At 74.9% G+C, this 113574-nt stretch carries 114 protein-coding genes and 1 other RNA gene (2 of these 115 cut by a window edge); 56 read left to right on the top strand and 59 right to left on the bottom strand.

The annotated features are described in order from the left end of the window. Nucleotides 1–602, bottom strand: the 5' portion of a protein-coding gene (locus MTO91_RS11210; RefSeq protein ID WP_405417708.1) for a class I SAM-dependent methyltransferase. The gene continues 34 nt to the left of window position 1, outside the view; the window shows 602 of its 636 coding nt (coding positions 1–602); the start codon lies at nt 600–602; the stop codon falls past the left edge of the window. Between the two features lie 114 nt (nt 603–716). Between MTO91_RS11210 and MTO91_RS11205 the strand changes: the two genes are divergently transcribed. The 3 genes from MTO91_RS11205 to MTO91_RS11195 all read left to right on the top strand — a co-directional run bounded on the left by MTO91_RS11205 (nt 717) and on the right by MTO91_RS11195 (nt 4110). Beyond that, nucleotides 717–2570: a hypothetical protein gene (locus MTO91_RS11205; RefSeq protein WP_476654457.1), complete on the top strand. Its 1854-nt coding sequence runs from the start codon at nt 717–719 to the stop codon at nt 2568–2570. 76 nt (nt 2571–2646) lie between these two features. Beyond that, nucleotides 2647–3492, top strand: a complete 846-nt coding sequence (locus tag MTO91_RS11200) for an alpha/beta fold hydrolase (protein ID WP_062404658.1) — start codon at nt 2647–2649, stop codon at nt 3490–3492. Between the two features lie 57 nt (nt 3493–3549). Further along, nucleotides 3550–4110 carry a GNAT family N-acetyltransferase gene (locus MTO91_RS11195; RefSeq protein WP_476654456.1) on the top strand — a complete coding sequence of 187 codons (561 nt, stop codon included), beginning with the start codon at nt 3550–3552 and terminating at the stop codon, nt 4108–4110. Nucleotides 4111–4116: 6 nt separating this feature from the next. On the opposite strand, the gene MTO91_RS11190 is transcribed toward MTO91_RS11195, so the two are convergent. From MTO91_RS11190 to MTO91_RS11180, 3 genes are read right to left on the bottom strand one after another with little or no spacing between them, the layout of a single operon-like run. Beyond that, nucleotides 4117–4371, bottom strand: coding sequence for a DUF3039 domain-containing protein (locus tag MTO91_RS11190; protein ID WP_062404655.1), 255 nt, complete (start codon nt 4369–4371; stop codon nt 4117–4119). A gap of 26 nt (nt 4372–4397) precedes the next feature. Then, entirely contained in the window at nt 4398–4778 is a 381-nt protein-coding gene (locus tag MTO91_RS11185; RefSeq protein ID WP_307799113.1) for a DUF3099 domain-containing protein, read from the bottom strand. 10 nt (nt 4779–4788) lie between these two features. Beyond that, nucleotides 4789–5688, bottom strand: coding sequence for an alpha/beta fold hydrolase (locus tag MTO91_RS11180; RefSeq protein WP_476654455.1), 900 nt, complete (start codon nt 5686–5688; stop codon nt 4789–4791). Between the two features lie 40 nt (nt 5689–5728). On the opposite strand from MTO91_RS11180, the gene MTO91_RS11175 reads away from it, so the two are divergent. Beyond that, entirely contained in the window at nt 5729–7474 is a 1746-nt protein-coding gene (locus MTO91_RS11175) for a GNAT family N-acetyltransferase (RefSeq protein WP_345649636.1), read from the top strand. 25 nt (nt 7475–7499) lie between these two features. Here MTO91_RS11175 and MTO91_RS11170 read toward each other — a convergent pair whose 3' ends face one another. The 3 genes from MTO91_RS11170 to MTO91_RS11160 are packed head-to-tail and all read right to left on the bottom strand — an operon-like array spanning nt 7500 to nt 9712. Next, nucleotides 7500–8690 carry an AMP nucleosidase gene (locus tag MTO91_RS11170; RefSeq protein WP_100880327.1) on the bottom strand — a complete coding sequence of 397 codons (1191 nt, stop codon included), beginning with the start codon at nt 8688–8690 and terminating at the stop codon, nt 7500–7502. Next, nucleotides 8687–9094: an ArsR/SmtB family transcription factor gene (locus MTO91_RS11165; protein WP_062402532.1), complete on the bottom strand. Its 408-nt coding sequence runs from the start codon at nt 9092–9094 to the stop codon at nt 8687–8689. The genes MTO91_RS11170 and MTO91_RS11165 overlap by 4 nt, the downstream gene beginning before the upstream one ends. Before the next feature lie 27 nt (nt 9095–9121). Further along, nucleotides 9122–9712, bottom strand: coding sequence for an HhH-GPD-type base excision DNA repair protein (locus tag MTO91_RS11160; protein WP_476654454.1), 591 nt, complete (start codon nt 9710–9712; stop codon nt 9122–9124). A gap of 10 nt (nt 9713–9722) precedes the next feature. Here MTO91_RS11160 and MTO91_RS11155 point away from each other — a divergent pair, with 10 nt between their 5' ends. The 3 genes from MTO91_RS11155 to MTO91_RS11145 all read left to right on the top strand — a co-directional run bounded on the left by MTO91_RS11155 (nt 9723) and on the right by MTO91_RS11145 (nt 12111). Next, nucleotides 9723–11303 carry a DUF7782 domain-containing protein gene (locus MTO91_RS11155; protein WP_476654453.1) on the top strand — a complete coding sequence of 527 codons (1581 nt, stop codon included), beginning with the start codon at nt 9723–9725 and terminating at the stop codon, nt 11301–11303. Next, nucleotides 11300–11761, top strand: coding sequence for a D-aminoacyl-tRNA deacylase (dtd, locus tag MTO91_RS11150; protein ID WP_208819543.1), 462 nt, complete (start codon nt 11300–11302; stop codon nt 11759–11761). Before MTO91_RS11155 ends, dtd begins: the two co-directional genes overlap by 4 nt. Nucleotides 11762–11826: 65 nt before the next feature. Beyond that, the gene (locus MTO91_RS11145) at nt 11827–12111 is read left to right on the top strand and encodes a YggT family protein (RefSeq protein WP_224402809.1); all 285 of its coding nucleotides are present in this window, start codon (nt 11827–11829) and stop codon (nt 12109–12111) included. Between the two features lie 12 nt (nt 12112–12123). Here MTO91_RS11145 and MTO91_RS11140 read toward each other — a convergent pair whose 3' ends face one another. From MTO91_RS11140 to MTO91_RS11125, 4 genes are all read right to left on the bottom strand, one after another. Continuing rightward, nucleotides 12124–13434, bottom strand: coding sequence for a patatin-like phospholipase family protein (locus tag MTO91_RS11140; protein WP_476654452.1), 1311 nt, complete (start codon nt 13432–13434; stop codon nt 12124–12126). A 103-nt stretch (nt 13435–13537) separates the two neighbouring features. Beyond that, the gene (locus MTO91_RS11135; RefSeq protein WP_062402515.1) at nt 13538–13900 is read right to left on the bottom strand and encodes a hypothetical protein; all 363 of its coding nucleotides are present in this window, start codon (nt 13898–13900) and stop codon (nt 13538–13540) included. A gap of 109 nt (nt 13901–14009) precedes the next feature. Continuing rightward, the gene (locus MTO91_RS11130) at nt 14010–14507 is read right to left on the bottom strand and encodes a helix-turn-helix domain-containing protein (protein ID WP_301549213.1); all 498 of its coding nucleotides are present in this window, start codon (nt 14505–14507) and stop codon (nt 14010–14012) included. A 219-nt stretch (nt 14508–14726) separates the two neighbouring features. After that, nucleotides 14727–16517 carry a PHA/PHB synthase family protein gene (locus tag MTO91_RS11125; protein ID WP_476654451.1) on the bottom strand — a complete coding sequence of 597 codons (1791 nt, stop codon included), beginning with the start codon at nt 16515–16517 and terminating at the stop codon, nt 14727–14729. Between the two features lie 336 nt (nt 16518–16853). Between MTO91_RS11125 and MTO91_RS11120 the strand changes: the two genes are divergently transcribed. The 4 genes from MTO91_RS11120 (at nt 16854) to MTO91_RS11105 (ending at nt 20806) form a co-directional block, all read left to right on the top strand. Beyond that, nucleotides 16854–18140: an alpha/beta fold hydrolase gene (locus tag MTO91_RS11120; RefSeq protein ID WP_062402508.1), complete on the top strand. Its 1287-nt coding sequence runs from the start codon at nt 16854–16856 to the stop codon at nt 18138–18140. A gap of 202 nt (nt 18141–18342) precedes the next feature. Next, entirely contained in the window at nt 18343–19491 is a 1149-nt protein-coding gene (locus MTO91_RS11115; RefSeq protein WP_226356376.1) for a sigma-70 family RNA polymerase sigma factor, read from the top strand. Between the two features lie 257 nt (nt 19492–19748). After that, a complete protein-coding gene (locus MTO91_RS11110; RefSeq protein WP_476654450.1) occupies nt 19749–20264 on the top strand; it encodes a flavin reductase family protein in 516 nt (171 codons plus the stop codon). Beyond that, complete coding sequence (locus MTO91_RS11105) at nt 20261–20806, top strand: NAD(P)H-dependent oxidoreductase (RefSeq protein WP_304580175.1); 546 nt, start codon at nt 20261–20263, stop codon at nt 20804–20806. Before MTO91_RS11110 ends, MTO91_RS11105 begins: the two co-directional genes overlap by 4 nt. A 15-nt stretch (nt 20807–20821) precedes the next feature. Here MTO91_RS11105 and MTO91_RS11100 read toward each other — a convergent pair whose 3' ends face one another. The 6 genes from MTO91_RS11100 to MTO91_RS11075 all read right to left on the bottom strand — a co-directional run bounded on the left by MTO91_RS11100 (nt 20822) and on the right by MTO91_RS11075 (nt 26570). After that, nucleotides 20822–21721 carry a pseudouridine-5'-phosphate glycosidase gene (locus tag MTO91_RS11100; protein ID WP_073577055.1) on the bottom strand — a complete coding sequence of 300 codons (900 nt, stop codon included), beginning with the start codon at nt 21719–21721 and terminating at the stop codon, nt 20822–20824. Next, nucleotides 21718–22074: a hypothetical protein gene (locus MTO91_RS11095; RefSeq protein ID WP_073577056.1), complete on the bottom strand. Its 357-nt coding sequence runs from the start codon at nt 22072–22074 to the stop codon at nt 21718–21720. Before MTO91_RS11095 ends, MTO91_RS11100 begins: the two co-directional genes overlap by 4 nt. Further along, nucleotides 22071–23465, bottom strand: a complete 1395-nt coding sequence (locus MTO91_RS11090; RefSeq protein WP_476654449.1) for an MFS transporter — start codon at nt 23463–23465, stop codon at nt 22071–22073. The genes MTO91_RS11095 and MTO91_RS11090 overlap by 4 nt, the downstream gene beginning before the upstream one ends. Nucleotides 23466–23528: 63 nt before the next feature. Further along, nucleotides 23529–24203, bottom strand: a complete 675-nt coding sequence (locus MTO91_RS11085; protein ID WP_083658883.1) for an HAD family hydrolase — start codon at nt 24201–24203, stop codon at nt 23529–23531. An 86-nt stretch (nt 24204–24289) separates the two neighbouring features. After that, the gene (locus MTO91_RS11080) at nt 24290–24838 is read right to left on the bottom strand and encodes a GNAT family N-acetyltransferase (RefSeq protein ID WP_179760282.1); all 549 of its coding nucleotides are present in this window, start codon (nt 24836–24838) and stop codon (nt 24290–24292) included. Between the two features lie 34 nt (nt 24839–24872). Then, entirely contained in the window at nt 24873–26570 is a 1698-nt protein-coding gene (locus MTO91_RS11075) for an L-lactate permease (RefSeq protein WP_253068997.1), read from the bottom strand. 178 nt (nt 26571–26748) lie between these two features. Between MTO91_RS11075 and MTO91_RS11070 the strand changes: the two genes are divergently transcribed. Further along, complete coding sequence (locus MTO91_RS11070) at nt 26749–27963, top strand: cytochrome P450 (protein WP_476654448.1); 1215 nt, start codon at nt 26749–26751, stop codon at nt 27961–27963. Between the two features lie 22 nt (nt 27964–27985). Then, on the top strand, nt 27986–28606 hold the full coding sequence (locus MTO91_RS11065; RefSeq protein WP_062402483.1) for a TetR/AcrR family transcriptional regulator: 621 nt from the start codon (nt 27986–27988) through the stop codon (nt 28604–28606). Between the two features lie 195 nt (nt 28607–28801). Here MTO91_RS11065 and MTO91_RS11060 read toward each other — a convergent pair whose 3' ends face one another. Both MTO91_RS11060 and htpG read right to left on the bottom strand, forming a co-directional pair. Further along, the gene (locus tag MTO91_RS11060; protein WP_476654447.1) at nt 28802–29848 is read right to left on the bottom strand and encodes an ABC transporter substrate-binding protein; all 1047 of its coding nucleotides are present in this window, start codon (nt 29846–29848) and stop codon (nt 28802–28804) included. An 81-nt stretch (nt 29849–29929) separates the two neighbouring features. After that, nucleotides 29930–31858: a molecular chaperone HtpG gene (htpG, locus tag MTO91_RS11055; protein WP_476654446.1), complete on the bottom strand. Its 1929-nt coding sequence runs from the start codon at nt 31856–31858 to the stop codon at nt 29930–29932. A 158-nt stretch (nt 31859–32016) separates the two neighbouring features. Here htpG and MTO91_RS11050 point away from each other — a divergent pair, with 158 nt between their 5' ends. Continuing rightward, on the top strand, nt 32017–32385 hold the full coding sequence (locus MTO91_RS11050; RefSeq protein ID WP_476654445.1) for a hypothetical protein: 369 nt from the start codon (nt 32017–32019) through the stop codon (nt 32383–32385). A 95-nt stretch (nt 32386–32480) separates the two neighbouring features. Next, nucleotides 32481–34787 (top strand): protein translocase subunit SecD, encoded by a 2307-nt coding sequence (gene secD / locus MTO91_RS11045; protein WP_476654444.1) that lies wholly within the window; start codon nt 32481–32483, stop codon nt 34785–34787. 11 nt (nt 34788–34798) lie between these two features. On the opposite strand, the gene MTO91_RS11040 is transcribed toward secD, so the two are convergent. From MTO91_RS11040 to MTO91_RS11030, 3 genes are all read right to left on the bottom strand, one after another. Further along, nucleotides 34799–35275: a hypothetical protein gene (locus tag MTO91_RS11040; RefSeq protein WP_476654443.1), complete on the bottom strand. Its 477-nt coding sequence runs from the start codon at nt 35273–35275 to the stop codon at nt 34799–34801. Between the two features lie 64 nt (nt 35276–35339). Then, entirely contained in the window at nt 35340–35849 is a 510-nt protein-coding gene (locus tag MTO91_RS11035) for a hypothetical protein (protein WP_405417754.1), read from the bottom strand. A 51-nt stretch (nt 35850–35900) separates the two neighbouring features. Continuing rightward, the gene (locus MTO91_RS11030) at nt 35901–36818 is read right to left on the bottom strand and encodes a LysR family transcriptional regulator (protein ID WP_476654442.1); all 918 of its coding nucleotides are present in this window, start codon (nt 36816–36818) and stop codon (nt 35901–35903) included. 87 nt (nt 36819–36905) lie between these two features. Between MTO91_RS11030 and MTO91_RS11025 the strand changes: the two genes are divergently transcribed. Beyond that, a complete protein-coding gene (locus MTO91_RS11025; protein ID WP_208820245.1) occupies nt 36906–37319 on the top strand; it encodes a VOC family protein in 414 nt (137 codons plus the stop codon). A 16-nt stretch (nt 37320–37335) separates the two neighbouring features. Here MTO91_RS11025 and MTO91_RS11020 read toward each other — a convergent pair whose 3' ends face one another. From MTO91_RS11020 to MTO91_RS11010, 3 genes are all read right to left on the bottom strand, one after another. Next, entirely contained in the window at nt 37336–38040 is a 705-nt protein-coding gene (locus MTO91_RS11020) for a hypothetical protein (RefSeq protein WP_476654441.1), read from the bottom strand. A 62-nt stretch (nt 38041–38102) separates the two neighbouring features. After that, nucleotides 38103–38696, bottom strand: coding sequence for a DinB family protein (locus MTO91_RS11015; protein WP_208820243.1), 594 nt, complete (start codon nt 38694–38696; stop codon nt 38103–38105). 96 nt (nt 38697–38792) lie between these two features. After that, nucleotides 38793–39404 (bottom strand): GDSL-type esterase/lipase family protein, encoded by a 612-nt coding sequence (locus MTO91_RS11010; protein ID WP_476654440.1) that lies wholly within the window; start codon nt 39402–39404, stop codon nt 38793–38795. A gap of 177 nt (nt 39405–39581) precedes the next feature. Here MTO91_RS11010 and MTO91_RS11005 point away from each other — a divergent pair, with 177 nt between their 5' ends. After that, on the top strand, nt 39582–40223 hold the full coding sequence (locus MTO91_RS11005) for a LysE family translocator (RefSeq protein WP_476654439.1): 642 nt from the start codon (nt 39582–39584) through the stop codon (nt 40221–40223). Between the two features lie 144 nt (nt 40224–40367). Here the strand turns inward: MTO91_RS11005 and rnpB are convergent. Both rnpB and MTO91_RS10995 read right to left on the bottom strand, forming a co-directional pair. Next, an RNA gene (rnpB, locus tag MTO91_RS11000) (RNase P RNA component class A) lies at nt 40368–40770 on the bottom strand. A gap of 19 nt (nt 40771–40789) precedes the next feature. Beyond that, nucleotides 40790–42118 carry an NAD(P)/FAD-dependent oxidoreductase gene (locus MTO91_RS10995; protein ID WP_476654438.1) on the bottom strand — a complete coding sequence of 443 codons (1329 nt, stop codon included), beginning with the start codon at nt 42116–42118 and terminating at the stop codon, nt 40790–40792. A 20-nt stretch (nt 42119–42138) separates the two neighbouring features. Between MTO91_RS10995 and MTO91_RS10990 the strand changes: the two genes are divergently transcribed. After that, complete coding sequence (locus MTO91_RS10990) at nt 42139–42774, top strand: TetR/AcrR family transcriptional regulator (RefSeq protein WP_476654437.1); 636 nt, start codon at nt 42139–42141, stop codon at nt 42772–42774. On the opposite strand, the gene MTO91_RS10985 is transcribed toward MTO91_RS10990, so the two are convergent. Continuing rightward, nucleotides 42752–44179 (bottom strand): protein adenylyltransferase SelO, encoded by a 1428-nt coding sequence (locus tag MTO91_RS10985; RefSeq protein ID WP_476654436.1) that lies wholly within the window; start codon nt 44177–44179, stop codon nt 42752–42754. The two genes, MTO91_RS10990 and MTO91_RS10985, sit on opposite strands and share 23 nt — an antisense overlap. A gap of 74 nt (nt 44180–44253) precedes the next feature. On the opposite strand from MTO91_RS10985, the gene MTO91_RS10980 reads away from it, so the two are divergent. Beyond that, entirely contained in the window at nt 44254–45018 is a 765-nt protein-coding gene (locus tag MTO91_RS10980) for a sulfite exporter TauE/SafE family protein (protein WP_476654435.1), read from the top strand. Beyond that, on the top strand, nt 45015–46271 hold the full coding sequence (locus tag MTO91_RS10975; protein ID WP_476654434.1) for an SLC13 family permease: 1257 nt from the start codon (nt 45015–45017) through the stop codon (nt 46269–46271). The genes MTO91_RS10980 and MTO91_RS10975 overlap by 4 nt, the downstream gene beginning before the upstream one ends. Nucleotides 46272–46341: 70 nt before the next feature. On the opposite strand, the gene MTO91_RS10970 is transcribed toward MTO91_RS10975, so the two are convergent. From MTO91_RS10970 to cobC, 5 genes are all read right to left on the bottom strand, one after another. Then, nucleotides 46342–46509 (bottom strand): hypothetical protein, encoded by a 168-nt coding sequence (locus tag MTO91_RS10970; protein WP_476654433.1) that lies wholly within the window; start codon nt 46507–46509, stop codon nt 46342–46344. 187 nt (nt 46510–46696) lie between these two features. Continuing rightward, nucleotides 46697–47842, bottom strand: a complete 1146-nt coding sequence (locus MTO91_RS10965) for a bifunctional RNase H/acid phosphatase (protein WP_476654854.1) — start codon at nt 47840–47842, stop codon at nt 46697–46699. Nucleotides 47843–47844: 2 nt separating this feature from the next. Next, on the bottom strand, nt 47845–48570 hold the full coding sequence (locus tag MTO91_RS10960; protein WP_073577069.1) for a zinc ribbon domain-containing protein: 726 nt from the start codon (nt 48568–48570) through the stop codon (nt 47845–47847). After that, nucleotides 48567–49694: a Nif3-like dinuclear metal center hexameric protein gene (locus tag MTO91_RS10955; protein WP_476654852.1), complete on the bottom strand. Its 1128-nt coding sequence runs from the start codon at nt 49692–49694 to the stop codon at nt 48567–48569. Before MTO91_RS10955 ends, MTO91_RS10960 begins: the two co-directional genes overlap by 4 nt. Nucleotides 49695–49750: 56 nt before the next feature. After that, the gene (gene cobC, locus MTO91_RS10950) at nt 49751–50842 is read right to left on the bottom strand and encodes an Rv2231c family pyridoxal phosphate-dependent protein CobC (RefSeq protein ID WP_476654432.1); all 1092 of its coding nucleotides are present in this window, start codon (nt 50840–50842) and stop codon (nt 49751–49753) included. Between the two features lie 107 nt (nt 50843–50949). On the opposite strand from cobC, the gene MTO91_RS10945 reads away from it, so the two are divergent. Together MTO91_RS10945 and MTO91_RS10940 are read left to right on the top strand one after the other, a co-directional pair. Beyond that, complete coding sequence (locus tag MTO91_RS10945) at nt 50950–51408, top strand: low molecular weight protein-tyrosine-phosphatase (RefSeq protein WP_405417785.1); 459 nt, start codon at nt 50950–50952, stop codon at nt 51406–51408. After that, complete coding sequence (locus MTO91_RS10940; protein WP_476654431.1) at nt 51405–52250, top strand: fructosamine kinase family protein; 846 nt, start codon at nt 51405–51407, stop codon at nt 52248–52250. Before MTO91_RS10945 ends, MTO91_RS10940 begins: the two co-directional genes overlap by 4 nt. A gap of 10 nt (nt 52251–52260) precedes the next feature. Here MTO91_RS10940 and MTO91_RS10935 read toward each other — a convergent pair whose 3' ends face one another. Beyond that, the gene (locus tag MTO91_RS10935; protein WP_476654430.1) at nt 52261–53538 is read right to left on the bottom strand and encodes a class I SAM-dependent methyltransferase; all 1278 of its coding nucleotides are present in this window, start codon (nt 53536–53538) and stop codon (nt 52261–52263) included. Between the two features lie 38 nt (nt 53539–53576). Next, complete coding sequence (locus MTO91_RS10930; RefSeq protein ID WP_405417791.1) at nt 53577–54941, bottom strand: FAD-binding oxidoreductase; 1365 nt, start codon at nt 54939–54941, stop codon at nt 53577–53579. A gap of 120 nt (nt 54942–55061) precedes the next feature. Between MTO91_RS10930 and MTO91_RS10925 the strand changes: the two genes are divergently transcribed. Beyond that, entirely contained in the window at nt 55062–55766 is a 705-nt protein-coding gene (locus MTO91_RS10925) for a dienelactone hydrolase family protein (RefSeq protein WP_251786186.1), read from the top strand. 4 nt (nt 55767–55770) lie between these two features. Here MTO91_RS10925 and MTO91_RS10920 read toward each other — a convergent pair whose 3' ends face one another. The 6 genes from MTO91_RS10920 to MTO91_RS10895 form a co-directional block, all read right to left on the bottom strand. Then, nucleotides 55771–56757, bottom strand: coding sequence for an aldo/keto reductase (locus MTO91_RS10920; protein WP_405417794.1), 987 nt, complete (start codon nt 56755–56757; stop codon nt 55771–55773). 49 nt (nt 56758–56806) lie between these two features. Beyond that, nucleotides 56807–58363, bottom strand: a complete 1557-nt coding sequence (locus MTO91_RS10915; RefSeq protein WP_476654429.1) for an AbgT family transporter — start codon at nt 58361–58363, stop codon at nt 56807–56809. After that, nucleotides 58360–59385, bottom strand: a complete 1026-nt coding sequence (locus MTO91_RS10910) for a CE1 family esterase (protein WP_476654428.1) — start codon at nt 59383–59385, stop codon at nt 58360–58362. The genes MTO91_RS10915 and MTO91_RS10910 overlap by 4 nt, the downstream gene beginning before the upstream one ends. A 244-nt stretch (nt 59386–59629) precedes the next feature. Then, complete coding sequence (locus tag MTO91_RS10905; RefSeq protein ID WP_476654427.1) at nt 59630–60394, bottom strand: creatininase family protein; 765 nt, start codon at nt 60392–60394, stop codon at nt 59630–59632. After that, nucleotides 60391–61053, bottom strand: coding sequence for a FadR/GntR family transcriptional regulator (locus MTO91_RS10900; RefSeq protein WP_224402840.1), 663 nt, complete (start codon nt 61051–61053; stop codon nt 60391–60393). Before MTO91_RS10900 ends, MTO91_RS10905 begins: the two co-directional genes overlap by 4 nt. A gap of 281 nt (nt 61054–61334) precedes the next feature. Beyond that, nucleotides 61335–62438, bottom strand: a complete 1104-nt coding sequence (locus tag MTO91_RS10895) for an alpha/beta fold hydrolase (RefSeq protein WP_208820212.1) — start codon at nt 62436–62438, stop codon at nt 61335–61337. Nucleotides 62439–62522: 84 nt separating this feature from the next. Here MTO91_RS10895 and MTO91_RS10890 point away from each other — a divergent pair, with 84 nt between their 5' ends. Next, a complete protein-coding gene (locus tag MTO91_RS10890) occupies nt 62523–63671 on the top strand; it encodes an acyl-CoA dehydrogenase family protein (RefSeq protein ID WP_476654851.1) in 1149 nt (382 codons plus the stop codon). On the opposite strand, the gene MTO91_RS10885 is transcribed toward MTO91_RS10890, so the two are convergent. From MTO91_RS10885 to MTO91_RS10870, 4 genes are read right to left on the bottom strand one after another with little or no spacing between them, the layout of a single operon-like run. Then, entirely contained in the window at nt 63661–64884 is a 1224-nt protein-coding gene (locus MTO91_RS10885; RefSeq protein ID WP_346107116.1) for a trans-sulfuration enzyme family protein, read from the bottom strand. The two genes, MTO91_RS10890 and MTO91_RS10885, sit on opposite strands and share 11 nt — an antisense overlap. Nucleotides 64885–64892: 8 nt before the next feature. Beyond that, a complete protein-coding gene (locus MTO91_RS10880; RefSeq protein ID WP_224402842.1) occupies nt 64893–65789 on the bottom strand; it encodes an ABC transporter ATP-binding protein in 897 nt (298 codons plus the stop codon). Continuing rightward, complete coding sequence (locus MTO91_RS10875; RefSeq protein WP_476654426.1) at nt 65786–66886, bottom strand: FecCD family ABC transporter permease; 1101 nt, start codon at nt 66884–66886, stop codon at nt 65786–65788. Before MTO91_RS10875 ends, MTO91_RS10880 begins: the two co-directional genes overlap by 4 nt. After that, nucleotides 66883–67908, bottom strand: a complete 1026-nt coding sequence (locus MTO91_RS10870) for a FecCD family ABC transporter permease (RefSeq protein ID WP_476654850.1) — start codon at nt 67906–67908, stop codon at nt 66883–66885. Before MTO91_RS10870 ends, MTO91_RS10875 begins: the two co-directional genes overlap by 4 nt. A 161-nt stretch (nt 67909–68069) precedes the next feature. On the opposite strand from MTO91_RS10870, the gene MTO91_RS10865 reads away from it, so the two are divergent. The 16 genes from MTO91_RS10865 (at nt 68070) to ligD (MTO91_RS10790) (ending at nt 80545) form a co-directional block, all read left to right on the top strand. Next, complete coding sequence (locus MTO91_RS10865; protein WP_476654425.1) at nt 68070–68792, top strand: dihydrofolate reductase family protein; 723 nt, start codon at nt 68070–68072, stop codon at nt 68790–68792. A gap of 98 nt (nt 68793–68890) precedes the next feature. Next, complete coding sequence (locus tag MTO91_RS10860) at nt 68891–69385, top strand: Asp23/Gls24 family envelope stress response protein (protein ID WP_062402422.1); 495 nt, start codon at nt 68891–68893, stop codon at nt 69383–69385. Nucleotides 69386–69387: 2 nt separating this feature from the next. After that, nucleotides 69388–69768, top strand: coding sequence for a hypothetical protein (locus tag MTO91_RS10855; protein ID WP_476654424.1), 381 nt, complete (start codon nt 69388–69390; stop codon nt 69766–69768). A gap of 18 nt (nt 69769–69786) precedes the next feature. Further along, nucleotides 69787–70134 (top strand): hypothetical protein, encoded by a 348-nt coding sequence (locus MTO91_RS10850; protein WP_476654423.1) that lies wholly within the window; start codon nt 69787–69789, stop codon nt 70132–70134. Further along, on the top strand, nt 70131–70307 hold the full coding sequence (locus MTO91_RS10845; protein ID WP_167410056.1) for a hypothetical protein: 177 nt from the start codon (nt 70131–70133) through the stop codon (nt 70305–70307). The genes MTO91_RS10850 and MTO91_RS10845 overlap by 4 nt, the downstream gene beginning before the upstream one ends. After that, on the top strand, nt 70304–70732 hold the full coding sequence (locus MTO91_RS10840) for an Asp23/Gls24 family envelope stress response protein (RefSeq protein WP_476654422.1): 429 nt from the start codon (nt 70304–70306) through the stop codon (nt 70730–70732). Before MTO91_RS10845 ends, MTO91_RS10840 begins: the two co-directional genes overlap by 4 nt. 43 nt (nt 70733–70775) lie before the next feature. Then, complete coding sequence (locus MTO91_RS10835; RefSeq protein WP_251786154.1) at nt 70776–71324, top strand: DUF6286 domain-containing protein; 549 nt, start codon at nt 70776–70778, stop codon at nt 71322–71324. Beyond that, nucleotides 71324–72001, top strand: coding sequence for an alkaline shock response membrane anchor protein AmaP (locus MTO91_RS10830; protein WP_476654421.1), 678 nt, complete (start codon nt 71324–71326; stop codon nt 71999–72001). Before MTO91_RS10835 ends, MTO91_RS10830 begins: the two co-directional genes overlap by 1 nt. A 67-nt stretch (nt 72002–72068) precedes the next feature. After that, nucleotides 72069–72821: a 3-hydroxybutyrate dehydrogenase gene (locus MTO91_RS10825; protein ID WP_178375173.1), complete on the top strand. Its 753-nt coding sequence runs from the start codon at nt 72069–72071 to the stop codon at nt 72819–72821. Between the two features lie 53 nt (nt 72822–72874). Further along, nucleotides 72875–74455, top strand: coding sequence for an alpha/beta hydrolase (locus tag MTO91_RS10820; RefSeq protein ID WP_476654420.1), 1581 nt, complete (start codon nt 72875–72877; stop codon nt 74453–74455). 410 nt (nt 74456–74865) lie between these two features. Beyond that, nucleotides 74866–75549, top strand: a complete 684-nt coding sequence (locus tag MTO91_RS10815; RefSeq protein WP_476654419.1) for an ABC transporter permease — start codon at nt 74866–74868, stop codon at nt 75547–75549. Between the two features lie 13 nt (nt 75550–75562). Further along, nucleotides 75563–76615: an ABC transporter ATP-binding protein gene (locus MTO91_RS10810; RefSeq protein WP_251786464.1), complete on the top strand. Its 1053-nt coding sequence runs from the start codon at nt 75563–75565 to the stop codon at nt 76613–76615. Next, nucleotides 76612–77418: an ABC transporter permease gene (locus tag MTO91_RS10805; RefSeq protein ID WP_346107135.1), complete on the top strand. Its 807-nt coding sequence runs from the start codon at nt 76612–76614 to the stop codon at nt 77416–77418. The genes MTO91_RS10810 and MTO91_RS10805 overlap by 4 nt, the downstream gene beginning before the upstream one ends. A gap of 55 nt (nt 77419–77473) precedes the next feature. Then, nucleotides 77474–78445, top strand: a complete 972-nt coding sequence (locus MTO91_RS10800) for a glycine betaine ABC transporter substrate-binding protein (RefSeq protein ID WP_476654418.1) — start codon at nt 77474–77476, stop codon at nt 78443–78445. Nucleotides 78446–78604: 159 nt separating this feature from the next. Beyond that, a complete protein-coding gene (locus MTO91_RS10795) occupies nt 78605–79579 on the top strand; it encodes a glycine betaine ABC transporter substrate-binding protein (RefSeq protein ID WP_251786147.1) in 975 nt (324 codons plus the stop codon). Nucleotides 79580–79582: 3 nt separating this feature from the next. Next, nucleotides 79583–80545: a non-homologous end-joining DNA ligase LigD gene (gene ligD, locus MTO91_RS10790; protein ID WP_405417837.1), complete on the top strand. Its 963-nt coding sequence runs from the start codon at nt 79583–79585 to the stop codon at nt 80543–80545. Nucleotides 80546–80602: 57 nt separating this feature from the next. On the opposite strand, the gene MTO91_RS10785 is transcribed toward ligD (MTO91_RS10790), so the two are convergent. Beyond that, nucleotides 80603–80797, bottom strand: coding sequence for a hypothetical protein (locus MTO91_RS10785; protein ID WP_226356320.1), 195 nt, complete (start codon nt 80795–80797; stop codon nt 80603–80605). 71 nt (nt 80798–80868) lie between these two features. After that, the gene (locus tag MTO91_RS10780; protein WP_476654417.1) at nt 80869–81660 is read right to left on the bottom strand and encodes a hypothetical protein; all 792 of its coding nucleotides are present in this window, start codon (nt 81658–81660) and stop codon (nt 80869–80871) included. 189 nt (nt 81661–81849) lie between these two features. On the opposite strand from MTO91_RS10780, the gene MTO91_RS10775 reads away from it, so the two are divergent. The 3 genes from MTO91_RS10775 to MTO91_RS10765 are packed head-to-tail and all read left to right on the top strand — an operon-like array spanning nt 81850 to nt 84309. Beyond that, the gene (locus tag MTO91_RS10775) at nt 81850–82449 is read left to right on the top strand and encodes a hypothetical protein (RefSeq protein ID WP_405417842.1); all 600 of its coding nucleotides are present in this window, start codon (nt 81850–81852) and stop codon (nt 82447–82449) included. 7 nt (nt 82450–82456) lie between these two features. Beyond that, nucleotides 82457–83638 carry a sensor histidine kinase gene (locus MTO91_RS10770; RefSeq protein WP_476654416.1) on the top strand — a complete coding sequence of 394 codons (1182 nt, stop codon included), beginning with the start codon at nt 82457–82459 and terminating at the stop codon, nt 83636–83638. Beyond that, on the top strand, nt 83635–84309 hold the full coding sequence (locus MTO91_RS10765; RefSeq protein ID WP_405417846.1) for a response regulator: 675 nt from the start codon (nt 83635–83637) through the stop codon (nt 84307–84309). The genes MTO91_RS10770 and MTO91_RS10765 overlap by 4 nt, the downstream gene beginning before the upstream one ends. Before the next feature lie 6 nt (nt 84310–84315). Here MTO91_RS10765 and ligD (MTO91_RS10760) read toward each other — a convergent pair whose 3' ends face one another. Further along, a complete protein-coding gene (gene ligD, locus MTO91_RS10760) occupies nt 84316–85344 on the bottom strand; it encodes a non-homologous end-joining DNA ligase (RefSeq protein ID WP_405417848.1) in 1029 nt (342 codons plus the stop codon). Nucleotides 85345–85378: 34 nt separating this feature from the next. Here ligD (MTO91_RS10760) and MTO91_RS10755 point away from each other — a divergent pair, with 34 nt between their 5' ends. Together MTO91_RS10755 and msrB are read left to right on the top strand one after the other, a co-directional pair. Beyond that, the gene (locus MTO91_RS10755) at nt 85379–85660 is read left to right on the top strand and encodes a hypothetical protein (RefSeq protein WP_062402379.1); all 282 of its coding nucleotides are present in this window, start codon (nt 85379–85381) and stop codon (nt 85658–85660) included. 42 nt (nt 85661–85702) lie between these two features. Then, the gene (gene msrB / locus MTO91_RS10750) at nt 85703–86155 is read left to right on the top strand and encodes a peptide-methionine (R)-S-oxide reductase MsrB (protein ID WP_083474690.1); all 453 of its coding nucleotides are present in this window, start codon (nt 85703–85705) and stop codon (nt 86153–86155) included. A 31-nt stretch (nt 86156–86186) separates the two neighbouring features. Here the strand turns inward: msrB and hemQ are convergent, their stop codons facing one another. Genes hemQ through hemE form a run of 3 tightly spaced genes read right to left on the bottom strand, consistent with a single transcriptional unit; the run spans nt 86187 to nt 89530 of the window. Then, nucleotides 86187–86882 (bottom strand): hydrogen peroxide-dependent heme synthase, encoded by a 696-nt coding sequence (gene hemQ / locus MTO91_RS10745; protein WP_208820168.1) that lies wholly within the window; start codon nt 86880–86882, stop codon nt 86187–86189. A gap of 33 nt (nt 86883–86915) precedes the next feature. Then, entirely contained in the window at nt 86916–88439 is a 1524-nt protein-coding gene (gene hemG, locus MTO91_RS10740) for a protoporphyrinogen oxidase (RefSeq protein WP_476654415.1), read from the bottom strand. After that, entirely contained in the window at nt 88436–89530 is a 1095-nt protein-coding gene (gene hemE / locus MTO91_RS10735) for a uroporphyrinogen decarboxylase (protein ID WP_251786105.1), read from the bottom strand. The genes hemG and hemE overlap by 4 nt, the downstream gene beginning before the upstream one ends. Before the next feature lie 95 nt (nt 89531–89625). Here hemE and MTO91_RS10730 point away from each other — a divergent pair, with 95 nt between their 5' ends. From MTO91_RS10730 to MTO91_RS10720, 3 genes are all read left to right on the top strand, one after another. Further along, on the top strand, nt 89626–90246 hold the full coding sequence (locus MTO91_RS10730; protein ID WP_179760319.1) for a DUF3000 domain-containing protein: 621 nt from the start codon (nt 89626–89628) through the stop codon (nt 90244–90246). 418 nt (nt 90247–90664) lie between these two features. Continuing rightward, nucleotides 90665–91225, top strand: a complete 561-nt coding sequence (locus MTO91_RS10725) for a LuxR C-terminal-related transcriptional regulator (RefSeq protein WP_029239699.1) — start codon at nt 90665–90667, stop codon at nt 91223–91225. 86 nt (nt 91226–91311) lie between these two features. Beyond that, complete coding sequence (locus MTO91_RS10720) at nt 91312–92493, top strand: HRDC domain-containing protein (protein ID WP_476654848.1); 1182 nt, start codon at nt 91312–91314, stop codon at nt 92491–92493. Between the two features lie 61 nt (nt 92494–92554). Here MTO91_RS10720 and MTO91_RS10715 read toward each other — a convergent pair whose 3' ends face one another. From MTO91_RS10715 to dxs, 3 genes are read right to left on the bottom strand one after another with little or no spacing between them, the layout of a single operon-like run. Next, the gene (locus tag MTO91_RS10715; protein ID WP_476654414.1) at nt 92555–93721 is read right to left on the bottom strand and encodes a HAMP domain-containing sensor histidine kinase; all 1167 of its coding nucleotides are present in this window, start codon (nt 93719–93721) and stop codon (nt 92555–92557) included. Nucleotides 93722–93725: 4 nt separating this feature from the next. Next, nucleotides 93726–94403, bottom strand: coding sequence for a response regulator transcription factor (locus MTO91_RS10710; protein WP_062404606.1), 678 nt, complete (start codon nt 94401–94403; stop codon nt 93726–93728). Further along, entirely contained in the window at nt 94403–96343 is a 1941-nt protein-coding gene (gene dxs / locus MTO91_RS10705; protein ID WP_208820160.1) for a 1-deoxy-D-xylulose-5-phosphate synthase, read from the bottom strand. Before dxs ends, MTO91_RS10710 begins: the two co-directional genes overlap by 1 nt. Before the next feature lie 669 nt (nt 96344–97012). Here dxs and MTO91_RS10700 point away from each other — a divergent pair. After that, on the top strand, nt 97013–98392 hold the full coding sequence (locus MTO91_RS10700) for a GGDEF domain-containing protein (RefSeq protein ID WP_476654413.1): 1380 nt from the start codon (nt 97013–97015) through the stop codon (nt 98390–98392). A gap of 165 nt (nt 98393–98557) precedes the next feature. Here MTO91_RS10700 and MTO91_RS10695 read toward each other — a convergent pair whose 3' ends face one another. The 4 genes from MTO91_RS10695 to MTO91_RS10680 form a co-directional block, all read right to left on the bottom strand. Next, nucleotides 98558–99877 carry a GGDEF domain-containing protein gene (locus tag MTO91_RS10695; protein WP_405417862.1) on the bottom strand — a complete coding sequence of 440 codons (1320 nt, stop codon included), beginning with the start codon at nt 99875–99877 and terminating at the stop codon, nt 98558–98560. 199 nt (nt 99878–100076) lie between these two features. Continuing rightward, complete coding sequence (locus MTO91_RS10690; protein ID WP_476654412.1) at nt 100077–101405, bottom strand: MFS transporter; 1329 nt, start codon at nt 101403–101405, stop codon at nt 100077–100079. Between the two features lie 293 nt (nt 101406–101698). Then, nucleotides 101699–102295 (bottom strand): histidine phosphatase family protein, encoded by a 597-nt coding sequence (locus tag MTO91_RS10685; RefSeq protein ID WP_476654411.1) that lies wholly within the window; start codon nt 102293–102295, stop codon nt 101699–101701. Between the two features lie 4 nt (nt 102296–102299). Then, nucleotides 102300–102725 (bottom strand): HIT family protein, encoded by a 426-nt coding sequence (locus MTO91_RS10680; RefSeq protein ID WP_062402348.1) that lies wholly within the window; start codon nt 102723–102725, stop codon nt 102300–102302. A 79-nt stretch (nt 102726–102804) separates the two neighbouring features. On the opposite strand from MTO91_RS10680, the gene MTO91_RS10675 reads away from it, so the two are divergent. The 3 genes from MTO91_RS10675 to treY all read left to right on the top strand — a co-directional run bounded on the left by MTO91_RS10675 (nt 102805) and on the right by treY (nt 107981). Then, on the top strand, nt 102805–103272 hold the full coding sequence (locus MTO91_RS10675; protein WP_405417869.1) for a PPOX class F420-dependent oxidoreductase: 468 nt from the start codon (nt 102805–102807) through the stop codon (nt 103270–103272). A 170-nt stretch (nt 103273–103442) separates the two neighbouring features. Beyond that, nucleotides 103443–105611: a glycogen debranching protein GlgX gene (glgX, locus tag MTO91_RS10670; protein WP_476654410.1), complete on the top strand. Its 2169-nt coding sequence runs from the start codon at nt 103443–103445 to the stop codon at nt 105609–105611. Between the two features lie 3 nt (nt 105612–105614). Continuing rightward, entirely contained in the window at nt 105615–107981 is a 2367-nt protein-coding gene (treY, locus tag MTO91_RS10665) for a malto-oligosyltrehalose synthase (RefSeq protein ID WP_476654409.1), read from the top strand. Nucleotides 107982–108073: 92 nt separating this feature from the next. On the opposite strand, the gene MTO91_RS10660 is transcribed toward treY, so the two are convergent. After that, complete coding sequence (locus MTO91_RS10660) at nt 108074–108586, bottom strand: DUF5709 domain-containing protein (protein WP_405417875.1); 513 nt, start codon at nt 108584–108586, stop codon at nt 108074–108076. Between the two features lie 81 nt (nt 108587–108667). Between MTO91_RS10660 and treZ the strand changes: the two genes are divergently transcribed. The 4 genes from treZ to MTO91_RS10640 all read left to right on the top strand — a co-directional run. Beyond that, on the top strand, nt 108668–110413 hold the full coding sequence (treZ, locus tag MTO91_RS10655) for a malto-oligosyltrehalose trehalohydrolase (protein WP_476654408.1): 1746 nt from the start codon (nt 108668–108670) through the stop codon (nt 110411–110413). Between the two features lie 147 nt (nt 110414–110560). Further along, the gene (locus MTO91_RS10650; RefSeq protein WP_476654407.1) at nt 110561–111523 is read left to right on the top strand and encodes a carbohydrate ABC transporter permease; all 963 of its coding nucleotides are present in this window, start codon (nt 110561–110563) and stop codon (nt 111521–111523) included. Next, nucleotides 111520–112395, top strand: coding sequence for a carbohydrate ABC transporter permease (locus tag MTO91_RS10645; protein ID WP_202416725.1), 876 nt, complete (start codon nt 111520–111522; stop codon nt 112393–112395). The genes MTO91_RS10650 and MTO91_RS10645 overlap by 4 nt, the downstream gene beginning before the upstream one ends. A 46-nt stretch (nt 112396–112441) precedes the next feature. Further along, on the top strand, nt 112442–113574 hold the 5' portion of the coding sequence (locus tag MTO91_RS10640) for an ABC transporter substrate-binding protein (RefSeq protein ID WP_405417881.1). Its footprint extends 199 nt past the window's final position; only the first 1133 of its 1332 coding nucleotides appear in the window; its start codon is at nt 112442–112444; its stop codon lies beyond the right edge, outside the window.

Raw genomic sequence — 113574 nt, 5'->3', positions numbered from 1 at the left:
AGGACGAACGCGGGCGGGACGTTGGCGAGCACCGTGCGGCCGTGCACGACCTCCTCGAACGCCGCGGCGAGCCGCCGCCGGAGCCGCCGGGCGGGCGGCAGGGCCAGGGTCACCGAGTAGCCGAACTGGGTCAGGGCGCCGTCGGGGTGCAGGCAGCCGGCGACGACGTCGGTCAGCCAGGGCTCGTCGCGCGGGTAGGCCGCCCACGGCAGCCCGGAGACCACGACGTCGGCGCCGCCGAGCCCGCGGGCGGCGAGCAGCGCGGGCAACTCGGCCGCGTCGGCGACGGCGACGTCGAGCCCGGGGTGGCGGGCCCGCAGCAGCGCGGCCAGTCGCGGGTTCAGCTCGACGGCCAGGTGGTGGCCGCGGCCGCCGAGCCGCTCGGCGACGACGTCGGTGAACGCCCCGGTGCCCGGCCCCAGCTCGACGACGACCGGGTCCCCGGTCGCGGGGACCGGTGCGGTGGCGGCGAGGGCCAGCGCCCGGGAGCTCGGCAGCGCCGACGCCGTGCGCAGCGGGTCGCGCAGGAACTCCCGCAGGAACGCACCCGTCCCGGCCGGGGACGCCTGCGGGGACGGGGTGGACGGGGCGACGGTGCTCATCGGGCTCCGGGGTCTCGTGCGGCGCGACCGGGTCACCGTGCCGGTCCGGTCCGAACGCCGTCCGACGACGGGGTGAACGCGCCGCGACCGGTGGCGGTGGGGATGATGGAGGTGATGAGCGAGCGCGACCGCACCCCAGCCGACGCCGGCCCCCTCGCCCTGCCCGCGGCGGGACTGCGGCTGGCGGCCGCGGTGTCCGCCCGGCCGCTGCTGCTCCTGCGCCGGGGCGGCGACTGGGTCGCCGAGCTGGGCCGGGTCGGCCTGGGCCGCTCCGCCCTCGCCCCGGACGTGCCGGCCGGTCCGGTCGCGCCGGTGGCGCGGTGCGCGGCCCAGGTGCTGCTCGCGACGACCGGGGCGGTCTCCGGGCTGCTCGACGACGCCGTCGCGAGCCCGGACGTGCCGCTGCCCGCCGCGGACGCCGAGCGGCTGCGCGCGACCCTCGCCGGGCTGACCGCCCTCCTGCTCCCCGGCCCGGGTCCCCTCGTGATCACCGGATCGGAAGGGAACGGCGCCATCGACGGCACCGATCCCTTCAGGGACGACGATCACGGTCGGGTCGCCCCGGAGGCCACTGCCCCAGGCCCCGGCCCGACCATGATCACCGGGTCGGAGGGGAACGATGCCACGGACGGCACCGAACCCCTCCCGGACGACGATCACGGTCGGGTCGGCCTCGGGACCGCAGGCACCCAGGACTCCCCGGCAGCGGCCGAGGTCGCCGACCGGGTCTTCACACCCCCCGGTGCCGACACCCCGCCGGTCCCCTTCGACACCGGCGCCCGCGACGCCCGGGGCGGCCCCGTCCCCGGCCGCGACGTCGCCGCCACGCCCGGCGCGGTCGTCCTGCGCACCCCGATGTTCGAGCTGCTGCAGTACCTGCCGCGGACCGAGAAGGTGCACGACACCCCGGTGCTGGTCGTCCCGCCGCTGGTGCACCGCTACTGGCTGGCCGACCTCGCGCCCGGGTACTCGCTGGTCGAGCACCTGCTCGGGAAGGGCCTGCAGGTGTTCGCGCTGTCCTGGCGCCCGGCGGGCCCCGCCGACGCCGACCGCGACCTCGACGCGCACGCCGCCGCCGTCCTCGACGCCGTCGACGCCTGCGGGCGCATCACCCGCGCCTCGCGGGTGTCGCTGCTCGGCGTGCGCACCGGCGGGCTGCTGACCGCGGCGGTGCAGGCCCACCAGGCCGCGATCGGGCTCGACGACCGGGTCGCCGCCGTCGCCTACCTGGCGACCGTCCTCGACCAGTCCGACGCGCTGCCCGGCTTCGCCCCCGACCCGGCGACCGTCGCCGAGACCGCGGGCCTCGCCGCCCGCGACGGCGTCCTCGACGGCGCGACGGCGGTGCGGGCCTGGGCGTGGCGGCGCGGGCCGGACCGGGTGCTGCCGTGGGCGGTGCCGCACGGTGGCGGGACCGCCGACCTGGACGGACGCGCCGCGCGGGCGATGCGGGCCTGGGTGTCCGACCTGCTGCCGCTGCCCGCCGGGCTGCACACCGACCTCGCCGCGCTGGCCGCGGCCTCCGGCGACGGCGCGGGCCCGGACCGGCCCGACGTGCGGGTCCTCGGCACCCCCGTCCGGTTCGCCGAGCTGCGTCGCGACAGCTACCTCGTCGCCGCCGACGACGACCCGGTGCAGCCCTGGACGGGCGGGTACCGCACCGCGCAGCGCCTCGGCGGAGCCTGCCGGCTCGTCCTGGCCCCCGGCGACCAGGCGGGCGCGCTGATCGCGCCGCCGTCGGTGGCGACCGGGTTCCGCGCGGCACCCTGCTCCACCGGCGACGGCGTGGCGCAGCGGTGGCGGGCCGGGGCCGAGGCCGTCGGGGGCTCCTGGTGGGACGACCTGGCCGCCTGGCTGGTCGAACGCTCGGGCACGATGCGCGACGCGCCCCCGGAGCTGGGCGGACGTCGTCTGCGCCCGCTGTTCCCGGCCCCGGGGACCTACCTGGGCGAGCCCGCCCCCGTCTGAGGGTGGGGTCCGGGATCGTCACACCCGGGGCCGTCCGCACCCCACCGCCCGGCCGTGGCACCTAGGCTCGGCGGTGATGACCACTTCCAGCTCCCGGCCCGTGGGCGGCGCGGGCCTCGAGGAGCACGACGTGCTCGTCGGCGGCCGTGCCCTGCGCGTCGTGCGTCGCCCCGCCTCCGGCCCGGGCCCCCGCCGCACCCCGCTGCTGCTGTGCAACGGCATCGGCGCCGCCACCGACGTGCTCGACCCGCTGGTCGCGGCGCTGCCCGCGGACCTCGACGTCATCCGGTTCGACCCGCCGGGCATCGGCGGGTCGGCGGTGCCGCGGATGCCGTACCACCTGACGTGGATGGCGCACCGGCTCGGGCAGGTGCTGACGAAGCTGGGTGTGCGGGAGGCCGACGTCCTGGGGTTCTCCTGGGGCGGGATGCTTGCCCAGCAGCTGGCGATCAGCCGTCGCCGCCGGGTGCGCAAGCTCGTGCTGGCCGCGACCGGTCCGGGGGCGCTGATGATCCCGGCGTCGCCGCGGGTGATGGCGGTCATGACCTCGCCGAAGCGCCACCAGGACCCGTCCTACGTCGACGCCGTCGCCGCCCGCATCTACGGCGGCTCGCTGCGCGACCACCCGGAACGGGCCGCGGAGGCGCTCGGCGCGGGGGCCCGGCGCGGCCCGATGCGCGGCTACTACTACCAGCTGATGGCGCTCTCGGGCTGGACCAGCCTGCCGCTGCTGCCGGCGATCACCGCGGACACCCTGATCATCGCCGGCGACGACGACCCGATCGTCCCGCGCGGCAACGCCACGATGCTGCACCGCGGGATCCGCCGCTCCCGGATCAGCCGCTACCCCGGCGGCCACCTGGAGCTGCTGCTCGACCCGGAGCCGTTCGCGGCGGAGATCGACGCCTTCCTGCGGTCCTGACCCCGCCACCGCGGCCCCGGCCGAGCGGGACCGCGCGGGTGGCCCCACGATGGCCGGGTGGTGACCCCCGCACGGACGACCGGTGAACGCACGACGCCCGCACGCCCGGCCCGGGACGCCGTCCTGCGCCCGTGGCGCGGCCCGGCGGACTCCGCCGCACTGGTTGCGCTCGACGACGGCGCCCCGGGCATCGGCGTCGCCTGCGGACCGGAGTGGCACGACGACGCCGCGGCCGACCCGGCGCGGCTGCACCTGCTCCTGGAACGCCCGGGCGAGCCCGGCCCGGCGGGCTACGCCGTGCTGGCCGCACCCCGCGGCCCGGAACCGGGGGTCGAGCTGCACCGGCTCGTGGTCCACCGCGACCGGCGCGGCACCGGGGCCGGACGGGCCCTGCTCGGTGCCGCCCTCGCCGTCGCCGGGGTACCCGGAGCGACCGGCGACACCCCCGGCGTACCGCCGTGGGCGGGCCCGGGGCGGCTGTGGCTCGAGGTGGCCGCGGACAACGTCGCGGCGCTGGCGCTCTACCGGTCGGCCGGGATGGTCACCGAGACCGTGCTGCGCACGGTGCCCGGCGACCCGTCCTCCACCCCGCTGCGGCTGCTGCTCGCGCGGGGCTGAGGGGTCTCACTCCCCGTCGCCGCCACCCGGGGGGAGCCCCTCGAAGATCTCCTTGCACTGCGGGCACACCGGCGATCCCGGCTTGGGCGACTTGGTCACCGGGAAGGTCTCTCCGCACAGCGCCACGACCATGTTCCCCAGGACCGCGCTCTCGGCGATCCGGTCCTTCTTGACGTAGTGGAACATGTCCGGCCGGTCGTCACCGGTCTTGTCGGTGGTCTCGGGCCGGGTATCGACCTCGGGCAGCGTCGTCGTGGACATGGCGTCCATGATGCCCGAAACCGGTCTCAGGGCGGGGAGGCGGTGCCGCCTCCCGTGGTCCCCGTGGGCTGTTCGTCGTCGGTGGTGGGCCGGGGGCCGGCGGGATCGTCGCCGCCCTGGTCGATCACCGGACGCGGCCCGGTCTCGATCGCCCGGTGGTCCTGCCGGTGCCGGTTGGGCGTCTCCGCCTTGCGCGGCAGCCGGTCGTTCGCGATGAGCACCGCGATCCACGGCAGCGGCACCGAGATCGCGAGCAGGGTCACCGCGACCCACGGGATCTGGTAGAAGACGCCGGCGAGGATCATGCACGGGATCCGCATGCCCATCGTCCACTTGTAGCGCCGCTTGCGGATCTCCAGTTCCTCTTCGTAGGACATCTGCGCGTCCGTGATGAGAACGGGGTCCACGCGTCGCCGCTCAGCCACTGTCGAACCACCTCCCTTTCCATGGTGACACCCCTACGCGATCCCCGCGCGGGCGCCCGCCGGTCGCCTCGCGCACACCCGCGGGCCCGCCGTCGACGGTGGGGTCGAGGGTCTCCCAGCGGCGCAGCCGCGCGGCGAGCAGCCGCGACCACCAGACGACGTCGTCCGGGGTCGCCGCGATCGACAGTCCGGCCGCGGGCAGCCGCTCCCGCAGGGTCTGCGCGGTGGACTCCGGATGGCCCGGGTCCCCGGTCCAGGCCAGTACCTGCACCGGCACCGCGATCCGCTCCAGCTCCTCCGGTGCGGGGAGGTCGGTGGCGGCCGCGCCGCGCAGGATCGCCGGGAGCAGCTCGGCACGCACGTCGGGCCCGGTCCGCGGGCGGCCCCGGGCGGCCGGGGGCAGGTCCGCGTCGTCGGCACCGGCGTCGAGCGCGGCGACACCGTCGGCCTCCACGGCCGACGCGGACCGCTCGTAGTCGCGGGACCGGGCGCGGCGGGTCCCCCAGGCGGTCGGCGGCAGCATGAGGGTGAGGCTGGCGAACCGGCCCGGGTCGGCCAGCGCGGCGTGCAGCAGCGTCCCGGCGCCCATCGACGGCCCGACCCCGTGCACCCGCTCCCCCGGCACGACGTGGTCGAGCAGCCCCAGCAGGTCCCGGGCCAGCGCGGGCCACCGGTAGTCCGCGGGATCGGCGCTACCACCGGAGCGGCCGTGGCCGCGCGCGTCGTAGCGCAGCAGCCGCACGCCCTCGACCCGGGAGGCGATGTCGAGCCGCATCAGGGCCTCCCGGCGACGGCTGGAGGTGAGGCCGTGCAGCGCCACCACCGCCGGACCACCGGAGGTGTCGCGGACGTCGAAGTCCAGTGTCGCCCCGGCGATCCCGAACGTGGCCATGCGCTACGCCTCCCGATCTTCGTCGGCCTAGGTTATGGCCATGCGGCTGACGAGCGTGACGCACCTGCGCCTGCCCTACGGGACGCTGCTCGGCTACGACGTCGCCGTCGGCCGGACCGGGCACCCGGTCCCGGTCTCGTTCGACCAGCGCCGCCACGTCGGCCGCGGGGACCGGCCGGGCTCGTGGATGGCGATCACCTGCCGGCTGCCCGCGGTGGACCTCGACGCGCTGGCCGGGGCCTGGCTGGCGGTGCTGCGCCGGCACGGGACGCTGCGCACGGTCTTCTCCCCCGGCCCGGACGGTCCCCGGCTGCACGAGGTGGACCTGCGTCCCGGCCGCTGGGTCACCCACCCGGTCGCGCCGGGCCAGGCCGTCGACGACGCCGTCCGCCGGATGCTCGACGAGCGCTGCACCCCCTACGCGGCGCCGTCGCACCGGCTCTGCGTGATCCTCACCGCGGACCGGCCGACGCTCGTCGTGGCCGCCGACCACGCCCACGTGGACATGTGGTCGCTGCTGGTGGTCCTGCGCGACCTCGTGCAGGGCCTGGGCGGGACGCTGCCGCCCGGGACCGTGCGCCCCTTCGCCGAGCACACCGCCGCCCTGGCCGGCCGGGAGCCCGCGCCCGACGAGGTCCGGCAGCGCTGGGCCGAGATCCTGGCCGCGGGCGGCGACGTGATGCCCCGCTTCCCGCTGCCGCTGGGCGAGCTCACCCCGGCTCCCCCGGAGCGCGTCGAGGTGCGTGACGTGCTCGGCGTCGACGACTGCGCGCTGTTCGAGCGCCGGGCCCGCCGGTCCGGGGTCTCGACGCTGGCCCTGGTCACCTCGGTCATGACCCGCACCACCCGGGAGCTGGCGCACGCCCCGCTGCGCGCGGTGTTCCCCGTGCACAGCCGCTACGACGACCGCTGGCACGGCTCGGTCGGCTGGTTCATCACCAACGCGGTGATCGACGCGCGCGACCCGGACCCGCGGGCCTGCGCCGACGCCGTCCGCGAGGCCGTGCGGCTCGGCTCCTGGCCGCTCGACGACGTGCTGGCCCCGTGGGGCGGGATGCCCGAGGCGCCCGGCATGTTCGCGATCTCCTGGCTGGACCTGCGACGGCTGCCGGTGCGCATCGACCACGCCGGGCTGGACGCGCAGTACGTCAGCTCGGCGGGCGACGCCGACGGCGTGATGGTGTGGTTCATCCTCGACGAGGCGGGTCTGCACCTGCGCTGCCGCTACCCCGACACCGACGAGGCGCGGGAGAACGTCGGCGCCTGGCTGGACCGGGTCGTCGACGGCGTCCGGTCCAGCGCCCACCCGGCGGGCGCGGACGTCGTGCTGGCCGGGGACCGGCTCGTCGTCGACCGGGCCACCCGGGCCGACGTCGCGGCGGTCGTCGCGCTGCTGTCGGGTTCCGGGGACGCCGACGCCGACGACGACGACCCGGACCTGGCGCCCTACGAGGAGGCCTTCGACGCCCTGGACCGCGACCCCGGCCGGTTCCTCGCGGTCGCCCGCGCCGGCGACGGCCGGGTGGTCGCGACCGTGCAGCTCACGATCCTGCCCGGGCCCGCCCTGCGCGGCGCGACCCGGCTGCAGGTCGAGGGGCTGCGGGTCGCCGTCGGGTGGCGACGGCGCGGGGTCGGCTCGGCGCTGGTGGAGTGGGCGCACGAGCACGGGCGGGCCCGCGGCGCCGTCCTGGCGCGGGCCGGGGACACCGCCGGGGACGGGCCGCACCGGTTCCTGGCGCGGCTGGGCTACGAGCCCGACCGGGCCGGGTACACGCGGCCGCTCTGACCCCCGCCGTCGCCCGGGCCGTCGGTCAGGCGCCGTCGGGCCCGTTGCCGAGCAGCGGCTCGTCGGCGGAGCGGACCTCGGAGCCGGGCAGGCCGTCGGGGTGCTCGTCGCGGACCCGGTCCAGCGCGTCCAGCGCGATCCCGAGGTGCTTGCGCTTGCTCGCCTCGTAGAACGCCCGCGCGCCGCCGGCCAGCTTGGGCTCGGCGTGCAGCGGCTTGTCCGACACGCACAGCAGGGTCGCGTTCGGGATCCGGTAGCGGAACCCGTTGGCGGCGATCGTCGCGGACTCCATGTCCACCGCCACGGCGCGGGCCAGCCGCATCCGGTGCAGCGTCGCGGCCTGGTTGAACTCCCAGTTGCGGTTGTCGGTGGTGTGCACGACCCCCGGCCGCCAGGTCGCCTCGGCCGCGCCGAGCGCGTCCATCAGGTAGCCGTTGAGCCGGATGCTCGGGATGACCGGCACGTCGGCCGGGAGCACCTCGTCGAGCACGTGGTCGGCCCGCTGGTAGGCGGTGGCCAGCACGAAGTCGCCCAGCTCCTGGCGGTTCCGCAGGCCCCCGCAGTGCCCGATCATGATCATGGTGTCCGGGCGGAGCACGGCGAGGTGGTCGGTGACGGTCTTGGCGTTGGCCGGGCCCACGCCGATGTTCACCAGGGTCACGCCGTCGCCGTCGGCGCCCGGGTGGTGGTAGGCGGGCATCTGGACGCCGGCGCGGTCGGGCCGCTCGGCGTCGGGGAAGCGCTCCAGGAACGACTCGACGTGCATCGCGTAGTTGGTGAACAGCACGTGCCGCTGGAAGGACTCGGCGGGGGTGCCGGTGTAGTGCGAGAGGCGGTCCAGCGAGAGCGCCATGCGCTCCGGGCCGAACAGGAACAGCTTCTTGACCCGCAGGTCGAAGCGGTCCTCGTCGAGCGCGGCGAAGAACTCCGGGTCGGTGAACGCCCGGGCCGGGCGGGCCGCGCGGGCGGTGACGGTGGCCCCGGCGGCGAGCAGGCCGCGCAGCTCCCGGTGCAGGTAGCGGCGGATCGCGCACGGCCGGGCGAACTCCCCGGAGATGCGCGGGTTGTGCGTCGACCAGGGGCGCACGACCTCGAGCTCGGGGTACCAGCCGTCGTCGTAGACCGACTGGAGGGCGTCGAGCAGCCGGGCGATCTCGTGGTCGAGCTTCTCCGCCGGGACCGGCGGACGGACCTGTTCGATCATCGCGGGCGTCACGACGCGTCCCCGTCGTCGGCGCCGTGCGCATGCAGCGCGCCCGGGGCGACGGCGACCGCCGACACGATCTCCAGCACGCGGCGGGCGAGCCCGTCGGTCAGCCGGTAGCGGACCAGCCGCCCCTCGCGGTGGGCGGTGACCATGCCGTGCGCGCGCAGCAGGCGCAGCGCGTGCGAGACGGCCGAGTCGCTCATCCCGACGGCGACGGCGAGGTCGGAGACGCAGAGGTCCCCGGCGTGCTGCAGCGCGAGCAGCAGCGACAGGCGGTTGACCTCGCCCAGGACGTCCAGGACGGTCGCGACCTCGGCCACCTTGGTGGCGTCGGCGAGCACCGCGACGGCGTCGCAGACCTGGTCCGGGTCGATCACGCGTGCGCCGGCGAGCGCCTCCGGAACCTTGTGCACGCCTGTGATGCTAGCCCTGTCGGCGGATCACTTCGCCGCAGCGGCCTTCTTCTCGCGCGCCGCGGCCTTGATCGCCTTCTTCGTGTCGCGCACCTCGAGCAGGGTCCGGGAGTCGACGACGTCGGCCGCGGAGAGCCGGGTGCCGTCGGCGCCGTAGTCCCCGGCGACCTCCCGCCAGCCGTCCGGGGTGACCCCGTACTGCTTGCCGAGGATCGCGACGAAGATCTTCGCCTTCTGCTCGCCGTAGCCGGGCAGCGCCTTGAGCCTGCGCAGCACCTCGCGCCCGTCGGGGTCGTCGCGGGTCCAGATCGCGGCCGGGTCCCCGTCCCAGTCCTCGACGATCGCGCGGCACATCTCCTGCACCCGCCTGGCCATCGAGCCGCCGTAGCGGTGGATGGCGGGCGGGGTGGTGGCCAGCGCCGCGAACCCCTCGGGGTCGTGGTCGGCGATGACGCGCACGTCGAGCCCGCCGAGGCGCTCGTGCAGCTTCAGCGGGCCGCGGAACGCGACCTCCATCTGGATCTGCTGGTCGAGCAGCATGCCGATCAGCAGCGCGAGGGGCTCGCGTTCCAGCAGCGCGTCGGCCTCCGGTTCCTGGGCGATGCAGATCCCGCTCATGCCGCACAGGATGGCACGCGACAATGGGCGGGTGCTCCCCCATCTCGACGCCGGTGACATCGAACGCGTCCGCGGCTGCCTGCTCGACGCCGGCTACACCCCGGACGGTGTGCGCGCCCTGCTGGGCCGCTCCGCGCACGACGCACTGACCCGCGGCGAGCCGGAGCCCGCGGCCCGGGCCAGCCGCGACGGCGGGGAGCTCGGCACCCTGGTGCGGCTGTTCCTGCTGGAGGACACCGAGCCCGAGCCGGCGGTGACCGCGGCGCTCGGCGACCTGGACCCGCTGCTGGAGGGCCGGATCCTGCGCCGCACCCCGGAGGGCATCCGGGCCGCGCTGGACGTGCGCCCCTACGGCGAGGGCCCCGGCGCCGACGGCGAGCCGGGCACCGACTGGTGGGTGGTGTCCGACATCGACACCCCGGCCGCGCGGCAGGACCGCGAGCACGTCACCGGCGTCGGCGGGGCGTCGCTGACGCTGGCCGCGGCGACCGTCCGCCGCCCGGTCGGCACCCTGCTCGACCTGGGCACCGGCTGCGGGGTGCAGGCGCTGCACGGCTCCCGGCACGCGTTGCGGGTCACCGCGACCGACGTGCTGCCGCGCGCGCTGGCGCTGGCCCGGCTGTCGCTGGGGCTGTCCGGGGTGGAGGTCGACCTGCGGGAGGGCCCGTGGTTCGCCCCGGTGGCCGGGGAGCGCTTCGACCAGGTGGTGTCCAACCCGCCGTTCGTGCCGGGCCCGCCGCGGGTGGACTACGTCTACCGCGACTCCGGTGCGGCCGGGGACTCCGCGCTGGCCGGACTGCTGGGCGAGCTGCCCGGCCTGCTCAACCCGGGCGGGGTCGCGCAGCTGCTGGGGTCGTGGCTGCACGTGCGCGGCGAGGACTGGCCGGACCGGGTGCGGTCCTGGCTGCCCGACGGCGTCGACGCCTGGGTCCTGCAGCGCGAGGTCGTCGACCCGGGCCTGCACGTCGGCACCTGGCAGCGCGACGCCGGGCTGGTCCCGACCTCCCGGGCGGCCCGCGAGCAGGCCGGGGCGTGGCTGGACTGGATGGCCGCCGAACGGGTGGAGGGGGTCGGGTTCGGCTTCCTCATGCTGCGCCGCACCGACAGCGAGCCGACCGTCGTGGTCGAGGACCTGCCCGGCGAGCTGGGCGAGGGCCTGGGCCGGGAGATGACCGGCTGGCTGGACCGGGTGGACTGGCTGCGCGCCCACACCCGCGACGAGGACCTGCTCGGCGCGCGGCTGCTGCTCGCCCCGGAGACGGTGCTCGAGTCGGCCTCGTCGGTCGACCCGGACGGCGGCTGGGCCGAGCTGTCGACGACCGTGCGCCGCTGGGGCGGCCCCGGCTGGGAACACCCCGTCGACGCCCCGGCCGCGGCGCTGCTGGCCGGCTGCCGCGGCGACCTGCCGCTGTCCGAGCTGCTCGCGCTGCTGTCCTACGCCCACGACCTGCCGGTCGACGCGCTCGTCGCGGCGACGCTGCCCGCGGTGCGGGAGTTCGTCCGGCACGGCCTGCTCCAGCCGGTCGACGGCTGGCCGCACCCGGTGCCCGCGCGGACCGCGGCCGCGTCGCCGTCGGGGCCGGTCGGGTGAGGGCCGTCGTCGCCCGCGTCCGACGGGCGTCGGTGACGGTCGAGGCGCCCGACGGCACACCGCTGCGGGTGTCCGGTGAGATCGGGCCCGGGTTGCTGGTGCTGCTCGGCGTGCACGCCGACGACGTCGGCACCGACCCCGCCGCGACCGCGCGGAAGGTCGACACGATGGCCCGCAAGCTGCACGAGCTGCGCCTCCTGCGCGACGAGCGCTCGTGCGCGGACGCCGGCGCCCCGCTGCTGGTGGTCAGCCAGTTCACCCTGTACGGCGAGACCCGCAAGGGACGCAGGCCGTCCTGGTCGGCGGCGGCCCGCCCGCAGGACGCCGAGCCGGTCGTCGACGCGGTGGTGGCCGCGCTGCGCGGGCGCGGCGCCACCGTCGGGACCGGGGAGTTCGGCGCGCAGATGGCCGTGGAGTCGGTCAACGACGGCCCGTTCACGGTCCTGGTCGAGGTCTGAGCCCGGTACCGGGCCCAGGTCTCAGCCGTCTCTCACCGGACTCCCGGAAAGGGGACGATGGGGACATGGTCGCCTACCTGCTGTCCTGGCTGTTGGGGCTGTTCCAGCTCGTGCTGGTCGCCCGGGTCGTCGTGGACTGGATCGACGTGCTCGGCTCCGGGCGCGGCGGCGCCGTGCTCGACACCGCCCGCCGTGTCACCCACGGCCTGACCGAGCCGGTCGTCGCCCCGATCCGCCGCCGCGTCCAGCCGGTCCGGATGGGCGCGGTCGGGCTCGACCTGTCGGTGCTGATCGTGTTCGTGGCCGTGCTGCTGGCGCGGCTGGTCGTGGTGCCGCTGATCCCGTTCTGACCCCGGCCGGGGTCAGGGGCGTGGCCCGAGCCGCAGCGCGGTGACCCGGCCGTCGTCGTCGAGGCCGGCCTCGGCCAGCCCGTCGGTGACACCGCCGTCGCGGTGCACCCGCACCGCCCACTCCGCGGTGTCGCGGGCGACCTGCTTGCGGGTCGGGTCGACGGTGAACTCCCCGTCGAGCAGCTCACCGAGGTGGGCGAGCAGCGGCACCGGGGACGGCCGCTCCCGGAACGGGGCGGTGGAGGTCAGGGTCGCGTCCGGGGTGACGACGGCCGCGAGCGCGACCGGGTCGCCGCCGCGCACCGCCCGTTCGAAGGCCAGCGCGCCGAGGAACCGGTCGGCCGCGGCGGCGCCCCGGCGCTGCAGGTGGTCCAGGAACGCGACGTCGCGGTCGATCTTGGAGGCGGCACCGAGCAGCCGTGACCGCACCGTGCCGGCCGGCATCTCCAGCACCCGGACCGTCACCTGCCGGTAGCCCGAGTCCGGGCCGAGGCTCCCGTCGGCGAGCAGCCGGTCGATCGTCTCGATGAACCCGAGCTCCTGGTTGAGCGACAGGTTGCCGGCCAGTGCGTTGCGCCGGTCGGCGATCTCGATCGGGCTGCGCGGCTCGCCGTCGATCTCCGACGGGTTGATCTGCACGACCCACAGCTCGTCGGGGTCGGTGTCGAGCAGGTCGCGGGTGGGCGGGTTCTGCGAGAACAGCCCGTCCCAGTAGACGCCGCCCGCGGTGTGCACCGCGCGGAACAGGGTGGGGATCGCGGCCGAGGCGAGCACGGTCTCGGCGGTCAGGGTGTCGGTGCGGCTGGAGAACGCCCGGAACTCCCCCGTCAGCACGTCGACGGCGCCGAGCAGCAGCAGCGGCGCGGCGCCTGCCGGGTCCGGACCGATGGCGGCGAAGTCCACGTGCCGTGAGACCAGGTCGAGGAACTGGCGGGTGCCGTCGAACGGGCGCGGCACCAGGTACGGGGTGCCTGCCGGGACGAGCCCGAGCCCCTGCAGCGCGCCCGCCGTCACCACGCCCAGGTTGGTCAGGCGCTCCAGCGGGGTGCGGGCGGCGTTGTCGGCCCAGAACTCCTCCAGCGCCGTCGCCGCGGCCTCGCGCCGGTCGGGGGTCTGGCCGTCGCGCAGCCGGTCCCAGGCGACGAGTGCGCAGATCGCGCCGCCCGAGGTGCCCGAGATCGCGACGACCTCGGCCGGGTCCGCGGCGGAGCCGAGCGCGTCCGAGCGCAGCAGCCGGGCCATGACGCCCGCGGTGAACGCGGTGTGGCTGCCCCCGCCCTGGCAGGCGATCGCGATGCGGCGGGGCCGGGTGCGGGGGCTCATGGGGTCACCCTCGCGCGGACCGGTGGGTAGGGACAGCGCGACCCGGTCACACACGACGACGGCCCCCACCCGGGAACCGGGCGGGGGCCGTCGTCGGGCGGGGTCACTTGCCGGCGGCACTCCGGGTGGCGCGCGCGGTCTTCTCCGCGGCGGCCTCGGTGCTGCGCCCGGCGTGCTCGGTCACGGCCTCGGCGGCCTTGGTGGCCTGCTCGGTGACCTGGTCGAACACCGAGGTGCCCGCGCCGACGACGGTACGGGCGAACTCGCGCTGGTGGCCGAGCACCTGCTCGTAGAAGTCGAAGACGCGCTCGACGGCGGCACCCGCGTCGGGCAGCTGCGGGCGGTCACCGGCGCCGAACTGGCGGGCCAGGCCGCTCGCGGCCTCGGTCCACCCGCGGACGGACTCGGTGACCAGGTCCTGGCCGCGCTTGGCGATGTCGACGAACTGCTCGGTGGAGGCGGTCATCGGTGCTTCCCTCCCGGGAGACGTTTCTCGGCGTGGACGGGGTGCTGACGTGCACCCCGGCATGCCAAGAAAACTACGCACGCCCGTTAAGTATGTCAAGCACGGCAGCTCAGTCCCGCTGCACGAAGCTCCGGTACACCCCCAGCAGGGCCGCCTTCTGCTCGTCGGACAGCCGTGCGTCGGCCTCGATCGCGGCCTCGACACCCGGCGGCGACTCGGCCACGGGGGCGGCCTGCTCGGCCGGGGCGGCGTCGCCCGCGACGTCCGGGTCGCCGACCGACCAGCCGGCCCGGCTGAGCATCTGGTCGGTGTTGAGGTGCAGCGCGTCGGCGATCGAGCGCAGCACCTTCAGCGACGGCTGGTGCAGCCCCCGCTCGACCTGGCTGAGGTAGGCGTTGGACACCTTGGTCATCGCCGCCATCTCGCGCAGCGAGAGCTTGGCCATCTGGCGCTGCGCCCGGATGAACCCGCCCAGAGCGTTCACCTGTGCACTCCACGCGTCCTCGGCGGCCCGGCGGCCGTTCTCGCGCAGCTCGTCGGCGGCGGTCTCCCCGGCGCTCCGCGGCCGGCGCCCGCCGTGCGTGGGGGCCTCCCCCGCGCGGCTCACGGCGTCCCCGCCCGGAGGGGCCCGCGCGGCGGTCGCCGGCGCGCGGGCACAGAACGTACGCGGTCCATGGCGACGCATTCTCCCCGCCGGACGGCGGTTGCGCACGCATCCGATGCAGCGTCGACAGTGGACAGCGGAGACGACCATCCATCCTGGACACGGCACCGCCCCGGTGACCAGCGGTGACCACCGGGGCGGCGGCGGGTTCCGGGTGGCGGCTCAGCCGCGCAGCACGTAACGGCCGGGAGCGGGCTCCAGCGGCGGGTGCGCGTCCGACCCGATCTTCTTGGGCGCCGCGACCTCCTTGCCCGCGCGCTCGGCGATCCACGGCGTCCAGTCCTCCCACCAGGAGGCCTTGCGCTCGGTGGCGTCGTCGCGCCAGTCCTCGGCGCGGGCCGGGAGGTCGTCGCTCTCGCCGAACCAGTGCCGCGACTTCGGCGACGGCGGGTTGACCACGCCGGCGATGTGCCCGGAGTTCGACAGCACGAACCGCACCGTGCCGCCGAGCTTCGACGCCCCGGTGTAGACCGACTTCCAGGGCGCGATGTGGTCGGACTCGGCGGTGACGATGTAGCTGTCGGGCCGGATGTCGGCCACGTCGAGCCGCTCCCCCGCCAGCTCCAGCTTGCCCTCGGCGAAGCGGTTCTCCAGGTACAGCGTGCGCAGGTACTCGGTCTGCATCGCGGCCGGCATGCGGGTGGAGTCGGAGTTCCAGGTCAGCATGTCGAACGGCTTCGGGTCCTCGCCGAGCATCCAGTCGTTGACGACGTAGTTCCAGACCAGGTCGGTCGACCGCAGCAGGTCGAAGGTCGTCTTCATGCTGGTGGCGGGCAGGTACCCGTCCTTACGCATGCTCCGCTCGAGCCGGTCGACCGTCTTCTCGTCGGTGAACACGCCCAGCTGGCCCGGGCCGGAGTAGTCGAGCAGCGTGTTCATCAGGGTCAGCGAGTTGACGTGCTGGTCGCCCTTGGCCTCCAGCCACGCCGTCATCGCGGCGGACAACGCGCCGCCCAGGCAGAGCCCGGCGACGTTGACCGTGTCCCGGCCGGTGATCTCGCGGACGACCTCCAGGGCCGTGACCGGGCCCTCCTGCAGGTAGTCGCTCATCGTCACGTCGGCCAGCGACGAGTCCGGGTTGCGGTAACTGATCATGAAGACGGTGTGGCCGTGCTGCACCGCCCACTCCACCAGCGACTTCTGGGGCGCGAGGTCCATGATGTAGTACTTGTTGATCCACGGCGGGCTCATGAGCAGCGGGATCTCGTGGACCTTGTCCGTCTGCGGCTCGTACTGGATGAGCTCGATCAGCCGGTTGCGGAAGACCACGTGGCCCGGGGTGACCGCGAGGTCCTTGCCCACCTGGAAGGCGCCGGGGGTGACCTGGCGCGGCATACCCTGGTTCTGCACGGCGTCGCGCAGCATGTTGCGCGCGCCCCGCACGATGTTCAGCCCGCCGGTCTCGACGATCTTCTTCGGCCAGGCCGGGTTGGTGACGACCGCGTTCGGCGGGGCCAGCGCCTCGACGATCTGGCCGACCAGCCAGTCCAGCTTGCGGCGCGCGGTCGGCGAGACGCGGGCGGCCTGCGACAGCTCGGTCAGCCGGTCGGCGAGCAGGGTGTGCTCCTGGCGGGCCAGGTAGTACCAGGCGTTGCCCTCCCAGGCCGGGTCGGCGTAGCGCTTGTCCTTCTCGGGCAGCGACGCCGGACCTGTGGTCGTCCGGCCGACGGCACGCGCGGCCGCGGCGGACACGGCCTTGGCCGAGTCGACACCGAAGCCCAGACCGGTGCGCAGCACCGCGCCGGGCCGGGTGACCAGCGAGCGGGCGGCCTCGCCGAGCGCCCCGCCGAAGCCGACCGGGTCGACCTTCGCGGCGAGCCCCTCGGGGCTGGCGAGCTCGCGCAGGTCCCGCACGAGACCGGCCGCCTGCCGTCGCAGCACCTCCGCGGCCTGGTTCGACGCGGCGGCGCTGCCGTTCTCGGACTCGGGCTGGGATACGGGCTGCGTGGTCACTGTTCGTCACTCCTGACGGCCGGTTCGGTCTCCGTGCCTGGGTTCCCGCGCTCCCTCAGGGAACGGGAGGCGCAACGGGATGGACACATGGTGACCGCGTACTCACCGGTAGGCAGCCCCGGATTGTTGTAAGGCCTCTCACCTGCGCTAAGCGAAGCAAAGCACTACTCCGGAGTAGGCCAGCGCTTGCTTGGCATACCGATCGCGTTTTACCGTTCGGTAACCCGGATAGCCCCCGGTCATCAGAGTTGATGGGAGAGGCCCATGAGCACGGCGATCACCCGACGGTCCGCACCCTCCAGGGAGCACGGACCGCGTGCCCTTCCCGAGACCCCCGTGGCCGCGGCCACCGGGAGCGACGACCGGCCGGACCCCCTCCGGTACCTCGTGTCGTACAACACCCGGAACCTGACCAAGGTGGTGGCCGAGGTCGGCCGGGCCACCGGCGCCTACTGGATCGACGCGGTCCAGCGGATCGCCCGGCCCGGCGACGCCGCCCGGCGCGGGCTGCTGTGGATCTCGGCGATGGCCGACCGGCGCGAGCCGACCTGGCACCTGGCCAACGAGGTCGTGCTGTCGACGCCGTTCGCGTCGCTGCGTGACTTCACCGCCGCCGAGCACCGCGACGACGACGTGGTCCCCACCCTGGTGCTGCCGCCCCAGGCCGGCCACTCCTCGACCGTCGTGGACTACTCGCCGCAGCAGAGCCAGATCGCCATGATCCGCGCCTCGGGCCTGACGAAGGTCTACGCGCTGGACTGGCGGCCCGCCACGACCGCGACGAAGAACGTCACGATCACCGACTACCTCGAGGTGATCGACCGCTCCATCCGGCGGATGGGCGGGAAGGCCAACCTGGTGGGCGACTGCCAGGGCGGCTGGCTGGCCACGATCTACGCCGCGCTGCACCCGGACCGGGTCAACACCCTGACCCTGGCCGGTGCGCCGATCGACTTCCACGCGGGCGAGTCGGTGATCGCCGCCTCGACCCGGCTGATGGCGGGGACGATGGGGATGGCGCCGTACAAGGCGCTGGTCGCCGCGGGCGGCGGCAACATGCCGGGCTCGGCGGTGCTGTCGAACTTCATCTCGATCCAGCCGCAGTCGGAGATCTCCCGGCAGCTGCAGCTGCTGGAGAACATCGACGACCCCACCCACGTCGAGCGCTACCGGGTGTTCGAGGACTGGTTCAAGTACACCCAGGACATCCCCGGCGCGTTCTACCTGTGGCTGGTGGAGAACCTGTTCTGGAAGAACCGGTTGATCAAGGGCACGCTCACCGTCGACGGCCGGACCGTCGACATGGGGGCGATCGACTGCCCGCTGCTGCTGCTGGCGGGCTCCGCGGACCACATCACCCCCGCCCCGCAGCTGTTCGCCGCGGCGGAGAAGGTCGGGACCCCGGCCGCGGACGTCACCTACCGGACGGCGACCGCGGGCCACCTGGGCCTGTTCATGGGCCGTGACGCACTGCGCCACGACTGGCCGGTGCTGATGGAGACCGTCTACGGCCACTCGGTGCCGTCGAAGAAGGACACCGGGGCCGGCAAGGCGTCGCGGCGGCGCAGCAGCGTCCGCGCCGTGGCCGACCCGCGGGACACCCCGCGGGTGCCCGCACCCTGACCGGTACGCCCGGCCGGGTCGCTCTCTAAGAGGACCCTGAGAGAACCGCAACTGCATGTGACCGACGACACGGCCCCGCAGGCACATTTCCGGCCTGCGGGGCCTCGTCGTGGGAACGATCCCCGGAACGGCTGCGTTGACCCCGTACAGGGCAAGCGGCGAGGCCCATCAATCGCCCGCCGCAGCCCGCGCAGGGGAGGAAATGCACATGACGGTGACCACGACCGCTCCGGCCGTACCCGGCCCGCGCCTCACGACCGAGGCCCCCGCTCGCGCCACCGTGTCGTCGTCCGGCGCGAAGCGGACCGCCCCCAAGGTCGCTCGCAGCTCCCGCCGTCGCACCGACGGCGACGGAGGCACCGCACTGGAAGCCACCGTACCCGGTGCCGCGGCCGCGGTGGCGGAGGATCTCGACGCCCAGAGTCCCGCCGCGGACCTGGTGCGCGTCTACCTCAACGGGATCGGCAAGACCGCACTGCTGACCGCGGCGCAGGAGGTCGAGCTCGCCCGGCGCATCGAGGCCGGCGTGTTCGCCCAGCACCGGCTGGACACCGCCGCCGCCGACGGCACGCTGGACGGGCTGGACCTGCAGTACCGCCGCGACCTGCGCGCGGTCGTCCGCGACGGGCTGCTGGCCAAGAACCACCTGCTGGAGGCGAACCTCCGGCTGGTGGTCTCGCTCGCCAAGCGCTACACCGGGCGCGGGATGCCGCTGCTGGACCTGATCCAGGAGGGCAACCTGGGCCTGATCCGCGCGGTGGAGAAGTTCGACTACACCAAGGGCTTCAAGTTCTCGACCTACGCGACCTGGTGGATCCGGCAGGCCATCACGCGGGGCATGGCCGACCAGGCCCGCACCATCCGGCTGCCCGTGCACCTGGTGGAGCAGGTCAACAAACTGGCCCGGATCAAGCGGGACATGCACCAGCGCCAGGGCCGCGAGCCCAGCGACGCCGAGCTGTCGGCCGAGTCGGGGATCCCGGAGCACAAGATCCAGGACCTGCTCGACCACGCCCGCGACCCGGTGAGCCTGGACATGCCGGTCGGGTCCGAGGAGGAGGCGCCACTCGGTGACTTCATCGAGGACGCCGAGGCGACCGACGCCGAGAACACCGTGATCTCGAGCCTGCTGCACGACGACCTCCGCCGGGTGCTGTCGACCCTGGAGGACCGCGAGCAGAAGGTCATCCGGATGCGCTTCGGCCTCGACGACGGCCAGCCGCACACGCTCGACCAGATCGGCCGCGCCTTCAAGCTCTCCCGTGAGCGGGTGCGCCAGATCGAGCGCGAGGTCATGTCGAAGCTGCGGGTCGGCGAGCGCGCCGACAAGCTGCGCGCCTACGCGAGCTGACCCGGGCCGGCCGGGCGTCCCCCCACCCGGCCCCCGGTGAAGGACGGCCGGCGGAGCGATCGCTCCGCCGGCCGTTGCCGTCTCGGGCACCCCGGGGCTCCCCACGAGTTCGGGATGCACGGCACGGGGAGTTCTACCGGATCGATTCCGGAGCGGTCACGGCGACACGGTGGCGGCCGCGACACGGCACGGCGTGTTCCCCACCACCCGGGGCCGGATCGTTGGCCGAGCGCACCGTCCCCGCCTAGGGTCGGGTCATGTCGCGTTCCCTCCCCGGCCCGGTCACCCCCGTCGTGACCCCGGAGTCCATGCGCGACGCACTGGGCGCGTTCGCGTCCGGCGTCGTCGTCGTCACCGCGATCGGCCCGGACGGGCCCATCGGGTTCACCTGTCAGTCCTTCGCGTCGCTGTCGCTGGACCCGCCACTGGTGAGCTTCGCGCCGTCGCGCGGGTCCTCGACCTGGCCGCGCATCCGCGAGGTGGGCCGGTTCTGTGTGAACGTGTTGGCCGCCGACCACGAGCACCACAGCGCCGGGTTCGCCCGCTCCGGGGTCGACAAGTTCGCCGGGGTGACCTGGGAGGCGGCGCCGTCCGGCTCACCGGTCCTCGACGGCGTCGGCGCTTGGGTCGACTGCACCCTGTGGAACGAGTACGACGGCGGCGACCACACGATCGTCGTCGCCCGGGTCGACGCGCTCGGCGCGGACCCGGACCGGCTGCCGCTGCTGTTCCACCGCGGCACCTACGCCCTCACCCCGCGGGCCGGCTCGTGAGCGGCACCGTGGGCCGGATCATCGGGGTCGTCGCGGGCCCGGAGCCGGGCGGTCGCACGGCGGCCGCCGTCGCCGGGATCCTCGCCGGCACCGGGGCCGACACCGCCCTGGTCGAGCTGTCGCAGACCCCCGTCGCCGAGGTCACCGCGGCCTTCGCCGACGCCGACGCCGTCGTGTTCGGCAGCCCGGTCTACCGGGCCGGGCACACGGCGTCGCTGCGGGCGCTTCTGGAGGCCACCGAGCGCGGGAAGTGGGGCGAGAAGACCGCCCCGCTCCAGGGCAAGGCGGCCGCGGTCGTGCTGACCGGCGCGAGCGGGCACCACTTCCTCGCCGTCGACGGGCTGCGGTCGGTGCTGGCCGGGTTCTTCGCCGTCCAGGTTCTGTCCCCCGGGCTCTACCTCGACCATTCCGGCTACGTGGACCGCAACACCCTCACCGAGGCCTCCGCGGAGCTCGCGGCGGCGCACGGGCGGGCGCTGGCCGACCTGGCCACGGCCGTACGCGGCTCCGAGGCGCTGCGGGCGATCACGCCCGTCGTCTGAGGAGCCACCGGCACGTCACCGCCCCGTCAGGGCGGTGGCGATCCGGGCGCCCAGTGCCACGTTGTGGCGGTACACCGCGACGTTGACCTCCAGGCTGGCGTCGCCGGTCGCGTCGCGGACCCGCGCCAGCAGGAACGGCGTCGCGTCCTGTCCGCCGATCCCGGCCCCGTCGAGCGCGGCGAGGGCGTCGGCCAGGGCGGCGTCATGGACATCGGGCGGGAGCTGCTCGGCGGCCGGGACCGGGTTCGCCACCAGCAGCGCCCCGGGCAAGCCGAGGTCGCGGGCGGCCCGCCAGGCCGCAGCGGCCTGCTCCGGCGACTCCACCCGCTGGCCGACCCGGTGCCCGGAGTCGGCGACGTAGAAGCCGGGGAAGGCGTGCGTGCGGTACCCGGCGACGGTGACACCGAGGGTCTCCAGCCGCTCCAGGGTGGCCGGCACGTCGAGCACCGACTTCACCCCGGCGCTCACCACCACCAGCGGCAGCGCGGCGAGCGCGGGCAGGTCGGCCGACTCGTCGAAGGTGCGCGCGGCACCGCGGTGCACCCCGCCGAGCCCGCCGGTGGCGAACACCCGGATGCCGGCCCGGTGGGCGAGGTGCGCGGTCGCCGCGACCGTCGTGCCCCCGCTCGCGCCGGTCGCCACGGCCACCGGCAGGTCCCGGGCGGACAGCTTCGCCACGCCGGGGGATCCCGCCAGCCGGGAGAGCTCGTCGCCGGTCAGCCCGACGACGACCTCGCCGTCGAGCACCCCGATGGTCGCCGGGACGACGCCGAGCGAGCCGACGAGCTCCTCGGCCTCCCGGGCGACGGCGAGGTTGCGCGGTGTGGGCAGGCCGTGGGTGACGATCGTCGACTCGCACGCCAGCACCGGGCGGCCTGCGGCCAGGGCGTCGGCGACCCGCTCCCCCACCCTCATGCGGCGGCCGGCGCACGGAGGGCGGCCTCGGCTCCGTCGACGGGCGAGGTGCCGAACGCGATCGCCGAGCCGGGCGCGTGCCGGTGCACCAGGTTCACCACCCGCTCGAACAGCTCCAGGCACTCCGGGGGCTTCCGGAGCCCGCCGCCGACGAGCACGCAGTCGTAGCGGCGGGCGGTCAGCGCCGCGGTGATCCGGGGCAGCTCACCGTCCGGCCCGACGAGGACCTCGGTCGCCTCGATCCCGGCCGCGCGGTAGGCGTCGCGGCCCCGTTCCAGGGCGGTGAGCACGGGCGCCGGGTCGTACCCGGGGATCCGCGCCGGGTCGAATCCGATCACCAGCAGGGTCGTCACGTCCCCGCACGCTGCTCGCCGCGGCACCGGCCGTCAACCCTGCGGCGCCGGGACCGGGGGCGGGCTGCCGAGCGGGCGCAGGCCAGCGCGATGAGTGCGCCGAGCAGGGTGAACCCGGTCGCGACCAGCACGGCGACGTGCCAGCCGGCCAGCAGCACCGGCACCGGCTCGTCGCCCGCCGGTGAGGTCAGCACCGAGGTCAGCGTGACGCCGACGGCGGCGCCCAGGTAGCGGGTGGTGTTGTTGATGCCGCTACCGGTGCCCGCCCGGTCCGGCGGCACCGAGGCGACCGCCTCGCGGCCGAGCGTCGCGTTCACGACCCCGGTGCCGACGCCGACGACGACGAGCGCGGCCAGGACCGCCCCGGTGCCGGAACCGGTCGCGAGCAGCCCGAGCTGACCGGCCGTCATGACCAGCAGGCCCACGCCGAGACGGACCCCGCCGGTGACCCGTTCGCTGATCCGGCGGGTGAGCAGCGCGGTCACGATGCTGGTGCCCGACCAGCCGAGCAGCAGCAGCGCCGCCGTCGCGGGGGCGGTGCCGTGCACCGGGGCGAGCAGCGCGGGCAGGTAGGAGCTCAGCGAGATGATGCCGAGCCCGGTGGCCATGCTCGCGACGGTCGCCGCGACCAGCCCGGGATGGCGGAACAGCTCCGGCCCCGCCATCGGGTGCGCGACGACGAACTGGACGGCGACGAACCCCGCCAGCAGCGCCGCCCCGGCGACCAGCAGCACGACGGTCGTGGTGGTGACCGGCAGCCGCCGGGCCTCGGTGAGGCCGGCGAGCAGCACCGTCAGCCCGGCGGCGAGCAGCACCATCCCCGCGACGTCGACCGGGCGCGGCCGCCCGGCGGTGGACTCGGTGAGCAGCGTCGCGCCGGCGACGGCGAGCGCCAGCCCGGCGACCGCGACCGCGAGGTAGAGCACCCGCCACGGCAGCAGGCCCGCGAGCAGCGGACCGGCCGCGATCCCGGCGGCCAGCGCCGCGCCCCACAGCCCGGTGGCGGCCGAGCGGCGCGGACCCGGCGGCAGCGCGTGCCCGATCAGCGCGAGGCTGCACGCGACGACCGCGGCGGCCCCGACGCCCTGCCCGATCCGGCCGGCGACGAACCCGGCGGTGCCGGTGGCGAGCGCGCCGCCCGCCGAGGCCAGGGCCAGCACGACCGCGCCGGTCGTGAACACCGCGCGCCGCCCCAGCCGGTCGGCCAGGGTCCCCGCGGTCAGCAGCACCGCGGTGAGCCCCAGGCTCATCGAGCTGAGGATCCAGGAGCGCCCGGACGGCGAGGAGCCCAGGTCGGCCGCGATCGGGGCCAGGGTGGCCAGCGGCGCGGTGTAGCTGACCAGGGCCAGCATCGTGCCGAGCGACGCCACCGCCACCGTGCGTCGGGCCACGCCGCCACCCCCGTCGTCACCGCGGACCGGTCAAGATCGGGACGGACGCTACGCCGTGCGAGCTCAGCTGGGGAGGCCGAGCAGCGCGGGCAGGTCCGCGACCGAGTCGATGACGGCGTCGGCGCCCGCCGCACGCAGCCGCGGCTCGCCGTGCGCCCCACCCCGCACCCCGACCGCGAGCCCCGCCCCCGCCCGGACGGCGGCGTCGATGTCGGCGGTCGCGTCACCGGCCACCGCGACCTGGGAGTGCTCGGTCCCGGCCCGCCGTGCCGCGGCGTGGAGCAGGTCGGGCTCGGGCAGGCCGCGGCCGTCGACGTCGGCGGGCGACAGGACCATGTCCGCCCGTTCGGTGAACTCCAGCGCCGACACCAGCCGGTCCCGCAGCTCGGGATCGAACCCGCAGGTCAGGGCCACGCTCAGGCCGGCGTCGCGGAGCGCGTCGAGGGTCTGCGCGGCGCCGGGGACCGGGCGGACGCGGCCCGCGTCCAGCGCGGCGTGCAGGTGGTCGGCGAACGCGGAGTGCGCGCGGCGGGCCCGGTACATGTCGCCGTCGAGGAGCTCGCCGAGCACCGTCATGACCGGGCGGTCCATCGTCGCGCGGGCCTGCCGGTCCAGCGCCGGGTAGCAGGGACCGTCGACGCGGACCCCGGCGGCGCGCAGGCCGGCCCGCAGGCCGGCGAGCACGAGCCCGTCGTCGACCATCGTCGTACCCGCCAGGTCGAGCACCGCCAGTTGCACGGGTGAACTCCACCGGCGCCGGATGACGATCACCCGACTCCTGGTCGACATCCGGGTGAACCGGCCGCGTCACTCCGGGGCGGGCGTCACCACAGCTCGCCGTCGCGCCAGTCGCAGACCAGCGCGCGGGCCGGGTCGAGCGGCGCGTCGACGGGCAGGACGTGCACGGTGCCGCGCTCGTCGGGGGTGTCGACGACGCCGTAAGGGGTGAGCGCGGCGAGCGGGCCGCACCACGGTTCCCAGCCGTGCCTGCGGTAGAGCCGCGCGGCGCGGGCGGCCGCGCCGAGCGCCCCGAGCCGGTACCCGCCGCGCACGATCCGGTCCACCTCGGCCATGAGCCGCCCGCCGAGCCCGCCGCCCTGGCTCCCGGGCCGCACGGCCACGGCCTCGACGTAGCCGGTGCGCAGCGCGACGCCGTCGTGCAGCAGCCTGCGGCCCACGACGGCCGCGTGCCCGACCGGGTCGTGCAGCGGACCGGCCAGCACGTGCACCCCGCCGAGCGCGTGGTCGAACGAGGCGTCGTCGAACCCGCCGGCCCCGTCGGCGTCGGCGGGGAACGCGGCGTCGAGCAGGGCACGCAGGGCACGGAGCCCGTCGCGCCCGAGATCGGCGGTGGGCAGGACGGTCAGGCGCACCCGGACGATCTTTCCGCAGCGCCCGGCGGCGTGGTCAGAAGGTCGGGAGCATCCATCCGAGCACCGGGGTCGACTGCAGGGACACCAGCACGCACAGCACCGCGAGCAGCCCGACGCTCCACAGGATCGTCCGCCGGAACAGCTCGGACTCCCGGCCGGCGACGCCCACGGCCGTCGCCGCGATGGTGAGGTTCTGCGGACTGATCATCTTCCCGACGACGCCGCCGGAGGTGTTCGCCGCGACCATCAGGTGCGGGTCCAGGCCCGCCTGCTCGGCCGCGGTCTGCTGCAGCGTCGCGAACAGGGCGTTCGCCGAGGTGTCCGAGCCGGTGACCGCGGTGCCGAGCCAGCCGAGGATCGGCGAGAGGAACGCGAACGCCGCGCCGGTCCCGGCGATCCAGGTGCCGATGGAGATCGTCTGCCCGGACAGGTTCATCACGTAGGCCAGCGCGAGGACGGTGGCCACGGTGAGGAAGGCGAACCGCAGCTTGTACGCGGTGGCGGCGAACTCCCGGACCGCCGTCGCGGGCGTGAGCCGGTACATCACCGCGACGCCGATGCCGCAGATCAGCAGCAGCGAGCCGGGCGAGGAGAGCCACTGGACGCTGTAGGTCGTGGTCGACACCGGGTCCCCGGACGCGCCGAGGACCTGTCCGTCGAGCCCCGGCCAGCCGATCTTGAGGTCGGTGCCGGTCAGGAAGGTCGACACCGGGCCGACCAGCTTCGCCACCGAGAACACCACGATGATCAGCAGGTACGGCGCGAAGGCCATGAACAGCCTGCCGACCGACAGCGCCTGCGAGCGCTCGGCGAGGGTGCGCTTCTCGGTCGCGACGGACCCACCGCCGTCGCCTCCCGGGTCCTCGACGGGTGCGTCGGCGGTGCGCTCGATGCGCAGCGTCTCCATCGCCTCGGCGCCGCCGCGCGGCTGCCAGAAGCGCAGCAGGACCACGCCGGCCGCCAGCCCGGTCAATGAGGCGACGATGTCGGTGAGCTCGACCGAGAGGTAGGTGGCGGCCAGCCACTGGGCGACGGCGAACGCGAGACCGATGACGAGCGCCACCGGCCAGACCTGGCGCACCCCGCGCCTCCCGTCGACGAGCAGCACCAGCAGCGTCGGGACGATGAACGCGAGCACCGGGGTCTGGTGTCCGACGACGGCGCCGATCTCGTTGTACGGGATCCCGGTGAGGGTGCCCGCGGTGATGATCGGCGTGCCGACCGCGCCGAACGCGACGGGGGCGGTGTTGGCCAGCAGCACGACGACCGCCGCCCGGACCGGGGAGAACCCGAGCGCCATCAGCATGACGCCGGTGATCGCCACCGGGGCACCGAACCCGGCCAGCGCCTCGAGCAGACCACCGAAGCAGAACGCGATGATGATCGCCTGCACCCGGGGGTCGTCGGAGATCAGCCCGAAGGCGGCGCGCAGGTCCTCGAACCGGCCCGCGGCGACGGTGAGCTGGTAGAGCCAGATCGCGGTGAAGACGATCCACATGATCGGGAACAGGCCGAACACCGCTCCCTCGGTGGCCGAGAGCAGGGCCAGGTGCACCGGCATCCCGAAGGCCGCCACCGCGACCGCGACGGCGACGACGAGTGCGGCCAGCCCGGCCCAGTGCGCCTTCCAGCGCAGGGCACCCAGCGTCACGAAGATCGCCACCAGCGGGAGCAGTGCGACGAGTGCGGACAGCCAGAGACTGCCGAGTGGTTCGGGATCTTGCTGGAACACGGATCTCCCCGGGGCGCCGTCGCCGATGACGGTTGCAGCCTGTCACGGTTCGCCCGGTGCCACCGGTCCGGCGGTCATCCGGGGCGTACCGGACAGGTGACGCGAAACGAGAGCACACTGTCGTTTGAGCGGTTACCGTGGGTGCGACGCGCCCGCCGACCCTCCGGAGGCCAGCACCATGACCGACACCGCCACGGACTTCACGCTCCCGCTGCACATGCGCCGCGACCGGTTCCTGCCCGACGCCGAGCTGGAGCGCATCCGCGACTCCGGCGACGTCCCACGGGTGCGGACCGCCTTCGGCGCCGAGGCCTACCTCGTCACCCGCTACGACGACGTGCGGCACGTGCTCGGCGACGCCGCAACCTACTCCAACGCCGGGAGCGCCGAGCTGACCCGCCCGGACGCACCGCCGCTGTCGGAGCGCGAGCAGGAGCAGATGCGGGCCGGCCAGCTGCTGCTGCAGGACCCGCCGGAGCACACCCGGCTGCGCCGCTTCCTCACCCGCGAGTTCACCCAGCGCCGGATGGCCCGCCTGGAGCCGCGGATCACCGAGATCGTCGACGAGCACCTCGACGCGCTGGAGGCCGCCGGGCCGGGTGCCGACCTGGTCTCCCTGTTCGCCCTGCCGGTGCCGTCGATGGTCATCTGCGAGCTGCTCGGGGTGCCCTACACCGACCGCGACGAGTTCACCGCCCGGTCGACGCGCCTGCTCGACGTGTCCCTGCCCGCCGAGGAGCGACTGGCCGTGGGCCGGGAGAACCGCGCCTACATGGCCCGGCTCGTCGACGCGGCTCTGGCCGACCCGGGTGAGGACATCCTCGGCATGCTGATCCGCGAGCACGGCGAGGAGATCAGCCACGACGAGCTGGTCGGGATCGCGTCGCTGCTGCTGATCGCCGGGCACGAGACGACGTCGAACATGCTGTCGCTGGGCACCCTGGCGCTGCTGGAGGACCCGGAGCAGGCCGCGATGCTGCGCAGCGACCCCGGGCTGGCCCGGCCCGCCGTGGAGGAGCTGCTCCGGTGGCTGTCGATCGTGCACACCGGGGTGGTCCGGGTGACGACGACCGACACCGTCCTGCGCGACACCCCGATCCCGGCGCGGTCGCTGGTGATGTGCTCGCTGCCCACCGCCAACCGCGACACCGGGTCCGGGTTCGACGACCCCGCCCGGCTCGACCTCACCCGCGGCGCGGCCGGACACGTCGCGTTCGGGCACGGCGTGCACCACTGCCTGGGCGCACCGCTGGCACGGATGGAGATGGCGACGGCGTTCCCCGCCCTGCTCCGCCGCTTCCCCACCCTCGCCCCGGCCGGGCCGGTCCCGCCCGAGGCCTTCCGGGCCTACCACTTCGTCTACGGCATGCACACGCTGCCGGTGACCTGGTGAGGCCGGGCGATACCGTGCAGTGATGACCGCTTCGTCGCTCGACGGCTCCCCGGCGGGCCGTCCGCTGCGCGCCGACGCCGCCCGCAACCACCGCCGGATCGTCGACACGGCGGCCGCGGCGTTCGAGTCCGACGGAGCGGACGTCCCGCTCGAGGAGATCGCGCGCCGGGCCGGGGTCGGCGTCGCGACGCTGTACCGCCGGTTCCGGACCCGCGACGTGCTGGTGCGGGCGGTGCTGGACCAGGTGTTCGTCGCGGAGATCGAGCCGACCGCGGCCGCCGGGGACGGCGACCCCTGGGCCGACCTGGCCGGGTCACTGGGCCGGGCGGTGGAGGCGATCGCCGGACGGCGGACGATCCTGCAGCTTGCCCGCGAGGCCGGCGCGTTCGACGTCGAGTCCGCCGAGCGCTACGGCCGGACGCTGACCAGGCTGCTGGACCGGGCGCGCGAGGCGGGCGCGGTGCGCCCGGAGCTCACCCCGCGGGACCTGTCGGCGGTCCTGGTCATGGCGCTGGCCGTCGCCGAGGGGTCGGACGCGGCGGAGACGGCGTCGGGCGAGGACCGCGCCCGCTACCTGGCGCTGCTGCTCGACGGGCTGCGACCGGGCAACCCGCCGCTGCCCCCGGGCTCGGAGGAGCCCTAGCAACGATCGGGGCACGGTCGCTGTCGCGGGCGGCGCGGACCCGCTACGGTTCCGGTCGTCCGCTCGGCAACGGCGCCGGGCGGATCCGCACTCCCGCCCCCGGAACCCGGGTGGTCCCCGGGCCCGCCGGTCCGACCGGCCGCGGTGCGGGCGTCGTCCTCGGCCGCCGAACCGGCCGGGGTGCCGATTCCGCTCTCAGCCGCCGAACCGGTCGGGGTGCAGCCGTCGGGCGAGCGTCGCGACCGCGTCGGCGTTGCGGATGCCGGGGCTGATCTCGGCGAAGGTCGTGGTGAACACCCTCCCGTCGCGGACCGCGGGGACCGTGGCGAGCGCCGGGTCGTTCCGCAGCCGCTCGGCCAGCGGCTCCGCGCCCTCCGGGCCGACGTCGCGCCCGCAGCAGGCCGGGATCACGATCACGTCCGGGCTCGCCGCGACGACGCCCTCCAGGGACACGGTGCGCTGCCGGCCGGCGAGGGTGTCGAACGCCTGCCGCCCGCCCGCGGCCTCGATGATCGTCGTCGCGACGTCGCCGGTGCCGAAGACCCGCAGCTCACCGGTACTGCCCGGGGAGTTCAGCATCGCCACCCGCGGACGGTCGGTGACACCGTCGAGCCGGGCGGCGACGTCGGCGAGGGTGCCGCGCATGCCGGCGACGACCTGCGCGGCCCGGTCCTCGGCGCCCAGCAGGCGCCCGAGGTCGGTGAGATCGCGTTCGACGCCGGCGAAGGACACGTCGTTGTCGCCGATGCTCTGCTGGTCGCCGCCGTCGGCGGTCGGACAGTAGGCGCTGAACAGGAAGGTCTCCGTGCCGGTGGCACCGAGCTCGGCGCGGGTGCCGAGCCCCTCCCGGGTGAACGCGCCGGTGAAGCCGGAGACGACGAGGTCCGGGGCGACACGCAGCACCTCCTCGCGCGACGGGTACTCCTCGGGCCAGTAGCTCTGCGGCCGGAAGTCCGGGTCGAGCTGTGCCGGCAGCGGGTTGTCCAGGTAGGCCGCGCCGACCAGCCGGTCCCCCGCCCCGAGCGCGAGGACGGCCTCGATGCCGTTCTGGAACATCGCGACGACCCGCTCCGGGCGCTGCACGGGCACGTCGACGCCGCAGTTGACGACCGCGTCGGCGGCGGGGCCCGTGGCGTGGTCGCCGTGCCCGGCGGGTGCCGCGACCGGGTCACCCGCGCCGCACCCCGCGAGGAGCACCAGTCCGGCGAGCAGCGGCGCCCAGCGGCGCGGGTTCCCGATCACCGCGACAGCATAGCCACAACACCTGATCGGCTCTTCAGATGTGCGGCTCTCGTCACGGCTCGGTCCCCGCGCCGCCCGGCATCAGAGCGCGTGCTGCAGGCGCTCCGCGAGCAGCCCCACGAACCGGGACGGGTCGGCGAGCTCGCCGCCCTCGGCCAGCAGGGCCATGCCGTGCAGCAGCTCGACGGCGCCGCTCTCGTCCTTCCCCGCGGCGCGGGCGTCACGCAGCCCGGTGACCAGCGGGTGCGACGGGTTGAGCTCGAGGATCCGCTTCACCTTCGGCGGCTCCTGCCCCATCGCCCGGTACATCTTCTCCAGGGTCGGGGTCATGTCGAACTCGTCGCCGACGAGGACTGCCGGGGAGGTGGTGAGCCGGGTGGAGAGCCGGACCTCCTTGACGTCGGAGGTCAGGACCTCGGCCATCCAGGTGCAGAGGTCGGCGAACTCGGTCTGCTTCGCCGCCGCCTCCTCCTTCTCCTCGTCGGTCTGCAGGTCCACCTGGCCCTTGGCGATGGAGCGCAGCGGGGTGCCGTCGAAGCCGTCGACGGCGTCGACCCACACCTCGTCGACCGGGTCGGTGAGCAGCAGGACCTCGTAGCCCTTGTCCCGGAACGCCTCCATGTGCGGGGAGGCCTCGATCGCGGTCCGCGAGTCCCCGGTCATATAGTAGATCGCGTCCTGGCCCTCGCGCATCCGCTCCGTGTAGGCGGCGAGCGAGGTCGGCTTCTCGGCGTCGTGGGTGGTCGCGAACGCCGAGACCCCGAGGATGGTGTCGCGGTTGTCGGCGTCGGACAGCAGGCCCTCCTTGAGCGCCCGGCCGCACTGCTCCCAGAAGGTCGCGTACTTCTCCGGCTCGTTGTCGCGCAGCGAGCCGAGCACCGACAGCACCTTCTTCACCAGGCGCCTGCGGATCGCCGAGATCTGACGGTCCTGCTGGAGGATCTCCCGCGACACGTTCAGCGAGAGGTCCGCGGCGTCGACGACGCCCTTGACGAACCGCAGGTACTCGGGGACGAGCGCCTCGCAGTCGTCCATGATGAACACGCGCCGGACGTAGAGCTGGACGCCGCGGCGGGCGTCGCGCATGTAGAGGTCCATCGGCGCGACCTTCGGCAGGAACAGCAGCGCCTGGTACTCGAAGGTGCCCTCGGCGGCGAGCCGGATCGTCTCCAGCGGCTCCTGCCAGTCGTGGCTGACGTGCCGGTAGAACTCGGCGTACTCCTCCTCGGTCACGTCCTTCTGCGGGCGGGCCCACAGCGCCTTCATCGAGTTCAGCGTCTCGGGCGCGGCGTCGTCCGCGTCCCCCGCGGTGCCGATTCCGGGAGGCATGCGGACCGGCCAGGTGATGAAGTCGGAGTAGGTCTTCACGATGCGCCGCAGCACCGAGGGGTCGGCGTAGTCGTGCAGCTGGTCCTCGGCGTCGGACGCCTTGAGGTGCAGGGTGACCGCGGTGCCCTGCGGGGCGTCGGCGACGGGCTCGATCGTGTAGGTGCCCTCACCGTCGGAGGTCCACCGCACGCCCTCGCCCGCGCCGGCCTTGCGGGTCACGAGCTCGACGCGGTCGGCGACCATGAACGAGGAGTAGAAGCCGACGCCGAACTGGCCGATCAGCTCCTGGCGGGCGTCGTCGCCGGCCTCCCGGAGCTTCGCGAGGAGCTCCGCGGTGCCCGACCGCGCGATGGTGCCGATCAGGTCGACGACCTCGTCGCGGGTCATCCCGATGCCGTTGTCGCGGACGGTGAGGGTGCGCGCCCCGGCGTCCGGCACGAGCTCGACGTGCAGGTCCTCGGTGTCGGCGCCCAGGTCCTTGTCCTGGTAGGCGGCGAGGCGGAGCTTGTCCAGCGCATCGGAGGCGTTGGAGATCAGCTCGCGCAGGAAGACGTCCTTGTTCGAGTAGATCGAGTGGATCATCAACCGCAGCAGCTGCCGGGCCTCGGCCTGGAACTCGATCGTCTCCCCGCCCGTCGTGTCGGAGTCGATCTTCTCGCTGGTCGACGGATCCGTGCTCACGTCAGTCGTCCTCTCTGGGGTCGTCACGCTGGTGCGGTCGCGATTGTGCCGAACGGCGAGCGGCCGCGCGTTCGGTGCCCGACCCTGCGCCGTCGTCGCCGGTGCGGTGACCGGTACCGTCGCCGCAGGAAACCCCCCGAACCGGACGGATCACCCTCGTGCGCACGACCCGCAGCCCGGCCCGCCGCCTCGTCGCGGTGCTGCTGCTGTCGCTGGTCGCGGCGCTCGCCCCGATCGCCGGGTCGCTGACCGCCGAGGCCGTCCCGGCCACGGCCGCGGCCTCGGTCGGGCAGGACGTCGCGCCCGCCGAGGCACCCCGGCCCGCGCTGCTGGGGCGCTCCGCGCACGACGGTCCGGTCGCCCCGGACGCGACCGGCCACCCCGGGCCCGCCCTGGACGTGCTGGTCCTCGACGCCGCCGGGCTCGGGCAGGACGCGCCCGCCCCCGTCGACGACCGGACGACGGCCGCCGCCCCGGAGCCCGGGACCGGCGCGGACGTCGGGTCGCGGGGACCGCCGCGGGCCTGACCGGACGAACCCGCCGGTCGCCACCGCCCGCCACTCCCCCGCACCACCCCGCCGTGCCCCGGTCCCGACCGGGGCGCCCGCCGCCGAGGATCCCTGTGAAGCCACGCCCCGTGCTCTGGCGGGCGCTCATCGCGCTCGCCGTGCTCGCCCTGTCCTCCGTCGTCGCGCTCACCACCGCCCCCACGCTGGGGCTGGACCTGCGCGGCGGCACCCAGATCGTCCTGGAGACCCGCGACACCCCCGAGGTCGCCGCCGACGGCGAGGCCACCGACCGCGTGCTGGAGGTGCTGCGCGGGCGCATCGACGGGCTCGGTGTCGCAGAGCCCAGCCTGGCCCGGTCCGGGGAGAACCGGATCATCGTCGAGCTCCCCGGGCTGACCGACCCCGCCGAGGCCGCGGAGACCCTCGGCCGCACCGCGCAGCTGACGATGCACCCGGTGCTCGGGATCGGCGACCCCGCCGCCGGGGGCGCTCCCGGCACCGACGAGCAGGGCCAGCCGCTCCAGCTCGGCCCGGCCGCGCTGTCCGGCGACCTGGTCGGCTCCGCGATGTCGACGCCCAACCCGCAGGGCGTCGGGCACGTCGTGAACATCAGCTTCGACGGCGAGGGCCCCGCCCGCTGGCAGTCCCTCACCGGCCAGGCCGCGTGCGCCCCGATCGGCGATCCGCAGCGGCGCATCGCGATCGTGCTCGACCAGCAGGTCATCTCCTCCCCGCAGGTCACCGAGCAGACCGCGTGCAACGTCGGCCAGATCGGCGGGCAGACCCAGATCAGCGGCAACTTCTCCCCCGAGCAGGCTTCCGAGCTGGCCGTGCTGATCGAGGGCGGCGCCCTCCCGCTGCCCGTGGAGATCATCGAGCAGCGGACCGTCGGCCCGACCCTGGGCGCCGACGCGATCTCCGCGAGCGCCTGGGCCGCGATCATCGGCTCGGCGCTGGCCGGGGCGTTCCTCATCGTGGTGTACCGGCTCGTCGGGCTGGTCGCCGTCGTCGCGCTCGGCGGGTACGCACTCGTCGCCTACGCGGTGCAGACCGGGCTCGGTGCCACGCTGACGCTGCCCGGCCTGGCCGCGTTCGTCCTCGCGGTCGGCATGGCCGTGGACGCGAACGTGCTGATCGCCGAACGGTCCCGCGAGGAGTACGCGGCGAAGCCACGCCTGGAACGTGCCTCGGAGATGGGCTACGCGAACTCGCTGTCCGCGGTCGGGGACGTCGCCGTGACCTCGCTGCTCGCCGCCGTGCTGCTGTTCGGGCTCGCCTCGGGCCCGGTCCGCGGGTTCGGCGTCACGCTGGTCATCGGTGTGGTCGTGTCGCTGTTCTCCGCCCTGGTGCTCTCGCGGCTGCTCACCCTCGCCGTGCTCAAGATCCCCGCGGTGAAGCGCAGGCCGAGGATCACCGGTATCACCGAGATCGGCCCGGTCCGGCGCCGCCTCGAGGCGAGCGACCCCGGTTTCCTGCGGCGGCCGGGGCGCTACCTCGCCGTCGCCGGTGTCGTGGTGGTGGTGATGGTGTCCGGGCTGTTCGTGCGCGGCCTGGAGCTCGGTGTCGAGTTCACCGGCGGCCGGCTGGTCGAGTTCACGACGTCGAACCCGGTGAGCGTGGAGCAGGTCCGCGACGCCGTCGGCACCACCGGGATCGGCGGGCTCACCGTCACCGAGACCGGCGACGGTGCGGTCGCGCTGCGCTCCGGCGAGCTCACCGACGCCCAGGTCGGGCAGCTGCGCGAGGTCGTCGGCGCGGCGGGCGGCGGCGCGGAGGTGCTGCGCGACGAGCTCATCGGCCCCAGCCTCGGTGCCGAGCTGGCCCGCGGCGGCATCATCGCGCTCGGTGTCGCGCTCGCCGCGCAGTTCCTCTACCTCGCGTTCCGGTTCCGCTGGACGCTCGGCGCCGGCGCGGTCGCGGCGCTGCTGACCAACGTGCTCGTGGTGGTCGGGGTGTTCGCCTGGACCGGGCGCACCGCCGACGGCGTGTTCCTCGCGGCGCTGCTCACCGTCATCGGCTACTCGGTCAACGACACCGTGGTCGTGTTCGACCGCGTGCGCGAGCACTGGGCACGCAACGCGAAGGTGCCGTTCCACAGGGTCGTGGGGTCGGCGGTGCTCTCGACCCTGCCGCGGACGGTGAACACCGGCATCTCGACGCTGACGATCCTGGTCATGCTGCTGTTCCTCGGCGGGGCGACCCTCGGGGACTTCGCACTGGCGCTGATCGTGGGCATCGTGGTCGGGACGGTGTCGACGATCGTCGTCGCCGGGCCGGTGTCGATCCTGCTGCAGCAGCGCTGGACCGGGCCCGCGCCGCGGACCTCCGGAGCGAAGCAGCCGGTCGGCAAGGCGGGACGGCGGCACCCGTCGAAGGCCGACCGGGCACGGCGCCGCGCCGGCGACGGCGCGGTCGTCTGAGTGCGGCTCCCTCACCTGCGGTCCCCGAGGTCGAGGCGTTCGCCGCAGCGGTCGATCCCGGCGCGGATCATCGCGCCGTAGCCGTCGTCGGGCAGCGCCCCCACCCGGTCCCGGGCCCGGGTCAGGTGGTGGCGCGCCCGGTCGTCGTCGCCGAGGCGGCGGTGCACGTCGGCCAGGTTCAGGTGCAGCGACGGCAGGAACCCGCCGACCGTCAGCCCGGAGTGGTGGCGCTGCGCCCGCTCGTCGGTCAGCTCCTCGGCGGCGGCCAGGGCGCGCTCGTCCCACAGCAGCTCGGCGTGCGGGTCGTCCTGCACGTCGGCGGCGTAGTGGGCCAGCGTGCACCGGTGGAACGGGTCGCCGTCGGCGGTCACCCGCGCCCACAGGGCGTCGAACCGGGCGCGGGACCCGGCCCGGTCACCGGCACGGCCCGCCTCGACGGCGGCGCCGACGGCGTCCATGACGGGATCCGCGGTGACGGGCTGGTCCACGGGGGCCTCCGGTGCTCGGGGGTGGGTCGGGACGCATGCTGCACCGGACCCCCGACAGTTCCGCTCAACCGCGGGGCAGCTCCCGCCAGCGCGCCTCGACCGCGCGCCACTCGCGGTCCAGCCGTCCCGCCGCCCGCGCGCGGCCGGCGACGCCGGCGGCCGTGTACACCGCGACCAGGCCGGCCCCGCCGACGCCCAGCACCGTCGCCGACCGCAGGATCCCGGCCGTCCGGACCTCGGTCGGGTGCTCCGGGGCGGCCGGGACCCCGTCGGGGCCGATCCACAGCCCGACCGTCCGGCCGGGCGCGACCCGCCCGCCGACGGTCACCGTGGCGGTCCGCACGACGCCGCGGCCGTCGGTCCAGCCGACGTCGACGGGCCCCGGTCCCGCGGTCGTCGCGAGCACGGTCGCGCTCACCCGGGTGGTCCCGGCCGCCCGGGCGGCGGCGGTCTCGGCGGCGTCGCCGACCGCGATCGCCAGCAGCAGGAGCAGTCCGGCCGCGACGGGCACGACGACCCGCCGCAGCCCGGTCAGGGCCCGCTCGACACCGTCGGGCTCGCCGGAGGGGTTCATGGGTCGAGGGTCGGCCCGTCCGGCTCACCGGACAATGCGGAAGTTCCGCTCTCAGCCTTCGGCTGTGACAGAGACAGCGTGGATGTGGTCCGCGAGCGCCAGCACCGCGGGCCATCCCGGCGAGCTCGGCTCGAGGGCCGCGCCCCGGCACAGCGACAGCCTGCGCCGCGCCCACGGCTCCCCCAGCGCGACCACCTGCAGACGCCCGGCACGGGCCGGGACGGCGGCCGCGCGACGGGGCACGACGGCGATCCCGGCGCCCGCCTCGGCCAGCGCGACCACCGTGCCCAGGTCCGCGGCGCGGGTGCGGTACCGCGGCGCGAGCCCGGCGTCGGCCGCCTGCGCGTCGAGCGAGAGCTGCAGCGGCGACGACGCGGCCAGCCCCACCATCGGGTGCTCGGCCGCCTCGGCGAACGCGATCGTGTCCCGGCCGTCGAGCACACCGTGCCCGGCGCCGACGACGACCAGCGAGTCGTCGCACAGCGGCTCCGCCCGCAGTCCCTGGCCGGCGGCCACGTGGTCGAGCACGATCCCCAGGTCCGCCCCGCCGTCGGCGAGGGTGCGGGCGGTCTCGACACTGCGCCGCAGGGTGACGTCGACGTCGGAGTGCGGCCGGGCCAGCAGGAACGCCGTCACCGCCCGCGGCACGAGGTCGTGCATCGCCGAGCTCCCGGCGAGCAGCGACAGCGGCGCGCTCGCCGGCCGGGAGTAGGAGGCGATCGCGCCGTCGAGTCGCGCCGCCCGGTCGAGGACCTCGCGGGCGTGCCGGGCCAGTGCCCGCCCGGCCGGGGTGGTGCGGACCCCGCGCCGCTCCCGGACCAGCAGCTCGACCCCCGCCTGGCGTTCCAGGGCGCGGACCCGTGCGCTCGCCGACGGCAGGCTCAGGTTGGCCCGCGCGGCACCGCCGGTGATGGACCCCTCGGCGACGACGTGCAGGAACAGCCGCAGGTCGGTGAAGTCGTACTGCACCGGCCGAGCCTATGGCAGCTCCGTACCCTGGGTCGACACGTCCGATGCGGACGGGCACTGTCCGCGTCCGGGGTCAGGATCGTCGCCGTGACCCCTACCCTGCAGATCGCGTTCGACGCCGCCGACCCGCACGCCCTCGCGCGGTTCTGGGCGGCCGCCCTCGGCTACGAGGTGGAGGACCACACCGCCGTCGTCGACGGTCTGCTGGCCGCCGGCCACCTCGGCGAGGCCGACGTGCTCGTCGACGGCGACCGGCGCGGCTTCCGCGACGTCGCCACCGCCCGCGGGCCGGGTCCGCGGCTGTTCGTGCAGCGGGTGCCGGAGCCGAAGTCGGCCAAGAACCGGGTGCACCTGGACCTGCAGGTCGGCCCGGAGGAGGCCCCCGCGGAGGTGGAGCGCCTGGTCGCGCTCGGCGCCCGGGTGCTGTGGACGACGGCCGACCGCGGCCCGGTCACCACCACCCTGTGCGACCCCGAGGGCAACGAGTTCTGCGTGACCTGAGGTCGCCGCGAGCGGCTCAGCCGGGCTCGAAGTCGTAGGTCCGCCCGCCGACCCGGAGCAGGTCGACGGCCGAGACCAGCCCGGCGTCGCCGCCGCCCTGGTTGAACCCGGCGGCGTAGGCGGTCATGTCCGGGTACGCGGCCATGATGTCGGACAGCGTGCGCTGCTCGCCGCCGTCGCGGCACTGCCGGTAGGCGTCGACCCGGCCGATCTGCTGTGTCGTGCAGTAGGTGCCGGACCCGACGTCGTAGGGGGTCCAGGTGCCGGCCGGGGCCCGGTCGGGCAGGTAGGTGAGGACGTACAGGTCGCCAGCCTCCAGGGTGCCGCCGTTCACGTCGACGGCGATCGCGAACGACGGCATCGCCCCGCTCGACGACGCCGGGTCGCGGTAGGCCCAGTAGCTCGCGTCGGTGAACCGGGACAACGGGCCGGCGACCTCGTCGGTGACGTACTGGCGCTTGTCCCCGTCGCCCGGGGTGCGCAGCTCCAGGGCGCCGCTGCCGCCGTCGGGCGGGGCACCGTGGCGAGCGGTGAACTCGCGGCTGCCGGAACCCTCGTCGAGGGTCCCGGCGAACTGGTTCGACGCCGCCGGGGTGACGGTCACCCGCCCCGACGGGCCGAACGGACCGACCGCGACGGCGGGCTGCAGCGAGGCGAGCCCCACGAGCGCGACGACGGCCGCGGCCGTGGCGATCAGTCCGTTCCGTCGTCCTCGACGCATCCGCCCTCCCCGAGCCGGTCGCGGGGATCAACGACCGGGGACGCCCGGGGATACCGCCCGGTTCAGGCCAGCAGCGTGCCCGGCGCCGCCTCGTAGGGCTGGAAGAAGTCGTTGGCGGGCGCCCCGGCGAGGGTGAGCACCAGCGCGGGTACCGCGACGCCGTCGATCTGCTCGCGGAGGATGTCGGCGTGCCCCGCGTGCCGGGCGAACTCCTCGACCAGGTGCACCAGGTAGTAGCGGGCGTGGATCGGCCGCGCGTCGTGGATCCCGTGCCAGGGGGCCGGCGGGGCGGTCGAGTCGCCGGCCGGGTCGGTCTTCGCGACGGTGGCGAGCAGCTCGGCCCGGACCCGGTCGAACTCCTCGACGGTCGCGGCGACGGTCTCGTCGTCGCCGACGGTGAAGCTGCCGGTGAACAGGGCGACCGCGGCCGCGTCGAGCGGCTGCTCGGTGACGTCACCGGTCAGCCGGTCCAGCGCGCCGCGCATGCAGTAGGCGGCGTGCTTGACCAGGCCACCGACGGACAGCGCGCTGCGGCACGGGGTCGCGCGGGCCTGTTCCTCGGTGAGGCCGAGGAGCGCGGAGCGGATCGCCGTGAGCTGCACGTCGATGTAGTTCAGGAGGCCGGTGACCTCGTCGTGGCGGGCGGGTGCGTACATGGGGTCCTCCGGTGCTCGGGAGCGGTTCGAGGACGACTGTGCCGCCCGATGCGGTCAGGTCCGGTCCTCGACGGCGGAGGAGCGCGTGCGGATCCGCTACCGGGCCGCGCCGATCCACGACAGCCACGCCGGCATCGCGAGCCGGGCGAGGCGGTCGTAGCCGTCGGCACCGGGGTGGGCGCCGTCTCCGTCGCGGACCCCGGTCGTCCACACCTCGTCGGCCGACAGCGCGTCGAACACGTCGACGAAGGGCACCCCGGCGGCGTCGCACACCCCGAGGAACCGCGCGGTCAGGTCCCGCACCCGCCGGTTCACCGCGGCGTCGGCGATCGGCGGGGGTCCGACGACGAAGGCCGGCAGGCCCGCGGCCCCGGCCCCGGCGAGCAGCCGGGTCAGGTTCGCGACCGTGACGTCCGGCTCCACCCGGCACCGGCCGTCCTCCTCGACGCCGTCGTTCACACCGAAGGACAGGACCAGGCGCTCGTCGCACCCGGGGGCACGGCGTGCTCCCGTCTCGCGCTCCCAGCGGGCGAGGACGTCGCTGCTGGTGTCGCGGCGGATCCCCAGGTTGTAGGCGGTCGTCGGGACGCCCCGGCGCCCGACCGCCGCCACGAGGCGGCCGAACCACCCCCGGCAGTCGGGGTCGCCGACACCGGCGACGAAGGAGTCCCCCAGCGCGACGACGCGCAGGTCGCGGGTGCTGCTCACCGGCAGATCCTCACACGTGCCCGGGGACCCCGCCGCCACCCCCGGCCGCGCGGACCCCCGGCCGGTGAGCCCGGTCCCGGAGCCGTCCGAGCGACACGGCACACCCGGGAATCCACTGGTCCGCAGGCCGTCGGCGTGATTCGCTCCCGGTCACGAGCCGTTCGGTGAGGAGTCGCCGTGATCGAACCGTCCGCAGCCCTGGGTGTCGTCGTGATCGCCCTCGGCATGGTCCTCACCCCTGGGCCGAACATGGTGTACCTGACCTCCCGGGCGATCTCGCAGGGCCGGCGCGCCGGACTCGTGTCGCTCGCCGGTACCGCAGTCGGCTTCCTCTGCTACCTCCTCGCCGCGACGGCCGGGCTCTCGGCGCTGTTCGTCGCCGTCCCCGCCGCCTATACCGCGGTCAGGATCGCGGGGGCGCTCTACCTCGCCTGGCTCGCCTGGGGCATGCTGCGCCCCGGCGGACGGTCGCCGTTCGAGGCCCGCGACCTCGCGCCCGAGCGTGATCGGCGCCTGTTCGGCATGGGGCTGCTCACGAACCTGCTGAACCCGAAGATCGCGCTGATGTACGCCGCGCTGCTGCCCCAGTTCGTCAACCCCGCCGACGGCGCCACCGGGAGCCAGCTCCTGCAGCTCGGAGCGGTCCAGATCGCCGTCGCGGTGACCGTCAACGGGCTGATCGTCCTCACCGCCGCGTCCGTCTCCGGGTTCCTGGCCGCACGGCCGCGGGCGATGACGGTCCAGCGGTGGGTGGCCGGCACCGTGCTCGGCGGGTTCGCCGTCAGGACCGCACTGGGCCCCGGCCCGGCGACGAGCTGACCCGACCCACGCGGACCACGGGAGCCGGGCCGTCCCGGTCCTCCCCGGCGCCCCGGACGGCGTGGTCACGACCTCGCGCCGGTGCCGGCCCCCGTCGCGGACCGGGTGCCCGGTGGGGATCGGGCGACGGGCGGGGCTGGGGTGCGGACGAGCCGGTCTGTAAGCCGGATCCTGTTCCCGGGCACCTCACGGTGCTCCGTTCGGCGACCATCCATCTCGGCCTGCCGTCGCCGGCAGGCTCCAGCGGTCCACCCGCAGGCTCGGGCGGGCAGCCCTCGTGCGCCTGCGCAGCCGTACACGTACGGCCTCTCGACCTTGCTCCGGGTGGGGTTTACCGAGCCACCCCGGTCACCCGGGGTGCTGGTGGTCTCTTACACCACCGTTTCACCCTTACCCCGCGGCTCCGGGGAGCCGCGTGGCGGTCTGTTCTCTGTGGCACTGTCCCGCGGGTCGCCCCGGGTTGCCGTTGACAACCACCCTGCCCTGTGGAGTCCGGACTTTCCTCGGCGGGACCCGGAGGTCCCGCCGCGGCCGCCCGACCGACTCGTCCGCAGCCACGAGGATACTCACGCCGCGACGGCGGCCCGCACGACCTCCGCCAGTTCGTCGCGGCCGGGGCCGTCGGCGAGCGGCGCCCGCCATCCGCCCTGGTAGACGGCGCGGGCGAGCGGCTCGACCGGGTCGAGGGACTCCGGGCCGGCGAGCATCGCGAGGTAGGGCCCGATCGTCGGCGTGATCCGCGGGTCGGCCGCGGCGGCGGCGAGGATCAGGTCGCTCGGGATGCGCCGGGTGAGGTCGACGTCGCCGCCGGACCACACGCGTCGCCAGTGGTCGTCGGAGCGGGTGTGGTCGTGCACCCACGGGAGCATCGCGGCGTCGCACCACGCCCCGAACGAGGCGGTGTCGCCGGTGTCGACGCGGTCGAGCAGCGCCCGGACCTGCATCGCGGTGGTGGCGAGGCCGCGGCCGAACATCGGGGTGGTGGTGCAGACGGCGTCGCCGAGCAGCACCAGCCCGCCGACGTCGGGCTGGGCGCGGTAGTGGTTGTACAGCCGTCCGCCGGGCAGCACCGGGGTGATCGGTGCGGACCGGTCCGGGTCGGTCCAGTCGCACAGCCCGGGGACGGCGCGGCTGGCGGCGGTGAACGCGGCCTCGTGACGGAGGTCGTGCAGCGCGCCGGCCGGGCGGACGAGGAGCACCGAGAAGATCCCGCGCTCGTGCCGGAACACGATCACCTGGTAGCCGTCGAGCCGGGCCTCCCAGGCGAGCGGGTTGCTCATCGGACCGGGCTCGGCGCCGTCGTGCAGCCGGTACTGGCGGCTGACGTAGGCGATGCCGGTGTCGCCGCCCGCGACCGGTGCCGGGCCGAGGTCCCGGGTCACCCGGCCGTTGCGGCCCGAGGCGTCGACGACCAGGTCGGCGGGGAGGTGCTCGCCGTCGACGACGAGCCCCCGGGCCCGGCCGTCCTCGACGCCCACCCGGTCGACGTGGCCGCGGCGCAGGGTCAGCCCCGGCTCCCGGGCCGCGACCGAGCGCAGTGCCCGCTCGAAGGTCTCCCGCCGCACCCGCATCCCGGCGGGCAGGCGGGTGCCGTCGTCGAGGACGAAGGCGAGCGGCTCGGCGCCGGCGGCCAGGCAGGCGTCCCACGCCTCGGGCAGCTCCGCGCGCAACGCCTCCCCCATCTGCTGGCGGACGCCGTGCGGGTGGTGGAACTGCATGACCCCGCGCCGCTCCCAGCGGCCGCCGGTGTCCGGTCCGGGGTCGGGGTCGACCGCGACGACCGCGTGCCCGCGTCGCGCCAGCGCGGCCCCGAGGAGCAGGCCCGCGGGGCCGGCGCCGATGATGCCCACCTGCACGACGACCTCCCGGCTATATTGACTGCACTCAGAGTGCACCGAATTGAGGGTGATGTCCAGTGACGCGGGCCTACCGCTCCACGACGCGCGACGAGCGGGCGCGCGCGACCCGGCGGACCGTCGTCGCGGCGGCGGCGGAGCTGTTCGTCCGCGACGGATGGACCGCCACCACCCTCGACGCCGTCGCCGCGGCCGCCGGGGTCAGCCGCCGGACCGTCGTCAACGCCGCCGGAGGCAAGCCGGCGCTGCTGTCGCTGGCCTGGGACCACACCCTCGTCGGCGACGACGAGCCGGTCCCGATGGCCGAGCGGCCCGCCGTCGCGCGGATCCTGGCACGCACCGACCCGGCCGGCGCGGTCGCCGCCTGGGTGGACATGGTCGTCGGGGTCCAGGGCCGCGCCGCGCCGCTGGCCGCGGTGATCGACGCGGCCGCGGACGTCGACGTCGACGTCGCCGCCCTGCGCGACCGTGCCGAGACCGAGCGTCTCGCCGGGGCCCGAGCGTTCGCCGCCCACCTGGCGACGCTGGACCCGGACCTCGACCCCGGCCCGGTCGCGGACCTGGCGTGGACGATGAACGACGGCACGTCCTACCGGCGCCTGGTCGTGCTGCGTGGCTGGCCGGTCGATCGCTACCGGGACTGGCTGGTCACGGTCGCGCAGTGCTCGCTGCTCACGTCCCGCAGAACGTCGTGAACGGCGGCGAGTCCGGCCCCGCGGGCTGGGCGTAGCGCTCGTAGCCCGCGCGCTCGGTGAACGGGTGCGCGAGGACCTGCAGCAGCCACTGCACCGGCTCCAGGTCCCCCTCGACGGCGGCGCCCAGCGCCTCCTCGACCAGGTGGTTGCGCGGCACGTAGACCGGGTTGACCCGGTCCATCGCGTCGGCGTCCGGACCGGCGGCCCGCCAGGACTCCAGCCACGGGTCCAGCGCGGCCGGGTCGGAGAGCAGGGCGCGGACCGGCCCGGCGTCGCCCCGGGCGGCCTCGGACAGCCGTCGGAAGAACAGGGTGTGGTCGGGCTTCTGGTCCTCGATCACCGCGAACAGGTCGGCGAGCAGCTCCGGGGTCCCGACGCCGATCTTGGCGAGGTAGCCGCGGTCCCGGGCGGCGAGGTAGGCGTCGGCGAAGCCCGCCAGCTCCTCGGTCGCGAGGCGCACCGCCTCCTCCTGGGAGTCGGCGAACAGCCCCAGCAGCGACTCGCCGAGCCGGGCGAGGTTCCACTGGGCGATGCCGGGCTGGTTGCCGTAGGCGTAGCGGCCACCGGAGTCGATCGAGGAGTACCAGGTCGCCGGGTCGTGGGCGTCGAGGAAGGCGCACGGGCCGTAGTCGATGGTCTCGCCGGAGATCGTCATGTTGTCGGTGTTCATGACGCCGTGCACGAACCCGATCTGCATCCAGCGCGCGACGAGCCCGGCCTGGACGGCGATCACCGCGCGGTAGAGCTCCAGCGGCGAGGACGCCTGCGGGTGGTGCCGGGCGATCGCGTACTCCGCGAGCCGGCGCAGCACGTCGACCTCCCCCGTGGCGGCCGCGAACTGGAAGGTCCCCACCCGCAGGTGGCTGGCCGCGGTGCGGGCGAGCACGGCGCCCGGCTCCGGGCCGCGGTCGCGCAGCACGGGCTCACCGGTGGCGACGACGGCCAGCGACCGCGTGGAGGGCACCCCCAGCGCATGCATCGCCTCGGAGATCACGTACTCGCGCAGCATCGGCCCGAGCGGGGCCCTCCCGTCGCCGCCGCGGGCGAACGGGGTGCGTCCGGACCCCTTGAGGTGCAGGTCGCGGCGGGCGCCGTCGGGGGTGACCAGCTCGCCGACCAGCAGCGCACGGCCGTCGCCGAGCCGCGGCGAGTAGTTGCCGAACTGGTGGCCGGCGTACGCCTGCGCGACGGTCGTCGCCGAGTCGGGCACGGTCGTGCCGGTGAGCAGCGCGACACCCTCGGGCGTGCGCAGCTGCGCCGGGTCGAGGCCCAGCTCACCGGCCAGGGACTCGTTGAGCAGCACCAGCCGGGCGTCCGGAGCCGGGGCGGCCTGCCAGGGCAGGTAGAGCCCGTCCAGGTCGCGGACGAAGGTGTTCTCGAACGCGATCTCGGTGGCAGCGGTCATGGGTCCCAGGCTACGGACCCGCACGGTCGGCTGCCGGGGAGGACCGCGGCGTTGCACCGGGATACCGTCCGGTGGTGATCGACCTCTCCCAGCCGTGGGCGCTGGTGTTCCTGCTGCTGGCCGGGCTGCTCGCGGGTGCGGTGAACGCCGTCGCGGGCGGCGGGTCGCTGCTGGTGTTCCCGGCGCTGCTCGGGGTGGGGTTCCCGCCGCTGGCGGCGAACGTCACCAACTCGGTCGCCCAGTGGCCCGGCTACGCCGGGCTGGTGCTCGGGGCCCGCCGCGAGCTGCCCGGACAGGGCAGGCGGATCGCGGTCACCGCGGTCGCCGCGGCGCTGGGCAGCGGAGTGGGCTGCACCCTGCTGCTGGTGCTGCCCAGCAGCGTGTTCGACGCCGTCGTGCCCGTCCTGGTGATCCTGGCCAGCCTCACGATGGCGGTCGGGCCGTGGCTCAAGCGCCGGATCGGCGACCCGGCCGCCCGGGGGCGGGACCGCACCCCGGCGCTGTTGGTCGCGGTGTTCCTCGCCGCGGTCTACGGCGGCTACTTCGGCGGCGCCCTGGGCGTGGTGCTGATCTCGGCGCTGTCGCTGTTCGCCCACGACGAGCTGCGCAGGCTCAACGCGCTCAAGGGCGTGCTGTCGCTGGTCGTCGCGACGGTGACGGTCGTCGTGTTCGCCCTCGGCGCCCCGGTCGACTGGCTCGCCGTCGCGCTGCTCGCCCCGACCACGCTGGTCGGCGGCTACGTCGGCGCCCTGGTCGCGCGGCGGATGCCGCAGACCCTGCTGCGCTGGGCGGTGGTCCTGCTGGGCCTGGCCGTCGGCGTCGCGCTGCTGTTCACGTGAGCCTCCTGCTGGCGGTCGCCCTGCTGGCCGCGGTCCTGGCCGCCGCGACGCTGCGCCCGTTCGGGCTGCCCGAGGCCGTGGTCGCGGTCCCGGCGGCACTGGTCGCCCTCGGCGCCGGGCTGGTGACCCCGGCCGGGGCGTGGACCGAGATCGGCGAGCTCGCCCCGACCGTCGGGTTCCTCGCCGCGATCCTGCTGCTCGGGCACCTCGCCGACGCCGAGGGCGTGTTCCGCTGGCTGGGCGCGCGACTGGCGACGGCGTCGGCCGGGTCCCCGCGACGGCTGCTGGTCGCCGTCTTCACCGCGGCGGCCGGGACGACCGCGGTCCTGAGCCTGGACGCGACGGTGGTCCTGCTGACCCCGGTGGTGCTGGCGACGGCGGCCCGGCTGGGGGTAGCGTCGCGGCCGCACTCGTTCGCCTGCGCGCACCTGTCGAACTCGGCGTCCGGGCTGCTGCCGGTGTCGAACCTGACGAACCTGCTGGCGTTCTCGGCGTCGGGGGTGGGGTTCCTGACCTTCGCGGGGCTGATGGTCGGGCCGTGGGTGGCGGTGATCGTCGTCGAGTACCTGGTGCTGCGGTGGGTGTTCCGGCGCGACCTCGCCGCGGAGCCGGAGCCGGCGCCGGCCGACCCCGCGGTGCCCGCCCCGGCGGCACCGGTCGTCGCGCTGTCGGTGCTCGGGCTGACCCTGGCCGGGTTCGCGCTGGCCTCGCCGCTGGGCGTCGAACCGGGCTGGGTCGCCGCGGCCGGGGCCGCGGTGCTGGCGGTGCGGGCGCTGGTGCGGCGCGAGACCGGGCCGCTGCGCCTGGTCGCCGCGGCCTCCCCCGGGTTCTGCCTGTTCGTGCTGGCCCTGGGCGTGGTCGTCGCCGGGATCGGTGCCCAGGGGCTGTCGGGCTGGATCGGTGCGCTGCTGCCCGCCACCCCGGACCTGACCGGGCTGCTGGTCACCGCGGCCGTCGCGGCGGTGCTGGCGAACCTGGTGAACAACCTGCCCGCGACGCTGGTGCTGCTCACCGCACTCGGCCCGGCCGCGCACCCCGGCCTGGTGCTGGCGATGCTGCTGGGCGTCAACATCGGGCCGAACCTGACCTACGCCGGGTCGCTCGCGACGCTGCTGTGGCGGCGTATCGCCACCGGCTACGGCGACCCGCCGCAGCTCGGCACGTTCCTGCGCCTGGGGGTGCTCACCGTCCCGCTGGGCCTGCTCGCCGCGACGACCGCGCTCTGGGCCGCGCTCGCGGTGCTTCCCCGGTAGCGGCACGGCCCGGACAGCACGACGGCCCCGCCCGGAAGGGGCGGGGCCGGTCGCGGACGGTGGGCAGGGATCAGAACTCGTGGGCCATGTCGTGGCCGAGGTCGGTGTCCGGGTCCATCTCGCGGGCCGGGACACCCATCGGGCGTGAGCTGCCGCGCCGCTGCTGAGGCCGCCGCGCGATCACCTTCATCTCGTGTGCCAGGTCGTAGCCGTAGTCGTGCTCGTGGATCTGCGACATCGCTGTCCTCACCGTCTCCCTGTTCCCCGCCGACACCGAGACTGTCGTTCACGCTCCGTAGGTTGACCACCCCGTACGGTGCACGCGAAGCATCGCTCAGGTGAGGAACGGGGACAACTGTCCGGAGTCGACACCGCCCGAACGGGTCAGGACGGTATCGATCCAGCAGGCGGTGACGGGCCGGTGACTACCGGAGGTCGTCCAGGTAGGACGTCTCGTTGACCAGACGCACCGAGGCGCCCCCGTCGGGGTAGAAGTCGGCGATGTTGAGGCAGGCCAGGTCCAGGTGCATGCGGTAGAGCACCTCGTCGCCGGCGCCGAGCGCGGTGCGCAGCAGCATCTTGATCGGGGTGACGTGGCTGACCAGGACCACCGTCCGACCGGCGAACTCCTCGACGATCCGGGCCCGCTCGGCCTCGACCCGCTCCCCCACCGCGCGGAAGCTCTCGCCGCCCGGCGGTTCGACGTCGGCGGATCCGAGCCAGCGGCCGTGCAGCTCGGGGTCGCGCTCGCGGGCCTCGGTGAAGGTGAGGCCCTCCCAGCCGCCGAAGTCGGTCTCGATCAGGCCGGGGCGGACCTCGAGGTCGGCCCCGGTCGTCTCGGCGACGGCGGCCGCGGTCTGGCGGGCCCGGCGCAGCGGCGAGGACAGCACCACGGCCGGTTCGACGCCCTGGCCCGACAGCCGGGTCTCCAGCGCGCGGGCCGCGGCGGCGGCCTGCTTCTGGCCCAGCTCGGTCAGCTCGGGGTCGCCGTGGCCGGAGTAGCGGCGCTCGACCGACAGCTCGGTCTGGCCGTGGCGCAGCAGGATCAGCCGCGTCGGGGGGCCCGTCTGCCCGGTCCACGCGGCCGCGGCGGCCGCGGAGTCCGTCGACGCGGTCGCGTCCGCGGGCGGCTTCGGCGCCGGTCCCACCGTCCCGGACGGGTCCAGGGTGGGGTTCGACTCCCCGTCCATCGCCCGGTTGGCGAGCGCGTCGGCGCGGGCGTTGTCCTTGCGCGGGATCCACACGAAGGTGACCGCGTCGAAGCCCGCGGCCAGCTCGCGGGCGGTGTCGGCGAGCTCCTGCAGCGGCGGGTGCTTGATCTTCCAGCGCCCGCTCATCTGCTCGACGACGAGCTTGGAGTCCATCCGGGCCTCGACCTCGGTGGCCCCCAGGTCGCGGGCGGCCCTCAGCCCGGCGATCAGGCCGCGGTACTCGGCGACGTTGTTGGTGGTGGTCCCGAGGCCGTCGTAGACCTCACCGAGCACCTGGCGGGCGCCGGCGTCGAGCACGACCGCGCCGTAGCCGGCGGGCCCGGGGTTCCCGCGGGAGCCGCCGTCCGCCTCGACGACCAGCTTCACCTGCCACGCACCAGGATCGCGCCGCACTCCTCGCAGTGGACGACCTCGTCGGCGGCCGCCGTGCGGACCTGCCCGAGGAAGGTCCGGTCGAGCTCGAGCCGGCACGCGCCGCAGCGGGACTCGCGCAGCTGTCCGGCCGCGACCCGGCCGCCGGCGCGGATGCGCTCGTAGTCGGCGAGCAGGTCCGCGGGCAACGCGGCGACGACCTCGGTGCGGGCGCGGTCGCGCCCGGCGCGGGTGGCGTCGATGTCGCCCTCGGCGGACTCGCGCTTCGCGGTCACCTCGCCGAGGGCGGTCTCGGCCTCGGCCAGCTCGCCGCGGGCGTGGTCGAGCTCGATGCCGACGGCCTCGCGCTCCTCCATGATCCCCAGCTGCTCGTCCTCCAGGACGCCCTGGCGGCGGGCGAGGGTGTCGAGCTCGTGCTGCAGCTCGGTGGCCTGCTTCGCGGAGATGCCCGAGCCGGCGAGCAGGGTGTGGTCGCGCTCGGTGCGGGCCCGGACACCGTCGATGTCGCGTTCGAGCCGGGCGATGTCGCGGTCGAGGTCACCGGCGCGGGTCTCGGCGCGGACCAGGGCGTCGCGCGCCGCACGGACCCGCTGCTCGGCCTCGTCCAGCTGCGCGAGTTCGGGCAGCGTCGAGCGCCGGTGGGTGAGCCGGCCGATCTCGGCGTCCACCTCGGCCAGCGTCACCAGCTTCGCCTGCGCGGTGGGATCGGCCTTCATGCACTCGCCTCCGGTTGTCCTGCTGTCGTGTCGGATCCGCTGCTCGGGGCGGCGGTGGTCCAGGGGTCGGTACGGGCCCGCGAGACCGCGACCGAGACGCTACCTGCGAGGGCCTCGGCCACGACCCCGGCCGCCTGCCCGCACCACGGCCACTCCGAGGCCCAGTGGGCGACGTCGACCAGCGCGGGGGTCGGGCCGCCGGGGCCGGTCCCGGCGAGCGTGTGCTCGGACGCGGGGTGGTGGCGCAGGTCGGCGGTGACGAACGCGTCGACGCCGGCCCGGGCGGCCGAGTCCAGGGCCGAGTCCCCGGCGCCGCCGCAGACCGCGACCCGGCGGATCGGGCGCTCCGGGTCCCCGGCACCGCGCACCCCCCATGCGGTGGCGGGCAGCGCCGCGGCGACCCGGCGGGTGAATGCCGCGAACGGCTCGGCGGCGGCGAGCTCGCCGACCCGGCCCAGCCCCAGCGACGACGGCAGCGGCGCCATCTCCAGCAGGTCGAAGGCCGGTTCCTCGTAGGGGTGCGCGGCCCGCAGCGCGGCGACGACGTCGCGGCGCCGCGACCGGGGCAGCACCATCTCCAGCCGGGTCTCCGCGACGCGCTCCAGGCGGCCGACCGACCCGATGACCGGGGCGGCGCCGTCGAGGGGAAGGAACTGGCCGGTCCCGGCGGTGGCGAACGAGCAGTGCGAGTAGTTGCCGATCGCGCCGGCACCGGCGTCGGACAGGGCGGTGTGCACGGCGGCGATCGACGGGCCGACCGGCACGAACGTGACGATCTTGTCCAGGGCAGGGCCGGGCTCCGGTTCCAGCGGGCCGGACACGGTCAGCCCGAGGGCGGCGGCGAGCGCGTCGGAGACGCCCGGGTCGGAGACGTCGGCGTTGGTGTGTGCGGTGAACAGCGCGACCCCGGCCCGGATCAGCCGGTGCAGCAGGGCGCCCTTGGGGGTGTCGGCGCCGACGCCGTGCACCCCGCGGAGCAGCAGTGGGTGGTGGGTGACCAGCAGCTGGGCGCCGGAGGAGATCGCCTCGTCGACGGTCTCCGGGGTGGGGTCGACGGCGAACAGCACCCGGGAGACGGTGTCGTCGGGGTCGCCGCAGACCAGGCCGACCGCGTCCCAGTCCATGGCCAGCCGGGGCGGGTAGGCGGCGTCGAGGGCGGCGACGACGTCGCGCACCGTGCTCACGCCGACACCGCCAGCCGGCGCAGTGCGGCGTCGAGGGACTCGACGAGGCGGCGGACCGTCTCCGGCGGGCGGACCGCGACGCGCAGGTGGTCGGGCCCGAGACCGGGGAAGGTGTCGCCGCGGCGCACCGCGATCCCGGCCTCGCGCAGCATGCGCCGCACCGCCTCGCCGGTGCCGTCGGGCAGGTGCAGCAGCAGGTACGGGGCGGGCCCCGCCGACACGCCGACGCCGTCGAGACCCGACAGCGCCGCGGCCATCGAGACGCGGTGTGCGGCGAGCTCGCGGGCCGTCCGGTCCGCGGCGGAGACCGCGTCGGGCTCGCAGCAGGCGATGACCGCCTCCAGGGCGGGGGTGGAGACCGGCCACAGCGGGCGGGTCGCGGCGAGCCGGGCCAGCAGATCGGGGGCGCCGAGCGCGTAGCCGGCGCGCAGCCCGGCCAGCGCCCAGGTCTTGGTCAGCGAGCGGAACACCAGCAGGCCCGGCACGCCGGAGTCGCCGGCGAGGGTCTCCGGCTCGCCGGGGACGGCGTCGGCGAACGCCTCGTCGACGAGCACGGTCCGTCCCGGGCGGGCGAGCGCGCGCAGCGCGGCGGCCGGGTGCAGCACCCCGGTGGGGTTCGTCGGGTTCCCGACGACGACGAGGTCGGCCTCCTCGGGCACCGCGGCCGGGTCGAGCGCGTGCCCGGTCGCGGCGTCGGTCAGCACCCGCATCACGTCCACCCCGCCGCAGCGCAGCGCGGCCTCCGGCTCGGTGAACCCGGGGTGCACGACGGCGGCGAGCCGGGGGCGCAGCGACGGGAGCAGCGCGAAGCCCTCCGCGCTGCCCGCGAGCACCAGCACCTCGTCCGCGTGGCGGCCGTGCCGCGCCGCGACGGTGGCGCGGGCGCGGGCGTCGTGGTCGGCCCGCGGGTAGCGGCCGAGTCCGTCCAGGGTCGCGACGAGCCGGTCCCGCAGCCAGGGCGGGGGGCCGTCGCCGATCACGTTGACGGCGAAGTCGACGAGCCCGTCGGTGGCCTCGGCGTCGCCGTGGTGCCGCAGGTCGTGCCCGCCCGCGTGATCCGTCCCGGCCGCATGGTGATCGAACGGCATCGGGCCACCCTACGGCGCGCACCGGTGCGCGGTGGACAATGGCCCGGCCACCACACCCGAGCGTCAGGGTCGACGTCGGTGCCCCCGCTCCCCGGAGGAACGTCGCAGTGAACGTCGTCTTCGTCTGTACCGGCAACATCTGCCGGTCCCCGATCGCCGAGAAGATCCTCGCCGCCGAGGTCGAGGCCGCCGGGCTGGCCGACCGGGTGCGCGTGACCAGCGCCGGGACCGGCCACTGGCACATCGGGCAGCCCATGGACTCCCGCGCCGCCCAGGTGCTGGCCGAGCACGGTCACGACACCGCCCACAGCGCCCGCCAGGTCGACTCGGAGATCCTCTCCGCGGACCTGCTGGTGGCGCTGGACATGGGGCACCTGCGGACCCTCGAGCGGTCGGTGCCCGATCCCAAGCGGGTCCGGCTGCTGCGCTCGTTCGACCCGGCAGCCCCCGCGGGTGCCGAGGTGCCCGACCCCTACTACGGCGGTCCGGACGGGTTCGCCGAGGTCCACGCCATGATCGTCGCGGCGGTGCCGGGCCTGGTCGAGTTCGTCACCCGGAACGCGTGACCGACCGCGTCGCCCGGCTGACCGGCCGCGCCGTGCGGGACGGACCGGCCGGGCACCCGCCGCGCGCGACCCTGGACGACGGCACCGTCGTCGTGGTCAAGGACGCCTCGGCGGACCCGGGAGCGGCCCCGGCCGAGGCCGCCGGGCTGCGCTGGATCGCGGTGCCGGGCGGACCGCCGGTCCCCCGTGTGCTCGGCGCCGACGACGCGGTCCTGGTCACCGAGCTCGTCCCCCGGGGCCGGGCGACGCCCGGCGCCGCGGAGCGGTTCGGCCGGGAGCTGGCGACGCTGCACGCCGCCGGGGCCGACGCGTTCGGCGCCCCGCCGCCGGGCGGGCCGGCGCGGGCGTGGATCGGGCACACGCGGATGGAGAACCGTCCGCACGACGGCCCGTGGGGCGACTGGTTCGCCTCCGACCGAGTGCTGCCCTACCTGCGGGCCGCCCGGGACCGCGGCGCCCTCGACCCGGCCGGCGCCGCCGCCGTCGACGACGTGTGCGGACGGATCGGTGCCCTGGCCGGTCCGGACGAGCCGCCGGCCCGCCTGCACGGGGACCTGTGGTCGGGCAACGTGCTCTGGTCGGGCCCCGGGGACGGCGCCGCGTGGCTGATCGACCCGGCCGCGCACGGCGGGCACCGCGAGTCCGACCTCGCGATGCTGGACCTGTTCGGGCTGCCGCACCTCGACGTCGTCCTCGCCGCCTACGACGAGCACTCCCCGCTCGCCGACGGGTGGCGCGAGCGGGTCGACCTGCACCAGCTGTTCCCGCTCCTGGTGCACGCCGTGCTGTTCGGGGGCGGGTACGGCGCGCAGGCCGCCGCGGCCGCGCGCCGTCTCCGCTGATCCCCCGGTCTCAGTACGCCCCGTGCTCCCCGCGCAGCGGGAACCCGGCGGCGCCGCCGTCGCCGAGCTTCACGCCCAGCACCTGGTGGAGCTGGATGTTGTTCAGCTCGAAGCCCAGCCGGCACGCGGCCATGTAGAGCCGCCACACCCGGGCCCGGCCGACGCCGACCTCGGCGACGGCGTCGGTCCAGTTGCGCTCCAGGTTCGCGCCCCAGTCCCGCAGCGTCATGGCGTAGTGCTCGCGCAGGTTCTCCTCGTGCCGGATCTCGAACCCGGCCTCGTTCATCGCGTCCACCAGCGCCGCGACCGGCTCCAGCTCCCCGTCGGGGAACACGTAGCGGTGGATGAACGGGTCGGTGTGACGGTGGTCGGGCCGGTGCGGCTGGGTGATGCAGTGGTTCAGCATCCGCCCGCCCGGCCGGAGCTTGGCGTACATCGAGGCGAAGTAGGAGTCCAGGTTGGCCTTGCCGATGTGCTCGGTGAGGCCGATGGAGGACACCGCGTCGTAGACGCCGTCGGGGACGTCGCGGTAGTCGAGGTGGCGGACCTCGGCCAGGTTGGACAGCCCCTCGCGGGCGATCGCCTCCTGCGCCCAGGCGGCCTGCTCCTTCGACAGGGTCACCCCGAGCGCGCGGACGCCGTGCTCGCGGGCGGCGTGGCGGACCATGCCGCCCCAGCCGCAGCCGACGTCGAGCAGCCGCATCCCCGGCTTCAGATCCAGCTTGGTCGCCACCAGCTCGTACTTGGTGGCCTGTGCGGTCTCCAGCGACGCGTCGGCGTCGGGGTAGGCCGCGCAGGTGTAGGTCATCGACGGCCCGAGCACGAACTCGTAGAACCGGTTGGACACGTCGTAGTGGTGCGAGATGGCCTGCGAGTCACGCCGCCGGGAGTGCAGCAGCCCCTTGGGGCGGGCCTCCAGGTCGGGCGGCGGCATCCGGTGCTCGCGCCAGTAGGGCAGCAGCCGGCGCGCCAGCCACAGCTGCTCCCGGCGCGGGATCGAGTGCAGCGTCACCTCCGACATCGCGCGCAGCGCGGTGTAGAGGTCCCCCTCCACGTCGAGCTCCTCGGTCACGTACGCCCGGGCCAGCCCGAGCGACCCCGGGGCGCTCACCAGCCGGGCCAGCGCCCGGGGCGAGTTCACCCGCAACGTGACCGGGGCGTCGTCGGGCCCCGACCGCGATCCGTCGAACCCCTCCACCCGCAGCTCACGCGTGGAACCCAGGACGTGGGACAGGATCCCCGCCACCGGCTCGGTCGTCGTGGCCCGCCCTTCCAGTACTCCTGTCATCGCCGATCCCTCCCCTGTCGATCCCCGCGGTGCGCTCGTCAGCGGCCGGTGACCTTGGCGAACAGGTCGGGAGACCGACCGTCCGGGTCGTACCGCTGCTTCACCGCCCGGTAGGCCGCACCGTTGTAGTGCGACCAGAACTCGTCCTCGCCGTAGTGCACGGTCGAGTACAGCGACTTGTGCCCGCCCAGGTCGGCGACACACTCCTCGATCAGCCGGTTGTGTGCCCACGGGTCCCCCGGCTTCTCCGCCACCGAGGACCAGAAGCCGACGTTGACGTAGAGCCGGCCCGGCTCCATCGGGTACAGCGGCCAGCTCCGCTCCCCGCGCAGCTGCAGCGGGCACAGCCACACCGGCTCGATCCGGATCTCCCGGTGGAAGAACTCGAGGAACTCCGGCAGCCGCTCGACCGGGATCTCCACGTCCTGCACGACCATCTCCTCGGCGGTCCCGCCGAGCGCCTCCCGGACCCGGTTCGACGCGCCGTGACGCTGGTCGAGGGCGACGAGACGGCGGTAGACGTCCGAGCGGCGCAGGCGGCGTGGCCAGAACCGGCGCACCACCGGGTGCTGCACGCCGAACGCGCGCGAGCACCAGAACCAGTCGGTGTCCCAGCGCCAGAGGTAGTCGTGCACGGTGAGGTGGTCGACCGGGCGGCGCTGCAGCGACCGGTAGAACACCTCCTGACCGGTGTAGTCGGAGATCCGGGCGCCCGGCATCGGGGCGTCGACGAACTCCCCGGTGGTCAGGTACTGCTCGTCGGGTCCGAACACGACACCGTCGAGGAAGTCGACCTCGCCCGCCGCCACGAACCGCTCGATCGCCGCCGACGCGGCGGAGGCGCTCGCGTACCGGTGGTGGGTGAGCTTCACGAAGGGCTTCACGGGCGCCAGCTCGACGACCAGGCGGACCGCGTAGCCGAGCGTGCCGTAGGAGTTGGGGAACGCCGCGAACAGGTCGGCGTGCTCCCCGTCGGGGGTGACGAGCAGCAGCTCCCCGGCCGGGGTGAGCACGTCCATCTCGAGCACCGACTCGTGCGGCAGCCCGTCGCGGAACGACGTCGACTCGACCCCGAGCCCGGTGACCGCTCCCCCGAGAGTGATGGTCTTGAGCTGCGGGACCACCAGCGGCATCAGCCCGTGCACGAGGGTGGCGTCCACGATGGTCTCGTAGGTCGCCATCCCCTGTACCTCGGCGGTCCGCCGGTCCGGGTCCACGCCGAGGACACCGTCCAGCGCGGAGGTGTCGAGGCGGCGCGCGGCGGCGCCGGTGTCGCGGTCGCCGAACCGGAACAGGTTCGACGACGGCTTCCCCAGCTGGACGGCGCCGGCTCCGGCGCGCGCCCGGCGCAGGTTCTCCACCGCGGCGTCGTGCGCGGTTCGGGTGGCGGTCCCGGCGGGCATGGCGGTGACGATAGACCCATATCGTTTGCGACGCTCATGATTAACGGAGGGTCCTCCGTCACAGCACGCAACGATCTTCCCGGCGGGCGGTACCGGCACCGTCGTGATGTCATCGCGCCCGTGGCACACACCAACGAGAACCCCGCGCAGAACGTCACCTTCCCCTCCGGCGGCGACACCGCGCACGGCTACCTGGCCCTGCCCGAGTCCGGGGCCGGACCCGGTCTGATCGTCATCCAGGAGTGGTGGGGCCTGACCGACCACATCGTGGATGTGACGAACCGGTTCGCCGCCGAGGGCTTCGTCGCACTCGCCCCCGACCTCTACGGCGGGCGCACCACCCACGACTCCGACGAGGCCGGGAAGCTCATGGGCGAGCTGCCCGTGAACGGCGCGGCGACCGACCTGGCCGGGGCCGTGGAGTTCCTGCTCGGGCGCGACGACGTCACCTCCTCGGCCGTCGGCGCGGTCGGCTTCTGCATGGGCGGCGGCTTCGTGCTGGTCCTCGCCGCGCAGCAGGGCGACAAGGTCGCGGCCGCCGTGCCCTTCTACGGGGTGCTCAAGGAGGACTACCCGTCGTTCGCGAACCTGACCGCGGCCGTGCAGGGCCACTTCGGGGCCGAGGACACCATGGCCCCGCCGGACGCGGTGGAGTCCCTCGCCGACCGCATCCAGGCCGAGTCCGGCACCCGCCCGGAGTTCCTGCAGTACCCGGCCGGGCACGCGTTCTTCAACGACGAGAACCACATGGGCACCTACGACGCCGAGCAGGCGGAGATCGCGTGGACCCGCGCGACGCAGTTCCTGCGCGAGCACGTCAAGTAGCGGCTCAGCGGGAGCGCAGCAGCTCCCGGGCCACGGCGGGCAGCGTGGCGGGACCGGTGCGCAGCCGGACCCGCTGCGCGGCCGCGGTGAGACCGACGTACTCGTCGGAGGTCAGCACGATGTCCGCCGCGGCCACGTTGGACTCCAGCTGCGCCACGCTCGACGCACCGGGGATCGCCACCGTGTTCGGGTGGTACACCACCCACGCCAGCGCGACCTGCGACGGCGTCGCGTCGTGCGCGGAGGCGACGTCGCGCAGGGCGTCGGTGAGCGGGGCGAGGGCGGCCAGGTTCTCCGGCAGCCACTCCGGCTTGCTGCGGCGCACCGCGTTGGTGGGCCGGTGGCCGGCGTCGTACCGGCCGGTGAGCAGGCCCTGGGCGAGCGGGCTGTAGGCCATCACGATGCGGCCGTGCGCGGCGGCGTGCGGGACGAGGGCCGCGACGGGCCTGCGGCGCAGGAGGCTGAACTCGACCTGGTTGGACAGCACGGGTCCGCCGAGCGCCTCCTCCGCGGCCCGCCAGCGCTCCAGCGTGTACGACGAGACGCCGGCGTCGCGGACCAGCCCGGTCCGCTGCAGCTGCGCCATCCCGCGCATCGCCGAGGAGTCGCCGACCAGCGGGTGCGGCTTGTGCACCTGGTAGAGGTCGATCTCGGTCACCCCGAGCCGGGCGGCGGAGGCGGCCGCGCGGTGCCGCAGCACCGGGCCCAGGGGCAGGACCGGGAAGAACTTCGTCGCGATCACGACGTCGTCGCGCCACCCGGGGCCACCGCAGGCACGCAGCGCGTCGCCGAGGATCCGTTCGCTGCGCAGCGGGCCGTAGAGCTCCGCGGTGTCGAACACGGTGACGCCCAGCTCGCGGGCGCGGGCGACGATCCGCCCGGCCTCCAGCGCGTCGCCGTAGCCCCACTCGCTCGTGCCGAACTGCCAGGTGCCCAGGCCCATCACCGACCAGCGTCGTGGGCCGGGACCGGGAGCGTCGAGGTAGCGCACCTGCGCCAGTGTCCCCGAGCGTCCCGGTCCCCGCCCCGCGTCCGTCCCCTCAGCGGACCGGGGCCCCCGGGCCCAGCGGGATCCCCAGTGCCCACCAGGCGAAGAACAGCAGCGTCCAGACCGCCGTCATGGCGACGGCCAGGGGCAGCGTGTACGACGCGAGCGTCCCGATGCCCGCGTCCTTGCGGTAGCGCTGCAGGAACCCCAGCGCCATCACGAAGTACGGACTCATCGGGGTGATCGCCGTCGAGCCGGAGTCGGCGATCCGGAACAGCGCCTGGGTGGTCTCCGGCGGCACCTCGACCAGCATCAGCATCGGCACGATCACCGGCGCCGCGATCGACCACATCGCCGTCCCGCTGGTGACCATCACGTTCACCACGGTGAGCACGGCCAGCACCATCAGGAAGACGACCGGGATCGGGACGCCGGTGGTGCGCAGCGCGTCCGCGGCGACGACGGCGAGCACGTCCCCGACGTGGGTCCAGTCGAAGTAGGCCAGGAACTGGGCGATCGCGAAGAACAGCGCCAGCACGGGGGCCATCTGCCGGATCCCGTCGGCCATCAGCTTCGGGACGTCGGCGGCGGTGGTGATCGTCCCGACCGCGCGGCCGAAGACGGTGCCGAGCAGGCCGAACAGCAGCGCGATGACCGCGCCGATGCCCTCGACCAGCGGGGACTCGACGATCGAGCCGTTCTCCCCGCGCAGCGGGGACCACTCCGGCGCCACGACCGCGACGAGCAGCACCGCACCACCCAGCAGCACCCAGCCGGCGCGGCGCAGGCCGGTCCGCTCGGCCGCGGACAGGCTCAGCCCGGCGACGTCATCGGAGACGGCAGAGTCGGGGGCATGAGGGTCCGGGGTGTCGGGGTCCAGGTCGGGCCGCTTGGCCAGGACGACCCGGGTGACCAGCGTGATCACCAGCGCGAGGACGACCGAGGAGGCGATGTTGAAGAACCAGTTGCCGACCGGGGTCACCACGACCGCCGGGTCCACGATCCGGGCCGCGGCGGTGGTGATGCCGGCGAAGATCGCGTCGTTCGGGGTGGGGACCGGGCTGGCGTCGTAGCCGGAGGCGATGGCGGTGTAGGCGACGACGATCCCGAGGATCGGCGAGCGCCCGACCGCCCGGAACGCGAGCCCGCCGAGCGGCACCAGGATCACGTACGCCGCGGCCGACGCGACGTGCGCGACGGTCCCGGCGAACGCGACCGCGAACACCACCAGCGACGCGGGCACCCGGGCGACCCCGGCCCGCATGGCCGCGGCGAGCAGCCCGCTGCGCTCGGCGACCGCGACGCCCATGATCACCGTGACGATGGTGGCCATCGGCGGGAACTGCGCGAAGTTGTCGATCATCGACGAGACGGCCATCGCGAGGCCGTCGCCGGAGAGCAGGTTCCGCACCGCGACGGGCTCGCCGTCGGGGGCGACGACGGCGACGCCCGCCGCCGCCAGCCCGGCGCTGACCACGGCGAGGATCGCCGACAGCACCCAGAACAGCCAGAACGGGTGCGGCAGCGCGTTCCCGACCCGTTCGACGACGGCCATCGCCCGCACGAGACGGGGCAGCTCCCGGTCCCGGGTGGCGGCGGGGGTGCTCATCGCGGTCCCCCGAGGCCGAAGAAGTCCCCGACCAGCGCGGTGGCGCGGACCGTCTGCGTGGTGACGCCGCCGCCGGAGTACGCGGTCGCGCCCGGCCAGGTGTGGCCGCCGCCGTCGACGGCGACGTGCTGCACCCGGGCGCCGTCGCGGCAGCCGCGCCAGGTCGCGACGGTCACGTCGGGCTCGATCCGGCGGGTCTGCGGGCGGGCGCGGCAGCCGTCGCGGGCGACCCATTCGGCGACCTTCGCCGGGATCGCGGGCAGGCCGCGCTCGGCGTCGCCGGTGTAGGGGATGGTGGCGTCGCCGGTGCCGTGCACGAACAACGCCGGGACCGGACGGCCGGGCCGGCACGGCGGTTCGCCGTCGCGGTAGTAGGCGCCCGCGACCGGGGCGATCGCGGCGATCCGGTCGGACATCCGGCAGGCCAGGATCTCGGTGAAGCCGCCGCCGTTGGACTTTCCGGTGGCGAAGACCCGGCCGGGGTCGACGCAGAGGCCGGCCTCGAGGCCGTCGAGGAGGTCACCGGTGAAGGCGACGTCGTCGACGCCCGGCGCCGAGTACGGAGCGCCCTGCCAGGAGCGCTTCCCCTCACCGCCGGGGACCCCGTCGGGGTAGGCGACGACGGCGGGCAGCCCGGACAGGCCGGAGAAGTCCTCGGTGGTGGCGCCGTCGTTGCCGCGGCCGTGGAAGACCAGGACCACCGGGGTGGGCCGGTCGGGGCGGTAGCCCTCGGGCAGGTGGACGCGCACGGTGCGGGCCAGGCCGCCGCTGTCCACGGTGCGGACGGCGGTGGTGCCCGGTGCCTGCGGCGGGGTGAGGCCGCAGCCGGGGCTCCGTGCTCCGGGCGGGCCGCCCGCCGGTCCGGCCGCCACGCCGGGGCCGGCAGGTCCGGCGGGAGCACCGGGACCGGCGGGTCCGGCCGGCGACCCGGATGCGGTCGGGACCACGGCGGCGTCGGACGGTGTCGGCGCGACGGCGGCGCCGGTGGTCAGGGCGGCCGCGGCCAGGCAGGCCGCCGCCACGGCACGCAGGCGGCGTCCCCCGGCACGTCGCGTCGCGCCCCCGGTCGGGTGTCCCGGAACGGACGGTGTCGCTGCGGACGGTCTCGGTGCGGACGGTCTCGGTGCGGACATGGGGTTCCCTTCGGACGGCGTCGTCGACGGCCGGTGCTGTGGCCCCGCCCGGGTCGCGGGCAGGGTCGTGCGACGGGGGCACCGGGTGGCGCCACCGCGGGAGTGCTGTGGGTGCGTGCGGGTCGGAGGGGCGTCAGGCCGTGAGCCAGGCCGTGACGAAGTCGGCGATCCGGTCGACGATCGCGGCGACGATCGCCTCCCCGTGCTCCGGATCGGCCCGGCGGGGGTCGCCGAGGACCCCGTTGCCGGACAGGCGGTCGTAGGGCGCGGTGAGCGTCGGACCACCGCGCCGCCGGGCCAGTGCGCCGAAGGCGTCGAGCTCGGCGAACCGGGTGGTCCCGGCCGTGAGCCGGTCGGTGTGCACCAGGTGCGGCGCGACGGCGAGCATCTGCGCCGTCTCGGCCTGCCCGCTGTGCCCGCTGACCTCGGGCGGCCCGGCCGCGGCGACGACGTCGGCGGCCAGCGTGGTGAGCGGGCTCCAGGCGAACTGCAGGTCCGGACGGGCCGCGAGGAGGTCTTGCGCGACCGTCGCGAGGGTGGCGTCGTTCCCGCCGTGGCCCGTGACCACGCAGATCCGGCGCCAGCCGTGGCGGTACAGGCCGTCGACGTACTCGCGCACGAGCGTGGCGAACGTCGTGGTGGTCAGGCTGACCGTGCCGGCGAAGGCCAGGTGGTGCGGCGACACCCCGACCGGCAACGACGGTCCGACGACCGCGGTGCCGCCCAGTGCCTCGGCGACGCGGTCGCAGACCGCCTCGGCACGGATCAGGTCCGTCGCGAGCGGCAGCCCCGGCCCGTGCTGTTCGAAGGCCCCGGCGGGCAGCAGCACCACCGGGCTGTCGACGACGGCGGCCGCGGCCTCGACCGTCGTCATCTCCCCCAGGCGCCGCGTGCTCACGCGCCCACCGCCGCGGCGATCGAGGCGAGGTGCTCGCGGCAGAGCCGCTCCGCCAGGTCCGGGTCGCCCCCACGGACGGCCTCGAGCAGCGCGACGTGCTCGGCGTGGTCGCGCTCGCGATCGTCGTAGCGGTGCCGGATCTCGACCTGGTCGCGCGCCCGGATGTGCAGCAGCGCCTCCACCGTCTCCCGGAGCAGCGCGTTGCCGCTGGTCGCGGCCAGTGCGACGTGGAAGTGCACCGCCGGGCGGAGATCGCCGACCGGCGGATGCAGGGCGTTGGTGACGCTCTCCGAGAGCAGCGCGAGCCCGGCGGGGTCGCGCTCCCGGGCCGCGGCAGCCGCGATCGGCGGCTCCAGGACGAGCCGGGCGCGGATCAGCTCGTGCACGCCGTCGGGGGTCCGGGACGGCCGGTGCGGGTTGGCGAGCAGCCGCCGCCCGACCCCGGCGCCGACGTAGGTGCCCGAGCCGTGCCGGAACTCGACGGCCCCGGTGGCCTCCAGGCGTCGCAGCGCCTCGCGGACGGTCGGGGTGGTGACCTCGAACCGTCGCGCCAGGTCGCGGGAGGACGCGAGCTGGTCCCCCGGGCCGAGGTTCCCGGTCCGGATGATGTCCATGATGTCGTCGGCCAGGCGCTCCGACAGCGTCTCCCCTGCGGTCATAAAGTGACTAAATCACTTAGAGACATAACGGGTCAACCCTCCCCCCACCGTCCCGTCCCGCCGCCTCCCGACGGTGGTGATCACGAATCCGCGCGCTGATCCGCGGGGCGCGCGCATCCGGACGCACGCGGAACGCGGATCACCGCGCGCACTCCGGATCACCGCGCGCACTCCGGATCACCGCGCGCACTCCGGATCACCGCGCGCACTCCGGATCACCGTGCGGGCCGGGCTGTGGACGGACCGGGCCGCCCAGGCGGCAGGGGTCGGACCGGCCCCGGTCAGGCCCCGGCGGCGGCCGGGCCGTCGGCGACGTCGGGGGTGTCCGCGGCGGCGTCCCAGTCGGCCAGGGCCCGGTCGAGCTCGGGCCAGGTCGTGTCTCGGGCCCGGCGCCCGGTCAGCACGCCCAGGTGCCCGCCCGGTGAGGTCGTGAACCGCACCTCCGGGCTGCCGGTCAGCAGCGGCACGCCGGCGCGCACCGCCCGCAGCGGGGCGATGACGTCGTCCCGCCCGGCGACGACGAGCACCGGCACCCCGACGTCGGACAGCTCCACGTCCCGCCCGCCCAGGCGCAGTCCGCCGTCGGCGAGGTCGTTGCTGCGCAGCAGCAGGTGGAAGATCTGCCCGAACACCCGGCCCGGGTAGCCGTGCATGTTGCTCATCAGGTGGTCGACGGCCTCGATCTGGGCCAGGCAGTCCCGGTCGTCGATCCGCGACGCGATCGCCAGCGGCTTGGTGACGAGCTTGTCCACCGCGGTCAGCTGGAACGCCCAGCTCACCATCGGCGCCGGGAAGCTCCCGACACCCCGGTAGATCGAGGAGATGAGCCGGCCACCGGTGATCTGCGCGAGCGGCCGGATCGGCGCCACCAGCGGCACCCGGGAGATGTCGACCGGGGTGCCGATCGCGGCGACCGAGCGCACCGGCAGCGGGTCGCGCGCCTGCACCGCGGCGGCGACGGTGAGCAGGGCGAAGATCCCGCCGAGCGACCAGGCGACGAGGTGCACCTCGTCGTCGGTCTCCTCGGCGACCCGGCGGATCGTGTCGGGCAGCAGCTCGTCGACCCAGCTCTCGATGCCCAGGGTCCGGTCGGAGAACGACTTGGGGCCGTAGTCGATCAGGTAGACGGTCCGGCCCTGCTGCAGCAGGTGCTCCACCAGCGAGCAGCCGCGACGCAGGTCGTAGGCGAAGTCCGGGGCGCCCAGCGGCGGCACGAGCAGCACCGGTGCACCGCCGGAGGGGTCCACACCGGACAGCGGGCGGTACCGGAACAGGATGCCCTGCGGCGAGCCGACCACCGCGTCGCGCGGCATCCGTCGCAGGTCGGCGAGGTGACCGACCACGGCCCGGTCCCACACGTTGGCGACGGCGTCCACGAGATCCACGGCCGCACCCTACCGGCACGCGCGGGTCACCGACGGCCCGTGAGGACGACCGGAGTTACCGACGGGTATGTGAGACTGCCGGACATGCAGCGCGAGATCTTCGACGACGAACACGACGCGTTCCGCGACCTGTGCCGGACCTTCATCGCGAAGGAGGTCACCCCGCACCACGAGCAGTGGGAGGAGGACGGCCAGGTCGACCGGGCGGTGTGGACCGCGGCCGGGGCGGCGGGTCTGCTCGGCACTGCGGTCCCCGAGGAGTACGGCGGCGGCGGGGTCGACGACTTCCGCTACAACGCGATCCTGGCCGAGGAGATCGTCGCCGCCGGGGCCAGCGGGATCGGTTTCCCGCTCCACAACGACGTGGTGCAGCCCTACCTGCTGCGGCTGTGCACCGAGGAGCAGAAGCAGCGCTGGCTGCCCGGCTTCTGCTCCGGCGAGCTGATCACCGCGATCGCCATGACCGAGCCCGGCACCGGGTCGGACCTGCAGGGCATCGCCACCAACGCCAAGCAGGACGCGAACGGCGACTGGATCCTCAACGGGTCCAAGACCTTCATCACCAACGGCATCCTCGCCGACCTGGTGATCGTCGTCGCCAAGACCGACCCGGACGCCAAGCACCTCGGCTTCACGCTGTTCGTGGTGGAGCGCGGGATGGAGGGCTTCGAGCGCGGCCGCCGCCTGAAGAAGGTCGGCATGAAGGCCCAGGACACCGCGGAGCTGAGCTTCACCGACGTCCGGGTGCCCGACGCGAACCGGCTCGGCGAGGTCGGCCAGGGCTTCATCTACCTGATGCAGAACCTCGCCCAGGAGCGGCTGTCGATCGCCGTCGCCTCGGTGGCGGGCGCCGAGGCCGCGGTGCGGATGACGCTGGAGTACACCAAGGAGCGCAAGGCCTTCGGCCGCCCGGTGGCGAACTTCCAGAACACCCGCTTCGAGCTCGCCGAGATGGACACCGAGGTCTCCATCGCCCGGGTCTTCGTGGACCGCTGCATCACCGAGCACAACGGCGAGGGCGAGCTGTCGGTGCCCGACGCGGCGAAGGCCAAGTGGTGGTGCTCGGACCTGCAGAACCGCGTCGTCGACCGCTGCGTGCAGCTGCACGGCGGCTACGGCTACATGCTCGAGTACCCGATCGCCCGCGCGTTCGTGGACTCCCGCGTGCAGGCGATCTACGGCGGCACGAACGAGATCATGAAGGAGATCGTCGGCCGGTCGCTCATCGGCTGACGGGAGCCCCCGCACCGTCCAGGGCCCGCGCGATGTCGGCGACGAGATCGCGCGGGTCCTCCAGCCCCACCGACAGGCGCAGGTGCCCGAGACGGCGGAACTCCGGTGGGAAGTGCGCCGCCCGGCCGTCGCCACCGGCCCCGACGTGCACGATCAGCGACTCGTCGTGGCCCAGCGACACCGCCGAGGTGATCACCCGCAGGCCCGCGACGAAGCGGTTCTGCCGCTCCGGCGGCCCGTCGAGGGCGAAGGCGAGCATGCCGCCGTACCCGCCGTCGAGGGTGCGGGTCGCGAGCGCGTGCTGCGGGTGCGACGCCAGCCCCGGGTAGGCGACGTAGGCGACCTCCGGGCGGGACTCCAGGTACTCCGCGACCTGCTGGGCGCCGGCGCAGTGCGCGCGCATCCGCATCGGCAGGGTCACCGCGCCGCGGGCGATCAGCCAGGCGTTGAACGGGCTGATCACTCCCCCGGCGTCGACCATCGCGTCGGCGCGGATCCGCTCGACCAGCTCGCGGCGGCCCAGCACGGCGCCGCCCATCGCGTCGCCGTGGCCGTTGACGTACTTGGTCAGCGAGTGCACGACGAGGTCCGCACCCCGCTCCAGCGGCCGTTGCAGCACCGGGGTGGCGAAGGTGGCGTCCACGCTGAGCAGGGCACCCGCCTCGTGTGCGACGGCGGCGACGGCGTCGACGTCGGTGATCCGGGTCGTCGGGTTCGCCGGGGTCTCGACGTGCACCAGCCGGGTCTCCGGGCGGACCGCGGCGCGCACCGCCTCCGGGTCGCCGGAGTCGACCAGCGTCGCGGTGATCCCCCACCGCTCGGGCAGCAGCTCGGTCAGCAGCCGGTGGGTGGCGACGTAGGTGACGTCGGAGCTGACGACGTGGTCACCGGAGCGCAGGAACGTGAAGAACACCGCGTGCAGCGCCGCGACCCCCGAGGCGAGCGCGACCGCCGCGCAGCCGCCCGGGGACACCCCGTGCGGGTCCTCCAGGGCGACGAGCTTGTCCTCCAGCCAGCCCTGGTTCGCCCCGCCGTTGCGGGTGTAGAGCCGGGTCGCGGTGCCCGACCAGTCCAGCTCGGAGGGGTCCTCGGGCAGCGCGTAGGAGTTGGCCGCGACGATCGGGCGGCGGATCGCGCCGGTGCCGGGATCGACGTCGTTGCCCGCGTGCACCGCGCGGGTGGCGAGGAAGGGCGGTCGGTCGCCGGAGGTCACGCCGGAGATCATGCCTCGGCGATCGGCTCCGGGGCGCGCAGCGACGGACCCGCGTCCGGCACGACCAGCGGGGTGCCGGTCACCGGGTCGGGCAGCACCCGGGCGCGCAGCCCGAACACGTCGGCCAGCAGCTCCTCGGTGACGACCTCGGACGGCGACCCCGCCGCGACGATCCGGCCGTCCTTCATCGCGACGAGCCGGTCGGCGTAGCGGGCGGCCAGGTTGAGGTCGTGCAGCACCATGACCACGGTGCGGCCCGCCTCGGACTGCAGCCGCCGCACCAGCTCCAGCACGTCGACCTGGTGGGCCAGGTCGAGGAAGGTGGTCGGCTCGTCGAGCAGCAGCAGGTCGGTCTCCTGAGCCAGGGCCATCGAGATCCAGGCCCGCTGGCGCTGGCCGCCGGACAGCTCGTCGACCGGGCGCTCGGCGAGGTCGGACAGGCCCGTCCAGGTCAGCGCCTCGGCGACGGCGCGCTCGTCGTCCGAGGACCACTGCCGGTACCAGGCCTGGTGCGGGTGCCGCCCGCGGGCGACGAGGTCGCCGACGGTCAGCCCCTCGGGCGCCAGCGGCGACTGCGGCAGGATCCCCAGGACCCGGGCGACCTCCTTGGTCGGGGTGCGGTCGATCCGCTTGCCGTCGAGCAGCACCTGACCGGTCCGGGCGGGCAGCAGCCGCCCCAGCGCGCGCAGCACGGTGGACTTGCCGCAGCCGTTCGGGCCGATGACGGTGGTGACCGCGCCGGGCAGCACCTCCAGGTCGAGCCCGTCGACGATGGTGCGGTCGCCGTAGCCGAGCGTGACCTGCTCGGCCGACAGCCGGACCACACCGGGACGGACGGGGTCGCCCGCCGTCGTCGTCCGGGAGGTGGTGGCCTCCGCGACGCTGATGTCCTCGACGGTGCTCATCGACGGGCCTCCTGGCGGGTGCGGGCGAGCAGGTACAGCAGGAACGGGGCGCCGAGCACCGCGGTCACGATGCCGACCGGGAGCTCGACCGACCCCAGTGCGGTGCGGGCGATCAGGTCGGACAGCACGGTCAGCGCCGCGCCCAGCACGAGCGAGACCCCGATCGGCGGGGTCCCGACCCGGCAGAGCCGGCGCGCGATCTGCGGGGTGACCAGTGCGATGAAGGCGATCGGGCCGGCGGCCGCGGTCGCGACCGAGGCGAGCCCGACGGAGACGAGCAGCAGCGCGGTGCGGGCGCCGTTCACCCGTACGCCGAGGCCGCGGGCGGTGTCGTCGTCGAAGCGCAGGGCGCCGAGCAGGTGCACCAGGGCCAGCGCCGCGGGCACGAGCACCAGCATGGAGATCGACAGCGGGACGACCTCGTTCCAGCTGCGCGCGTTCAGGCTGCCGTTGAGCCAGACCTGGGCCTGGGCGGCCTGGTAGATCTGGGCGACGGTCAGCAGCCACTGCACCGCGGCGACGAGCACGGCCTGGATGCCGATGCCGATCAGCACGAGCCGGAAGCCCTGGATGCCCTTGCGCCAGGCCAGGACGTACACCGCGACCGACGACACGAGCCCGCCGATCAGGGCGGCGAGCGGGATGCCGAGCGAGGCGAAGGCGCCGCCGACCCCGGCCACGCCGCCCCCGAGCACGATGACGAACACCGCCGCCGCGCTGGCGCCCCACTGGACGCCGATGATGTCCGGGCTCGCGAGGGGGTTGCGGGCGACCGACTGCAGGATCGCGCCGGAGACGGCGAGCGCGCCGCCGACCAGCGCACCGACCAGGGTGCGCGGGAGCCGCAGCTCGAGCACGACGAGCTGCTGACCGGCGTCGCCACCGCCGAACAGCGTCGCCAGCACGTCGGTGATCGCGATCGGGTAGTCGCCGCGGCCCATGTTGACCGCGGCGGCGAGCACCAGCGCGACGGCACAGGCGAGCAGCACGACGGCGGTGCGGACGCGCAGCACGCCGGAGAAGCGGCCCGTGCGCACGGCGCGGCGGCCGGGGACGGCCACCGTGCTCGGCGGGCCGGGTTCGGTCACGGTGCTCACACGGCCCCCAGCTTGCGACGGCGCACGAGCGCGATGAAGAACGGCCCGCCGATCAGCGCGACCACGATGCCGACCTGCAGCTCACCGGGGCGGGCCACCACCCGTCCGACGACGTCGGCGAGCAGCAGCAGCACCGCCCCGGCGAGCCCGGAGGCGGGCAGCAGCCAGCGGTGGTCGGGCCCGGTGAACACCCGCACGACGTGCGGCACGATCAGTCCGAGGAACACGATCGGCCCGCAGGCGGCGGTGGCCGCCCCCGCGAGCAGCGTGATCGCGACGACGCCGACGACCCGGGTCCGGCGGACCGAGTGCCCCAGCGAGGTGGCGACGTCGTCGCCGAGGGAGAGCGCGTTGAGGGCGGGCGCACTGGCCAGCGCCAGCGCCGTGCCCGCGAGGATGAACCACACCACCTGGCCGCCGACCGCGGCGTCGCGCCCGGCGAGCGATCCGACCACCCAGAACCGGTAGGCGTCGAGGCTGGTCTCGTCGAGCAGCACCACCGAGGACGTGCCCGCCTGCAGCAGGAAGCTGACGGCGGCACCGGCGAGGGCCAGCGACACCGGGGTGGCACCGCCGGGTGCCCGGGTGCCGATCACGAACACCACGACGCTGGCGACCAGCGCCCCGGCGAAGGCGAACCAGACGTAGCCGAACAGCGTGCTGACACCGAAGACGTAGATGCCGATGACGACGAAGAACGCCGCACCCGCGTTGACGCCCAGCAGGCCGGGGTCGCCGAGCGGGTTGCGGGTGAAGCCCTGCACGAGCGCGCCGGCCAGGCCGAGCGCGATCCCGACCAGTACCCCGAGCAGGGTGCGCGGGATCCGCAGGGAACGGACGACCACGTCGTTCTCGCTCCCGGTCGGGGCGACCAGCGCGGAGAACACCTCGTTCACCGGGATGACCTTGGTCCCGATCGCGATGCTGGCGAGTACCGCGAGCAGCAGCGCCGTGGTCAGCGCGGCGAGGCCGAGCAGCCGTCTGCGCCGGAGCGACCGCCGTGGGGGCGACGGCTGTTCCACCGACGGTGGTCGGACGCGGATCGCGTTCACCTTGCTCGTGGCCCCCTGCTCGACCGGATGGCCCCACCCGTCCGGTGCGGCTCCGCTCACCATAAGTGAGGCTGCCCTACGACAGAACACCCCCGTGCGTCACGTCGCCCGCGCGGCGGGATGCTCGGGCGGTGCCCATCGAGCCCTCCGCGTCCGGCCCCCCGCCCGTCCGGCCGCGGGTCACCGCGGTCATGGTCAGCTCCGCCGACGGGGCCGTGACGGCGGGCGGAGCGGGGTCCGGCGGCCTGTCCACCCCGGCCGACCGCGACCTGTTCCGCGCCCTGCGACGGTCGGCCGACTGCGTGCTCGTCGGGGCGGGCACCGCGCGGGACGAGGACTACCGGGGCGTCCGGCCACGCCGTCCCGGGCCGGACGGGCGGCCGCCCGGGCCGCCCCCGCCGGTCGTCGTCGTGAGCGGGTCGGCCGGGCTGGACCCGGGTGCGCGGCTGTTCACCGACACCGTCACGGCGCCGGTCGTGCTGACCACGGCCGCCGCCCCCGCGGACCGGCGCGCCGCGCTGGCCGCCGCGGGGGCCGAGGTCGTGCTGCTCGACGACCTCTCCCCCGCCGCGCTGCTCGCCGCGCTCGCCCGCCGCGGCCACACCTCCGTGCTGTGCGAGGGCGGGCCGACCCTGCTCGGCGCGCTGGTCGGGGCCGACGTCGTCGACGAGCTGCGCCTCACCCTGGTCCCGGTGCTGGTCGGGGGCCCGGAGGGGCGGATCGCGACCGGGCCGCGGTCCCTGCCCGTACCGCGCGCGCTGAACCTGGCGGACCACGAGGCGGCCGCCGACGGGACCCTGCTGCTGCACTACGTCCGCGCCGCCCACGGGACCCCGGCTCCGCCGAACGAGTGAACCACCGTGAGGGAGGGCCACGGACGGGCATCCCACGGGGGACACCACACGCACCGCGGCGGGCCCCCACCCGGGGCCGGCCCGTGAGAGGAGCACCGATGACCTCCGGCACCCCGACCACCACCCCCGCCACCACCCCGGCCGCGGCCCCCGCGGGACGCCTCGCCGACGGCACCGGCCAGGGCCGCACCACCATCGCCGCGTCCGTCGTCCAGAAGATCGCCGGCATCGCCGCGCGCGAGGTCTCCGGCGTGTACTCGATGGGCTCCGGCGCGTCCCGCGCCTTCGGTGCGCTGCGCGAGCGCATCCCCGGCGGCGGCACCAGCGGCGCCTCCACCGTCGCGGGCGTGGCCGTCGAGGTCGGCGAGAAGCAGGCCGCGGTCGACCTGGACGTCGTCGTCGAGTACGGCGTCGCCATCGCCGACCTGGCCTCCGCGGTCCGCCGCAACGTCGTCGGCGCCGTCGAGCGGATGACCGGGCTGGAGGTCATCGAGGTCAACATCTCGGTGAACGACATCCACCTGGCCGGCGAGGACGACAACCGCGACGAGGCCCCGGTGGCTCCCGCCCCGACCGGCCGCGTCGTGGAGTGACGGTGCCCGAGCCGACCCCGCCCGGTGCCCGGTCCCCCGCCGCCGTCGTCACCGGTCCGCCCGGTGCGGCGGAGGTCGCTGCGCAGCGGCGCCGGGAACCGGCACCGGCCGCGCTGGCCGAGCTGGTCGCCGAGGCCGTCGTCGCGCACCCGTCGGTGGTGCGGCTCGACGGCGGCGCCTTCGGGACCGTCGCGACCTGGCTGTCCGGGCGGCGGTTGGTCGGCGTGCTCGTCGGCCGTACCGACGAACCGGTCGAGATCGGGGTGGTGCTGCGTCTGGACCGGCCGATCCCGGCTACCGTCGCGGCGCTGCGGGCGTCCCTCGCGCCGTTGGTCGACGGGGTCCCCGTCGACGTGACGGTCGCGGACGTGGAGGTCCCCTGAGGTGGAGGTGGGTACGGGATGGACGAGCCGGATCCCGGCGGGCACGGGGGCCTGACCCCCGCGCAGCGGTCGGCCTACCGCTCGTTCGTCCGTACCCACCACCCCGACCGCGGCGGTGACCCCGAGGTCTTCCGCGCCGGGCTGGCCCGCTTCCGCGCGATGGCGTCCGGGCGGGACACCGGCCGGACGCCCGACCCGGACGACCGCCGCTACGACGCACCGATCGAGATCGTGCCCGACCTGCCGCTGCCGACCCGGGTCCTGGTGGCCCTGATCCGCACCATCCGACGTCGCACGCACCCCCGGGTCGACCGGCCCGGCCGGCACGCCCCCCGCTCCACCCGTCCCGGAGAGGACCTTCCATGAACGCCACCCAGACCGGCCTGCTCGCGGGCCTCCTGCTGGGAGTCGCCGGTGCCACCGGCGGCTTCCTCGCCTTCGTCATCACCCTGGTGCTCGGCATCATCGGCCTGGTCGTCGGCCGCCTCCTCGACGGCGAGCTGGACCTGTCCGGCCTCGGCCGGGGCCGCGACCGGTGAGCACCCTCCCCGACCCCGCCGAGCGCGGTGTCCTGGAGATCGACCCGGCGGTGCTGCGCAAGATCGTCGAGTACGCCGCGGACACCGCCCCGGCCACCCGGCACCGCGCCCGGCGGGTCGCCGGGCTCGACGTCGGCGAGTCCGGGCCGACCGCACGGGTGACCCGGCGGCCCGGTCCGGCACGGGGCACGGTCGGGGCCGCCGTCGGCGCCGTGACCGGCGACGCCGGTGAGGTCGACGTCCGGCTGCGGCTCACCCTGGCCCACCCCGGGTCGGTGCGGGCCGCCGTCGCCGACGTCCGGGAGCGGATCGACGCCGACCTCCGTCGTACCACCGGGCACCGGCTGCGCGGCCTGACCGTCGAGGTCGAGGCCCTCCGGCCGGAGGACGGCCGGCCGCGCCCGGACTCCCCGCGCGTGCAGTAGAACCGTCGGATCCTGAACGAGTCGGAAGAGGGAGGCCGGGCCCGTGCGTGTCCTGCTCCGCGTTCTCGCGCCGCTGCTGAGCCTGGTGGTGGCCGCGATCGGCGCGCTCGTCGTCGTCGAGGTGGTGGCCGCCTGGGTCGGCCGGGTCTCCGGCGCCGGGCTGCTCGTCCCCTGGCGGGACTGGCGCACCACCGTCCAGAACACCCTGTGGACCGCCCAGCCGGTGCTCTGGATCGCCGTGGGGGTGATCGTCGCCGGGGCCGTGCTGCTGCTCGTCGGGCTGCTCGCCCGCCGCCACGACGTCGCCCTCGACGCGCCGTCGCCCGGGCTCACCGTCGCCACCGCGCCGCGGGTGCTGGCCCGGCTGGTCGGCACCCGGGTCCGGGCCGCGGACCCGGTCACCGCGGCGTCGGTGACCGCGTCGGCCCGGTCGGTCGTGGTGAACGCCCGCGGCCGCGGCGACACCGACGCGCTGCGTGAGGCGGCCCGCGGTGCCGCCTCCGGCGTCCTCGACGCGCTGCCCCTCGCGCGGCGCCCGCGCCTGACCGTGCGCGCCACCCCGGAGCAGCCGGGCTCGAAGGGAGTGCAGTGATGGCCGACGCCGTGACCTCGACGGGGAGCACGCCGGGGACCTCCGGCCCGAACCCGCGCCGCGCCGCCCGGACCGCGCGGCGCGCCCAGTACCGCTCCGCGGGCGGCGCCCGCGGCGGGCTCGTCCTGCTCGGCCTGGTGCTGCTCGCCGTCGGCGTGCTCACCGTGCTGCTGGTGACCGGGGTCTTCGGGCGGGGCCGCCCGCAGCGCCCGCTGCTGGACCCGGTGGTCGAGCAGTTCCTGCTGGCCAACGGCACCGCCGCCCGCCTGGTCGCGATCCTGGCCGGTCTCGTGCTGGTGCTGCTCGGAGTCTGGTGGACCGCGCGGTCGCTGCGCCCGGAGAGCCGGCCGGACCTGGTCCTGGACGGCGGCCCGGACACCGAGATCCGGATCGGCGCCTCCGCCGCGGCCGACGCCGTCGCCGACGGGGCCGCCACGCTGCCCGGGGTGACCCGGGCCCGCGCCCGGATGGTCGGCAGCACCTCCGCGCCCGCGGTGCGCGCCACCGTGTGGGTCGGCGAGGACGTCGCCGACGGGGAGGTCAGCGAGATCTGCCGCCGCCTCGACGCCGAGATCCTGCCCGGGATCCGCGACGCGCTGGGGATGGCGGACCTGCCCGTCGCGGTGCGCCTGGAGCTGGACGCGGCCCGCCGCGACGACCGCCCGCGGGTCTCCTGACCCACCGGCCGGGTCCGTGACCCGGCTCACAGGGTCCGGACCGGTCGGCGACCGTACGGTCGTCGGCATGAGCGCAGTGCTGGACGGCAGGACGGCCCTCGTCACCGGGGCGGGCAGCGGGATCGGGGCCGCCGTGGCCCGCAGGCTCGTCGCCGACGGGGCGAGGGTGTACGCGGTGGACCTCGCCGAGGACCGGGTGGCCCCACTGGCCGCCCAGAGCGACCTGGTCACGCCGCTGGGCTGCGACCTGTCCGACCTCGACGCCGTGGAGCAGCTGCCCACCGACGTCGACATCCTGGTCAACAACGCCGGCCGCCAGCACGTCTCGCGGCTGGAGGAGTTCGACCCGGAGATGTTCTCGAACATCCTGCGCCTGATGCTGGAGTCGCCGTTCCGGCTGATCCGCCGGTCGCTGCCGCACATGTACGCCCGAGGCTGGGGGCGGGTCGTGAACATCTCCTCCGCGCACGGCCTGCGGGCCTCGCCGTACAAGTCCGCCTACGTCTCGGCCAAGCACGGCCTGGAGGGCCTGTCGAAGGTCACCGCGCTGGAGGGCGCCGAGCACGGCGTCACCAGCAACTGCATCAACCCCGCCTACGTGCGCACGCCGCTGGTCGAGGCCCAGATCGCCGACCAGGCCCGCACGCACGGGATCTCCGAGGACGAGGTCGTCACGAAGATCATGCTCACCCCGGTGGCGGTGAAGCGGCTGATCGAGCCCGCCGAGACCGCGGAGCTGGCCGCGCTGCTGTGGGGGCCGGCGTCGGCGTCGATCACCGGCACGTCGCTGTCCCAGGACGGCGGCTGGACCGCCCGGTAGGGGGTGCGGGCGCTCACCGCGGCCACACCCCGGTACGGGCATGATCGGTGCTCGTGCGGCGGTGGAGTGTGCTCGGGGTCCTGCTGCTCGCCGTACTGCTGCTCGCCGGGTGTGCGGTCGGGCCGTCGCAGCGGCCGCCGGTGGCGGTGCGGGGCGAACAGCTGCCCGCCGCGCCCCCGACGTCGGCCGCGGGCCCGCCCGCCGACCCGGACCTGCTGCCCGACTCCGACCCGGTCCGCACCACCGGGTTCACCGACTGCACCGCCGACACGGCCGCGGCGCTGACCACGGCGGGCACCCCGCTGCCCGCCGGGCGCGTGCTGTCCGTCGGCTGCGCCCGGCTGACCGTGCCCGCCGACCGGGACCGTCCCGAGCTCGGACCGGCCCGGCTCGGCCTGACCCGGGTCACGACACCCGGCGCGGCGAAGGGGCGCCCGGCGCTGGTCGTGCTGGGTGACACCGGCACCGACGGGTCCGCACGGGCGGCGGTGAGCCTCGCCGCCCGGCTCCCCACCGCCGTCCTCGACCGCTACCAGGTGATCGGCGTGGACCGCCGCGGCGCCGGGGAGGACCTGCTCGACTGCGCCCCGGTCGACGCCCGCGCCGCCCTGCTCGACGCCGGGCCGGACCGCCGCGACGAGGCCGCCATGACGGCGCTGCTGGAGCGGGCCCGCGAGGTCGTGCAGGACTGCAACCTGCTGCTGTCGGGCACGGTGACCAGCTACCGCGCCGCGAGCGGTGCCGACGACCTGGAGTCGCTGCGGTCCGTGCTGGGCGCGGCCCGGCTGGACCTGCTCGCCGTCGGCGACGGTGCCGACGCGGCGGCCGCCTGGATCGGCGCCCACCCGGGCTCCGTCGGGCGGGTCGTGCTCGACGGACCCGGTGACCCCACTCTCGACGAGCCGGCCCGGACCGAGACCACGACCGCGGCGGCGGAGAAGGCCTTCGACGCCTTCGCCGGGGCCTGCACCGCGTCGCCGACCTGCCCGCTGGGTCCCGACCCGCGCGGCTACCTCGACGAGCTCGTGTTCCGCCTGTCCCGCACCGCGCTGCCCGTCGGCGACGGCGACGCGGTCACCGCGGGCGCGACGCTGCGCGCGGTCCGGTCGGTCATGTCCCAGCCCGCGCGCTGGCCGGAGCTGCAGTCCGCGCTGGTCGCGGCCGGCGACGGCGACCCGGCGGGGCTGGTCCGCATCCTCGCCCCGCTCGGGGGTCCGCAGGGCCGTTTCGACGCCACCCTGGCCACCCGCTGCAACGACAGCCGGGTGCGGGTCACCCCGGGTGAGGCCGCGGACCTGGCCGGGCAGTGGGCGCAGCGCTTCCCGCTGTTCGGGGTCGCGGCGGCGCAGGAGCTCGTGGCCTGCGGGCCGTGGCCGTCGGGCGGGCCGGTCACCCCGGCGGCGCCGCGGGGCGCTCCCCCGCCCCCGGTCGTCGTGATCGGGACCGCGCAGGACCCGCGGTCGCCGCAGAGCGGTGCCGAGCGGACCGCCCAGCAGCTCGCGACGGGGCGGCTGGTGCGCTGGCAGGGCAGCGGGACCGGGGCCTACCCGCGCACCCCGTGCGTCACCGACGTCGTCGACCGGGCGCTGCTGACCGGCCGGGCGCCCTCCCAGCCCGTGGTCTGCCCGCCGTAACCGCGTGCTCCGGGCGGCTCACCCTGGGTAGGTCCGGACCATGGTCGGGATGCGACGAAACCGGCGCAGAAGGTCACGATTGCGTATCCGCCGATTTCCGGGACGGTTGCGGGAACGGCGTTGTCGCCCATCCTCACCTGCGACAACGGGCGTACGAAACGTTTCCGGAATGGCTACGCCATCGTCGCGGAACAGTCCGTTCGGCTTACCGGGGCCACCGTTCTGCGGCTAGGCTCCGTCCGGCGAGCGGGAGACCGCAGGTCGTTCCCACCACACCGGTGGGCGTACACGAACTCCCGGTCACGTCGTTCGGGTGGGTGTAACGCCGAACGGACCCGACGACGAGTGGTGCGGAAGGACCGTGCTCCTGCCCCGAGCGGCGGGCACGGACCCCGGGCGGAAGGAGCACGGTGGATTTCTTCACCTATGTCGGCACCCAGCTGAACCAGTTGATGTTCTACGGCCAGCAGCATTTCCTGCTGGTCGCGATCTCGGTCGGAATCGCGGTCGTGATCTCGTTGGTGGCGGGCACCCTGCTGCACACCAATCGGCTGACTCCCGACTCGTGGAGCCGGCCGGTCCGGGCGGGCTCCCGCGAGGCGTTGCTGATCGTGTTCTCCGCGGCACTGACGATCCCGTCGCTGGCGCTGTTCGGTCTGCTGCAGCCGATCCTGGGGCTCGGCGTCACGCCGTCGCTGACGGCGCTGACGATCTACGCGATCTACCCGGTGCTGCGTAACGTCGTGGCCGGGCTCTCCTCGGTGGACGACGCCGTCCTCGAGTCCGCCCGCGGGATGGGGATGGGCTCGGTCCGGCGGATGTTCACCATCCAGCTGCCGCTGGCCTGGCCGGTGATCCTCTCCGGCATCCGGGTCGCCGTCCTGATCATCATCGGTATCGCGGTCGTCGCCGGCGCCATCAACGGCCCGGGCTTCGGCTCCTCGCTCTTCCTCGGCCTGCAACGGCTGGGATCGGTCAACTCGTTCAACCAGGTTCTGGCGGCCACGCTCGGCTGCCTCGTCGTGGCTGCGGTCTACGAGGTCGTCTTCTGGATCGTGCAGCGTTTCACCACCCCGAGGGGGATCCGTGTCTGATTCCGGCAAGCCGATGATCGCTCTCGAAGGCATCAGCAAGACCTATCCGAAGTCCACCGCCCCGGCCGTGCAGGAGCTCGACCTGCACGTACCCGAGGGCACCATCTCGATGTTCATCGGGCCGTCCGGCTGCGGCAAGACGACCACGCTGAAGATGATGAACCGGCTCATCGAGCCCACCACCGGCCGCATCCTGCTCGACGGCGACGACGTCACCGACGTCAACGCCGACGAGCTGCGCCGCCGCATCGGCTACGTCATCCAGCAGGTCGGCCTGTTCCCGCACTTCACGATCGGCGACAACATCGCCGTCGTCCCGCGGATCCTCGGCTGGGACCGCAACCGGATCACCGCCCGGGTCGACGAGCTGCTCCACCTGGTCGGGCTCGAGCCGAAGATGTACCGCGACCGCTACCCCCGCCAGCTCTCCGGCGGCCAGCAGCAGCGCGTCGGCGTCGCCCGCGGGCTCGCCGCGGACCCGTCGGTGATGCTGATGGACGAGCCGTTCGGCGCGATCGACCCGATCACCCGCGAGCGCATCCAGGACGAGTTCCTCGAGCTGCAGCAGCAGATCGCCAAGACCATCTGCTTCGTCACCCACGACCTCACCGAGGCGGTCAAGCTCGGCGACCGGATCGCGGTGTTCGGGCCCGGCGGCACGCTGCAGCAGTACGACACGCCCGACATGATCCTGACCCACCCGGCCAACGACTTCGTCGCCGAGTTCGTCGGCGCCGGCGCCGCGGTCCGACGGCTGTCGCTGCTGGAGCTGTCCCGCCTGGAGCTGCAGTCGGTCGACCTCGACGGGACCGCCGCCCGCAACGGCTCCCCCACCTACGAGGCCGACGCCGAGGGCCGCCCGGTGCGCTGGGCGTACCTGCCGGGCACCGCCGACCTGCCGAAGCTGGTGACGGTCCCGCGCACCGGCACGGTCTACGACGCCGTCGACGTCATGCTCGACTCCCAGACCGAGCTGGTCGGTGTGGTCGACGAGCAGCAGAAGCTGCAGGGCGCGCTCTGGTGGCGCGACCTGGTCGAGGGCCTCAAGACCAAGGCCGGTTCGTGAGCGCCCCCGCCGCCGAGGAGACCGGCGCGGCCGCGCCGTCCGGGTCGCCCTCGGCCGAGCCGGTCGTCCGCAGGACGCGGCGGCTGGACCGGTCGCTCATCGTCAACCCGCTCATCGCCGTCGCCGGCGTGGTGCTGGTGCTGATCTACGCCGCGTCCCAGGGGCTCGACGACGTCGAGGCCTCGGTCATCAACGCGTCCTCGCTCGGGCAGCGGCTCGGCGAGCACCTGATCCTGACCGGGCTGTCCACCCTCGTCGTGATCATCGTGGCGATCCCGGCCGGCATCGCGATCAGCCGTCCGTCCGCGCGTCGCATCCAGCGTCCGATCCTGGCGTTCACCGGGTTCATGCAGGCGCTGCCCGCGTTCGGTGTGATCGTGCTGCTCGCGTTCTCCCCGCTCGGTCTCGGCCTGCCGACGGCCGTCGTCGCGCTCGCGCTGGCCGCGCTGCTGCCGGTGCTCACCAACACCGTCGTCGGTCTGCAGCAGGTCGACAAGGCGCTGATCGAGGCCTCCCGCGGCATCGGGATGTCGGCGCGGCAGACGCTGCTGCGCGTCGAGCTGCCGCTGGCGACGCCGGTCATGGTCGCCGGTGTCCGCGTCGCGCTCGTCCTGAACGTCGGCACCGCGGCCCTGGCCACCTACGTCGGCGCCGGCGGTCTCGGCGAGCCGATCAAGGGGATGCTCGAGCTCGGCCGCCCCACCGGAACCCTCGTCGCGGCGACCATCGTCGCCGCGCTGGCCCTGATCGTGGACTGGCTCGCCGGTCTCGCCGAGTACGCCGTCCGCCGCAACGCCGGCTGACGCGGGCCCCCGTTCGCCCCCGAATCCCCGCAGTACCGCATTCCCTGGAGGACACGTGAAGTTCGGACGATCCCGGCGTCTCGCCCTGACGGCGATGGCCGCCGCGGCGGCGCTCGCCCTGGCGGGCTGTGGCGGCCTGAGCGGCAGCGGCCCCTCGGCCTCGGGCGGCTCCCTGGCCCAGGCCGGCAACCTGAGCGGACAGAACTACGTCGTCGGCGGCAAGAACTTCGACGAGCAGCTGGTGCTCTGCCAGATCACCGTCGCCGCCCTCGAGTCGGCAGGCGGCAGCGTCACCGACCGCTGCAACACCGGTGGCACCGACGTCACCCGCCAGGCACTGCTGGCCGGGGACATCAACATCTACTGGGAGTACACCGGTACCGCCTGGGCGTCCTTCTTCAAGGAGACCCGCCGGATCACCGACGACAACGAGCTCTACAACCTCGTCGCCCAGCGCGACCTGGAGCAGAACAAGATCCAGTGGCTGGACAAGGCCAACTTCAACAACACCTACGCCTTCGCCATGACCGAGGCGAAGTCGCAGGAGCTCGGCATCACGACGCTGTCGCAGATGGCGGACTACATCAAGGCGGGCAAGGCGCCGGCCGGCTCGATGTGCGTGGAGACCGAGTACAACTCGCGTGACGACGGCCTGCGCGGCCTGGAGAAGACCTACGGCTTCACCGCCCAGAACCCGCAGGTGCTCGCCACCGGCGTGATCTACCAGGCGACCGCCGACAACAAGTGCCTGTTCGGCGAGGTCTTCACCACCGACGGCCGCATCCCCGGCCTGAAGCTCAAGGTCCTCGACGACGACAAGAAGTACCACGTCACCTACAACGCGGCGCCGACCATCCGGGCCGACGTCTACAACGCCAACCCCGCCGTCCGGGAGGTGCTGGCACCGATCGCCCAGGCCCTGGACTACAACACCATCCTCGACCTGAACGGCAAGGTGTCCTCCTTCGGCCAGAACGAGCGCGACGTCGCCCGTGAGTGGCTGACCCAGAAGGGCTTCATCGGCTGAGGTGTCCCGGTACGCCCACCGCGTCCCCGCCCCGGCTCCACCGGGTGCGGGGACGCGGTGTGTTCCGGGTCGATCACCGTGTGTGCGTGGGCGTTGCGCCGACGGACGGAACGTGGTCGGCTGGCCGGACCACCCATCCCCGCGAACCAGGACGATCCCGTGAGTCCCTTCCCCGGCCGCAGGCTGCGGACGCTGGTCCCGGCCCTGCTCGCCGTCGCGCTGCTGGCGGGCGGCTGCACCGGGCTCGCCGGAGGCGGGCCGCGGGCCTCCGCCGGATCGCTCGCCCCGCGCGTCGACCTGTCCGGCCGGACCTACGTCGTCGGATCGAAGAACTTCGACGAACAGCAGATCCTCTGCCAGATCTCGATCGCGGCGCTGGAGTCCGCCGGGGCCTCGGTGACCGACCGGTGCAACGTCGGGGGCTCCGACGTGACCCGGCAGGCGCTGCTGTCCGGGGACATCTCGACCTACTGGGAGTACACCGGCACGGCGTGGGCGTCGTACCTGCGCGAGACCCGTCCCCTCCCCGACGACCAGGTCCTCGCCGAGCTGCGCACCCGCGACCGCGCGCAGAACGGCGTGGTGTGGCTGGACCGCGCCGGGTTCGACAACACGTACTCCTTCGTCGTCGACGGGGCGACCGCGGCGCGGCTGAACCTGAACACGATCAGCGACATGGCCGCCTACGTCCGCTCCGGACAGCCCGGCGACGTCTGCGTCGAGACCGAGTACGCCTCCCGCGCCGACGGCCTCGCCGGGCTCCAGCGCGCCTACGGCTTCGAGCTCCCCCGCGACCGCCGCGAGACCCTCGAACAGGGTCTGATCTTCCAGTCCACCGCCGACGGCGTCTGCCTGTTCGGCGAGGTCGCCGCCACCGACGGCCGCATCCCGGCGCTGGGCCTGAAGGTCCTCACCGACGACCGCGGCTACCACATCACCTACAGCGCGGTCCCGGTCTTCCGGGCCGACGTGTTCGACCGGGCCCCGCAGGTCGCCGACCTGTTCGCCCCGATCACCGCGGCCCTGGACCAGCAGACCATGCAGCAGCTCAACGGCCGGGTCTCCGCAGGCGGGCAGAGCCCCCGTGACGTCGCGCGGGCCTGGCTGGCCGAGCGCGGGTTCATCGGGAGCTGAGCCGTGGCGCGCCGGCAGGTCGACGAGGTCCGCGACGGCGTGGAGCTCACCAGTCTCGACGCCGAGGCCTTCGACGGCGCCGGCGTCACCAAACGGGCCCTGCTCGACCACCTCGACGCCGTCGCCGCGCTGCTGCTCCCCGCGCTGGCCGACCGGCCCCTGTCGGTGGTGCGGGCCCGCCCCGGCCAGGCGCCGTTCATGCAGAAGAACCTCCCGCGCGGGGCGCCCGACTGGATTCCCACCGTGGACGTGTGGGCGGACTCGTCGCAGCGCACCGTGCACTACCCGCTCTGCCACGACCGCCGCACGCTGCTGTGGTTCGGCAACCAGCGCGCCGTCGAGTTCCACCCGACGCTCGTGCCGCACGGTGCGACGACCACCGGCGAGCTCGTCGTCGACCTCGACCCGCCCGACGGCGCCGGCTTCGACCGGGTCGTCGCGGCCGCGCACCCGGTCCGGGCGGCGCTGGCCGAGCTGGGCCTCGCCGCCGCGGTGAAGACCAGCGGCGCGACCGGCCTGCACCTGGTGGTCCCGCTGTCGGAGCCGCTCCCGGTCGACGACGCGTTCGCCGCGACCCGCGCGGTGTGCGCCCGTGCCGCGGCGCTGGCCCCCGACGTCGCGACGACCGCGTTCATCCGGGACGACCGCGGCGGCCGGGTCTTCCTCGACCCGACGCGCGTGGGCGGAGCCACCCTCGCCGCGCCCTACAGCCCGCGCACCCGCCCCGGCCTGCCGGTGTCGTTCCCCCTCACCTGGGACGAGCTGGACCGGGTCACGCCCGCCGACTTCACGGTGGGCACGGTGGCCGGGCTGCTCGCGGGCCGTCCGACCTGGGCGGAGCTGCGTCCCGCGCCGGCCCCGCTGCCGGAGGTCCTGCTCACCGAGGGCCGGGCGATCCCGGTGCCGCGGGTCGCGGCCATGCACGAGGGGAAGCGCCGCAAGCGCGCCCGCGAACGCGGTGAGTGATCACCCGTTGTGGAGGATCCGGCCCGCCTCGCGGACGCTGCGCTCCACAACCGGTGATCACTCGTCGACGTCGCCGCGGGCGCGCCGGTAGATCCAGCGGTCGGCGTCGGCGTGCGGGCCGATCAGGACGTAGCCCCTCGGGTCCCCGCCGGGGTCGGACAGCTCGATCGTCCGCGGCGGACGGCCGGTGGCGTCGGGGTCGATGCGCACCTGCTCGCCTGCGTAGGGGCCGTCGTCGAGGACCGCGTACATGGCAGACGATTGTGCCACCCCGGGTGCCCCGCCCGGCCCCGTCGGACGAGGGGGCCGGGCGGGGCGTGGGCTCAGCAGTTGCCGTAGGAGTTGGTGGTGCCGGCGCGGGTCACCACCCCGGTGGCGGTGTCGGCGACGACGACCGGGATCCCCAGTGGACCGTTGCCGTTGCGGTAGACGTCGCGCAGCTTGGTCGACGGGACGACCCCGGCGCCGTCGGCCCGCGCGACGCCCGCCCGGATCGTGCCGTACCCGGGGACCCCGACGCTCCAGAACCACTGCTCGGCGCCGGGGGTGGCCCGCCCGCTGCCGTACATGTAGCAGGACAGCTGGTCACGGCTGTTGGTGATCGACACCCGTCCGTACGGGACGCCGGCGGGGTCGGCGAGGTTGAGCACGCCGTTGCCGTTCTCGCTCCGCACCCGGTCCCGGGCCGCGCCGGAGAACGACACGCAGACGTGGTCGGAGGGCTGGGCCTCCCGCCACACGAAGCCCGGCTTGCAGGTGTCCGGGCCGTACGGTCCGGACCCGGCGCGGTTCGCGGGGCCCGCCGCGGTCTCGGCGCGGGCGGTGGTGCGCGAGGCGACGCTCACGCAGACCGGGTCGCTCGGCCCGATCTCCCGCCACACGAAGCCGCTCTTGCAGGTGTAGGGGCCGTAGGGCAGCGCGGCGGGCGCCGGACCCGCCGGGGCGGGCGTCGTCGGCGGGGCGGCGAGCGCGGTGCCGGCGCCGCCGGCGAGCAGCGCGGCACCGAGCGCCGCGGCCACGCCGAGGCGACGGACGGCACCGAGCGCCGCCCGGGGCCGTCGGGTCCCGGCCGGCCGGCCGGTGGTCGTCGTCGGTGTCGTCGTCGGTGTCGTCATCGTGGGTGTCCCCTCACCCCGGGCGCTCCGCCGGCGGTGTCGCCGTGTCCCGGTGCCGTCCGATCCTGGGCACCGGCGGCGCCCGCGGAATCGGCGCGGCGGCGTATCCCGGCGCTGCCGCAACGGTTCGACCGCACGTACCGCAGAGAGTTGATGACACCGGTCGGTGGGCCCGCGAGGCTGATCGACATGACCGACTCACTCGTGGCGATCCTCCTGCCGGGCGCCGGCGGCCGCCCGGAGCTCGGCGGGACCGGAACCCTGGTGACGCCCACCGCCGTCCTCGTCCACCCACCGCTGTCGCGACGACTGCGGGACGGCGAGGGCCCCACACCCGTCCGGGTCGCGGTGTGCGGCTGGGACCCGGCCGGCACCGAGGTGATCGACGTCGCGGGGGTGCAGGTCAGCGGCCGGTCCCCGGCCGGGGCGGACGAGCCGGTCGTCGGGCTGGTGCTGGCGACGCCGTCGTCGCGGGCCGGGACGGACGGCTTCGGCAGCGAGGAGGCGGTCGCGGCGCACCTGCTCACCCCGTACGACGCCGTGACCCGCCCGGCCGCCCCCGCCGTCGACCCGGGTGCCACGGTCGACCCGGGTCCCGGTGGGCGGTCCGGTGGGACCGGTGACCCGTCCCCCGGTCGCAATGTCCCGGACTCCGGCGACGCGGAGGAGGACGGCACGGGCGTCGGCACCGGGCCGCCGGCCGGCCCGGGTGACGGCGAGGGCGGGCGTCGGCCGCCGCCGGAGTCCCCGTCGATCCTGTGCAGCTTCCTCGGGATCTTCTGCCGGTAGGGACGTGATGACCACCCGGCGCCGCTCGGTCGGCGAGATCCTGGTCGTCGGGCTGGCGGTCGGGGCCGACCTCTACGTACACGGCGGCGACAGCAGGCTGCGCGGCGGCGGGGAGCTCCCGGCGTGGGTGGTGCCGGTCGCCGAGGTGGTCGTGCTGGCGACGCTGCTGCTCCGGTGGCGGTACCCGTACCGGGTGTTCGCCCTCCAGTGGTGCTGGGCGCTGGCCGGGCTGGTGCTGCCCGGGTTCGCCCCGTTCGCGGGGCTCCTCGTGGCGCTGCACGCCGTCGCCTGCCGGGCGCCGGCCCGGTACTCGCTCGCGGTGCTCGCGGCGAGCCCGGTCCCGCTCGCGGTGAGCAACGCCAACGCCGCCGGTGGGGTGGGGTCGCGCTTCTTCGCCGCGCTGTGCCTGGCCTGGGCCGTCGTCCTCGCCGCGGTCTGGGCGGTCGGGCGGCTCACCCACCTCGCCGAGCGGCGGACACGGCTGGTGGAGCAGCTGCGCGAGCGCGACGCCGCCGACGCCGTCCGGGCCGAGCGGCTGCACCTGGCCCGGGAGCTGCACGACATCGTGGCGCACACGGTCAGCGCGATGGTCCTGCAGACCGCGGGGGCCCGGGTCCGCCTGACCGCGGGCCCCGACGACGACCCGACCCGGGCCGAGGTGGTCGCCGCGCTGGCGGCGGTGGAGGCGAGCGGGGTGACGGCGATGACCGAGATGCACCGGATGCTGGGGCTGCTGCGCGCGCACTCCCCCGGCCCGGACCCGGCCGGGGACGGCGTCGTCGCACCGCGCCTGGCCGACGTGCCGCACCTGCTGGAGACCTCCCGCGCGTCCGGGCTCGACGTCGAGCACGTCGTCGACGGCGCTCCGGGCCGGGCCGACCCGAGCGTGGAGCTGACCGCCTTCCGGGTCGTGCAGGAGGGGCTCGCCAACGCGATCAAGCACGGCGGCGCCGGGGCACTGGTCCGGGTGCACGAGCTGTGGGAGCCCGGACGGCTGCGGATCACCGTGCGCAGCTCCCCGGGGATCGCCGGCCCGGACCACGGGCTGCCGGTCGGCGGGCACGGGCTGCGCGGGCTCGCCGAACGGGCCGCGCTGGTCGGCGGGCACATCGAGTCCGGCCCGGGCGGCGACGGGTTCGTCCTGCGTGCCGAGCTCCCGCTCGACGGCTCCGGGGCGGGGGCGCGGTGACCGTCACCGTGGTCGTCGCCGACGACGACCCGCTCGTCCGCACCGGTGTGGGCATGCTCCTGCGCAGCGCCCCGGACCTGGCCGTGGTCGGTGAGGCCGCCGACGGCGCCGCCGCGGTCGAGCTGGTGCGGCGCGACCGCCCGGACGTCGTCGTGATGGACCTGCGGATGCCGGGCACCGACGGGACCGCCGCCACGCGGGCGATCACCGCGGACCGGGCCGACGACCCGGACCTGCTGACCCGCGTACTGGTGCTCACCACCTTCCACGACGACGACGCCGTGTACGGCGCCCTGCGCGCGGGTGCCAGCGGCTACCTGCTCAAGCACGCGGCCCCGGCGGACCTGGTCCCGGCGGTGCGCCGGGTCGCGGCGGGCGACGCGTGGCTGGACCCGGCCGTCGCGAGCCGGGTGATCGCCGCGCTCGTGGCCACCGACCCCGACCGCGACGACCCGCCCCAGCTCCTGGCCCGGCTCACCGCGCGTGAGCGCGAGGTGCTGACCCTCATGGCGCACGGACGGTCCAACGACGAGATCGCCGCGGGGCTCGTGCTGTCCGGCGCGACCGTCCGCACCCACGTCAACCGGATCCTCATGAAGACCGGGACGGGGAACCGGACGAACGCGGTGATCCTCGCCTTCCGCAGCGGGCTGGTGGACCCACGGCGGTGACGACGCTCAGTCCTGCTTCCGCGCCCGGCTCGGCTGCACCCGCGGCGGCTCGCCGGGCATCTTGGGGTACTCCGGCGGGTAGGGCAGGTCCCCCAGCCCCCGTTCGGCCTCGTCCTCGGCGTACCACTCCAGCGCGGTCGCGCAGCTCCCCCGGTCCTCGCCCGCGCCGGCGTGCGGGTCTCCGTGGCGCTCCAGCAGCCCGGGCACGGTGCGCAGGGTGAACCCGGCGGGGTCGACCTCGGGCAGGTCGTCCCAGGTGACCGGCATGGAGACGGTCGCGGCGGGCAGCCCGCGCACCGACCAGGCCGAGGCGATCGTGCGGTCGCGGGCGGCCTGGTTGTAGTCGAGGAACACCCGCTCGCCGCGCTCCTCCTTCCACCAGTCGACGGTGGCGAGCTCCGGGATGCGCCGGCAGACGCGGCGGGCGAGCGCGATGACCGCGTGCCGGACCTGCACGAAGTCCCACTCGGGCCGGATCGGGCAGGCGACGTGCACGCCCCGCCCGCCGGAGGTCTTGGCCCATCCGGTCAGCCCGGCCTCGGTGAGGACCTCGCGCAGCGCCTGCGCGACGACGACGGCGTCGCCGAAGTCGGTGCCCGGCTGCGGGTCGAGGTCGATGCGCAGCTCGTCGGGGTGCTCGGTGTCGGGGCAGCGGACCGGCCACGGGTGGAAGTCGAGGGTGTTGAGGTTCGCCGCCCAGACGATCGTCGCGGGCTCGGTGACCGACACCGACTCGGCGGTACGGCCGCTGGGGAAGGTCACCGTGCAGGTCCGCACCCAGTCCGGCGCGCCCTTCGGGACGCGTTTGACGAAGAACGGCTCGCCGTCCACCCCGGAGTTGAACCGCTTCAGGTTCGTGGGGCGGTCGCGCAGCGCGGCGGCCATCGGCTCCCCCACCGCGACGTAGTACTCGACCACCTCGCGCTTGGTGATGCCGAGCTCGCCGAACACGACCTTGTCCGGGCTGGTCAGGCGGACCTCACGCGGCCCGTCGGGCCCGTCCACCTGCAGCATCACGACCTCACGGCTCGCCACCCGGCGAACCTACCCCGGCGTCTATCGTGTGCCCATGAGTTCCGACCGGTCCCCCCGGTTCGACGACGACCTGCTGGGCCTCGACCCGGACGACCCGGAGGCGCGGGCGTTCGCCGCGCACCTGGACCGCATGCAGCGGGTGCCGTCGTGCTCGGTGGAGGGCTACATCCGCGGCGTCGGGGACTTCGCGGAGTCGGCGAACCGGCTCCGGGGGCCGCAGCGCGCCGCCGCCGTCGGGGTGACGGTGCTGCTGCTGCTCGTCGCGGCCTGGGTCATCGCGAACGCGGCCGGGTTCGTCGTCGCCACCTGGGTCTGACGACCGGCGGCGCACGACCGATCAACGGGTTACCGTGGATGCATGGGTCTGTTCAGCCGCAACACCACCACCTCCGACGCCGAGCTCCCGGCGGCGCCGGTGCAGAAGACCGACGACGAGTGGCGGGCCCAGCTCAGCCCGGAGGAGTACCAGGTGCTCCGCAAGGCCGGGACCGAGCGCCCGTTCACCGGTGAGTACACCGACACGACCACCACCGGCGTCTACCGCTGCCGGGCGTGCGGGGCGGAGCTGTTCCGCAGCGACTCCAAGTTCGAGTCGCACTGCGGGTGGCCGTCGTTCTTCACCCCGCTCGCGGGTGAGGCCGTCATCGAGCGCACCGACTCCAGCCTCGGCATGACGCGCACCGAGGTGCTGTGCGCGACCTGCCACGGCCACCTGGGCCACGTGTTCGCCGGGGAGGGCTACGGCACCCCCACCGACCTGCGCTACTGCATCAACTCGGTGTCGCTGACCCTCGAGCCCGCCGCGGAGTAGGGGCCGCCGGGCGGCGGTCCCCACCCGCCGCTCAGGGCAGGGACGCGACGAGGTCGCCGACCTCGACCCGCGGGCCGGTGTAGAACGGGATCTCCTCGCGCACGTGGCGGCGGGCCTCGGTGCCGCGCAGGTGCCGCATGAGGTCGACGATGCGGTACAGCTCGTCGGCCTCGAAGGCGAGGATCCACTCGTAGTCGCCGAGGGCGAAGGCCGGGACGGTGTTGGCGCGCACGTCGGCGTAGTCCCGGGCCTCCTTGCCGTGGTCGGCGAGCATCGTCCGACGCTCGGCGTCGGGCAGCAGGTACCACTCGTAGGACCGCACGAACGGGTAGACGCAGACGTAGCGCTTCGGGTCCTCGCCGGCCATGAACGCCGGGACGTGGCTCTTGTTGAACTCCGCCGGGCGGTGCAGCGCGGTCTGGCTCCAGACCGGCACGCTCGCCCGGCCGAGCGCGGTGGTGCGGCGCAGGTCGGAGTAGGCGGCCTGCAGCGACTCGATCTCCGAGGCGTGCCACCAGATCATGTAGTCGGCGTCGTGCCGCACACCGGCGAGGTCGTAGACGCCGCGGACGGCGACGTCCTTGTTGGCGAGCGAGTCGAGGTACTCGGTCGCCTCGCGGGCGGCGGCCGAGCGGTCGTCGCCGAGGCGGCCGGGCTCGACCCGGAAGACCGACCACATGGTGTAGCGGATGGTGTCGTTGATCGCTTTGACGTCCACGCGGGCCATGTCCGGCATGGTACGCGGCCGGTGAGGGTGCCCTCAGCGACCGGTCCGTGCGGCGGGCAGGGCCGGGGCGAGCCGCTCGGCGGCGGCCCGGGCGGTCGCGACACAGGCGGGGACGCCGACCCCGTGCAGCATCGACCCGGCGACCTCCAGCCCCCCGACGGCGGCGACGGCGGACTCCAGCGCGTCGACGACCGCGCCGTGCCCCACGCCGTACTGCGGCAGACCGCCGCCCCAGCGCTGCACGAACGACGCGACCGGGACGGCGTCGACGCCGTCGAGCACGGCCAGGTCGGCACGGACACGGGCGACGAGCTCGGCGTCGTCGACCTGCAGGCCCGCCTCCTCGCCGAACCGGCCGATCGACGCCCGGAGCCGGACCAGGCCGTCCTCACCGAGGTGGGCCCACTTCGTCGACGCGTGGGTGACGCCCTTGACCGACAGGGGCTCGTCCGCGGCGACCAGACAACCGGAGGTGCCGGGCATGCCGGCGACGTCGGCGGCCCGGAAGGCGAGCGCGACGACCGCGGAGGAGGCGAGCTCGATCCGCCCGGCCGCGGCGGCCGCGGCCGGTGCGACCGGCTCCAGCAGCCGGCGGGCGGCGGGTGCGGGGACGGCGAGGACGACGGCGTCGACGTCGAGCGCCTCCGGCTGCGGGACCGGTCCGAGGACGAGCCGCCAGCCGTCGGGGCGGCGGTGCAGCTCCCGCACGGTGACGCCGGTGCGCACCCGGGCCCCGGACGCGGCGACGAGTGCGGCGATCACCTCGCGGTAGCCGCCGCGCACGGCGCCGAAGACCGGTCCGACGGCCACCGGCTGCGGCACCGCGGAGGGGCCGGCCCCGGTGCCCACGGCGGCACGGCTCCCGGCGACCGGCGGTGTGGTGGCGCCGGCCCCCGCGGCCGGTGTCCCGGCGGCGAGGGTGCCGCTGCGCTGGCCGGACGCGGCCATCCCGGTACTGGCCGCCTCGGTGAGCGACCCGGCCCCGGCGTCGAGCGCGGCGGCCAGCGCCGGGACGGTGGCGCGCAGACCGAGCCGGTCGACCCGCCCGGCGTAGACACCGCCCAGGAGCGGGTCGGCGATCCGGTCGACGACCTCGGGGCCGAACCGGCGGCGCAGCAGCGCCCCGAGCGCGACGTCGGTGCCCGGGTCCCAGTCCAGCGGCGTGGTCGGCTCGGCGGCGACCGCGGCCCGTCCGGCGTCGGACAGCACTCCCCCGAGGTCGGCGTCGCGGCCGGGCACGCCCATCAGGGTGCCGCGGGGCAGGCCGACGGTCCGCCCGCCCGCGCGGATCGTCGCCGTCGCCGCGGTGGGGTGGGTGAGCGCGTCGGCCAGCCCGATCTCGGTGAGCAGCGCGGGGACCTCGGGACGACGGGCGAGGAAGGCCTCGGCGCCGACGTCGAAGGGCGCCCCCGCGAGATCGACCGTGCGCAGCACGCCGCCGAGCCGGTCACGCTGCTCGAGCACCACGATCTCGGCGGCCGGGCCGAGCAGCGTGCGCAGCCGGTGCGCGCAGGCCAGACCGGAGACACCGCCGCCGACGACGGCGACGCGGGTCATCGCGACGGACGGTCGCCCGTCGGCCCGGCCACGGGCTGGGCGTGCACCGTCTCGACGGTCCGGGTGATCGCGTCCGGGTCGGTGGGGGGCAGGACACCGTGGCCGAGGTTGAACACGTGCCCGCGGGTGCGCGCCCCCTCGGCGGCGATCCGCACGACCTCGGCGTCGACGGCCTCCTGACCGGCGAACAGCACCGCCGGGTCCAGGTTGCCCTGCACGGGCACCGCGCCACCGGCCCGGCGGGCCGCGACGTCGAGCGGGGTCCGCCAGTCGACGCCGATCACGTCGGCGCCGGCGTCGGTCATCGCACCCAGGAGCTCGGCCGTGCCGACCCCGAAGTGGATCCGCGGCACGCCGGCCCCGGCGAGCGCGCCGAGCACGGCGGCGGAGTGCGGCAGCACGAACTCGCGGTAGTCGCGCTCGGACAGCGCGCCCGCCCAGGAGTCGAACAGCTGGACCGCGTCCACCCCGGCGGCGACCTGCTGCTGCAGGAACGTGCCGGTGAGCACGGCGAGCTTGCCGAGCAGGGCGTGCCACACGTCGGGGGCCGAGCGCATGAGGGACTTGGTCCGCTCGTGGTTGCGGCTCGGGCCGCCCTCGATGAGGTAGGAGGCGAGGGTGAACGGGGCGCCCGCGAACCCGATCAGCGGGACGCGGCCCAGCTCGGGCAGCAGCAGGCCGATCGCCTCGGTGACGCGCGCCACCTGCTCGGGCGCCAGCTCGGGCAGTGCCGCGACGTCGGCGGCGGTGCGGACCGGTGAGTCCACGACGGGGCCGGTGCCCGGCACGATGTCCACCCCGATGCCCGCCAGGTACAGCGGCACCACGATGTCGGAGAACAGGATGGCCGCGTCCATGTCGTGGCGGCGGACCGGCTGCAGGGTGATCTCGCAGGTCAGGTCCGGGGTGAGACACGCCTCGAGCATCGCGTTGTCCCGGCGCAGGGCCCGGTACTCCGGCAGCGAGCGACCCGCCTGGCGCATGAACCAGACCGGCAACCGCGACGGCGTCGCACCGCGCGCTGCGTCGAGGAACGGTGCTCCCGCGAGGTCGCGGCGGGCGGGGGGCGCGGAGACGATGCCTGCAGTCATGACCTCCGGATGATCCCACGCGGACCGGGCCGGTGCTCGGGCGCCCCGGCGCGCCTGCCAGGTACGACGGGTATCGCACCCTAGAGTCCGACGCCGTGCCGGACCCGAACTCACCACCACCAGCAGCGTTCCGCAGCGCGGTCCGCTCGCTCGCGTCGGTCCGACCGCGCCCCGAGCTCGTGGTGCGGCCGCTCGAGGCCCCGCCCCGGCTCGCGCCGTACAGCTGGGCGACCAGCGTCGAGGCCGACATCGGGCACCGCGGCGACGGGACCGACGACCTCGACGAGCCGGACACCTCCGGCCGGTTGATCCTGCTCCACGACCCCGACGGCCAGGAACGCTGGGAGGGCACCTTCCGGCTGGTCTGCTTCGTGCAGGCCCGGCTGGAGCCCGGCCAGCTCGGCGACGACATGCTGCCGCGGATCGGCTGGTCCTGGCTGACCGACGCGCTCGAGCACGCCGGCGCCGGGTTCACCGCGCTCGGCGGGACCGTCACCCAGACCTCGTCGGTCCGCTTCGGCGGGCTCAGCGGCGGCGGTGGCGGCCCCGGCGAGGGGCCGCCGCGGGAGGACGACGTCGAGCTGCGCGCCTCCTGGTCGCCCACGGAGAGCGACGGCGATCTGTCCCGACACGCCGTCGCGTTCGCGTCCCTGGTGTCGACCGCTGCGGGTCTGCCGCCGGTCGGCGCAGTGCCGTTGAGCCGATCACCCGGCTGAACGTCGCAGGTCAACGGCACGCGTCGGAAATCTTTCACCCGGAGGGGTGGGACCGCGCCCACATGCATGTAACTTTCCAGGCCGGAAAGACGAATGCACACCAGACGTTAGGCCGCATGGAGGGATACCATCTCTTCCATGGCACCCGCCCGGGCGGCCGAGCGCCACTCTCCGTCCCTCGGGTTCCGGTGTTGGTCGGGGGCGTACGACCGACTCCAGGAAGGTTGACGACGTGGCTGTACTTGGCCAGCAAGTGCCGGCGCAGAGCTCCGGCAGCACCACCCCAGGTGGCGCTCCGATCGGTGGAGCAGTGCTCTCGCCGGGGATCGTCCCGCAGCCGCGGGAGGAGCTGTTCACGGTTCTCGTCGTGGACGACCACCCGCTGCTCCGCGAGGCGATCGCCGGACGGCTGCGCTCCATGGGAGCGGGCACCGTGCACGAGGCCGCCTCGGTCACCGAGGCGCGGGCTCGCGCCCACGCCGCGGGTCCCTGCGACCTCGCGATCCTCGACCTGACCCTGCCGGACGGCAGCGGGCTGGACCTGGTCAGCGAGCTCCGCTCGCTCGGCTGGAACCGGCTGGTCGTGCTCGCCTCCTCCGACGACCCGTACGCGGTCCGCTCGGCGTTCCAGGCCGGCGCGCAGGCCTACCTGCTGAAGTCGGCGTCGCCCTCGGTCGTGACCGACGGCGTCAAGCGGGTCCTCGACGGCGGCGTCTACGCCGACCCGACGGTCGCCCCGCTGCTCGCCACCGGGTCCCGCGTGCCGGGCACCGACAACACCCCGCGGGAGCTCTCGGCCCGCGAGGTCGAGGTGCTGCAGCTCGTCGCGGACGGCCAGTCCAACAAGGAGATCGGTGAGGCCCTGAACCTCTCCGCCCTCACGGTGAAGAGCCACCTCTCCCGGATCGGCCGCAAGCTCGGCACCGGCGACCGCGCCCAGATGGTCGCGCTCGCCATGCGCGCGGGGGTCATTCGCTGACTCCCGGGACCGGCGCCGCCGGCGGTACGGACACGACCCGGCCGCCGGTCTCGGCGACTCCGGACGGTTCACCCGATCCGGTACCGCTGCTCCGTCCCGCCGACGGCCTCCCCCCGGTCACCGCGACCGCCGACGACCTCGCCCGCGTGGCCGCGGCGATCGCCGGCGGCAGCGGCCCGGTCGCCGTCGACGCGGAGCGTGCCTCCGGCTTCCGGTACTCCCAGCGCGCCTACCTGGTGCAGCTGCGGCGTGCCGGGGCCGGGTCCGCGCTGGTGGACCCGATCCCGCTGCGCGGCGAGCTGGGCCCGCTCGCCGAGGCCCTCGACGGCCCGGAGTGGGTGCTCCACGCGGCCTCCCAGGACCTCCCGTGCCTGGCCGAGCTGGACCTGCGCCCGGCGTCGCTGTTCGACACCGAGCTCGCCGGCCGGCTGGCCGGGCTGCCCCGGGTCGGGCTCGGCCCGATGGTGGAGAACCTGCTCGGCCTCGGCCTGGAGAAGGGGCACGGCGCCGCCGACTGGTCGCGTCGCCCGCTCCCCGAGGACTGGCTGGTCTACGCCGCACTCGACGTCGAGGTGCTCGTCGACCTGCGCACCGTCCTGACCCGGATGCTCGACGAGCAGGGCAAGCTCGACTGGGCCCGCCAAGAGTTCGAGGCGGTCCGCACCGCCCCGCCGTCCCCGCCGCGCGCGGAGCCCTGGCGGCGCACCTCCGGCATCCACAAGGTCCGCCGCCCCCGCCCGCTCGCCGCGGTCCGGGAGCTGTGGCAGGCGCGTGACTCCCTCGCCGCCGAGCGCGACATCGCCCCCGGCCGGGTCCTGCCCGACGCCGCGATCGTCGACGCCGCGGTGCGCAACCCCGACTCCCCGCAGGCACTGGCCGAGCTGCCGGTGTTCCGCGGTCGCTCCCAGCGCAGGCTGGCCCGGTACTGGTTCGACGCGCTGCGCCGGGCCGCCGACCTCCCCGAGGCCGAGCTGCCGCGCGGCGCCGCCACCACCGACGGCCCGCCGCCGGTGTCGCGCTGGGCCGACCGCGACCCCGACGCCGCGGCCCGGCTCGCCGCCGCCCGCGCGGCACTGACCACGGTGTCCGAGCAGCACGACGTGCCGGTGGAGAACCTGTTGCAGCCCGACCTGCTGCGCCGGGTCTGCTGGACCCCGCCCACCGACGGCGACCTGCCGGCCGCCCTGGCCGCCGGCGGCGCCCGTCGGTGGCAGGTCGAGCTGCTCGCCCCGCTGCTCGAACCGGCCCTGGCCACCCGCGCCCGCTGAGCCGCCCGAGCCGCCCCGGCCCGCGTCCCGGGTGAGGCACCCGGACCGGGTCGGCGTCCGGTCAGCGGGCGAGGACCGGGGCCCCGCCCGAGGGCTCCGGGGCCGTGCTGTCGTCGGGCAGCGCGACGTGCACCTCCAGTCCGCCACCGGGCACCGCCTCGGCGTGGACGGCCCCGCCGTGCGCGGTGGCCACCGACCGCACGATCGACAGCCCCAGGCCGGAGCCGCGGGTGTGGGCGGTGCGGGCCACCGGGCCCCGCCGGAACGGCTCGAACAGCTCGGCCACCCTGTCCGGGGCCAGCTCCGGCCCGGACGACGCGACCCGCAGCACGACCCCCGGCCCGGGCGTTCCGGTCCCGCAGCCGACCTCGATCCAGCCGCCGTCGCGGTTGTGCCGCACCGCGTTCTCCAGCAGGTTCGCCACCATCCGGCGCAGCAGCGGCTCGTTCCCCCGGGTCGTCGCCGGCCGGGGGTCGGTGCGCACGACCAAGCCGCGGACGGCGACGTCCCCGGTCACGGCCGCGAGCTCCGCGGCGACGAGCCCGGCCAGGTCCACCGGCACCCGGTCGGAGCCCGGCATCGCTCCCCCGGCCTCGGTGCGGGCGAGCAGCAGCAGCCCGCTGACCAGCTCGTCGCAGCGGCGGCCCGCCTCCCGGACGACCCCGGCCATCCGGCGCAGCTCCTCGGCGTCGGCGTCGGGGTCCTGGAGCGTCACGTCGATCTCGGTGCGCAGCACCGCGAGCGGGGTGCGCAGCTCGTGCCCGGCGTTGGCGACGAACCGGGACTGCGCGTCGAACGCGGCCTGCAGCCGGTCGAGCATCGCGTCGACGGCGGCGGCCAGCTCGGCGACCTCGCCACGGGCACCGGCGAGCGCGACCCGCTCGTCGAGCGAGCTCGCCGAGAGCCGCGAGGTGGTCTCGACGACCCGGCGCAGCGGGTACAGCACCCGCCCGACCAGCACCCAGGACGTGACCGCCCCGGCCGCGACGACCAGCGGGAACGCGATCAGCCCGGCCCGCAGCACCTCGGCGCGGGCCGCGGCGGCGACCGCGTCGCGGGCGGTCTCGGCGGGCACGGCGACCCCGCCGACGAACACCGTCCCGGGCAGCGCCGGGGTGCCCGCGACCACCGCGCCGACCAGCATCCAGCCGAGCCAGAGCAGCAGCGCGGCGACCGCGGCGACGAGCGCCGTCGCGAGCAGCGTCAGCCGCGGCCGGAGGGCGCCCACGCCGTCACGCCGTGGGGGTCCCGTCGGCGGGCACCCGGTACCCGGCACCGACGACGGTGTCGATCGGACCCGGCGCACCGAGCTTCTTGCGCAGGGTCATGACGGTGACCCGCACCGTGGTGGTGAACGGGTCGGCGTTCTCGTCCCAGACGCGTTCGAGCAGCTCCTCCGACGACACCACGGCCCCGCCCGCGGCGAGCAGGACCTCCAGCACGCCGAACTCCTTGCGGGTCAGCTCGACCGGCCGCCCGGAGCGCAGCACGGTGCGCCGGGCCGGGTCCAGCACGACGTCGCCTGCCCGCAGCGTGGGCGGCACCGCCGGGGTCGCCCGGCGGCCGAGCGCCCGGACCCGGGCGACCAGCTCGGGGAAGTCGAACGGCTTGGCCAGGTAGTCGTCGGCGCCACGGGACAGGCCCTCGACCTTGTCGGCCGGGGTGCCCGACGCGGTGAGCATCAGCACCCGGGTCAGGCCGCCCGCGGCGACGAGCTCGTCGCACAGGTCGTCGCCGCTGCGGCCGGGCAGGTCCCGGTCGAGGACGGCGACGTCGTAGCGGGTCACCGACAGCTTCTCCGAGCCCTCGTCGCCGTCGTAGGCCACGTCGACGGCCATCCCGTCCCGGCGCAGGCCGCGCACGACGGCGTCGGCCATCGCCGGCTCGTCCTCGACGACGATGACGCGCATCAGCGGGTGCGCTCCCGCCCGGGAACGGCGTCCTCGGGGGTCGAGGGGACCGCCGCGGCCGCCCACTCGGTGATCCGGCGGGCCATGTCCTGCTCGGTCAGCCCGGTCGCGGCGAGCACGTCGTCGCGGCTGCCGTGTTCCAGGTACTCCTGGGGCAGCGCGAGGTCGCGCTGGCGCACGTCGAGCTCGGCGGCGCGCAGCGCGTCGGACAGCGCGGAGCCGAACCCGCCGTGCGTGCCGCAGTCGGAGACGGTGACCACGAGCTGGTGGTCGGCGGCCAGCGTGAGCAGCTCCCGCGGGACCGGCAGCACCCACCGCGGGTCGACGACGGTCACGTCGACGCCCTGGTCGGCGAGCCGCTGCGCGACGGCGACGCCGGCCTTCGCGAACGCCCCGACGCAGACCAGCAGGACCTGGGAGCGCCCGTCGGACGGCTCGTGCAGCACGTCGACCCCGGCCGGGCCGTCGAGGCGGCGCAGCGCGGGCACCGAGCCGATCACCGAGCCCTTGGGGTAGCGCAGGGCGGTCGGGCCGTCGGTGACCGCGGTGGCCTCCCGGAACTCCTCGCGCAGGGTCTCCTCGTCACGGGGGGCCGCGACCCGCATGCCGGGCACGATGCCCAGCAGCGACAGGTCCCACATCCCGTTGTGCGACGGGCCGTCGCTGCCGGTGACCCCGGAGCGGTCCAGCACCAGCGTGACGCGCTCGCGGTGCAGGCCCACGTCCATCAGCAGCTGGTCGAAACCGCGGTTGAGGAACGTCGAGTACAGCGCGACGACGGGGTGCCGCCCGGCCCGGGCCAGCCCGGCGGCGGTGGTCAGCGCGTGCTGCTCGGCGATCCCGACGTCGACGATGCGGTCCGGGTGGGCGGCCGCGAACGGCGCCAGGCCGGTCGGGCCGAGCATCGCCGCGGTGATGGCGACGACGTCGGTGCGCCGCGACCCCAGCGCCACCATCTCCTCGGCGAACACGTCGGTCCAGCCGGTGACCGGGGTGCCGGTGGGCAGACCGGTCTCCGGGTCGAACGCGGCCGGGCTGTGCATCTGCTCGGCCTCGTCGTTCTCCGCGGGCGGGTAGCCGTTGCCCTTGCGGGTGACCGTGTGCACGATGACCGGCCCGCCGAAGCGCTTCGCCCGGCGCAGCGCCGACTCGAGCTGGCCGATGTCGTGGCCGTCGACCGGGCCGAAGTACTTGAGCCCCAGGTCGGAGAACAGCTCCTGCGGGGAGAGCGCGTCCTTCACCCCGGCCTTGAACGCGTGCAGGCCGGCGTAGAGCGCGGGCCCGACCACGGGGGTGCCGCGGACGGTGCGCTTGCCGGCCTCGAGCACCCGCTCGTAGCCGGGCTGCAGCCGCAGCGACGCGAGCCGGTCGGCCAGCCCGCCGATGGTCGGCGAGTAGGAGCGGCCGTTGTCGTTCACGACGACCACGACGTTGCGGTCCTCGCCGGCCGCGATGTTGTTGAGCGCCTCCCAGGCCATGCCACCGGTCAGCGCCCCGTCGCCGATCACGGCGACGACGTGCCGGTCGACCCCGGTCAGGGCGTGCGCGCGGGCGATCCCGTCGGCCCAGGACAGCGACGACGACGCGTGGCTGGACTCGACGTGGTCGTGCTCGGACTCGGCGCGGCTCGGGTAGCCCGACAGCCCGCCGGTCTTCTTCAGCCGGTCCCAGCCCTCCTGACGGCCGGTCAGCAGCTTGTGCACGTACGCCTGGTGCCCGGTGTCCCAGATCAGGGTGTCCTGCGGGGACTCGAAGACCCGGTGCAGGGCGATGCTCAGCTCCACCACACCCAGGTTGGGCCCCAGGTGGCCCCCGGTGCGGGACACCGCCTTGATCAGGAACCCACGGATCTCGGCCGCGAGCGAGGTCAGCTCGTCGGGCCCGAGCCCTCGCAGATCGGCCGGGCGCCGGATCGCCGAGAGTCCCCGGTTCGTCGTCACGTACTGCCTCCTCGCCGCCGGCCCCGTTCGGGCGTCCTCCACCACGGAGGACCGGCATCGACTCGTGGTCCCACTCTACGGACCGGTAGCCGAGGCGACCCGATGGCGCTGCCGGGCGCGGCGGGCGTCGACCGTCACCCGGACGGTGCCCGCCGCGTCCCGTGCTGCGACGCGGTACGTCCACTGTTCTCACCAACCCCAGTTACGCATTGTCGATCTCCTTTCGCACTCGGACCCACAGTTGATCGACACAATGGCCGCGGCCCTTACCGCGGACGCGTTCACCAACCCCAGTTGCGCATCGGACACCCCTTTCCTGATCGACATCTCCCACGTCGTGGCGCCGTCGTGACATCACGGGACAGCAATTACCGGCATACCGACATGGTCTCTCACGCATTCACCGGTGCCGCCGCCGAAAAGGGTGACCCGCCGTCGACCCGCGAACAAACCAGGGAGCACCATTGCGATATCAACAATCACCGGTCCGGCCGTGCGGCCGGCACTCAGCGTGATCACACCACTCGTCCGAGCAGCTACGACACGATCACGAAGCCGTATCGATCACAGACGGCGACGGGTGCGGTTAGGATCACGGAGGGGCGGCACGCCGGTCGCTGCCGCGGACGGGCAGGATCGGGTGGGACGACGCCGGCGAGGGAGGGACGTATGGCCCCGGAACCGGTCCGGCTGCACCAGGTCACCCGCTGGCCGATCTGGTCCATCCCGGGGCGGCTGCTCGGCCCGGTCCTCGCCGTGGAACTGCTGGCGGTCTGCCTGGTGCTCGCCGGGCTGCTGAACCCGCCCCGGCTCGACCACGCGACACTGGTGCTGCTCGCCACGCTGACCGTGGCCGGGATCCTGCACACCGAGGTCGTGGCCGGCGTCGAACGCATCCGGCGCTACACCGCCGAGACCCACCACGTGAACCTGACCTCGGTCTGGACCTTCGCCTCGGCCCTGCTGCTGCCACCGGTACTGGGCGCATTCGCGGTGGTGGTGGTCTACACCCACCTCTACGTCCGGGTCCTGCGGCCGGTGCCGCCCCCGGACCGCAGGCCGGTCTACCGCGAGGTCTACAGCACCGCGACGGTCATCCTGTCCGTGCACGCGGCGGCCGGGGTGCTCGCCGCGACCCGGCCCGGCGAGCTCTACGGCAGCCTGCCCGGCACCCTCGCGCTGCTGCTCGCGCTGCTGACCTACACCGTCGTCAACACCTGCCTGGTCCTCGGCGTGGTCGCGGTGGCCAGCCCGGACACCCGGGTGGTGCGCATCCTGTTCGGCGGCGACGAGCTCACCCTGGAGCTGGCGACCCTCTGCCTGGGGGCGCTGACGGCGGGGGCGCTGGCCGCGAGCGGGCCGTTCGTCGCGCTGCTCGCGGTGCCGCCCATCCTGGCCCTGCACCGCACGATCCTGGTCCGCCAGCTGCGCGAACGGGCCGACACCGACGCCAAGACCGGGCTGCTCAACCACGCGGCCTGGCACCTGCGCGGGACCCACGAGCTGACCCTCGCCGAACGCGAACGGCGGCCCGCGGCGCTGCTGATCCTCGACCTGGACCACTTCAAGGAGATCAACGACACGCACGGCCACCTCTACGGCGACCAGGTCCTCGCCGCCACCGCCCAGATGCTGCGCGAGGAGCTGCGCGACCACGACCTCGTCGGCCGGTTCGGCGGGGAGGAGTTCGTCGTGCTGCTCCCCCGGCTCTCCGGCAACGACGGGCGCGAGGAGGTCCGGCAGATCGCCGAGCGGCTGCGCAGGCGGATCGCGGGCGGCTCCGGCCCGGTGGCACCGCCGGACGGGGTCCCGGCCCAGCGGCTGCCCGCACCGTCCCCGGGCGCCGCCCGGAGCGACGGCCGTCCGTCGCCCCGGGCCGGCGCCGGGATCACCGTCTCGATCGGCGGGGCGCTGTTCCCCGACGACGGCCACGCCCTGACCGGCCTGCTCGAGGTCGCCGACTCCGCGCTCTACGCGGCCAAGCGGGCCGGGCGCGACGCCGTGCGGATCGGGCGCCACACCTTCCCGGCCGAACCCGAACACGCCTGACGTTCCCGCGCCGACGCCCGTTCCCTCCGGGACGGAGCCGATCAGCCGCAACGGCTCGGTGTCCCCTGTGGCCCGGCGGCCCGGAGCCCGTCGTGCCCGGCGACCCATCCCCCGTCGCCCACGCCGGCCCGGGGCCCCGGTGCGGCGGCCCCGGTCGCCCGGGGGTCAGCGGCCGGGGACGCTCCCGTCGCGCCCGGTCCGGACCTGGTCGCGCCCGGCCCGCTTGGCCGCGTAGAGGGCGTGGTCGGCGACCTGCAGCAGCTCGTCGAGGGACTCGCCGTCGCCGCCGGTCACCGCGACCCCGACCGACACCGACAGGTCGCAGATGGTGATGCCGCCGCCCGGGCCGTCGACGTCCACGGCCAGCGAGCGGACGGTCCGCCGGATGCGCTCGGCCGCGTTGTGGGCGAGCTCGCGCCCCTCCGGCCCCACCGGCAGCCCGGCCAGCAGGACGACGAACTCCTCCCCGCCGAAGCGCCCGACCGGGTCGACCTCGCGGACCTGGGCCTTCAGCGTCCCGGCGACGGCGGAGAGCACCTCGTCGCCGGCGAGGTGGCCGTAGCCGTCGTTGACGGCCTTGAAGTGGTCCAGGTCGAGGATCAGCACCGCGACCGCACCGCGCTGGCGTCGCGCCCGGGCGAGCGCCCGGTGCGCCCGGCCCCGCCACGCGACGGCGGTCAGCAGGTTGGTCTTGGCGTCGGTGTTCGCCCGCTCCTCCAGCTGCCGGATCAGCACCGCCCGGTGCAGCACCAGCAGCGGCGGGAGGACCAGCAGCACGAGCAGCACCTGGCGCTGCACGGCGAGCGCGGCCAGCACCGCCAGACACAGCGTCGCGCCCTCCAGCACGTGGTCGTCCCAGTCCCCCACCAGACGTCGCCAGTCGGGGCGATACGGCGAGGACAGCGCCAGCGCGGTCGCGACGAGCAGCTGGTTGACCAGTCCGTAGACCGCCATGGCCAGCAGGAGCGACAGGTAGCCGACCACCCGGCTCCCGCCACCGACCCCCGCGGCCGCGGTGAGCGACTCGGACGGGACGAGGACCGAGGCGGCCATCGCGGCCAGCACGACGGTCGCGGTGGTGTAGGCGTGCCGGTACAACTGCGCCCCGGCGGGACGCCAGACCCGCCACCACAGGTGGCCGTAGACGGCCACGACCACCAGGCCCGCCACCCCCGGCGGCAGCAGCAGCGCGGCCGCGAAGGTCCAGACCGTCGACAGGTCGAAGTAGGAGACGTGTGCGACCCGCCGGCGCACCCGCTCGATGCCGGTCGCCAGCTCGGTGTGCACCGCGCCGAGCGCCGCCAGACCGAGTGCACCCAGCGCCAGCAGGCCGGTGTCGCGGTCCCACGGCAGCCGGGCCAGGTCGGCCACGACGAGCACCACGGCGGTGAGCTCGACGAGCACCAGCACGGCGAGCACCCGCGCCGGCAGGCCGCGGAAGGGCCAGCGGGGCCGTTCGGGGTCACCACCCCGGATCCCGGTCACGGACACCTACCCGAAAGGACGGGACCGATCAGCCCATCGCGTTCATGCGACACCGTCGATATCACCCGAATGGGTACAATGGTCGTCGGTTCGTCACAATGAGTGACGGAGCTGGCGGCGGTGACGCCATACCGGACGACAGGAGGTGACGTCGTGCGCAACCGAGGCTGGTGATCACCGGGAACGACGCGTGCCGGGGTCATGCGACCGCCCCCGGACCGGCCGACCGGAGCATCCGGAACGCACCGAGGGCGAGCACGATCCCCACCGCACCGAACACACCGAGCGCCGTCGCCGGAGCGGTCCACTCGGCCAGTACCCCGCCGGCGAGGACCGCGACCCCCTGGGTCGCCACGAGACCCGACGCGGCGACGCCCACGGCGCTCCCGCGGACCGCGCTCGGCGTGGCCCGCGCGAAGCCCGACTGGGCCGCGATCAGGCAGGCCGTGGCGCAGGCTCCCGAGACCGCCCAGAGTGCGACCGCCTGCCACAGGCCCGCCGCCAGCGGCGTCAGGGCGAGCGGCAGCGCCGCCCCGACGGCCAGCGGTACCAGGCCGCGCTCGCGCAGCCGGGCCGGCAGCACGTAGGCGACGACGAGGGCCCCGACCGCGCTGCCCGCCGGGTCGGCCGCCATCAGCAGCCCGGTCGCCGCCGGGCCCGCCCCGATCGCGACGGCGTAGGCCGCCGCCAGCGCCTCGGGCAGCACGAAGATGCCGAGCATCCAGGCCATCAGGGCCAGCGAGCGCCGCCGGGGGTGGCCGAACACGATCGGCAGGCCGGCCAGCGCCGTCCGCCACCAGGCGCCGTACCGGGCCGCCCACCGCATCGCCGACCCGGGCCCCGGCGCCGCCGCGAGCGCCGCGGCCGTCGCCGCCGACGGTCCGGCCGCGACCGCCGCGTGCCGGGACCGGACACCGAGGGCGAGGAGCACCGCCGAGCCGACGAACGTCGCGGCGTCGACCAGCAGCGCGCCGCGCGGGGTCAGCGTCGCGACGAGCAGACCGCCCCCCGCGAAGCCCGCCACCTGCGCCACCTGCACCGAGACCTGGCGCAGTGCCAGACCGCGGGCGAGCAGGTCGCCGGACAGCAGGTCGGGCAGCAGGGCCGAGCGGGCCGCGGTGTGCGGGCCGCCCAGCAGGACGACCAGCACCAGCAGCGGCCCCAGGACCGGCAGCCCGGGACCGGGCACGGCCATGGCGACGACGAGACCGGCCCGGACCAGGTCGGTCCCGATCAGCAGCCGGCGACGCGGCCACCGGTCGGCGAGGTGGCCGAGCAGCAGCCCGCCGAGCAGGGCGGGCAGGAAGGTCAGCGCGTAGACCCCCGCCGACCACGCGACCGAGCCGGTCTCGCTCAGCACCAGGACGGTCAGCGCGACCCGCGCGACCTGGTCGCCGGCGACCGACAGGACCTCCGCGGTCCACAGCGCGCGGAAGTCCGGGACGGAGAAGGGGCCGCGGACGCCGGCGGCGGGATCGGGGTCGCGAGGCTCGTCGCCTCGCGTCCCGGAGCCGCCGCGCTCGACCATCGGCGTGGGGTCCCTTCGGAGTCCGGCGTGGGTGGCCCGCTGCGGACCCGGCACCCGACCTCGGCACGGGGCCTACCACCTCGGCGTCGGCGGCGGGCAGGAGTTCCCGTCGAGCCTAGGTACCCCCCCGCCCGGTCGTCGCCCCCCATGATCCGCGTGAAGCCGGGCGGCGCAACGACGGCGGCGAACGGCGTATGAGCGGCGTCACAGGTCCCTGACGTGGGCCGTCCTCGACGGCAAACGGTCGACGGCAAGCGGTCGACGTGACCGTCGCACAACGGTCCGCACCGGGATCAGAGCAGGTCCGCGACGTGCGTCGTCTCGTTCACCGTCCGGACCTTGCGCATCCCGTCACGGGCGCACACCACCCGCGAGATCCCGACGTAGTCCAGCGGGAACGGCAGGTCCCGGCCGATACCCAGCACCTCGGCGAGATAGGCGTTGACCACGCCCGCGTGCGCGACGACGACCACCGTCGCCCGTCCCGGGTGGGCCGCGACGACCTCCTCGATCCCGGCGCACACCCGGGCCCGGAACGCGGCGCCGTCGACGTGCTCGGGCAGGTGCCCGGCCCGCATCCGCTCCCACGCCGCCGGGTCGGCCTGCGCCATCCGGGCGACCGGCACGTAGAGCGAGCGTTCGGCGTCGTACTCGCGCAGGTCGGAGCGGGTGTGCGGGGTGAGACCGCGCTCGCGCGCGAGCGGCTCGGCGGTCTGGACCGCGCGGAGCATCGTGCTGGTGTGCAGCGCGTCGACCGGGGTGCCGGCCAGCGCGTCGACCAGCCGGGCGGCCTGGTCCCGGCCCTGCGGCGCGAGGCCCGGGTCGGCGTGGGTGCCGTCGTCGTGCTCGACGGCCTCGGGCAGCGCGTGCCGGACGAGCAGCAGGTGCACCCGCTCAGCCCGGGACGTGCGCGTCGTGCCCGGCGGCCCGCAGCGCCGTGCGCAGGGCCTCGGCGTGCCCGTCCTGCTCGGCGCCGTCGACGGTGGCGGCCGCGTTCGCGAAGTCGAAGGCCCGCATGTCCCAGGCCGGGAACACGTGGACGTGCAGATGGGGCACCTCGAACCCGGCGACCAGCAGACCGACCCGGGGCGGCGACCAGATCTCGCGCACCGCGAGCCCGACTGTCCGCGACACCTCGGTGAGGTGGGCGACGAGCCCGGCGTCGGCGTCGACCCACTGGTCGATCTCCGCCCGCGGTACGACGAGCGTGTGCCCCGGGCCGAGCGGGTTGATCGACAGGAACCCGACGCACTGCTCGTCGGCCCAGACGAACCGGCCCGGGATCTCGCCGTTGATGATCTTCGTGAAGACGGTGGCCACGGAGCCGGACCCTAGTGGCCCGCGGCGCGGGGTGAGGAACGGCGGGCGCGGGGCCCCCGGCCGCCCTAGGATTTCGGGCATGCCCCGCACCATCGCCCGCAACGACCGCGTCGACCGGGACGAGCTGCTCGAGTTCATCCGTCCCCGGCACCACATGGTGCTGATGACCACCCGTTCCGACGGCGGTGTGCAGGCCTCCCCGGTCACCGGCGGCGTCGACGACGACGGACGCATCGTGATCGCCACCTACCCCGAGCGCGCCAAGTCGGCCAACGTCGCGAAGGCCGGCCGGGCCGCGGTCGTCGTGCTGAGCGAGGAGTTCGACGGCGCCTGGGTGCAGGTCGAGGGCGACGCCGAGCTCATCACGCTGCCGGACGCGCTCGAGCCGCTGGTCGACTACTTCCGTGCCGTCTCCGGCGAGCACCCGGACTGGGACGAGTACCGCCGCGCCATGTCCGACCAGGGGAAGGCCCTGATCCGCATCACCCCGGCCCGGTGGAGCCCGGTCGCCACCGGCGGCTTCCCCGCCCGGCTCGCCGACTCCTGACCGTTCCTGGGACGATCGACCGCCCCCGTCCGCAGCTGCTGCGGGACTCGGGGGTGATGTGGCGTGGACCGCTGACGGCCCCGCCCACCATGCGGCAACGGTGCCCGCCCGACACAGTGTGAGCGTGCCCCCGGTCTGCGGCCGGGGCGCGCGACGAGAGGACGCAGACCATGCAGGCCTGGCCCGGGCACGCCTATCCGTTGGGTGCCAGCTACGACGGCACCGGCACCAACTTCGCCCTGTTCTCCGAGGTCGCCGAGGGCGTGGAGCTGTGCCTGTTCGAACCCGCCCCGGGAGCCCCCGGCGGGCTCGCCGAGACCCGGGTGGCGCTGACCGAGGTCGACGGCTTCGTCTGGCACGGCTACCTGCCCGGCGTCGAGCCCGGCCAGCGCTACGGCTACCGGGTGCACGGCCCCTACGACCCCGCCCAGGGTCTGCGCTGCAACCCGAACAAGCTGGTCATCGACCCCTACGCCAAGGCCCTCGACGGCCCGGTCGACTGGGACGAGGCCGTGTTCGGCTACAACTTCGGCGACCCGGACTCGCGCAACGACACCGACTCGGCGCCGCACGTACCGAAGTCGGTCGTGGTCAACCCCTACTTCGACTGGGGCTCGGACCGCCCGCCGAAGATCCCCTACAACGAGACCGTCGTCTACGAGGCGCACGTCAAGGGCCTGACGATCCGGCACCCGGACGTCGAGGAGGACCTGCGGGGCACCTACTCCGGTGTCGCGCACCCGGCGATGATCGAGCACTACAAGCGGCTCGGGATCACCGCCGTCGAGCTCATGCCGGTGCACGAGTTCGTGCAGGACCACCACCTCACCGAGAAGGGCCTGTCGAACTACTGGGGCTACAACACGATCGGCTTCCTGGCCCCGCACCACGCCTACTCGGCGGGCTCGGTCCGGTCCGGGTCGCAGGTCGCGGAGTTCAAGGCGATGGTGCGCGACCTGCACGACGCGGGCATCGAGGTCATCCTCGACGTGGTCTACAACCACACCGCCGAGGGTTCGGACATGGGTCCGACGCTGTCCATGCGCGGCATCGACAACCACGCCTACTACCGGCTGGTCGACGACGACGCGCGCTACTACATGGACTACACCGGCACCGGGAACTCGCTCAACGTCCGCAACCCGCACACCCTGCAGCTGATCATGGACTCGCTGCGGTACTGGGTGACCGAGATGCACGTCGACGGCTTCCGCTTCGACCTGGCCTCGACCCTGGCCCGCGAGTTCTACGACGTCGACCGGCTCTCGACCTTCTTCGACCTCGTCCAGCAGGACCCGGTGATCTCGCAGGTCAAGCTGATCGCCGAGCCGTGGGACGTCGGGCCCGGCGGCTACCAGGTCGGCAACTTCCCGCCGCTCTGGACCGAGTGGAACGGCAAGTACCGCGACACGGTGCGCGACTTCTGGCGCGGCGAGGCCGGCACGCTCGGTGAGTTCGCGTCCCGGATCACCGGCAGCTCGGACCTCTACCAGGGCGACGGCCGCCGTCCCTACGCCTCGATCAACTTCGTGACCGCGCACGACGGGTTCACCCTGGCCGACCTCGTGTCCTACAACGAGAAGCACAACGAGGCCAACGGCGAGGACGGCAACGACGGCGAGAGCCACAACCGGTCCTGGAACTGCGGCGTCGAGGGTCCCACCGACGACGAGACCGTGGTCGAGCTGCGGGCCCGGCAGCAGCGCAACTTCCTGGCGACGCTGCTGCTCTCCCAGGGCACCCCGATGCTGCTGCACGGCGACGAGGCCGGGCGGACCCAGGGCGGCAACAACAACGTCTACTGCCAGGACAACGAGATCGCCTGGCAGGACTGGGAGCTCGCGGGCAAGCACGACGAGCTGACCACCTTCACCGCGGGCGTCGCCGCGCTGCGGCACGCGCACCCGGTGTTCCGCCGGCGCCGGTTCTTCGCGGGCCGTCCGATCGGCCGGTCGTCCACCAGCGAGGACGTCGCCGACATCGGCTGGTTCACCCCGGCCGGGCGGGAGATGACCGAGGAGGACTGGGACAACGACCTGGGCCGCTCGGTGGTCGTGTTCCTCAACGGCAGCCAGATCGCCGACGTCGACCAGCGCGGCCAGCGGATCGTCGACGACTCGTTCCTGCTGTGCTTCAACTCCTTCTGGGAGGACATCGACACCACGCTGCCGCCCGTCGAGTTCGGGCAGGCGTGGGAGGTCGTCGTCGACACCCACTCGGGCGAGGTGCACCCGCCGAACGCCGCCGGCGTCACCGGGACCGACCTCGACCCGGTGTCCGCGGGCTCGGTGCTGACCCTGCCCGCCCGTTCCCTGCTCGTCCTGCGATCGAAGGGCTGAGGCGTGACCCGCCTTCCGGGATCGACCTACCGGCTGCAGCTGTCGGCCGACCAGACCTTCGCCGACGCCGCCGCGCTGACCGGCTACCTGGACCGGCTGGGGATCGGGGCGCTCTACGCCTCGCCGCTGCTGGAGTCCACGGCCGGATCCACCCACGGCTACGACGTGACCGACCCGACCCGGGTGTCGGGTGAGCGCGGTGGTGAGCAGGGGCTGCGGTCGTTGCTCGCGACGCTGCGCGAGCACGGGCTGACGATGCTGATCGACATCGTCCCCAACCACGTCGGCGTCGCGAAGCCCGCGGAGAACCCGTGGTGGTGGGACGTGCTCACGCACGGCGAGGCGTCCCGGTGGGCGGGCCACTTCGACGTCGACTGGGGCGCCGGGCCGATCCTGCTGCCGGTGCTCGACGCCGACGAGGAGAAGGCGCTCACCGAGCTCTCGGTGACCGACGGCGAGCTGCGCTACTACGAGCACCGCTTCCCGGTCGCGCCCGGGACCGGCGAGGGGACCGCGCAGGAGGTGCACGACCGCCAGCACTACCGGCTCGTGTCCTGGCGGCGCGGCGCCGCGGAGCTGACCTACCGGCGGTTCTTCGACGTCAGCGACCTCGCCGCGGTCCGGGTCGAGGACCCGGCGGTGTTCGCCGACGCCCACCGCACGGTGCTCGACATCGTGCGCTCCGACGACACCGTCGTCGGGCTGCGGGTGGACCACCCCGACGGCCTGTCCGACCCGGGCGGCTACGCGCGCCGGCTGCGCGCCGAGCTCGGCCCGGGCCGGTGGCTGCTCGTCGAGAAGATCCTCGGGGTCGGCGAGGAGCTCCCGATCTCCTGGCCGGTCGACGGCACCACCGGCTACGAGGCGCTGCGCGAGGTCTGCGGGGTGCTCGTCGACCCGGACGGGGCGGGGCTGCTCACCCAGTTCGCCGCCGAGCACACCGGGGAGAAGCGCTCCGCGCACGCCGTCGAGGACGACGGCCGCCACCTCGTCGTCCGGGAGATCCTGGTCGCGGAGGTGCGCCGGATCGCCGACGCCTTCCGCGCGGGACCCGGCGCCGACTCCGGCACCACCGGGCTCGACCTGGCCGACGTCGCCGCCGAGGACCTGCACGACGCGGTCGCCGAGCTGCTGTGCGGGTTCCCGGTCTACCGCTCCTACCTCACCCCGGAGATCACCGAGGGCCGGGCGGCCGCCGACACCGCGGTCGCGGTGGCGCGCACCCGTCGCCCCGACCTGGCCGCGGTGCTGGGTGCGCTGCACTCCGGGCTGGTCCGCGAGCCCGGGTCGGACTACGCGACCCGACTGCAGCAGACCTCCGGGATGGTCACCGCGAAGGGCGTCGAGGACACCGCCTTCTACCGGTACAACCGGCTCGTCGCGCTGAACGAGGTCGGGGGCGACCCGGCCCGCTTCGGGGTGACGCCCGGGGAGTTCCACGCCGGACTCGCCCGCCGGGAGGCCGGACGGTCGCGCACCATGACCTCGCTGTCCACGCACGACACGAAGCGCTCCGAGGACGTCCGGGCGCGGCTCGCCGTACTCGCCGAGCGTCCCGCGTCGTGGGCGGCGAAGGTCCGCGAGTGGTCGGTGCGCCACCCGCTGCCGGACCGGTCGCTGGAGCTGCTGGCCTGGCAGTCGCTGGTCGGGGCGTGGCCGATCCCGGCCGACCGGCTCGCGGGCTACCTCGGCAAGGCCTCCAAGGAGGCCAAGCTGGTGACCTCGCACATCGACGCCGTCTCCGAGGTCGACGAGGCGGTCGCGGCCTGGCCGGAGCAGGTCCTCGCCGACACCGAGCTCGTCGCAGAGATCGAGGCCTTCGTCGCGGAGATCGCCGAGCCCGGCTGGTCGAACTCGCTGTCCCAGAAGCTGCTGCAGATGGCCGGCCCCGGCGTGCCGGACGTCTACCAGGGCACCGAGCTGTTCGAGTACTCGCTGGTCGACCCGGACAACCGGCGCCCGGTCGACTGGGACGCGCGGCGCGCGATCCTGGAGCGTCTCGACGCCGGCGAGCAGCCACCGGTCGACGGAGGCGGTGCGGCGAAGCTGCTGGTCACCTCGGCGACGGCGCGGCTGCGGCGGTTCCGCCCGGAGCTGTTCAGCGGCTACGGCCGGGTCGACGCCCAGGGCACCGCGGCGGAGCACGCCGTCGCGTTCTCCCGCGGCGGGGGCGCGCTCGTCGCCGTCGCGACCCGGCTGCCCGAGGGGCTGGCCCTCCGCGGCGGGTGGGGCGACACCCGGCTGCCGCTGCCCGGCGGCTTCGACGACTGGCACGACATGATCGCGAACCGCCCGGTGGACGGTCCCGCACCCGCCCTGTCGGACCTGCTCTCGCGCTACCCGGTCGCGCTGCTGGTGCGCCCGGCCTGACCCGGCACCGCCCACCCTCCGGGCGGTCCCCAGGGGAACCTTCGTAGCGCTCTACGCCACGAAGGTTCCCCTGGGGGCACCCGTGGCGGGGGTCAGGGCTCGTCGACGACGTGCACGGCGGCCTCCTCGGCCGAGGCACCGGCCCCGTCGATCCCGGCGTCGCCCGCGACGAGGTCCTTCTCGCCGCCGTCGCTGCCGTCGACGCTCGCGTCGTCGATCGTGAGGCGACCGGCGCGGCGGTCGCCCACCTCGTCGTCGGCGAGCAGCTCGCCGTCGGTGCCCGGGGCGTCCCCGAGCAGGTCGCCGGTGGCGTCGTCGACGTCGGAGAAGTCCTCGCGGGAGTCCGGGTCGCCGACCACCCCGGCCGACCGGGCGTCGTCGCGGTCCTCCGCGTCGGCGGTCGCGTCGAGCTCGGACGCCCAGGTGTCGGGCTCCTCGTCGGCGAGGCGCTCGTCGAGGGTCTCGTCGTCGCGGTCGTTCCAGGGCCGCTCGGGCGGTGAGTAGCCCTCGTCGAGCACGTCGGTGACGCCGCCGTACTCGAGGGTGTCCTCGGGCTGCAGCTGCGCGTCGGAGTCGAGGTCGTCACCGGAGTCGGGGTCGCTCATCACAGCAGCGTAGCGACGCGTGAGCCGACCCACCCCCGCCGGACGCGCCACGCGCCGCAAGGTGCGGAAGGATCGGCGTCCGTGACGGAGTTCGCCGTGTGGGCCCCCGACAGGAACCGCGTCAGCGTGCTGGTGGGTGAGCAGCGGATCGCGCTCGACCCCGCCCCGGGGGGCTGGTGGCACACGGACCAGCCCGACCACGGGCACGGGACCGACTACGCGTTCCTGCTCGACGACGACGCCACGCCGCTGCCCGACCCCCGCTCCCGCTGGCAGCCGAAGGGGGTGCACCAGCGCTCCCGCGTCTACGACCACGACGCGTTCTGGTGGACCGACGACACCTGGACCGGCCGCGCGCTGGCCGGGTCGGTGCTCTACGAGTGCCACATCGGCACCTTCACCGACGGCGGCACGTTCGACTCCGCGATCGGCCGGCTCGACCACCTGGTCTCGCTCGGGATCGACCTGGTCGAGGTGCTGCCGGTCAACGCCGTCGACGGCCCGGTGAACTGGGGCTACGACGGCGTCGGCTGGTACGCCGTCACCGAGAACTACGGCGGCCCCGACGCCTTCAAGCGCTTCGTCGACGCCTGCCACGCGCGCGGCCTGGGCGTGGTCCTCGACGTCGTCTACAACCACCTCGGGCCGTCCGGGGCCTACCTCGACCGGTTCGGACCGTACTTCGCCGGCTCCAACATCTGGGGCCCGTCGCTGAACCTCGACGCCGCGGGCTCCGACGAGGTCCGCCGCTACATGATCGACAACGCGCTGATGTGGCTGCGCGACTTCCACGTCGACGGGCTGCGCATCGACGCCGTCCACGCGCTGCGCGACACCCGCGCCCAGCACGTGCTGGAGCAGCTCGCCGTCGAGGTGACCGCGCTGGAGGCACACGTCGGCCGCCCGCTGTCGCTGATCGCCGAGTCCGACCTCAACGACCCGAGGATGATCACCGCCCGGGAGGGCGGCGGCCACGGCCTCGACGCCCAGTGGGCCGACGACGTCCACCACTGCCTGCACACCGTGCTCACCGGCGAGTCCCAGGGCTACTACGGCGACTTCGCCGAGGCGGGCCTCGACGGGCTCGCGCACGTGCTCACCCGCGGGTTCCTGCACGAGGGCACCTGGTCGTCGTTCCGGCGGCGCAGCCACGGCGCCCCGATCGACACCGCCCGCATCCCCGGCTCGCGGCTGGTCACCTACCTGCAGAACCACGACCAGATCGGCAACCGCGCCACCGGCGACCGGCTCACCCACACGCTGTCCCCCGGCCTGCTGGCCTGCGGCGCGGCGCTGCTGTTCACCTCCGGGTTCACCCCGATGCTGTTCATGGGCGAGGAATGGGGCGCGCGGACGCCGTGGCAGTTCTTCTCCCGCTTCGGCGACCCGGGCCTGCAGAAGGCCGTCCGCGACGGCCGTCGCGCCGAGTTCGCCGACCACGGCTGGGACGACGCCGCCGAGGTGCCCGACCCGAACGCCGAGTCCACCTTCACCGACTCCCGGCTCGACTGGTCCGAGCCCGAGCAGGAGCCGCACGCGACGCTGCTGCGGATGCACCGCGAGCTCATCGCGCTGCGCCGCGCCTGGCCGGAGCTGTCGGACCCGTGGCTGGACCGGATCGGCGTCGACGTCCACGAGCAGGCGCGCACGCTCGTCGTCGCCCGCGGGCGGATGCGGGTGGTGGTGAACCTCGGTCCGGAGCCGGTCACGCTGTCGCTCGGGTCGGAGATCACCCGGATCCTCCTGGCGTCCGAGCCGACGACGAGTGACGGCTCCTCGTTCACCGTTCCGGCGGAGGCATTCGCCATCTGCCGCGTGGCGGAGTAGCGAGAGCCTCTCGCGTCACCCGTCCGAGTGCCCTCGTTCACCTGTTCGCCGGACACGTGACACCGCCGGGCCACACGAGACTGCGAGGGTCTGCGAGGTCGCGACGGTGCGATCCCGCGTTCGCCCCTGCGACAGACGTGAGGTCACGTGACGTCCACCCCCACCCGGTCCGCCTCGACGCCGACGGCGCCGGGTACGGCCTCGCACCCCCCGCCGCGGCGACGGCGACGCTTCACCGCCCGGGACCGGCACGACTTCTGGGTGTTCCTCGCCCTGGTGCTGCCCAACGCCGCGCTGATCGTCGCCTTCGCCTACCGCCCGGTCATCGAGAACGTCCGGTACTCGCTGCTGAACTGGACCCTCGGGTCACCGTCGGCGACGTTCGTGGGACTCGGGAACTACGTCACGTTCCTGACCTCGCCCTCGTCGGCGGAGATCGTCGGGACGACGCTGGTGTTCACCGTCGTGACCGTCGGCGGGTCGATGGTGCTGGGTCTGCTGATCGCGCTGGCGCTCAACCGGCGGGTGCCGGGGACCGGCGTCGCGCGGGCCGCGGTGTTCTCCCCGTACGTGCTGTCCGGGGTCGGTGTCGGGCTGGTGTGGCTGTTCGTGTTCGACCCGTCGATCGGGGTGCTCGGCGCGGTCGTCCGGGCCTTCGGCGGGACCGCACCGGACTTCTTCAACGACCCGTCGATGTCCCTGGCGATGATCTGCATCGTCTACGTCTGGAAGAACATGGGCTACGCCGCGGTGATCTACCTGGCGGGCCTGCAGTCGATCCCGAAGGACCTCCTGGAGGCCGCGGCGCTGGACGGGGCGTCGTCGACGCGGACGTTCTTCCGGGTGGTGCTGCCGCTGCTCTCACCGGTCACGTTCTTCCTGGTCGTGACCAGCGCGCTGAACTCGCTGCAGGCCTTCGACCTGATCCGGATCATGACCCCGCTCGGCCAGGGCACGACCACGCTGATCTACGAGGCCTACCTGCAGGCGTTCGGGTCGAGCAACCGGGCCGGCTACTCGGCGGCGGTGTCGACGGTGCTGTTCGTGGTGCTGGTGGTCTTCACCCTGGTCCAGCTGCGGTGGATGGAACGGCGGGTGCACTACGCATGACCACCACCGCTCCGGAGCCCCGGTCGTCCCGCGCGCTGTCGCCGCGGGCCCTGTTCGAGGTCGTGACCAGCGCCTACGTCCCGCTGCTGGTCGCCGTGCTCGTCGTGCTGTTCCCGCTGCTGTGGATGACGCTGTCGTCGTTCAAACCGCTGACCGAGATCATCACCCAGACCCCGGCGCTGCTGCCCGCCGCGCCGACGACGGAGAACTACTCCACCGTCGCCGAGCGCCTGCCGTTCGGCCGGGTGTTCCTCAATTCGGTACTGGTCACCGCGGTCGGTGCCGCGCTCAAGGTGGCGCTGGCCGTGTTCACCGCCTACGGGCTGGTGTTCGTCCGCTTCCCGTTCAAGAACTGGATCTTCGCCGGGCTGCTGGTGACGCTGATGGTGCCGCCGCAGGTGGCGCTGCTGCCGAACTACACGCTGATCACCGCGCTCGGTGGCGCGGACACCTACTGGGGCATCATCCTGCCCGGTCTCGGGACGGCGTTCGGCACGTTCCTGCTGCGCCAGCACTTCCGCACGCTGCCGCCGAGCCTGCTCGAGGCCGCGGAGCTCGACGGCGCCGGGCACTGGCGCCGGCTCACCCGGGTCGTCCTGCCGGTGTCCGCGCCGACCGTCGCCACCGTCGCGCTGATCACCATCGTCTACGAGTGGAACGACTACCTCTGGCCGCTCGTGATCATCTCGAAGCCGGAGATGATGACGCTGCCGGTCGGGCTCACCCTGCTGGCCAACGTGGACAACCGGGCCGCGGCCTACGGCCAGCTCATGGCCGGGTCGGTCGCCGTCATCGTGCCGGTCCTGATCGTCTTCATCGCGCTGCAGCGCCACATCATCGCCGGGCTGACCCAGGGTGCGGTCAAGGACTGAGACCGCTCCCCGCTCCTCCTCCCACCCCGAAAGGACGCCAGCTGCCATGCATCTCGACCGTCGCGGATTCCTGAAGTTCGCCGGCATCACCGGCGCCGCCGCGGCGCTGGCCGCCTGCGGTGGCCCCTCCACCAGCGGCGGCGGGCCCGCCGACGTCCCGGAGGTCGACTACTCCGGCGTGCAGCCGGCGAAGGAGATCACCTGGTGGACGAACAACCCGGGCAGCTCGGAGAAGGTGTCGCGGCAGATCATCGACGCCTACCAGCGGGCCAACCCGGGCACGAAGGTCAACCTGGTGACCGCGGGCGCAAACTACGAGGAGATCGCGCAGCGCTTCCAGACCGCACAGGCCGGCGGCGGCTCCCAGCTGCCCGACCTCGTCGTGCTCTCCGACGTCTGGTGGTTCCGCTACTACATGCAGCGCTCCATCGTGCCGATGGACCCGCTGATCGCCGCGACCGGCATCGACACCGCCGACTACCGGCAGCAGCTGATCGAGGACTACCGCTACGACGGCAAGCTCTGGGCGCTGCCCTGGGCCCGCTCGACGCCGATCTTCTACTACAACAAGGCGCACTGGCAGAAGGCAGGCCTGCCCGACCGCGCGCCCGCGACCTGGGCCGAGATGGCCGAGTGGGGGCCGAAGCTGCAGGCCGCGGGCACCGGTGCGCAGAAGGCGTACCAGCTCCCCGCCCTGGCCGACTACGCCGGCTGGTCGTTCCAGAACAACCTCTGGGGCGAGGGCGGTGCGTGGTCGGACGAGTGGGACGTCACCTGCGACTCCCCCGAGGCGGTCCGCGCGGTCTCGGCCCTGCAGAACGCGGTGACCTCGGGCTGGGCCGGCGTCGCCGCCACCGACGGCACCACCGACCTGGGGGCCGGGGCGGTCTCGGCGACGGTCGGCTCCACCGGCTCGCTGGTCACCGTGCTCGACGCGGCCCGGTTCGACGTCGGCGCGGGCTTCCTGCCCGCGGGCCCGGTCGCCGGGCCGGTGTGCCCGACCGGCGGCGCGGGGCTCGGGATCCCGGCCGGGGTCCCGCCGGAGCGCCAGCTCGCCGCGGCGGCGTTCGCGAAGTTCCTGACCAGCCCGGAGAACACCGTGCTGTTCTCCCAGGCCACCGGCTACCTGCCGCTCCGGACCTCGGCCGACACCGGCCCGCTGCTCGCCGAGACCCCGCT

The sequence above is a fragment of the Pseudonocardia sp. 2-7 genome (assembly GCF_056341085.1).
Note: the sequence above shows the minus strand (reverse complement) of the source record. Positions and strands in the feature narration are given on the sequence as shown.

Coding starts and splice junctions, on each gene's coding strand:
- MTO91_RS10845 (WP_167410056.1), top strand. CDS start 70,131: ATGAACGCCACCCAGACCGGCCTGCTCGCGGGCCTCCTGCTGGGAGTC.
- MTO91_RS10985 (WP_476654436.1), bottom strand. CDS start 44,179: ATGACCGCTGCCACCGAGATCGCGTTCGAGAACACCTTCGTCCGCGAC.
- msrB (WP_083474690.1), top strand. CDS start 85,703: ATGGGTCTGTTCAGCCGCAACACCACCACCTCCGACGCCGAGCTCCCG.
- MTO91_RS11140 (WP_476654452.1), bottom strand. CDS start 13,434: ATGAGCCCCCGCACCCGGCCCCGCCGCATCGCGATCGCCTGCCAGGGC.
- MTO91_RS10960 (WP_073577069.1), bottom strand. CDS start 48,570: ATGAAGGCCGATCCCACCGCGCAGGCGAAGCTGGTGACGCTGGCCGAG.
- MTO91_RS11160 (WP_476654454.1), bottom strand. CDS start 9,712: ATGAGCGGGATCTGCATCGCCCAGGAACCGGAGGCCGACGCGCTGCTG.
- MTO91_RS11155 (WP_476654453.1), top strand. CDS start 9,723: ATGGCACGCGACAATGGGCGGGTGCTCCCCCATCTCGACGCCGGTGAC.
- MTO91_RS11015 (WP_208820243.1), bottom strand. CDS start 38,696: ATGTACGCACCCGCCCGCCACGACGAGGTCACCGGCCTCCTGAACTAC.
- MTO91_RS10890 (WP_476654851.1), top strand. CDS start 62,523: ATGCAGCGCGAGATCTTCGACGACGAACACGACGCGTTCCGCGACCTG.
- MTO91_RS10710 (WP_062404606.1), bottom strand. CDS start 94,403: ATGCGCGTCATCGTCGTCGAGGACGAGCCGGCGATGGCCGACGCCGTC.
- MTO91_RS11070 (WP_476654448.1), top strand. CDS start 26,749: ATGACCGACACCGCCACGGACTTCACGCTCCCGCTGCACATGCGCCGC.
- MTO91_RS11135 (WP_062402515.1), bottom strand. CDS start 13,900: ATGACCGCCTCCACCGAGCAGTTCGTCGACATCGCCAAGCGCGGCCAG.
- MTO91_RS11110 (WP_476654450.1), top strand. CDS start 19,749: ATGTCGCGTTCCCTCCCCGGCCCGGTCACCCCCGTCGTGACCCCGGAG.
- MTO91_RS10690 (WP_476654412.1), bottom strand. CDS start 101,405: ATGGTCGAGCGCGGCGGCTCCGGGACGCGAGGCGACGAGCCTCGCGAC.
- MTO91_RS11175 (WP_345649636.1), top strand. CDS start 5,729: ATGCGGCTGACGAGCGTGACGCACCTGCGCCTGCCCTACGGGACGCTG.
- MTO91_RS10935 (WP_476654430.1), bottom strand. CDS start 53,538: ATGACAGGAGTACTGGAAGGGCGGGCCACGACGACCGAGCCGGTGGCG.
- MTO91_RS11115 (WP_226356376.1), top strand. CDS start 18,343: ATGCACATGACGGTGACCACGACCGCTCCGGCCGTACCCGGCCCGCGC.
- MTO91_RS10880 (WP_224402842.1), bottom strand. CDS start 65,789: ATGAGCACCGTCGAGGACATCAGCGTCGCGGAGGCCACCACCTCCCGG.
- hemQ (WP_208820168.1), bottom strand. CDS start 86,882: ATGGCCCGCGTGGACGTCAAAGCGATCAACGACACCATCCGCTACACC.
- MTO91_RS10810 (WP_251786464.1), top strand. CDS start 75,563: ATGATCGCTCTCGAAGGCATCAGCAAGACCTATCCGAAGTCCACCGCC.
- glgX (WP_476654410.1), top strand. CDS start 103,443: ATGCAGGCCTGGCCCGGGCACGCCTATCCGTTGGGTGCCAGCTACGAC.
- MTO91_RS11100 (WP_073577055.1), bottom strand. CDS start 21,721: ATGAGGGTGGGGGAGCGGGTCGCCGACGCCCTGGCCGCAGGCCGCCCG.
- MTO91_RS10785 (WP_226356320.1), bottom strand. CDS start 80,797: ATGTACGCGGTCCTCGACGACGGCCCCTACGCAGGCGAGCAGGTGCGC.
- MTO91_RS10755 (WP_062402379.1), top strand. CDS start 85,379: ATGAGTTCCGACCGGTCCCCCCGGTTCGACGACGACCTGCTGGGCCTC.
- MTO91_RS11190 (WP_062404655.1), bottom strand. CDS start 4,371: ATGTCCACGACGACGCTGCCCGAGGTCGATACCCGGCCCGAGACCACC.
- MTO91_RS10825 (WP_178375173.1), top strand. CDS start 72,069: ATGAGCGCAGTGCTGGACGGCAGGACGGCCCTCGTCACCGGGGCGGGC.
- MTO91_RS10930 (WP_405417791.1), bottom strand. CDS start 54,941: ATGCCCGCCGGGACCGCCACCCGAACCGCGCACGACGCCGCGGTGGAG.
- MTO91_RS10780 (WP_476654417.1), bottom strand. CDS start 81,660: ATGACGACACCGACGACGACACCGACGACGACCACCGGCCGGCCGGCC.
- MTO91_RS10915 (WP_476654429.1), bottom strand. CDS start 58,363: ATGAGCACCCCCGCCGCCACCCGGGACCGGGAGCTGCCCCGTCTCGTG.
- MTO91_RS10850 (WP_476654423.1), top strand. CDS start 69,787: ATGGACGAGCCGGATCCCGGCGGGCACGGGGGCCTGACCCCCGCGCAG.
- MTO91_RS10675 (WP_405417869.1), top strand. CDS start 102,805: ATGCCCCGCACCATCGCCCGCAACGACCGCGTCGACCGGGACGAGCTG.
- MTO91_RS10830 (WP_476654421.1), top strand. CDS start 71,324: ATGGCCGACGCCGTGACCTCGACGGGGAGCACGCCGGGGACCTCCGGC.
- MTO91_RS11020 (WP_476654441.1), bottom strand. CDS start 38,040: ATGCGTCGAGGACGACGGAACGGACTGATCGCCACGGCCGCGGCCGTC.
- hemE (WP_251786105.1), bottom strand. CDS start 89,530: ATGACTGCAGGCATCGTCTCCGCGCCCCCCGCCCGCCGCGACCTCGCG.
- MTO91_RS10900 (WP_224402840.1), bottom strand. CDS start 61,053: ATGACCGCAGGGGAGACGCTGTCGGAGCGCCTGGCCGACGACATCATG.
- MTO91_RS10645 (WP_202416725.1), top strand. CDS start 111,520: ATGACCACCACCGCTCCGGAGCCCCGGTCGTCCCGCGCGCTGTCGCCG.
- MTO91_RS10775 (WP_405417842.1), top strand. CDS start 81,850: ATGACCGACTCACTCGTGGCGATCCTCCTGCCGGGCGCCGGCGGCCGC.
- hemG (WP_476654415.1), bottom strand. CDS start 88,439: ATGACCCGCGTCGCCGTCGTCGGCGGCGGTGTCTCCGGTCTGGCCTGC.
- MTO91_RS11065 (WP_062402483.1), top strand. CDS start 27,986: ATGACCGCTTCGTCGCTCGACGGCTCCCCGGCGGGCCGTCCGCTGCGC.
- MTO91_RS10700 (WP_476654413.1), top strand. CDS start 97,013: ATGGCCCCGGAACCGGTCCGGCTGCACCAGGTCACCCGCTGGCCGATC.
- MTO91_RS10770 (WP_476654416.1), top strand. CDS start 82,457: ATGACCACCCGGCGCCGCTCGGTCGGCGAGATCCTGGTCGTCGGGCTG.
- MTO91_RS10860 (WP_062402422.1), top strand. CDS start 68,891: ATGACCTCCGGCACCCCGACCACCACCCCCGCCACCACCCCGGCCGCG.
- MTO91_RS11035 (WP_405417754.1), bottom strand. CDS start 35,849: ATGAACCCCTCCGGCGAGCCCGACGGTGTCGAGCGGGCCCTGACCGGG.
- MTO91_RS11200 (WP_062404658.1), top strand. CDS start 2,647: ATGACCACTTCCAGCTCCCGGCCCGTGGGCGGCGCGGGCCTCGAGGAG.
- cobC (WP_476654432.1), bottom strand. CDS start 50,842: ATGCCGTTCGATCACCATGCGGCCGGGACGGATCACGCGGGCGGGCAC.
- MTO91_RS11205 (WP_476654457.1), top strand. CDS start 717: ATGAGCGAGCGCGACCGCACCCCAGCCGACGCCGGCCCCCTCGCCCTG.
- MTO91_RS11180 (WP_476654455.1), bottom strand. CDS start 5,688: ATGGCCACGTTCGGGATCGCCGGGGCGACACTGGACTTCGACGTCCGC.
- MTO91_RS11145 (WP_224402809.1), top strand. CDS start 11,827: ATGGTCGCCTACCTGCTGTCCTGGCTGTTGGGGCTGTTCCAGCTCGTG.
- MTO91_RS10970 (WP_476654433.1), bottom strand. CDS start 46,509: ATGTCGCAGATCCACGAGCACGACTACGGCTACGACCTGGCACACGAG.
- MTO91_RS10660 (WP_405417875.1), bottom strand. CDS start 108,586: ATGAGCGACCCCGACTCCGGTGACGACCTCGACTCCGACGCGCAGCTG.
- MTO91_RS10725 (WP_029239699.1), top strand. CDS start 90,665: ATGGGAGCGGGCACCGTGCACGAGGCCGCCTCGGTCACCGAGGCGCGG.
- MTO91_RS10955 (WP_476654852.1), bottom strand. CDS start 49,694: ATGGACTGGGACGCGGTCGGCCTGGTCTGCGGCGACCCCGACGACACC.